Raw genomic sequence first — 115,343 nt, forward strand, 5'->3', positions numbered from 1 at the left:
CAGGAAAAAATCCATCAAGGTTATGGTCCTCTTCTCGAAACGTTTACGTACCTTCCATATAATCAAACAGATGCATTAAAGGAACTTGGAGACGATGTTGCTGCTATCATGCTTGAAGTAATTCAAGGAGAAGGTGGAGTAGTTCCAGCTGAACAGGCATTTATTGATCAAGTAAAAGAAACATGCACGAAAATTGGTGCACTATTAATAATTGATGAGGTACAGACTGGAATAGGTCGAACAGGTAAGCCGTTTGCTTATCAGCATTATGGTTTAAAACCAGATATTGTCACATCAGCGAAGGGGTTAGGAAATGGTTTACCAGTAGGTGCAATGATTGGAAAAAAATCACTACTCGAAACCTTTCATGCGGGAAGTCATGGTTCAACATTTGGTGGAAACCCGATAGCAATGGCAGCTGCAAAGGCTACACTAACAAAAATTTTTAATGAAGAGTTTTTAAAAGAAGTTACTGAAAAAAGTAATTACTTAGTTAAGAAGTTGCATAGTATAGTGGGAAATCATCCACTTGTGAAAGATATACGTGGAACGGGTTTACTAATTGGTATAGAATGTAAGGAACAAGCTGGTTCAATAATTAATGAATTAAGAGAACGTAAACTTCTCGTAATTGCAGCAGGTCCTAATGTTATTCGACTACTGCCTCCGCTAAACGTATCTTATGATGAGATTGATTTAGCAGTTGAAACGATTGGTCATACATTCTCTACAAGTAATCAAAAAGTTACCGCTCATTAATGTAAATGAGCATTTTTTTTACAAATTGTTGAATAAAAATACTATGAGTCTTATAATTATCCAATAAACCAAAAGAAAAAGCTGGAAGGGTGAAACCCTATCTATAATATAAGACGAACGAGGTGCGAACAGATGAAAGGATATCTCCATCTAGAGGATGGTTCAGTATATATGGGTGAACTTATGTCTGGCTCACAAGATATAAGTGGTGAAATTGTTTTTTTTACAGGTATGACAGGATACCAAGAAGTGTTGACAGATCCATCATATAAGAATCAAATTGTAGTATTTACCTATCCGCTTATTGGGAACTATGGTATCAATATTAGTGATGATGAAAGTAAAAAGCCGCAGGTAAAGGCTGTTGTCATATATGAGTGTACTTCACAGTATTCTCATTATGAGGCTCAGTATAGCTTTAAAGAATACTTGCAAAAGTGGAATATTCCAATTATCCATCATGTTGATACAAGGGCTGTTGTAAAAAAAATCCGACATCACGGCTCAATGGCAGCAAAGATCTCTTCAACAATTAATAAGGAAGAAAAGCCTTGCGCGATTTATGAAGATGGAGTTTTTGAGGTTACCTCTAATTTGAAAAAAACATATGGAAACGGCGAAACGCATATAGTTCTGATTGATTTTGGCTATAAAAAATCAATTTTAACTGCCTTACTAAACCGTGGTTGCAAAGTGACGACATTACCTTTTAAGATGATGAATGAAATTGCTGATTTACATCCAGATGGTGTTTTATTATCAAATGGTCCAGGAGATCCAGAGCAGCTTTCAAGTTATTTTCCGCAAATAAAAGAGATTGTGTCCTCCTATCCAACTTTAGGAATTTGCTTAGGGCACCAATTAATTGCCTTATCATTTGGTGCAAAGACGAAAAAACTCTTATTCGGACATCGAGGAGCAAATCAACCTGTTTATGATTTGAAAACCGAAAAAGTATTCATGACCTCACAAAATCATAGTTATGTTGTCATTGGAGACAGCCTGAAGTCAACCGAATTATCGCTACGTTTTTATCATATAAATGATGATTCGATTGAAGGATTATCACATTCGACATTACCGATATTAACAGCACAGTTTCATCCAGAAGCACATCCAGGCCCGACTGATAGTGAGTGGATTTTTGATGAATTTTTAGATTTAGTTGCTGTAGCAAAAGGAGATATACTTTATGTCTAAAAATCAATTAATCAAAAAGATCGTTGTTATTGGATCTGGTCCAATCATAATTGGTCAGGCAGCAGAGTTCGATTATGCAGGTACTCAGGGTTGTTTAGCCTTAAAGGAAGAAGGATACAAAGTTATCCTAGTGAATAATAATCCGGCTACAATTATGACAGATGAAGAATATTCGGATGTCCTTTACTTTGAACCGATTACGATTGAAAGTGTCACGAAAATAATTGAAAAGGAAAGACCAGATGGCTTACTCGCCTCATTAGGTGGTCAAACTGGACTCAATTTAGCAATGGAGCTTCATGAAGCAGGAGTTCTAGAAAAGTTTGGTGTACAGGTATTAGGCACCTCAATTGACTCGATACGTAAAGGTGAAGACCGCAATGAGTTTCGCCAGCTAATGTACGATTTAAATGAACCTATTCCGGAAAGCTCCATCGTGACGACAGTGGCAGAGGCTATTGAATTTTCTAACAAAATAGGATTCCCGATCATCATCCGTCCTGCCTATACACTTGGTGGTAAGGGTGGTGGAATTGCCGAAAATGCTGATGAATACAAAAAATTAGTGAAAAGTGGATTACAAGCAAGTCCAATTACGCAGTGTTTAGTTGAAAAAAGCATCGCAGGCTTTAAAGAAGTTGAATATGAAATGATTCGAGATTATAAGGGTACATGTATATCTGTATGTAATATGGAAAATATTGATCCTGTTGGTGTTCATACAGGTGACTCAATAGTAGTTGCCCCATCACAAACTTTAACAGACCAAGACTATCATATGCTTAGAAGTGCAGCGGTGAAAATCGTTTCAGCACTTGGTGTGGTCGGTGGATGTAACATTCAATTGGCACTCGATCCTAAGAGTAAGCAATATTATATTATTGAAGTTAATCCACGGGTCAGCAGATCTTCTGCTCTAGCATCGAAGGCTACTGGTTATCCAATTGCCAAGATTGCTGCAAAACTTGCAGTTGGTTATACTTTGGATGAACTAAAAAATCCTTTAACGATGAGTACCTATGCAAGCTTTGAGCCAGCACTTGATTATGTTGTTGTTAAGTTTCCTAGATGGCCTTTCGATAAATTCAGTAAGGCAGACCGTAAGTTAGGGACGAAAATGAAAGCAACTGGTGAGGTTATGGCCATTGAACGTAATTTAGAGGCTGCCCTTCAAAAAGCATGTGATTCATTAGAACTTGATAATATAGGAACGCATTTACCTGAATTTGAGAACCAAACGACAGCTGAAATCATTGCCTGTATGAATAAAACGGATGATCGTCGCTTCTTTGCGGTAATGGAGCTTATAAGAAGAGGAATGACAATAGAAGAAATCAACGAAATGACAGAAATGGATCTTTATTTTCTATCTTGCTTTAGAAATATTGTTGATTTAGAAAAACAAATAAAAGCGCAATCCCTCGCATCGCTTGATAGTGAATTAATGGCCAAGGTAAAGGAAAAGGGATTTTCGGATCGAACCATAGCATCTTTGCTCCAAGAATCTGAAGATAAGGTTCGAGATCTGCGTCTTAAAGTGGGGATAAAGGCAACTTATAAATATGTTGATACATGTGCAGCTGAATTCGAAGCACGGACCAATTATTTTTACTCTACTTACTTTGGGGAAAATGAACAGCCTGAATTCAATGATAAGAAAAAGGTTTTAATCATTGGATCAGGACCAATTCGAATTGGTCAGGGTATTGAATTTGATTATAGTGCTGTTCATGGAATTAAAGCCTTAAAAGAGTTAGGCTATGAAGCAATCATGATAAATAATAATCCTGAAACTGTAAGTACTGATTTTGAAACAGCAGATCGTCTTTATTTTGAACCGATCACTTTAGAACATGTCCTAAATGTAGTTGATTCAGAAAATATCGATTCAGTAATTGTACAGTATGGTGGTCAAACAGCTATCAACCTCGCAGAACAATTAGAAGGTGCGGGTGTTAAATTATTAGGTACAGATACTGACACTCTTGATTGGTTAGAGGATCGAGATAAGTTTTATCATCTATTAGATGACCTATCAATCCGTCATGCGATTGGATTAACTGCAAATAATTCGGATGAGGCAATAAAGGGAGCAAATGAAATTGGATATCCAATTCTTCTAAGACCCTCTTATGTAATTGGTGGTAAAGGAATGGTTGTTGTTTATAATGATGAACAATTAACTGATTTGTTATCAAGCAATGTAAATATGATTTATCCTGTATTAATTGATCAGTTTGTTGAAGGTCTTGAAGGTGAGATTGATCTTATCTCAGATGGAAATGAAGCTTTTATTCCAACCTATATTGAACATGTTGAACCAGCAGGTGTTCACTCAGGTGATAGTCTTGCAATTCTTCCATCGCAAAACATAACTGAGGACAACAAAAAAGTCATTGTACAATATGCAAATGCGCTCGTGAAAAAGTTGAATTACCGTGGAATTATGAACATTCAATTTTTAATTAATAATGAGCAAATTTATGTTGTGGAGGTAAATCCACGTGCAAGTCGAACTGCACCTATTATCAGTAAAGTAACTGGAATACCGATTATTAAATATGCTACTTTCTTACTGTGTGGTAAAGTACTAAATGAAATGGCACTAGAACAACCAGAAGTGAATGATTGGGTTGCGGTTAAATATCCAGTGTTTTCAAGTCATGCTTTACATGATGTGGATATTACCCTGGGTCCTGAGATGAAGGCCACAGGTGAAGGCATGTGTGTAGGTAAAAATCTTCAGTTTGTCTATAGAAAAATATTCTATAAGGATCTTGAAAATGTAAAAACTGTTTATTTTGATGTTAAGAATGAGGATGTAATGAAGGCAACGGAACAAGCGGGTCTTCAAGCCATTACAACGGATTATTCTTCCTGGATAGAAGGCAATAAAGGAATATTTGTTTCACTTATTGATAGTGAAGAGGCCAAACTAAATCGTCAATTGGCAATTGAAAAAGGGATGATTTTGTTTACCAACCTTGCTACCTATTATGCATGCTTACAAGCGATAGATGTTGTAGATGATTCTGTACAATCGATACAACAGTTGAATAAGCGAGTAGCTAGTAGTAGTCATGCTACTACGACATGATAGCAACAATTAAAGAGTTAAATATGAATCAACAACCTTTGTGGAAAAAGACTTTTGGATAAATGGTAATATAAACGAATAAGAGGGGTATTTCCCCTTAACTACATAGGATCGGTAATTAACATACCAGTGGTGAAGAAACCACTGGTATAATGTGGACCCTGGTCGAAGATTAACAAATAAGGTAGGAAAGATGCGTTCCCTTACCGATCAAAAAGGAAGTGTGTCACATAATGAACAATGTAAAAATAAAAGAAAAAAGAGACTTTTTAACCCTTCTAGACTATAGTAAAAAAGAAATTCTTGATCTTATTGAAGAGGCAATCAGCCTAGAAGAAAATCCGCTCCAGCCGGTTTTAAAAGGAAAAACATTGGCGATGATCTTTGAAAAATCTTCTACTAGAACACGTGTATCCTTTGAAACAGGCATGTTGCAATTAGGTGGTCATGCGTTATTTCTAAGTAGCCAAGACCTACAATTAGGTAGAGGAGAACCTGTTTCTGACACAGCAAAAGTTCTATCTGGTTATGTGGATGGGATCATGATTCGTACCTTCGGACATGATAAAATTGAAGAGTTAGCTAAACACGCTAACATACCAGTTATCAATGGTTTAACTGACCTTTTTCATCCTTGCCAAGCCCTTGCTGATTTAAAAACGATTTATCGCGTAAAACAAAAATTTGTAGGCGTTAAAACAGCCTATCTGGGTGATGGTAACAATGTTGCACATTCATTGATGATTGCTGCGGCCAAAGTTGGTATGGACTTTTCATTAGGATGTCCACAAGGTTACGAGCCAGAACCGTCAGTTGTTGAAGCAGCTCAAAAAATTGCTGAAGAAACTGGAGCAAAGATTACTATCACAAATGACCCAGTTGAGGCTGTTCAAGAAGCCGATATTATCTATACAGATGTATGGGCAAGTATGGGGCAAGAGAGTGAGCAACAACAACGTTTACTTGCTTTTAAACACTTTCAAGTAAATGATCAACTTGTCAAACATGCAAAGGACGATTATTATTTTCTACATTGCTTGCCTGCACACCGTGAAGAAGAAGTTACCACTGCTATCATCGATGGTGAGCACTCAGTGGTATTTGAGCAAGCTGAAAATCGCCTGCATGTTCAAAAAGCTCTGTTGAAGAAATTACTAGGTTAATCTGTAAGAGATAGATGACATAATGAAAGAGGCTGACGAATTCGTCAGCCTCTTTCATTGCGTATTGCTTTTTTGCTATTAAGCAAATAGTAATACAGCAATACCAACTATGAAGCAATAGATTGAGAAGTACTTTAAATTTCCTTTTGCCATAATATTCATAAACCATTTCAGAGAAAAATAGGACGTAATTAACGCAGCAATAAAAGCAACAATATAAGGAATAAGCAAAGTATCTAAATTTGGATCCTTTATTAGATCCGTTATGCTTAAGATCATACCTCCGAAGCTAATCGGAATAAATAATAGGAAAGAAAACTTAAGTGCTGTTTCTTGTTTCATTCCTAATCCCATTGCAGCTACAATTGTCGCACCTGAGCGGCTTATACCTGGAATTAAAGCTACTGCTTGGGCTAGTCCAATAATAACAGCATCCTTCACTGTTAAGTCTCCGTCATTTTTACGACCACGTAAATTTCGAATCATCCATAACGCTATACCAGTAATAATTAACGTAATAGCTGTCACATGAATCTTCTTTAAATGTTTGGAAATGTCATCATTGAATAACACTCCAATCACACCTGCAGGAATTGTTGCAATAATAAGGTAAAGAATAAAATTGAAATCACTCTTAGCTTCTTTATCCTTATTTGTCACATATCTTACTCCATTTACTGTTAATCGAACTAAATCCTTGCGATAGATAATAAGTACCGCAATAAGTGATGCTGTATTAACAAATAATTCAAAAGACAAACCTTCAATTTCAACACCAAGGAATGTTTGGGCAAAAACCAAATGACCACTAGATGAAATTGGGATCGGTTCAGTAAAACCTTGAAATAAACCTAATAACAAGTACTTTAAAATTAAAAGTAAATCCAAATTAGTATCCCCCGTTAGTATGACAATCAATTTCATTAAACATGATGAAAGGTATTCTGTAAAGAACTTTTAGTATACTCATGAAAAAAGTTTGAGCGGAGATACTATAAAAACAAGAGAGGAGGAGAAGTATGGGCCAACAGCATCGTTTTAGATCAGGTCAAAAAGCACCTAATAACGGTATCTATGTAGAAGTGGGTGAAACAGGTTCAAATGTAACGAATCCGGGTCAAGTTAGATTAAAGGCAGGAGATCGTTTCCCTGAAGCAGCGAACCATAATCGACAGTGGACATATAAAAGGAAGCCTTAAAATAACCTCGTAATGGGGAAATCCACTTTAAATTCAAAAAAACCTACTATAAAAGTAGGTTTTTTTGAATTTAGGTCGAACATCATTTATTAATGATGTTTAGGGTCAGCAGTTGGCTCACTCGGTATCACTTCTGCAATAAAGAAAATGATAACGATTGCAATGACAGATAAGATACTAGCTGTCATAAAGTCATAATGGCCACCTGTCATAGAATTAACTACATATGATGCCATATGTATTAATAAAAATCCCCAAATAAATGTCCAAACGAAACGCATTGCATTCACCTCTATTTCAAAGACGCATTATTACTACATTTTATCACATATTATTTCATTAATAAAAGTAAGTTTTTAAAAAGTGACAGGTTTTCTTATTCGTTTTTCGAAATTGTGCTCATTTCAAGCAATTTATCCATTACTTAAGTACACCAAATGATTTTGTACCAATACATCCTTGTTCGTCTATATTTAATAGAACAGTGATATAATCCTATTCTTTTTAAATATAGATACATACATTAAATAGAAGGAGAGGGAATATGATGTTCTTAAAAATCCTTTTTCCTCATTAAAAATTTATAGAAGAGAAAGGTGGTGGGCAAGTGATGAAAATTACGGAACGATTTTTTCAACTTGAAACGGAATGGAATGTCGTACATTTACCAACTAAACCAAATGGATTTGGCGTATTAATTCTAGGTGACCGGACAGACTTTGTAGAAAAAAATTCAAGTTTCTGGCATCAAAACTACGGAAGGCATCAATTTATTAAAGATTTAATGAATAAGGGCTATACGCTCTTTCATTCTAATTTATATGGTTGTAATTGGGGGAGTCCACGAGCTGTAACAATGGCAAAGCAGCTCTATCATATGGTATTAAAAAAAGAAATTCTAAACCGAAAAATTCATATCCTATCTGAGGGAATGGGCGGATTAACTGCATTACAATTAATGGAAACAGTACCAGACAATATCCGTTCTGTGGCAATGATGAATCCTTGCCTTGACCTCAAAGTCCATCTCGAAAAAGAAAGAGAGCATAAGTTCTTTTACAAACGATTAGTAAAAGAAATATCTCTAGCATATGGTACAGACGAGAAGAAGTTACATTCGTTAAACCTACCTTCAATGAAGAATTTAACTTCCCAAAGCCCAGTTCAAATTTGGCAAAGAATGAATAGCTACACCTATGTTCCACAAGATCATAGTAAACGATACGAGGAAATAAGAAATAATATGGGTAGCCCCATTCAGCTTATCTTTCATTTTGGGGATAATCCATATCGAACTAACCAATCAATCATAAAGTTTTATAAAGAAAATGAGAAAAATCTATAGATAACAAATGCCTAAATATTCTTAGTAGGACTAATAAGTTTCGAGTCTAGCTCCAGAGCCTAGCCCCTCGAGTCATAAGTCACTGATGAATTGAAGGAAAGGACACCTTCATTTCATCAGCGTCTTATGCTTGTCGGGTCTGAACAAGGCTCTTGCGCTTTTCAATTGTGGCTAGCTCCAGAGCCCAGCGCCTAGTGAACTTCACCCTCCTTCACAAGATAAGTCAACATCGAATCGCTAGCGCTCTTCGTGTTTCCTTTATCTTATTGCGGAGTGCTCCAGTTCATACGGCGCTAAACGGGCTCTTGCGCTTTTCATTATAATAATTTTCTATTAGGGAGGAAAGCGGATGTTTAATCGAGTTTTGATCTTTGGTGCTCATTCTTACATAGGTTTAGGGCTTTGTGAGAGGTTAGTTCAGGAGGGTATTGAGGTTGTGGGAGTATTGTTACGACCTGAAAAATCAATACATCAACAACTGTTGGATGAACGATTAATGATGATTGGAAGAAATGCATTGTTTAAACGTGTCGAATATGATGAGAAATATGAGGAGGACCGAACGATTGACTTGATTATTCACTGTTGCGACGATGGTATTGAGGCGGACTTAATCAAGCAAGATCGTAAGCAATTGTTGAAATCTGTAGCAATTGCCCAAGATGTAAAAATACCTTATATTTATACATCTTCTAGCAACAAAGGAATTGGAGATTTACGAAGGAATCATATCAAGGATTGTGAAAGCTATCTTCTAGAAAATTTTGAAACACGTATCCTGGTTCATTTTCCAGTTTTATTTGGCCCTTTCCAACCTCAAACTGAAACGATCCATCAACAGTTATCTAATGCTAATAAGAGGATTGAAGGGATCATTGTTGAGGAACCAATATTATTTATTGATGATGCGGTGGATGGTTTAACGAAATTACTAGCCAAAATAGAGCAAGGCAAGACATACACTTTTAAAAGTGACTTTCTAGATGATAATGAGGAAACTTCTTCACTGAAGTTTCAAATGAGGGTGAGCGATTCCGAACAGGATGTAACAGAGGGAAACATGGTTATAAATATACCAACTAGAGTTGGTAAAGGATTAAATTTACAAATTTCATTTATTGATACTTACAAAACCCTTTTGGAAAGATCATAGTAGTATTTTATTCGTTGGTTTTCTTTTGTAGATAATGGTAGGAAGGTACAATTTGTAACAACTAACTACGAAAATTGCTTGTACTTTCAATGAAGGTAAGGATAAAATAAGTAGAACTAATGAGTGTATTAATGCGCTTTCAATATTTTATCTAAGGAGGGTTGTTCCATGTACATAAGGCTTGGACTTATCATACTTTTATTATTTTCGCTGTTAGGATGTGGACAACCTAAAGGGTCTGGAAACCTTGAGAATGTAGGACTTCTTGTACCTGACACCATAGATGATCAGGTATGGGGTACAGAGGGCTATAAAGGACTTCTAAAAATCCAATCTGAACTTGGTGTAGATGTCTACTATAAAGAGGGTATGAATGAAGAAAGCAAAGTTCGTGCAGCAATAGACGAATTTAAACAAGATGGTGTAAATCTTATTTTTGGGCATGGGAGTGAGTATGCTAGTTTTTTTAAAACGTTAAGTAAGAATTATCCTGATATTCATTTTGTCCTTTTTAACCAGGCAGTAGATGGTGATAATATCACAAGTTTAAATTTCGAGTCACATGCAATGGGTTTTTTTGGAGGAATGGTAGCTGGTGAAATGTCAAAAACTGAAAAGGTAGGTGTTTTAGCAGCCTTTGAGTGGCAGCCTGAAATAGATGGCTTTTTTGAAGGGGCATACTTTCAAAATGAAAATGTTCACGTGAATATTCAGTATGTTCAGGATTGGAATGATACAACTACAGCATTGCATCTTATTGATGAAATGATCACTTCTAATATAGATACAGTATATGTTGCTGGTGATGGATATAATATCCCAGTTATTGAAAAGTTAAAGGAAGAAGGTCTGTATGTAATCGGATATGTATCAGATCAATCAGATTTAGGAAAGGGAGCGGTGCTAACAAGTACTGTCCAACATCTAGATGTATTGTATGAAGTAGTTGCAACTGAATTTAATAATGGTGAGCTAAAAAGTGGAGAACTTTATTTTGATTTTCAAGATGATGTAATTTCCTTAGGTGAATTCAGCCCACTTGTTGATAAGGATTTCCAGTCTAAGATCAATGATTATATTTTAGATTATAAAAAAAATGGACTCCTTCCTAATCAAAAGTAATTGATACAAATAAAGTGACTGTATTACCAAAGACTGTTGTATTTCGTAATAAGCATTTTTTGCATACTTAGCCTGTCGTTATGTTCTTTTTGTTAAATGACTAGGTTCTTTTCTGTTAAAATAGCTGCTAATGATACGGAAAAAAACTTATAGGTAATTTCTTATTGCCGATATTACTAGAGTTGAGAGCAACAAACTTTTAGAAAAGAGCCAATTAGCTCAAATTTGTTCTTTTTGTCTATACATTTCGTTATACTTAAGAAGAAACATCTCTGTCCCCCTTTCCAAAATAGTGATATGAATACTGAGAAGGAGTGAAATAAAGTGGAACAACATCCAAAAACAATGGAATTCATGCAAATTGCAATGAAATACTTACCAGAGGCAAAACAAAAATTAGAAGGAACAGGTATTGAGTTATCCTTGGATACAATTCAACCAATGATGGAGCTTTTCACAAAGGTTATGGGAGAAGCATATGAATTAGGAAAAAAAGACGGACAATAAAAACACTAGCTCAGTGCCTTGATCAGCCCCGGCAAGCATAAGATGCTCATGAATAGAAGGTGTTGTTTACCTTCTATTCATGAGTTGCTTTTACTTGTCGGGGCTAGGTACTGAAATTGGATGTAGAGCACATATCCACAATAGAAACTTTATATTTTCTTTTTAATATAGTCTATAATTGGTGTGAAATGCTTAAAAACGGGTTTTATATTATCTATGGAACCCATAATATCATCAATTTGCTCCATTAAGGTAAAATAATTCACTTCATCTATTTTAGTTTGTTCTTGAACATTCCCCTGCTTTAAATGCGAGCTTCTAGATCCAAACATTAACTCTGAAAATCGGTCGACAGGTTGTGGATCTGCAGCTTGGGTAAAGTCCTCATTCTTTTTATCATTGTCTTCTTCTAATTGGTTTTCAATTGTCACAATGTCACCCCCAACTACTTAAACCGCAGAATTTTTTAGTATTGGTTTACAACTAAATATATACTAGGTAAAAACTTAACGTGCATGTTCGCTTTTCAGCATGGTTGATAATAAGATTGTAATTTATATGGATACATAGTTCTTTTCATAGTAGTTTATGTTAATGATTAGTACATGTTCTAGACGGTTGACCAAAAACATTAATATTGAAAAAAAAAAAGGAATAAGATAAAATTAGTACCAAGTCATAATAATTGATTATAAAAGTTGATAGTGATATTCAAATAAACAGTTGCTTAGACATATATTTTTTATTAAGGGGTTGCAGATATGAATGCAGGAATAATCGGGATTGGAAGATTCACTCCAGAAAAAATCGTAACAAATGCAGATTTAGAAAAAGTGATGGATACCTCGGATGAATGGATCCGATCAAGAACAGGTATTGAAGAACGTCGCATCGCTGATGATTCAGTTGATACATCTGATATGGCATTTTTTGCTGCTGAAAAAGCACTAGCAGACGCAGGAATTACTGCTGAAGAACTAGACTTAATACTAGTTGCAACTGTCACACCAGATCAACCATTTCCGTCTGTGTCTTGTATGCTCCAAGAAAAAATAGGCGCAAAAAATGCTGCGGCGATGGATATTAGTGCAGCATGTGCAGGTTTTATGTACGGAATGATAACTGCTAAGCAGTTTGTTGAAACAGGTGCATATAAGCATGTTTTAGTAGTAGGTGTTGAAAAACTATCTAAAATAACTGATTGGGAAGATCGTAATACAGCTGTGTTGTTTGGTGATGGTGCTGGAGCAACTGTAATAGGGCCTGTAAGCGATGGGAAAGGGATCCTATCCTTTGAGCTTGGAGCAGATGGAACTGGCGGTAAGCACCTATATCAAGATGAGTATATCATCATGAACGGTAGAGAGGTATTTAAGTTTGCAGTTCGACAAATGGGCGAATCATGTGTTAATGTCCTAGAAAAAGCAGGTCTAGGTAAAGAGGATGTTGATTTCTTAATTCCACACCAAGCTAATATACGGATCATGGAAGCTTCTAGGGAACGTTTGGAGTTGCCAGTTGAAAAAATGTCTAAAACCGTTCATAAATATGGGAATACGTCTTCTGCCTCTATTCCTATCTCATTAGTAGAAGAATTAGAAGCTGGAAAAATTAAAGATGGTGACGTCATAGTTATGGTAGGTTTTGGCGGCGGATTAACCTGGGGAGCTATTGCACTTCGTTGGGGGCGTTAATACAATATGACAGCAAGAAGAAATATAATCTGATTAAATTTTAATAGAAGGCTGTTTCGCAAAGATTGTTGTTTTCGTAATAAGTGCATCTTTACGAATTTAGTTTGTCTTCTGATTTGATCGCAACAAACTTTAAGAAAAGTCCTAATCGAAACAAACGACATAGAAGTTGTTTAGAATAAAAAAGGATTAATTGATTTTTAAAAAATGAAGTATGAGGAAAAGATGGACTAACGTGTCGTCTATCGTTCATACCTAAAAGGTGAGGTGCTTTCGTCATGGAAAAGAAAAGAGTTGTCGTGACTGGTTTAGGAGCTGTAACTCCTATTGGAAATGATGTACAAACAACATGGGAAAATGCTATAAAAGGCGTATCAGGAATCGGACCAATAACGCGTGTAAATCCAGATGATTTTCCTGCAAAGGTTGCTGCTGAATTAAAAGACTTTGATGTTGAGCAATTTATGGAGAAAAAAGATGCCAGAAAGATGGATCGTTTTACGCAATATGCAGTTGCAGCTTCATTGATGGCAGTAAAAGATGCTGATTTAGAAATTACAGCTGAAAATGCGGATAATATTGGTGTATGGATTGGCTCTGGAATCGGCGGTATGGAGACATTTGAACAGCAATATAAGATCTTGTTAGAAAAAGGACCACGTCGTGTAAGTCCGTTTTTCGTACCGATGCTCATACCGGATATGGCAACAGGGCAGGTTTCAATTGCCTTAGGAGCAAAGGGCTTTAACTCTTGTACAGTAACAGCATGTGCAACAGGAACAAATTCTATTGGTGATGCTTTCCGTGTTATTGAGCGAGGCGAGGCGAATGCGATGGTGACAGGCGGTGCAGAAGCACCACTTACAGAAATGTCATTTGCAGGATTTTCTGCCAATAAAGCATTATCAACAAATCCTGATCCACAAACAGCTAGTAGACCATTTGATCAAGATCGTGATGGTTTTGTTATGGGAGAAGGAGCTGGAATTATTGTTCTAGAAGAATTAGAGCATGCCTTAGCACGTGGAGCAAAGATCTATGCTGAAATCGTAGGGTACGGTTCTACAGGTGATGCTCATCATATCACTGCACCAGCTCCAAATGGTGAAGGTGGCTCAAGAGCAATGAAACAAGCAGTTAAAGGTAGTGGTCTTACTATAGCAGATATTGATTACATTAATGCTCACGGTACAAGCACGTCGTACAATGATAAATTTGAAACGATGGCAATTAAAGAGGTGTTTGGAGACCATGCGTATAAAGTAGCGATTAGTTCAACGAAATCAATGACAGGGCATTTATTGGGCGCTGCTGGTGGAGTTGAAGCAATTTTTAGCATATTAGCCATTAAAGAGGGAATTATTCCACCAACAATAAATCTAAGAACACCAGATCCAGATTGTGATTTAGATTACGTGCCAAATGAAGCAAGAAAACAGGAAGTAAATGCAGTTTTAAGTAATTCATTAGGCTTTGGTGGACATAACGCAACAATAATATTTAAGAAATACGTATAAGTTATAAGATGAGGATTGACAATTTATGTCAGTCCTCTTTTTATATCGAAGAACATCATTCCTCCTCCATACATACATTAAGGTGGGGGGTCGTTGGTATGAGTGTAATTGATACAATAAATTGGATGAAGGAAAAATCAAATCTACTTGATATTTGCGAAAAGTTAAGGGTTTATTTTAATGATGTAAGTGTGGCTGAAATTGCAAAGTACTTGCAATCGTACGGTATGTATAAAAATAAGCAGGAAACGGATAGATGGATAGATACCATGGAGAAAGCTAACATTCTTACTTACATTAAAGCAGAGGAAAGAAAGCTTAAAAAGGAATGGAATGGACCAAATATCCCGATCTTTATTTTACCAAGTGATGAAACAAACCGTAAAATTAGCTTGGACTATAAGGGAAGGTCTGGATTAGCTTTTAATAATAAGCTGTTTTTATTCCTTTCAACCAAAACTGAAAAAAAGGATATTAAATCCCTTTTCATCCACGAATATCATCATGTATGTCGTTTAGCAGAAATGAAAAGAAAAGAACAGGATTTTACGATTATTGATTCAGTCATTATGGAAGGGTTAGCCGAAAATGCTGTCCGTGAAAAACTAGGAGAATCAGCAATTGCTACCTGGGCGAAATTATATACAGACGTCCAATGTGAGAGATTTTATGAAAGAATCCTAGAGCCTAATCGAGAACTAACAAGGAATAGTCATAAGTTCACGCAAATAATGTTTGGAACAGGATTTTACCCGAATATGCTTGGATATGCTCTTGGCTATTATATCGTGCGAGAATACATGTTAAAAACAGGGGAAAACACGAAAGAACTGTTAGGTTCAGCTTCAGATATCTTTCTCGATAGTAAAAAAGTAGAGTGAAAATGATTCCTTGAATTCATATTTAGGTAGATATCAACATAGTGATTATTAAAGCCATATTATAGTAGTAGGCTATAGTGAAAATAAAACTATGTATTATCTGCATTATTTGGAATAAATTCTCTTCTATTTGCCTATACTGTTTGACAAATGGTACTGAAGTGAGGGGTAAAAAAATGTTATTTCTTCATGATGTTTGGGTTAATTGGTTTGAAGGTGAAGAGAATGGGTACAATGTCTGTCATTTCCATGAATGGAGAAAGGATGACAGTGTTGAACTCCTTGATCAGGTCCCCCTTTTAAAGGTAAATTCCTTACTATTTGACTACATAGAAAATAACTTAGCGGAGTTACCACCTGGTCTATTAAAAGATATTTTTCAAAAGGCTTATATTAGAAAAAATCATGAGAGAATCCAACTAGATTACTGCTTTACTATTACTGATGGTGTAGGAATACTAGTAATAGACACAATTGGGTATACGATTCCAATACGTAAGAGTCGGATTATTCCAAGGCAGGAGCAGCTTGTATTTGAAATGGTGAAAGATATTGAGCCTGATGAATATTCAACTGACTTTGTAAACAAGGATTCAGAAGAAAAGGAATTTCATATTTTATCACTAGCGCCGGAACATATGCGTGGATTGACAAGGAAGGAACGTCAATTAAAACAGCTATTATTTATGGCACTAGACCAATTGCAGTCAACAAGGAATACAGCAGAAATTAGGTATTGGTATACGGAATGGAATCCAACGATGTATGGCGACATCCAAGATAGAGAGTTTGAAGAAGTTTGGCATAAGCTGTATGAAGAAACTTTACCTGGATGGTCACATAAGCATATTCAACTATGTGAACATTTAATAAAGGGACAACCATTCTTTGAAAAACTTTGGGATATGGAGCACGAATCAAAGGTTAATTAGATAGGACAAGTTCTTATTAATATACGATGTAGGAGATGTTTAATACATTCTCGCTACATCGTTTTTTTCGTATAAGAAAAAATATACCACCCTTTTTTGTACTCAGTTTTAGTGTCTAGCGCAAGCGCCGAGCCCTTCGAGGGAAAAAGAAAATTCACTTTTTCGAAGGTCATTAGTGGCTTATGTTTGTTGGGACTGTTCAAGGCGCTTGCGCTTTAAGTAAATGCTTATTTGCGTTTACGGCCAAGACCCATTGCATTTTCCATCTTTTTAACCATTTTATTGGCAGCAATATTTGCCTTTTCAGCACCTAAGTCAAGAATGTGATCTAACGTATCTGATTCCATTAATTGAGTATACTTTTCTTGAATAGGCTTAAGTGTATTTATAACAACCTCTGCGACGTCACTTTTAAAATCACCATAACCTTTTCCTTCATATCTTGCTTCAATTTGTTCAATGCTTTCATTATTCAAAATAGAGTAGATGGATAGTAGGTTAGAAACACCAGGTTTATTTTCTTTGTCATACTTCACAATACCATCGGAGTCAGTTACCGCACTTTTAATCTTTTTCTCAATTTGCTTAGGATCATCTAGCAAAGTAATAAATGCCTTTTGGTTTGTATCAGATTTACTCATTTTCTTTGTAGGTTCTACCAGTGACATAATCCGTGCACCTACTTTAGGAATTCGAACTTCAGGAATCGTAAAGATATCATTATATTTTTTATTAAATCGTTCAGCCAAATCTCTTGTTAATTCTAAGTGTTGCTTTTGATCCTCACCAACAGGTACAAGATCTGTTTGGTAAAGAAGAATGTCTGCTGCCATTAACGGTGGATATGTTAGTAACCCGGCAGATACGGCGTCTTTACCTTGTGATTTATCTTTAAATTGTGTCATTCTCTCAAGTTCACCTATGTAGGCTACACATTGTAACATCCATGCTGCTTGGGCATGTGCAGGAACCTCTGATTGAATAAATAGAGTAGTTTTCTCTGGATCAATACCTACTGCAAGATAAAGTGCTGCAAGGCCTCTGATGTTTTTTCGTAATGCTAGTCGATCCTGTGTAACAGTTATCGCATGCTGGTCAACAATACAAAAATAACAATTATACTCATTTTGCAATTCGACAAATTGTTTTAAAGCCCCAATATAGTTTCCTAATGTAACTGAACCGCTTGGTTGAATGCCTGAAAAAATTGTTTTCATGTTTTTTTCCTCCTTTTTACTGATGGGAACTCATTTATTTACACAAAAAAAGCCCATTCGTCTCCTAATAAAGGGACGATGGACCGCGGTACCACCCTATTTATTTCTAATCGTAAGAAATCACTTAATCTTTAACGCAAGATTACGTCTGTACGTACTTCGTTTGTTTTCTGTACAGAAGCTCAAAAGTCCATTCCATACTGCTCATTACCTGTTCACAGCAACCACAGGCTCTCTAAAAATGAAACATGTATGTACTAATCTTTGTCAATGCTTAGCTATTTAATTAGACTCTAATCTAGAATTTAACCGTGAGAATTGAAGCTGTTTTTCAAAAGAAATAAAAATGTGATTAAGCCTGCTTCTTACGAAAAAACAACTATTTGCAAGAACAGTCTTAATTAAAGTGGTTCTACAGCTAAAATTGTCATTATTTTTTACTAAGACCAACGCAGCTATTCTAAATGTAAGGGTTTAACTTTATAGATGAAAAGAGTTTAACTTATTATAAAAAATATCATGAACATTTGCAAATTATTTTAAGGAATAGGTGAATTTGTATTAAAAATAGTCTGTTTTCGCGAAGATTTGTTGTTTATCATAATAAGTACCTCTTTATGAATTCAGCCTATCTTCGTGCTCTTTTCGTAAAGGACTCTGATATCCCTTTGGAGTTCGCCATATTTTAACACCATAAAAAAATCCAAAAGCCGACCTAAAATAAGACGCTTCATCACAAATACAGGTCTGAATCGACGATATTATGAACACGAAATTAAATAACACTAATTATAAAAGATAAATAGTGATACTAACATGACAGCTGTCATCAATAGTCCACAGTATAAGATTGGTGAATGATTAAAGGTAAATATCTCAGAAACAGGAGGCATTTCATGAGCTTCCGTTTTTGATAAAGTTTTTCCTCTTGAAGCAAAGGTTCTTCTAAATCCATATGTAATCCCGTCAAAGAAACCGGCTTTAACAGTAATAGATAAGAGTGAAAGAAACAACAAAGAACCACCAATAATAAATGATACATTAATGAAGTTTAATAATGTTAGTTTATGGTAAATAAAAAAACAAAGTAATATTGTTGTGAAAAGTGACACTATAAATAGTAGTAAGGTTTTACTCTTGAGCTTCTCCATTTTAAACACTCTCTTCCATGTAAATGTATAAACCCTATTATAGCAAATAATAGTAGATGCAAAAAATAGAAATAATGTTATTCTAGAAGTTCTATTTTGATTCAAAAGTAAGGACTTTTAAGTTTGACTATTTTGAAAATTTGAAATACTTATCAAGAAATGCCGAAAATTGCTACATGTCCACAAACCACCGCGTTAAAGCGTTTATATGAAGAAATGGTAAAGATTATGAAGGAATTCCGAAAAAAAATATAGGTCTAAAGAACTAAATTTTAAACTAGACTTCAGACTACTCTTGTATTTGTGGAAACTTTCCTAAAAAAATAAATGCACAATTGTTTGAATACTTGTATAATAACGTTGTAAGTACAACTCGTATAAATATAAAGGGAGGTCTTTTAGTGAAAAAGTCAAAATATTTTCTACTTTTAGCTTTAACACTTGTACTAAGTATGTTCTTAGCTGCATGTGGTGGTGGAGATTCTGGAAAAGAAGAAACTGGTACTGATACAGATAAAAAAGAAGTAGCACAAGAAATAAATGTATTGGAATCTCAAGCTATTCCTTCAATGGATAGTGTAATGGCACAAGATACAGTTAGTTTCACTACGATGAATAACGTAATGGAAGGTTTATATCGTCTTGATCCAAATCAAGAAGTAGTGGATGGTATGGCTGAAGGCGAGCCGGAGGTAAGTGAAGATGGTACTGTTTATACGTTTAAATTAAGAGACTCTAAATGGTCAAATGGTGATCCCGTCACTGCTCACGATTTCGTTTATGCATGGCAACGTGCTATTGATCCAGCAAATGCATCACCTTATGGTCCATATATGATGGATGGAAAAATTAAAGGTGCAGCAGAAATTTCTAAAGCAGGTGCAGAGAAAAAGGATTATGACCTTAATACTCTTGGTGTTAAGGCAGAAGATGATAAAACGCTTGTTGTCACATTAGAAAGACCAATTCCGTATTTTACCTCTCTAATGGCGTTCCCGACATTCTATCCTCAAAACCAAAAATTTGTTGAAGAACAAGGTGAAAATTACGCTATAAAAGCTGAAAACTTAGTTTATAATGGCCCATTTGTATTATCTGATTGGGGAGGCAGTACTGCTTCTGATTGGACTTACGGCAAAAATGAAGAGTATTGGGATGCTGATACCGTTAAACTTGAAAAAGTTCAATGGAATGTTTTAAAAGATTCTCAATCATCTGCAAATGCTTTTGAAACAGGAGAAGCTGACGTTACAGGTAAACTATCTTCAGATATCGTTCCTCAATATGAAGGCGATGAAAATATGGTTACTTGGTTAGAGCCAACAATTTTCTGGTTGAAAATGAACCAAAAAGAAAATGATGCATTAAAAAATCCTGACATTCGTAAAGCAATTGCACAAGGGATTAATAAAGAAGACTTCGTTAATAGTGTATTAAATAATGGCTCGATTGTTGCGAACTACGCAGTTCCAAATGAGTTTGTTAAAAATGATGAAACGGGCAAGGATTTCCGTGAAATCAATGGAAATGAATTGTTACCATTTAATGTAGATGCAGCAAAAGAAGCATGGGAAAAAGGTTTAGCTACACTTGGTACAGATACTGTTGAAGTAAGATACTTAACAGATGACACTGAAACAGCGAAGAAATCAGCTGAATACATTAAAAATCAATTAGAAAAAAATCTTGAAGGAATTTCCGTTAAAGTTGAAAGCGTACCATTTAGTGTGCGTTTAGACCGTGAAAATTCTCAGGATTATGACCTACAAATGGCTGGTTGGGGTCCTGATTACTTAGATCCAATGACTTTCTCTGACTTATGGTTAACAGGTGGAGGAAATAACAAAATGGATTATTCAAACGAAAAATATGACAAACTAATTAATGATGCACAAACAACTTTATCTTTAAAACCAGTTGAGCGTTATGAAGCTCTTGCTGAAGCTGAGAAAGTACTAATTGAAGAGGATGCTGCGATTGCACCATTATATCAACGTTCTTCTAACGTATTAGTTAGTGAAAAAGTTGAAGGCTTCACTTATCACTTGGTAGGACCTGAATATAGCTACAAATGGGCTTCAGTAAAGTAAAAAATAGCAATTAGTATTATTTGATTACAATGACTATTGTTATCGAAAGAGAGTATGTTGTTTTATCAATATACTCTCTTTTCACTTTGCGGAAATTGTCGAACTTTGAAGAAAATTCAAAATTATTAGGAGGTGCACTAAAATGGTGAAGTATATAACTCAGCGCGTTATTTATATGATCATTACTTTATTCTTAATTGCCACGTTTACCTTTTTCCTCATGAAAATAATCCCAGGTACACCTTTTACAAATGCTGATAAATTATCTGAAGCTCAGCTAACGATTATGATAGATAAGTATGGTCTAAATGAACCGATGCCTGTCCAATATATGAATTATATGGTGAACATGTTGAAAGGAGATTTAGGAGTTTCTTTTCAATTTGATAATGTCGGTGTGACGGATATTCTACTAGACAGCATTGGTCCTTCAGCTACGTTGGGATTTCAAGCTATGATATTCGGAAGCATTTTTGGTATTATTCTTGGTGTAATTGCCGCATTAAAACAAAATACATGGGTGGATTATGGTTCAACATTTATTGCAGTACTCGGTAAATCAATACCTTCCTTCGTATTTGCTGGACTTTTACAATATTATATTGCTGTAAAATTAGGTTGGTTTCCAGTTGCATTCTGGAGAGGTCCGGAATATTCAGTTTTACCTACAATCGCTTTAGCGATGTTTCCAATTGCTACCGCAGCGAGATTTGTTAGAACTGAAATGGTTGAAGTATTGGAGTCCGATTATATTACACTTGCAAAAGCGAAAGGTGCAAGCTGGTTTGATATCGCATTTAAACATGCGCTTAGAAATGCGCTCATTCCAGTAATAACAGTCATGGGGCCATTGGTTGTTAGTTTGATGACAGGTTCATTAGTTATTGAAAGAATCTTTGGTATTCCGGGTTTAGGTGAGCAATTCGTTAAATCAATACAAGTAAATGATTATCCAGTCATCATGGGTACAACAATTCTCTTTGCTGCTTTATTCGTTTTTGTAATCTTAATTGTTGACCTTCTATACGGAATAATTGATCCGAGAATCCGTTTAGCGGGAGGGAAAAAGTAATGACTCAAGAAAAAATATCAAAAGACAAGTTTTTACCCGCTGAGATTGATTCTACGAAAAGTGAAGAAATATCAAAACCAAGTCTTAATTATTGGCAAGACGCATGGTTGAGGGTAAAAAAAAATAAAGGGGCTATCGTAAGTTTAGTCGTTTTAATCTTTTTAACACTTATGGCCTTTATAGGACCCTTTTTAAATGATCACGGCTTTGATGATCAAAATTTAAAACATAATAATTTACCACCGAGAATTCCAGTTCTAGAAGATATTAGCTGGTTACCATTTGATGGTGATTTAGAGAAAAGAAATGGTGATGTATACAACGTATATGAAACAAAAAATGTAGATGAGTATTATTGGCTGGGAACTGATAGCTTAGGAAGAGACTTATTTACTCGAGTATGGAAAGGTACCCAAGTCTCATTGTATATAGCTTTGCTTGCTGCAGTTATCGATATGATAATTGGGGTGTTATACGGTGCTATATCTGGTTTTGTTGGAGGAAGAACAGACAATATTATGCAAAGAATCACCGAAATACTAGTAGGTATTCCGAATTTAGTAGTTGTTATTTTGATGATAATCGTATTAGATCCTGGTATCTTGTCAATTACAATCGCCCTGACAATTACAGGATGGGTTGGAATGGCCAGAGTAATTAGAGCACAAGTTATGAAGTTAAAACAACAGGAGTATGTTTTAGCAGCAAGAACATTAGGTCTATCAAATGGTAAAATCATATCAAAACACCTTATTCCAAATTTAGCGGGTGTTATCATTATTAACACGATGTTTACCATCCCAAATGCGATTTTCTTTGAAGCATTTTTAAGCTTCATCGGTTTAGGGTTACAGGCACCACTCGCTTCGTTAGGAACTTTAATTGATGATGGTTTTAAGGTATTGCAACTATATCCATATCAAATGATTATACCAGCCGTTATTATCAGTTTAATTATGATCTGTTTTAATATGATTGCAGATGGACTTCGAGATGCATTAGATCCGAAAATGCGTGATTAGAAAAGGTAGGTGAAATAGAAATGGAAAAAATATTAGAAGTGAATGACTTGCATATTTCCTTCCATACGTTTTCAGGGGAAGTACAGGCTATACGTGGAGTTGATTTTGATTTACTTAAAGGTGAGACCCTAGCAATAGTTGGTGAGTCTGGTTCTGGTAAATCAGTTACGACAAAAGCAATTATGCGTTTGTTACCTGAATCAAACTCAGAAATTAAAAGTGGTGAAATTCTTTTTGAGGGTAAAAACTTAGCAGAGCTTTCAAGTAAATCAATGCAAAAAATTCGCGGTAAAGATATTTCAATGATTTTCCAGGACCCAATGACATCTTTAAACCCTACAATGAAGATTGGAAAACAAATTATCGAGCCAATTGTTAAACATCAAAAGTTGAGCAAAGCTGCTGCAAAAGAACGTGCAATTGACATACTAAGACTAGTAGGTATTCCACAACCTGAAGTTAGGTTTAATCAATACCCACATCAATTCTCTGGTGGAATGAGACAAAGGGTTGTGATTGCCATTGCCCTTGCGTGTAATCCGAAAGTATTAATTGCAGATGAACCAACAACTGCATTAGATGTAACAATTCAAGCTCAAATATTGGAACTTATGAAGGAATTACAAAAAAAGATTGATACGTCAATTATTTTTATTACACATGACTTAGGTGTAGTTGCAAATGTAGCCGATCGAGTTGCTGTAATGTATGGAGGGAAAATAGTTGAAATTGGAACAGTAGATGAAGTTTTCTACAATCCACAACATCCTTATACATGGGGGTTAATTAGTTCAATGCCAAGTCTTGATTCACAAGATGAGGAGTTGTATGCAATTCCTGGAACACCGCCGAACTTACTAAAACCACCAAAAGGTGATGCGTTTGCTCCTCGAAACGAGTATGCGATGAAGATTGACTTAGAAGAGCAACCACCAATGTTTAAAGTGTCTGACACACATTACGCGGCGACATGGTTACTACACCCAGATGCACCAAAGGTTGAACCACCTGCAGCTGTAAAACGACGTCAACGTCAATTCCCTGGTAAAAAGGAGGGAAAGTAAATGAGTGCTGAGAAATTAGTTGAAATCAAAAATTTGAAGCAATATTTTAATATCGGTAGACCTAATGAGGTAAGAGCAGTTGATAATATTTCGTTTGATATTTATAAAGGTGAAACATTGGGATTAGTTGGTGAGTCTGGTTGTGGGAAATCAACAACTGGTCGGACGATTATACGTCTATATGATGCAACTGACGGTGAGGTTATCTTTAATGGAACGAATGTCCATGGGAAAAAGTCAAAGGCTAAACTAAAGGATTTTAATCGACAGATGCAAATGATATTTCAAGATCCACAAGCATCTTTAAATCCAAGGATGAAGGTATCAGATATTATCGCTGAAGGTATTGATATCCATGGTCTTGCAAAAAATAAGACCGATCGAATGAATAGAGTCATTAATCTACTTGAAACTGTAGGCTTAAATAAGGAGCACGCTAATCGTTATCCACATGAATTTAGTGGAGGACAGCGCCAACGGATCGGGATAGCACGAGCGCTTGCTGTAGAACCAGAATTTATTATTGCTGATGAGCCAATTTCTGCTCTTGATGTTTCGATTCAAGCTCAGGTTGTAAATCTGATGAAACAGCTTCAAAAGGAAAAGGGGCTAACTTACTTATTTATAGCTCATGACTTATCAATGGTTAAATATATTAGTGATCGTATTGGAGTTATGTACTTTGGTAAATTAGTTGAATTAGCTGATGCAAATGAACTATATGATAATCCGATTCATCCTTATACACAATCATTACTATCAGCCATTCCACTTCCTGACCCAGATTATGAGCGGTCACGTGTAAGGAAAACATATGACCCTAGTCAACATAAGTACAGTTCAGAAGAAGAAGTTGAATTCCGTGAGGTTAAACCAGGCCACTTTGTTATGTGTTCACAAGCAGAATTCAATCAATATAAAAAACAATATGCATGATTTAGGTTGCCTTTAAAAGGGCAATCTTTTTTTGTTTGAGTTTTTCATTTTCGGCTATTGTACATGTAAGTAAATAAGGACAAAAACACCCATTATTACCTTTTATTATTACTAGGTCGAAATTAGGTATCATAGACTATACAAGGTAGAAAACGGAGGAAATCATCCTTACTAACCTATTAAGGATAGAGTATTTTCTATATAATGGGAAGTAGAATAAAAATGGGGGATTATTTTTATGCAATTTTTTAAACGTATTACAATTTTTGTCACGTGTTTTATCATTTATGGAGCTATTTTTCTACTACCAACGAAAGCGGAAACGATTCAAGAAAGTAAACAACATGTTCAGAATCACATAGCGTTAAACAAGAAGGTAATACCAGATCTTTTACCAAGATTCACATTTAACTCCGGTTTTTCATTTACATACCCTGATGCTGTCCGAGGTGTCTATGTGACAGGTCATTCAGCTGGAGGAGGAAGGTTTGAATCATTAACAGCATTAATCAAAAACTCTGATTTGAATGCTATGGTAATCGATATTAAAGATGATTTCGGGAATTTAACCTACCAGCCGGAAAAGGCATCTCCATTTCACGAGATTAGTAAAAACTATATCAAAGACCCAAAGAACATGGTGAAGACACTTGAGAAGGAACACATTTATCCGATAGCTAGAATTGTTGTTTTTAAAGACACTCATTTAGCAAATCAAAAACCTGAGCTTTCTTTTAAGGAAGGAGACAAGGTTTGGAAGAATGGTAGAGGTGAATCATTTGTAAATCCATTTATAAAGGAAGTATGGGATTACAATGTGGACATTGCTATTGAAGCTGCAAAGTTAGGTTTTCAAGAAATACAATTTGATTATGTCCGCTTTCCTGAAGGGTTTGAGCACAGGGAAAAAGATTTGACCTACAATGAAGGCAGCTATAAAGACACGGATAAAGATAAAGTTCAAAAACGTGTAACTGCAGTTACTGATTTTGTTTCATATGCAAAAGAAAGGCTAAAACCATACGGTGTAAAAGTTTCTGTAGATATATTCGGTTATACAGCAACACTACCTGAAGCTCCTGGAATTGGACAAAATTTTTCTAAAATATCTGAACATGTAGATGTTATTTCATCTATGATCTATCCAAGTCATTGGACATCCTATTTTGGTATTGCAAAACCAGATTTAGAACCTTATGCACTTATTTCAGAATATGCAAAGTTAGAAAAAGCTAAACTAAATGAACTTACTAATAAACCAATCTCAAGACCATGGATTCAAGACTTTACTGCCTCATATTTAGGAAAAGGTAATTACCAAGTTTATGGTAAAGAGGAAGTAGAAGCCCAGATTAAGGCTTTGAACGAACAAGGAATTGACGAGTTTCTCCTTTGGAATGCTGGGAATTCTTATACAAAAAATGTCGATTATACGCCTGTTAATTAGCTTTCTTATTAAAAATTATAAAAAAATATATGTTTAACATCACAAGAGGAAGGGGATATTTAAGAATGGGAGAATGTATTAAATACGAATGAATAAAAGGGAGTAGATCAATGAATTGGTATGAGAAGTTGAATCAGTATTTTCCCATTGAAGAGATGAAGTCACGTGAACATATGGAAGTTTTACTTAAGGAAAGATCGGACATTTACCATAAAGATGAGGGCAAAAATCATGTAATGATGTATGCTGAGCTAAATGATTTTATCTTTGTTGATTATATTTTCGTATCAACAGATGCTCGTGGGGAAGGTCTTGGTCACAAGCTTTTAGAAAAGTTGAAAGAAAAGCAAAAGCCAATCATTCTTGAGGTTGAGCCAGTCAGATATGAAGATACAGATACTGAAAAAAGGTTAAGATTTTATCAGAGAGAAGAGTTTAAGCATGCAGATTCCATTGGTTATGAACGCCGATCAATTGCTACAAATGAATTGAATAAAATGGAAATTCTCTACTGGGCACCTAATAATGAGACTGAAAAAGATATTTATGAAGCAATGATTAAAACGTATAATATGATTCATACATATAAAGATAAAGAATTATATGGTGAATCATACGAACCTGTCAAAGAAGTCCTATCTATCGATGAAAATGCAAAGAAAAACATTTTCGATGAGCTTAGTTAATTGAGAATAGGAACCTAAGAATCAATGTTACATTTATTAAATAGTGACCAGATTAATGTTAACTTTTCATTAATTGTTAAGGGGTTTATATAGAACTGTAATGGTTTTGTCACACTTTAAATTTCAAATCCTATTTGCATACTTACTTTTTTATAGTATAATCAATATATGATTCTTAATTAAAGTAATTTCAATTACGATATACATTTTGCAAAAGATTAACTCATTCTATAAATAGAGGAGTGAAAGATGAATGGTCACATTATATACATCACCAAGTTGTACTTCATGTAGAAAAGCTAAATCATGGTTGGAAGAACACGATATTGGTTACATTGAAAGAAATATTTTTTCAGAACCACTTTCCATTCAGGAAATTAAAGGAATATTACGAATGACGGAAGATGGTACAGATGAGATTATTTCAACTCGCTCAAAAATCTTTCAAAAATTAAATATCAATCTTGAATCAATGCCACTACAGGATCTATATAGTCTAATTCAGGAAAATCCTGGACTTTTAAGACGACCTATAATTATTGATGAAAAGAGACTTCAGGTTGGATATAATGAAGATGAAATACGTCGTTTTCTTCCACGTCGTGTCCGTACTTTTCAACTTAGAGAAGCACAGCGCTTAGTGAATTAAATATAATTATATAGAGGCAAATTCTTAAGAATATAACGATGCTCCTTCATAGATGAAGGGGAAAGTTCCTTCTTTTGAGTCTGCCTCTTTATTTGTAGTTAACTCACTACACTTATGTTTTTCGACCAGAGTGAAAACTTATTATTTGTCTGTAAATAACACCCCCAAAAATAATAAATGAAGTCGTTAGGTAAGGTAAACTTTGTGCGAGCAAGGGGTGTGATAGGTAGATTGACTGAAGCTGTTGATCTTGGGTCATCATTTTTCCAGCTGTATATGCTAGAAGTCCGCCACCAACATACAATAGCAGTGGGAATTTTGTAAGGAAAAACAAAATAAGTTTACTTCCCCAAATAATGATTGGTATTGAAATGAATAAGCCAATCGCTATTAACAACATATGCCCCTGTGCTGCTCCAGCTACTGCTATTACATTATCAAATCCCATTAATAAATCAGCCAAAACAATGGTTTTAATTGCTTTCCATGTTGATCCTTGACTTTTAATTGTATTTGAATGCTCATCTTTGCCTACAATGAGATAAAAGGCAATGTATAGAAGGAAAATCCCACCTATTAATTGTAAAAATGGTATTTTCAACAAATAGACAGCTATCATAGTTAGAAAAACCCGAAAAATAATTGCTACAATTGTACCTAAAATGATCGCTTTATTGCGTTGAACAACTGGTAAATTACGACAAGCCATTGCAATAACAACAGCATTATCAGCTCCTAAAACAAGATCAATACCAATGATCACTAATAATGATAGAAGAAAATCGTGTTCCATGGAAAACCCTCTTTCAGCTTATTGACTGCTCGTACATGTATATGAAATTATTGATAAAATATGAGTAAGGATTAGCAAAGTAGACTATAGGTGAAATAACTGTTTTTGTAAATTCAGGTGTTTTTTATTTCATTTAAGACCTTTTTATCATAAAATAGGAGTACAAGATTCTTTCATCATTGAAGGTTCCTGAAGTAGGTGCAGTAGCCTTAGATCATTTATTGGTTTATAGCTGGCACTATCGCTTTATCCGCGATTAAAGTTTAATTTTAATGGGTAAAGTGTAGTAAAGCACAACTGCCTTAAGGGGGGGTTGTCCCTTCAACATCTTATATAGAAGGGAAGGTTTAAGGAATGGAAATTGAACGTATTAACGAACATACAGTTAAGTTTTATATTTCGTATTTAGATATAGAAGAACGTGGTTTTGATCGCGATGAAATATGGTATAACCGTGATCGCAGCGAGGAGTTATTTTGGGAAATGATGGATGAAGTCCATGAGGAAGAAGAATTCATGGTTGAAGGTCCACTTTGGATACAAGTACAGGCGCTAGATAAAGGTTTAGAAGTCATTGTTACAAAAGCGCAAGTATCAAAGGATGGTCAAAAACTAGAACTCCCAATTTCCGATGAAAAACTTAAAGAATTGCCTATAGATGAAACTATAGGATCTATATTAGATCAAAATTTTAATAAGACTGATTCATCCAAGGAAGATGAGCCGGCAGAAGACTTTGAACAACAGCTTCAATTTATTTTAATGTTCAGTGACTTCGAGAATGTCATCTCCTTGTCAAAATATTCTTCATTAGCAGGCATAACCAACCATTTATATTCTCTTAACCAGAATTATTACCTCTTTATTGAGTTCAATGATGAGGTAAGTGATGAAGAAATAGAGAATAAATTGAGTATAATACTCGAATATGGACAAGAATCTAGAGTTACGATCCATCGTTTAGAGGAATATGGAAAGTTAATTGCTAAGGATCATGGCCTGAATGTAATTAAAAAGCACTTTTCGTAAATGAATGCTGTTTTCACCAAGATGGTTGTTTTTAGCCTTTAAGGTCTAAAACAACCAACTTTTTAGAATAGAGGTTGACTTAAACGGGTCAGACCCTAACAATCAGAATAAGTAGGGAGTTCTTAACAAATATCTTACTTATTGGATTGAGGGTCAGACCTTTTGTTTTTGATCAGCCTTTTTTTAATTTTACAATTTAGAGTTAGATCTAGAAAATAGAATAAAATAAAGAAAAGCCCTCTAACATTATCACGCATGAATGAAGATAGGTTTCATATAAGGTTCATAAGGGAATTAGAATAAGAAAATGAATAAGGTGAAACCAATGAAGAATACATTCCGATTATTTCTATTAATCGCACTAATCGCGTCCTTAATATTACTTACAAAGAATCTTTGGGGAGATTGGATAGTAGGTACAGTAAGTATTATTTTTACCCTTTCTATTATTTCCATTTGTGTGGTGATCTTCTTAGAGAATCGCCATCCAACACAAACAATTACATGGTTATTAATACTAGGTGGATTTCCACTAATTGGTTTCTTTATTTATTTATTCTTTGGAAGGAATATAAAAAAAAGAAGGTTATTTGTTGAGAAGGCTTTAACAGATGAAAAAGCTTTTTTAGAAATTGAAGGAAATCATTCTTCATATCAAGATAAAATGGAACATATGGGGGATCACCAGCAACTTTTATTTAAGCTCGCCCATCGATTAGGACATAGTCCAATTTCATTTGGTACAAAAACGAAAGCTCTTACAGACGGTCCTGAAACCTTTGAGTATATTTTTCAGGAAATAAAAAAGGCACAGCATCATATCCATCTTGAATACTATATCGTTAGACATGATGAGGTCGGCCAAAAGCTCAAAAATTTATTAATAGAAAAGGCAAAAAAGGGAGTAGAGGTTCGCTTTCTTTATGATGCAGTAGGTTGCTTTAAGTTATCAAAAGGATATATTAGAGAGATGGATCAGGCAGGTATTGAAGTGATGCCGTTCCTTCCAGTACGAATCCCCTTCCTTAATAATAAAATAAATTTTCGAAATCATAGAAAAATTATCGTGATTGATGGAGCAGTTGGATTTGTTGGTGGTTTGAATGTAGGAGACGAGTATTTAGGGAAGGACATCAATTTTGGTTATTGGCGTGATACCCATCTTTTAATAAAAGGTGAAGCGGTACGTTCATTACAAATGATCTTTCTGCAGGATTGGTATTATATGACCGATAAAAAGTTGCGTTCCCATACATATTTATCTAGCAAAAAAGAACAGCCTGAGCATACTGGTGGTGTCCAACTTATAGCTGGAGGGCCAGATAGTAAATGGGATGTCATTAAAAATCTATTTTTTTCAATGATCATTTCAGCTAAGGAATCGATTTGGATAGCCTCTCCTTACTTCGTGCCAGATGAAGACATCCTTACTGCACTAAAAGTTGCCGCACTTAGTGGCATCGATGTAAGGTTATTAGTTCCACAGCATCCGGATAAAAAAATTGTCTATTATGCTTCACATTCTTACTTTCCGGAATTGCTTGAAACAGGAGTGAAAGTATATGAATATGAAAGAGGCTTTATGCATAGTAAGTTAATCATCGTTGATTATGAGTTAGCATCGATAGGAACCGCTAATATGGACATGAGAAGCTTTCATTTGAATTTCGAGGTAAATGCCTTTTTATATAGAACAGGGAGTACACAGACCCTTGTGAATGAGTATATAAAGGATATTGAACAATCTAGAGAGATCGTTTTGGATGAGTTTTCTAAGCGTCCTTTTTATAAAAAACTTTTTGAATCTACTGCAAGGCTCTTGTCACCATTACTATAAATAGGGTCGACTAAACATGATATGTGTTTAGTCGGCTTTTTTTGCTAAGCCTTGCTCTTGTGTTTCTTAATTTTGAAGGAAGAAAGGACAATTTTATACATTTGTAAAAATAGATTGTGCCTAGGATAATAAGTTAAGGAAGCAGTGAGAAAAAGGGGGAAGGGTTCTTGTTTGTTGCCTATAATAAAGTAGGAGTATCGATCAATATTGCTGAAAAAAAGTGGTCAAAAAGTGAATTGGTAAAGCTTAGAGAGAGCACGACATTTACTTGTCCAATCTGCTCGAGTGAATTGGAACTGAAAATTGGTGCAATCATTACTGCTCATTTTGCCCATAAGAAATTAACAGGGTGTACTTTGCAAAGTGAAGCTGAAAGTCACTACCATCTAAAAGGAAAGCTTGATTTATATAAGTGGTTTTTAATTCAAAAGAAGTTTAGCTCTGTACAGCTAGAACCCTATCTAAATGGAATAAAACAGCGACCAGATATATTGGCAAGCAATCACATAGAGATAATTCCGATCGAGTATCAATGTTCAACAATTGATTCGAGGGTGTTTATAAAAAGAACGAAACAGTATCTAGCAGCGAATATGAAGGTTTTCTGGGTTTTAGGAGCAAAAACCTTACGTAGAATTGGCTCGACGACTTTCTCACTTTCACCTTTCCAATGGTTGTTTGCAGTAAACACTAATAATGGCGATCCACCAAGAATCTTTACCTATTGCTCCGAATCAAAGACGTTTATTGTCCTTCACTCAATTATTCCATTTTCATCACGTATGATCTATGCAAATCTTCTACAACTCTCTCCAAATGCAATAACATTCGACCAGCTAAAAAATCAAAAGTTAATAAACCATCAAGTTCACTCTGCATGGTTTGACCAATTAAAGAAGTTCCGTTTAAAACCTACTAATTTTAAAACAAGAGAAGCAAAGCATTTTAATTTATATCTTTATCAAAATAAACATCTTCCACTTTCCTTTCTGCCGTCTATAGCATTCCTTCCACTAAAAACTACTTACCTAATTGAATCAGCCGTTTATGTATGGCAAGGATGGATCCTCATATATATTGATGCAATCCCTATCAGACAAGCTTTTACCTTTAAATGTGTATATAAATACATCGATCAAAAGGTAAATAGTAAAAAAATAACCATTCGGCAGTTGCCTCAAATCAACCTTCATTATTCCTATGTTATTAAGGAATATTTAAACGAGCTGAGTAAATGTAAGATCTTAAAGAAGTTAAATGAAAATACCTATAGTAAAGTAACTGATATTCACTGGACAACTCATATTGAGGATTTGTTACAAAATGATGATAGGATCAAGCGAGATTTTATGTTTATTAAGGAATAAGTGCATAGTTGGAATTATATTGAACAAATTAAAAGAGAAATATTAACAAAGAGGTGATCATATGTTTAATAAGAAACCTAATTCATTTCTTTTTGCTGCTACTATAATAGGTGCAGCAACTTCCTATTTGACAAAAGATAGCGTACGGGGAGAAGATAGAGATTATATAGTAGATTCATACTCGTCTTTAAAATCCATCCTTTATGACCGAAATGAACTCTAATCAGTATGAGGACAATTAGTACATGGAGGATGAATATGAAGTACAGTCAAAAGCTACTATTAATCATTTTAGTTACATTTAGTTCAATGAACACTAGCTCTGCGTCTGCAGTAAATTCTAAAGGGGGAAATGCAATGTCAGAACAAACAACCGTAAAAAAACAACCTTCTAGAAATGAAATTAAGCAAGAGGATACTTGGAGATTAGAGGATATCTTTGCAACCGATGAATCATGGAATAAAGAATATGAAGAAGTAAAAGAATCTTTGCCAAAGCTTGCAGAATTTAAAGGGAAACTTGGAGAAAGCGCCGATACTTTATATCATGCACTAACATACCAGGATCAAGTAATGGAACGTCTTGGCAAACTTTATACATATGCACACATGAGATATGATCAAGACACAACAAATTCTTCATACCAAGCATTAAACGATCGGGCATCGAACTTATATACTCAAGCCTCAAGCATAAGTTCATTCATTGTTCCAGAGTTATTATCTGTTGATGAAGCGAAAATTAAGCAGTTCTTAAATGAAAAGGAAGAGCTAAAACTCTATGAGCATTCACTCGATGAAATCAATCGCCAGCGTCCACATGTGTTATCTGCAGAACAAGAGGAATTGTTAGCCCAAGCATCAGAGGTATTAGGTTCTTCAAGTAATACATTTGGAATGTTAAATAATGCGGACCTTACGTTTCCAACAATAAAAGATGAAAATGGTGAAGAAGTAGAGATTACCCATGGCCGGTATATTCGGTTCCTAGAAAGCGAAGATCGTAAGGTGCGTGAGGATGCTTTTAAAGCAGTCTATAACACATATGGAGGCTTTAAAAATACGTTTGCAAGTACATTGAGTGGGACAGTAAAAAAAGATAACTTTAGCGCAAAGGTACGAAACTATGAATCAGCACGACAAGCAGCTTTAAGTAGCGATAATATCCCAGAGTCTGTTTATGATAACTTAATAAGTACTGTTCATAAGCATTTGGATTTATTACAACGATATGTAAAGCTTCGTAAAGAGGTACTAGAGCTTGATGAAGTCCACATGTATGATTTGTATACACCATTAATTAAAGATGTCAAAATGGAAGTAACCTACGATGAAGCAAAGGATTATTTATTAAAAGGTCTCGAGCCATTGGGTGAAGAATATCAATCGATTCTAAAAGAAGGTTTTGAAAATCGCTGGGTAGATATCCATGAGAACAAAGGGAAACGCAGTGGCGCCTATTCATCAGGTACTTACGGAACAAATCCTTATATTTTGATGAACTGGCAGGATAATGTGAATAATCTATTTACGCTTGCACATGAGTTCGGACACTCTGTACACAGCTACTATACACGTGAAAATCAACCATATCCATATGGTAACTATTCCATTTTTGTCGCAGAGGTTGCATCAACTTGTAATGAGGCATTATTAAATCATTACTTACTCGAAACAATCGATGATGAGAAAAAGCGTCTATTTTTACTGAATCATTTCTTAGAAGGATTTAGAGGAACTGTTTTCCGCCAAACAATGTTTGCTGAATTCGAACATATAATTCACGAAAAGGCACAAAGTGGAGTGCCATTAACTCCTGAGGAATTAACAAAAACATATTATGATTTAAATAAGCAATACTTTGGTGATGATATTGTAGTTGATGAAGAAATCGGCTTAGAATGGTCGAGAATACCCCATTTTTATTACAATTATTATGTATACCAATACGCTACAGGCTACAGTGCAGCAACTGCACTTAGTAATCAAATTCTTTCAGAAGGTCAACCAGCAGTGGATCGTTATCTCGAGTTTTTAAAAGCAGGTAGCTCAGACTATCCAATCGAAGTGCTTAAAAAAGCTGGTGTTGATATGACATCATCAGATCCAATTGAAGAAGCTTGTAAAGTATTTGAAGAAAAGTTAAATGAAATGGAAGAACTACTTTCGAAAGTAAAATAGCGAAGGAAGGGCAATCGGTGATTAAACTTCCGATTGTCCTTTTTTAGGAAAATGAAAAATCGCCTACTACTGACATTAAGAAGTAGGCAAGAATACAATATGCTTCAAACCATTTGTTTAATTGATAGATACTAAAAGCCTTTAAATGTTTTACGATGATTAATGAGATAGAGAGTGATAAAAATGGCTACAAATAATAAAGGTGAAGTAATATATATAGGTATTAAATCCATAAATCCTAATAGATTCACAAATATCAAGATAATTGTTGTCATACTACCTGTAATAATCCACTTCATTAAAAAAGTCCTCCTCTTTTTCTACTTACTATTTTATATGTGTTATGAGGTCCTTTTATCCCCGGAACTTACCAATTCTTATCTTATAGAAGAAAGAATATATTAAGTATCTCTTTGTGACATTTCTGTGAAATGATATTCTTTGACTTGTCATAACTCGACAATATTTGATATGATAGAGATGTGAAATTAATCACAAACAAACATTTACCCCTTTGTTTGACCGTGAAAAATTTCTCCCATCCCCTTTGTTGTCGTTAAGACATATAGAAGAGATCCTATACTTATGTATAGGATCTTTTTGTTTAAGTGGAAAATTGTAAGCCCACTTATAGGTTGTTAAACTTATGATTGCGTAAAGACCGGTTTATCTAAAATGAATGAAAATAAAGGAACTGAAATAAATATCTGCTGAATAATCAAAAAAATAAATTTAGTGACCTTGACAGAAATAAATTTATATAGAAGATAGTGATAAAGTTTATGTGATTATAAAAGACCTGGACAATTAAAAAAATAAACAGTAGAATTTTTAAAAGGTATGAATGAAAGATTATTGCAGAATACATCAATTCATTTGAAAATATCTATTATTACCCAAAAATGGCACCGTATTTCGTTTATTAATAAGGCTCTTTTCTAAAAGCTTGTTGCTCAAGTACGAAGAAAAATCGGCTTTGGATTTTTATGATCTAAATTGAAGCTGTGTCCATAGGGATATCAGAGTAATTAAGCGAAAAGAGCACGAAGATATACTTAAAACGTGTACATTAGTACTTTGTACGGAAAACAACAATCTTTACGAAAACAGCCATTAATAAAGAAAGACAAGAGCATGTAAATTATCATATAAATAAAAAAGGATAAGATTTTGAAGAAATGATAGAATGGACAGCTTATTAGACAAAATAAGAATATTACCTAATTGGGGGGATCTTGTTGGCAATTCGGGAACTATGCAGAACACTTATTGTAGACGATGAAATGTTAATAAGACAGGGAATTAAGCATTATATTAATTGGGAGGAAGAAGGTTTTCAAATTATTGGTGAGGCTTCAAATGGTCAAGAAGCACTTAAACTAATAGAAATAACGAAACCGCATATCATTCTTACAGATATAGTCATGCCGATTATGGGTGGGGAAGAATTAACGAGAATTGTGAAGACTAAGTATCCACATATAGAGATTATTATCCTGAGTAGTTTTGGTGAATTTGAATATGTGCGTTCAACATTTCAGAGTGGGGTTGTAGATTATATACTAAAACCTAAGCTAAACTCACAGGAGTTGTTAAATGTTTTGAAAAAAGCAGTTAACAGAATTCCTTTCTTTCATTTAAAGGAAAACAAGCAGGATATGAACCTTTCTGTAACACATATTATTGACAAAATGATATCTGGCTACGAGGTTAATTATGATGCTCAAATCATCTCAACGGTTTTTCCTTTTAATTCTTACTGTTTACTTGGGATTGATTGTAGCGAACCTACGCCTTCGGGACCGGAAGAATTGAAAAGCTATATAAAGGAAAAAGTTGAATTCGCACTTAGCACGAAATTAGAAAATATAGTTTATCATTCTTTTCCTTCTGGGCAAAATGTAATCGCATTCATAATAAATATGAACCAGAACAAACTTCCTGATGTCATAGAATGTATGACTGACATAGCTAATTTAAACACCAAAGCAGGATTTGCACTGAGTAATCAATTTAGTGATTTTTCAAAAGTTGGGACAGTATTCAAAGAATGTTTATTAAAACTACTACAATATCGGTTTTATTTTCCCAATAAATCAATTTTATTACAGGAAGATTTACCTAAAGAAGAATCTAATTGTGACACTTTTAATTTAGATTGGTTTACATCTGAAATAAAGCACGAGCGCTTTGATTCGGCATTCAGCTATTTAAAGGATCATACAGACTTAATGTCTACATGTTTTAATACCGAAGTATTTGAGTATAAATCCTTTTTTGGGAATATTATTTTTAATATAACAGTCCTTTTGGGGAATATGGAATACGACGTTAAAGAACTTGAGGAGTCCAAGTATTCTTATTTTAAAATGATCGAGGAATCAACTTCTGCTGAAGAAGTCGTTAAAAATTTGAAGCATTTTATTACTGAAATCATTGAATGTATATCAAACAAAAGAAATCAGAACGGAAATTTGAATATGATGAAGCTTTTAGAATATATTGAAAAGCATTATTCAGAACAACTAACTCTTACAGGTTTAGCAAATCATTTTCATTTTAATCCTTCCTATCTATCAAGCTATTTTGCAACACATAATAAGGAGGGATTTATTGAATATTTGAATAAAATTAGGGTGGAAGAAGCATCAAAATTGTTGGTTAAGAGTACAGCAACCATTTCTGAAATCAGTGCAACGGTGGGATACTCCGATCATAGTTACTTTTGTAAAGTTTATAAAAAAATAAAAGGACTATCACCTAGTCAATATCGGAGAAAAATGAGATGAAGATGGGAGAAAAATGAAAATCGTACGTGATCACTTTAAACATAATAGCTTATTCATTATTATGTTTCTTATCACTGTTATAAGTATTATTGCTGTTTCAATCATAATAACATGGACAACCATTCGAATGTCAGAACAATTTTTCATAGGAAAGTTTAGCATTATGAATGCAAAGGTGATAAATCAGATACAGGAAAATTTTGAAACTTACAACTATTCTATCGTAAGATCATCAAATCATCTTTTACAGAGTGAGACTCTGAAAACAATACTCACTGAAAAGCCATCCAATGCTCAGAAAATGCAATCATTTTATAAGATGAATCAATTAATGAAGAAAAACAAATCAAATTTAGAATCTTTTCATGTGAGTATTATCGTTACAGGTTCTAATGGTATTAACTACGCAACAGATCGAAGGTATTGGCCGATCTCTGATAACGAATTGAAAAAAAGCAAGATGACTAAAGATACATTAACAGAACCAAAAAAATTGATGTATCATTATGACATTCGTGAAGAGTTATCGGAAACGACAAATAGTGGAAATTTCATAGTAGCATCTAAACCGTTGATGGAAAGAAAGACTACCACCAATTATGGATATATGTATTTTTCTGTAAATGAAACTGTTTTTCGGAAGTCTTACGAAAGCTTTACAAGCTATGGGAATGACGTTTTTATCTTAGATAGATCTGGAAATATTGTGTCAAGCAATAGGGAAAAGTTTATTGGGAAAAAAGAAAAGGAATTTTTAAATATCGCTGCTGACTTAGAAAATGGATCTGAGGAATACGTTATTAGGAAATTTATGGGGAAAGACCATATTTTCTTTGTAGAATATCTGCCTTCTTTTGATATGTACCTTTTTAACGTTATCGACAAGCAGACTGCTGTTGGTGGCTTGATTAATAAAAAGGAACTTATTATGATTTTCATTGGTATTATCGTCATTTCTCTTATTATTGTATTTTTTGTATCAAAGAGATTGACGAATTCATTATCAAAATTGGTAAAGGAAATTTCAAATGCATCCAAACACGATTTTGACGAATACGTTTCTGTTACTGGAACTTATGAAACAAGACAAATCGGCATTGCCTTTAACTCTATGCTTGTAGAACTACAGGCTTATGTAGAGAAACTTATGGACTCTCAGAAGCAGAAACGTACAGCAGAACTTGCTGCCCTACAGCAACAAATTAATCCACATTTCTTATATAATACACTAACATCAATAAAGTTTATGGTACAACAAGGAAATAAGGAAGATACAGAAGATACAATTAATGCTTTTATTTCATTGCTGCAAAACACGATTGGAAATGTCAACGAAACAATTACTGTTAAGTTGGAAATTGAAAATCTAAAAAATTATGTATTGATCAATCAAAAACGGTATGGTAATCGAATTAATGTGAATTATTTTATTGCTCCAGATTGTTTGGAGTATCAGATTCCCAAACTCATTTTGCAGCCCTTTATGGAAAATTCATTTTTTCATGGGTTTATTCGGAAGTATCAAGGCTATATAAATATTTTGGTTTGGAAGGAAAACGATGTTTTGATTTGTGAGATAGTAGATAATGGTGATGGAATAGAAATATCCAATGATAGCAAACTACCAAACACCAATCGAAAACAGGAGCATTTTACTGGAATCGGAATACGTAATGTACAAGAACGTATTCAACTGTTATATGGAGAATCTTATGGAGTGAAAATATCTAGTGATATAGGAGAAGGAACAAAGGTGCGGATCTCAGTACCGATAATAAAATAACTTGGTTATATATTCTGTAGTTTCAGTCGCAAAAAGGGCAATTCCCCTTTTCTTATGAAGAGGCTGTCTCAAATCAAAGGCTCACAATCATTATACTCGATAGAGAAAAATACTATGCATGAAGTTCTATAGTATTGGAGTTGATGGAGGAGGAGACTTTTGTGAGACTGCCTCTTTGTATTGGTTTTACTTGGATTCATATAAAAATAATGTAAGAATCTAAAAATAGTACAAACGCATTAAATGAAAACGTATTCAATTTATAAAAATAAAACAAATTTAGAGAAATATCGTCCTAAGTGGAAGCAGTAGACAAATGATAGAATGATAAATGTAAGAAAGTTAACGCTTACAAAGGTGAAACAAACATACTTGGGGGGATATCGATGAAAAAAGTACTTTTCCTATTAATGGTCAGCATTCTGTTGTTGACTGCATGTTCTTCTGGGGCAAATAATACAGACCAATCAGAAGATACGAAAGATAAAAATAATATAACTGTCTGGGCATGGGATCCAAATTTTAACGTTAAAGCAATAGAAATGGCGAAAGAGGTTTATCAGACTGAGAAATCAGATGTTGAGATTAACATTATTGAAAATGCTCAAGATGATATTATTCAAAAACTAAACACGAGTTTAAGCTCAGGTACGACAAAGGGTCTTCCAAATATTGTTTTGATTGAAGATTACCGTGCTCAGAGTTTTTTACAAGCATATCCAGATGCATTTCATGAGCTAACAGATTCATTTAATGCAGAGGACTTTGCTCCTTACAAAATGACCACTACCAGTTTAGATGGTAAGAACTATGGTTTACCATTCGATACAGGAGTAGCTGGACTATATGTCAGAACAGATTATTTAGAACAAACAGGTTACTCAGTAGAGGATTTAAAAAATGCTGACTGGGATAAATACATTGAAATTGGTAAGAAGGTTAAAGAAGTAACAGGCAAACAAATGCTAACGCTTGATCCAAATGATCTAGGTCAAATTCGTATGATGATTCAATCTAGTGGATCTTGGTACTTAAAAGAAGACGGAGTTACACCGAATTTAGCTGACAATGAATCTCTTAAGAAGGCATTTGAAGTATACAAAGGACTTTTAGACTCTGATATCGTTAAGCCAGTATCTGATTGGAGTCAATTCTTAGCAGCATTCAACAGCGGAGAAGTAGCTTCTCTTCCAACAGGTAACTGGATTACTCCTTCAATTAAGGCTGAAGCATCCCAATCTGGAAAGTGGGCAGTGGTTCCTTTTCCTAAACTTCCAGGTATAGAAAGCTCAGTTAACGCTACAAACTTGGGTGGTAGTTCATGGTATGTATTAGATGTACCAGGAAAAGAAAATGCAGTTGATTTCCTGACTAAAACGTTTGGATCAAATGCAGATTTATATCAGGATTTAGTTACTGAAATTGGTGCAATTGGTACTTATATGCCTGCAACTGAAGGTGAAGCATATAAGGCAACTGATGAATTCTTTGGAGGACAAGCAATTGTTGCTGATTTCTCTGAATGGACAAAACAAATTCCACAAGTAAACTATGGTCTGCACACTTATGCGATTGAGGATATATTAGTTGTTGAGATGCAAAATTATCTTAAAGGTAAAGACATTGACCAAGTGCTAAAAGATGCACAGAGTCAAGCAGAAGCACAAATTAAATAACTAAAACTATTTAGCTTCAGGCAGAAACGAAGTCTTTTAGAACATAAGCCTCAGGAACTATTCGCCTTCTCCAATTGGAGCATCAGAAATATTAAGCGAAAAGTTCCGAGGCATTTTTATATAAAAGGTAAGGAGTTGGAATAAAGTGTTTACAGCAAAAACAACCCCGTCTATTTCAACAACTAAAACTAATAGAATTTTTACAAAAAACGTAATGATTGGCTGGTCCTTTGTAGCAGTTGCAACTTTAATGATTTTCTTGTTTTATTTCTACCCAATGATTCAAGCACTAATAATGTCTTTTAAATCTGGAGCGGGAACGAATTTAACATTTACAGGCATTGAAAATTACGCCCGTTTATTTAAAGATCCGACGTTTATAACGGCTGTTAAGAATACGGTTATCTATCTAGTCGTTCAGGTACCTGTTATGATCTTGCTTGCGTTATTTTTATCGGTTTTGTTAAGTGATAAAAAATTGAAATTTAAAGGACTTTTTCGTACTGCGATATTTTTACCTTGTGTAACATCACTTGTTGCCTATTCGGTGATTTTTAAATATTTATTTGGATCCGACGGTATTATTAACATGATGCTGCTGAATATTTCACTTATTTCAGAGCCTATTCAATGGCTTACTGACCCTTTTTGGGCAAAAATAACGATAATAATTGCTATTACATGGCGTTGGACAGGCTACAACATGATTTTCTATTTATCTGCATTACAAAATATCGATCAATCAATATACGAAGCAGCTAAAATAGATGGAGCATCATCAGTTCAACAATTTTTCAAAATAACGATACCAATGTTGAAGCCAATTATTCTGTTCACATCAATAACTTCAACAATCGGTACTCTTCAGCTGTTTGATGAGGTTATGAATATTACACAGGGAGGACCAGGTAATTCAACTCTTACCATTTCACAGTATATTTATAATCTATCATTTAAATATACGCCAGATTTTGGTTATGCGGCTACCGTCTCTTATGCGATTGTCATAATGATTGTTATCTTCTCAATTATCCAGTTTAAAGTGGCAGGTGAAGAAAAATGATTTATATTAAACGTTTTTTTAGCTATGGCGTATTAACAGTTGCTACAATTATTTCAGTGTTCCCATTTTTATGGATGATCGTAAGTGCTACAAATAAATCAGTAGATGTAACGAAAGGCAGACTATTGCCGGGAAATCATTTAATTGATAATTTCACTAATCTAGTGAATACAGTCAATCTCGTACCTGCATTACTTAATTCAGCGAAAATTTCTATCACAACAACTGTACTGTCGTTACTAATTGCATCGTTGGCAGGCTATGGATTTGAAATTTTTAAGAGTAAATCAAAAGATATCGTGTTCAATATATTGCTAGTATCGATGATGATTCCTTTTGCAGCCTTGATGGTCCCTTTATTCCGAATGTTTGGGTCTATTTCACAAATGATGCCCTTTATAGGAATTGATACACTAACAGCGGCAGTTTTACCGTCCCTTACAACAGCATTTCTCATTTTCTTCTTTCGTCAAAGCACGAAGATGTTCCCAAAGGAAATTCTTGAAGCTGGAAGGATTGATGGATTAAGCGAGTTAGGTGTCTTTTTTAGAATTTATGTTCCGACAATGAAAACTACTTATGCAGCAGCGGCAATCATTACGTTCATGGCTAGCTGGAATAATTATTTGTGGCCTCTAGTTGTTTTGCAATCCCCAGAAAATCAAACAATACCGTTGCTCATATCAACTCTCGGATCAAGTTATTCACCTGATTTTGGAGTCATTATGACGGCTATTGTTATTGCGACTTTACCTGCAGCACTAATTTTCTTCATCATGCAAAAACATTTTGTTGCTGGCATGATGGGTTCAGTAAAATAGATTAGATTATGAGTTTAAAAAGAATTTGATAGGATGGTGTAAGGGATGACAATAACTCCAGAAATTAACTGGCTTACCGATTTAGAAATGTTTGCAGTAAATCGAATGCCAGCACATTCAGATCACACATATTATGAAACAAAGGCTGAGGCTCTTAACGCCTCACAAATGAATATGAGATTTGATTTGAACGGGAATTGGAAATTTTCCTATTCAATAAACCCACTCAACCGCCCAGAGAATTTTTATAAACATGATTTCGATTGCTCAGGTTGGGGGAATATTACAGTCCCTGGACATATTCAGCTACAGGGTTATGGAAAACCACAATATGTAAATACGATGTACCCTTGGGACGGGCATAATGAGATTCGCCCACCAGAAATTCCAACTGATAATAATCCTGTTGGGAGCTATGTGAAGTTTTTTGATGTACCAGAGAATATGCAAGACAAACCAGTGTATATTTCCTTTCAAGGTGTCGAGTCTGCCTTCTATATATGGTTAAATGGTGAGTTTGTTGGCTATAGTGAGGATTCATTTACACCAGCAGAATTTGAGTTAACTCCTTTTCTAACAGAAGGGGAAAATAAATTAGCAGTTGAGGTCTATCAACGTAGTACTGGTAGCTGGCTAGAGGACCAAGACTTTTGGAGGTTTTCTGGGATTTTCCGAGATGTATATCTTTATACCGTTCCAGAAATCCATGTCTATGATTTGCTAGTCCGAGCAGAATTAGATTCATCATATACTTTAGGAACAATTACGACAGATCTTACGTTTTTATCTCTTTTACCTAACAGATCAAAAATTGTAGCAGGATTATTTGATGCTCAAGGTCAGTTAGTTTTGACTGAAAAACTTGAAACAAGCGGAGAAAATTGTAGGTTATCAATGGAGGTAGGTGCACCAAAACGCTGGAGTGCAGAGAATCCTTACTTATATAAATTAGTGATACAAGTATTCAACGAATCTGGTCATCTCGTAGAAGTCATTCCTCAAAAAGTCGGTTTTAGAAGATTCGAGCTGATAGATAAGGTCATGCGCATAAATGGTGAAAGAATTGTGTTCAAAGGTGTGAACCGACATGAATTTAATTACCGAACTGGACGGACAATCACCAAGGAAGATATGCTTTTGGATATTAAAATACTGAAGCAAAATAATATTAATGCAGTACGTACATCCCATTATCCGAACCAAAGTTATTGGTATGAGCTATGTGATGAGTATGGGATCTATGTCATCGACGAAATGAACTTAGAAACACATGGATCATGGCAAAAAATGGGTGCGGTTGAACCCTCATGGAATATTCCTGGGAATAAGCTGGAATGGCAGGATATTGTCATGGACCGTGCGATTTCCATGTTTGAAAGGGACAAAAACCATCCTTCTATTCTCATCTGGTCCTGTGGAAATGAATCCTTTGCAGGAGAAGTCATCCTAAACGTCTCAAAATACTTTAAGTCGGTTGATTCGAGTCGTCTTGTTCACTATGAGGGAGTATTCCATAATCGAGACTACAACGAAACAAGCGATATGGAGAGTCGGATGTATGCAAAACCAGCAGATATTGAGAATTATTTAACTGATAATCCGGATAAGCCATACATCAGCTGTGAATATATGCATGCAATGGGTAATTCTCTTGGTGGTATGGATAAATATACCGAACTAGAGGATAAATACCCAATGTATCAAGGTGGTTTTATTTGGGACTACATTGATCAATCTTTAATTAAAAAGAATCGTTATGGCAAGGAATTTTTAGCCTATGGAGGTGATTTTGGTGATCGTCCAACAGATTATGGATTTTGTACAAATGGAATTGTATATGCGGATAGAGAGTTATCACCTAAAATGCAAGAAGTAAAATATCTATATCAGAATGTGAAGCTTGTTTCAGATCAATCAGGTGTAACAATTATCAATGATAGCCTATTTACTAGTACAGCAAATTATAATTTGGTAACGATTCTTTACCTAGAAGGAAAGGAAATATACCGAAGTAAAGTAAATGTGGCTGTAGCACCTCAAAGGAAAGAACACGTTGATTTTGCATGGCCAGCAGGAATCATAGATAAAGCTGGTGAGTACTGTATTCAGACGTCATTAAAGTTAAAGGAAAAAACACGTTGGGCAGATGCAGGCCATGAAATTGCTTTTGGCCAATTTGTATTTGAAGAAACAAAACAACAAACAGAAATTATCCAAAACGGAGAGTTAAGAGTAGTAAATGGTGATGTAAATATAGGTGTACACGGTAAGGATTTTATGATTATGTTCTCGAAGCAGGTCGGAAGCTTAATATCGTTAAATTATGCAGGGAAAGAAATGATCGAGATGCCTCCAGCACCTTTATTCTGGAGGGCTACAACAGATAATGATAAGGGCTATTCACAAAGCTATCATTCTGGCTGCTGGTTAACTGCTAGTCTTGCGCGAAAATGTATTAATATTGATGTAGAGGAAGGAAATAATTTTGTGCGTGTAGGCTTTACCTATGAATTTTCGATAGATAGGGAGATTAAAGTTAAAAATGATTACATGATTTCAATAGATGGAAGTGTACGAGTGAAATCAATTTATCATGGGGTAGAGAATCTTCCACAAATGCCTATTTTTGCTGTTTCTTTCAAGGTTCCAGCCGATTACCACGAACTGGAATGGTATGCGCTAGGTCCTGATGAGAATTATTCTGACCGCTCAAAGGGAGCTAGACTCGGAATCTTTAAAAATCAAGTAGCTGACAATTTATCCGGATATTTGATGCCACAGGAATCAGGAAACAGGACAGGCGTACGTTGGGTAAACCTAACAGACAAGGAAGGCCAAGGCATAAGAATTACTTCGTCTGGGGATTCACTAGAATGCAATTTTTCACCATACACGGCATTTGAGCTTGAGAATGCACAGCATCATTACGAGCTTCCGAATATACACTATACCGTTGTTACCGTCGCGGGAAAACAAATGGGTATTGGTGGAGATGATAGTTGGGGTGCACCAGTTCATAATGAGCACCTAGTTCAATCGAACAAGGATATGGAATTCGAATTTGTCATTAATAGGATCTAAATGGATTTAAATAAAGAAGGATAACAATTAATTAAAGGGGAAGAGCCTGTTAGTAACAGGTTCTACCTTGTTTTTTTAAAGTAGCATGTAGGAATACATAGGTTTTATTCAAAAAAGGATAGACGTTATGAATATCCATTAATGTGATAAATATCTTTTTTTGTGACCTGATGAGTTATTTTCCTAAACGTACTAATTTGAATAATTAATACGTTTATTTGGAAGCGCTTACTAATTTTTAGGGGGTGGTTGATTCAATAAAAAATTAAGATGTTTTGGGGTAATAGAAATCTAACTTAATTGATGAACAAAGGTATTAATGACTTTTGAGGTCATAGACGAATTCTATCACCTTTTTTAAGTCAACTCGTGTAAGTAGGGATTTTAATAGAATATCGAGAGGAGAAATTAATTTATGTTGCAAAATTTGTTAATAAAAAGGTATTCACTCTATTGTTTAATCATACTTCTTTTAACAGGGAGTATTTTACCTGTTTCACCTACACTAACCAACGCAGAAGAAGGTGCCATTGAAGTGAATACGGATTCAGAATCAATAAAATTAGATCCTAGCTATCAACATGAACCATTTGATGGTTGGGGAACAGCACTTGTTTGGTTTGCAAATATAACAGGTGGTTGGCCGGAAGAAATAAGAAATGAGCTTGCCGATGATCTCTTCGGTGAAGACGGACTGAATTTTAATATTGCTCGTTATAATATTGGTGGCGGTGACTCACCAGAGACGGAGCCATATATGCGTTTAGGTGGAGCAGTTCCGGGATATTGGAATCGACCTGCTGAATTTGGTCCTCCAGAAGGAAACATAGATGAATGGACAGAGCATGAAAATTGGTGGGACCCTGAAAATTCTGAGCATTGGAATTGGGAGGCTGATGCTAACCAACGTTGGTGGGTTAGTGCTGCTAAAGCTAGAGGGGCTGATACATTTGAGGCATTTTCAAATTCACCTCCGTATTTTATGACGCAAAGTGGATATGTATCCGGTAACTGGAATTCTTGGGATGACAATCTTAAACCAGATCAATTTGAAAATTTTGCAACATATTTAACGACAGTAGTAGACCACTTACAAAAGGATATGAACATTGAATTCAATACCCTTTCACCAGTGAATGAGCCAAATACTGGGTATTGGGGAGCAAAGGGCAGACAGGAAGGGGCAAATTGGTCACCTGCATCACAAGCTAAAATTATTAATGAAGTAAAAAAGCAAATGGATGAAAAAGGTCTTAATACAGTTATATCTGCAATGGACGAAACAAACCCACAAAAATTCAGACAAGATTGGGAGCAATATAATAACGAGACAAGAAACAACATTGGACAGTTAAACGTGCATACTTATGGTCCAACACAGCAGATTGGTGCAAGAGATATCGCTAAGGGGGCAGGGAAAAAATTATGGATGTCTGAGGTGGACCTTAGTACAGGTGATGGTCAAAATCATGAAGATATAAGACCAGGTCTTTCATTATCTCAGCGAATAACAACTGATATACAGCAATTAGAATCGGAAGCATGGTTGCTCTGGCAGGCAATTGAAGACGAAGTAAATATGAGTCCAGAGCATGAAAATGGCAACTGGGGACTTATTCAAGTTGATATGGATCCAGCTGATTTCGAAAAAGTAAAAATTCATAAGAATAAAAAGTATTATGCAATGGGTAATTACAGTAAATTTATTCGACCAGGCGATCAAGTCATTAATTCAAATAACAGTAACACTTTATCCGCAATAAACAAGGAAAAAGAATCGCTTGTAGTGGTCTATACGAATTCCACCACTGTAGAGAAAGCAATCAACTTTGATTTGTCGGGATTTGAGTCAGTTAATGAGAGTGCAAAAGCAATACCATATGTTACATCAGCTACAGAAAATTTAGCTGAAAAATCCAAGTTGTCGGTTACTGATAAAAAGCTCTCTGCCGTAGTTCAACCACAATCAATTACGACCTTTGTTGTAACTGGTGTATCTGGTGTGAATAAAGACAACCTTTTCCTGGATAGTGATGAGGAATATAAATTCATCAATAAAAACAGTGGAAAAGTGCTTGATATTGGACAAAGTGAAAATTCAATTGTTCAAAATAGCAATATTCGGGATGAGGAAAGTCAAAACTGGAGTATTCAAAAACTGACAGATGGTTATAGCACAAAAGAAAGTTATCGAATTGTAAACACTGATAGTGGTAGTGTACTTGGTGTTGAAAATGATTCAGTTGTTCTTCAAACCATTGAAAATTCACCAACTCAAAAATGGATGATGTCATCTTACGGGAATGGAGAATACACATTTATAAACGTTCAAAGCGGAAATCTAATAGAAGTAGGCGGTGAATCAAAGGAAGAGGGGGCTAACGTTGGTGTATGGAAGCCGACAACAGGTAACAACCAGGTTTGGAAACTAGTAAAAGCAGGAATTACGAAAGTTGAGCCAATTAATGTTGTTGTTACGAAGAAAAAGACAGCTCCAGAATTACCTAATGTTGTAACGACAATTTATGGTGATGGTGAGACGGTTCAGAAAAAGGTAGATTGGGATGAAATTAATCCTGATTTATACTCAAAAGAAAATACCTTCAAAGTAGAAGGGACGGTTGATGGAACAAAGATTAAGGCTATCGCGACAATAACAGTAAGTAAAATAAATAGTATTGAACCTATAAAAATAAAAACAACTCCTGGTATGGCACCTACATTACCTAGTGAAGTAACAGCAAAACTAGAAATTGGTACATCTGGAAAAGTAGCAGTTAATTGGAAGGGAATCGACCCAAATCAGTATGCAGAATTAGGAAAGTTCACAGTAAAAGGAAGTATTTCGAAGAGTCCAATCAAAGCAATTGCCAATATACAAATAACAGAACCAGGAATACAAAATTTAGCATTGAAGCCTTCTGGATTAGTAAAGGAGTATCCTAAAGTAAGCGCCTCCTTCACAGGGCAATATGATAGTACATCAAATGTCAACGATGGTATCATCTCTAGTGCGAGATGGACGAACTGGGATCCAAATAACTGGAGAGAAGAAGATTGGGTTGCCATAGAATTTGATAAAATCGAAACCGTTTCACAAGTTAAATTACATTTTTATGATGACAATGGTGGCACAAGACCTGCTGCCTCTTTACATCTTGAATATTTGGATGGAACTGAATGGAAAGAAATTGAAGGTACTCAAACAGATGTTCAAAACAAGGAACTTTCAATTGATTTCACTCCAATTGAAACAACGAATATTCGAGCAGTAATGAAAGCAATGGAAGGGGCTTGTATAGCAATTTCAGAAATGGAAGTATTAGGGCTTGGTGAAAATCCTATTCCAAGTCAAAGTAGTGATGCGTCTTTAGAAAATATTATGATTAATAGGAAACAATTAAAAGGATTTGATAGCGACACCTTAACTTACAGTGTGGAATTAAAGAAGAATGAACGAGAAATTCCTGCTATAGTTGTTGTAACAAATGATTTATTTGCATCCTTTCAAATTGCAAAACCATCTTCACTACCAGGTGAGGCTGTTATTACTGTATTATCAGAAGATGGAAAGAATAAGAAGAAATATACAATAAAATTTACAGAAAAAAATTAAGAATATAGAATGAAAATTTTTAAAAAAATGTACAACTATTTATTATGAAGAAGTGCTTTAATTACAAATAGGGAACGTACTTTTGAGATATTTTCCTAAAATTATGTAAGTAAGTAGAGTTAAGTCTCGTTAGGAAGATGTTATTATTTTTAATAACATCAATTAGCGTGGTACTGTGGATAATAGTTGAACTCTCGCCTCTTTATTCATTTAAAGGGGTGGGAGTTTTTTATTTGAAAGTGAATGGTGTTTTAAATCTTAGGAATCATGAAGTTATTACAATCGACTTTTCATCTCCTAATATATAGGTAATCTAAGATATATCATATGTGATGATGGTTAATAGATCAATGAGATCAAACTTTATACTAAAGGAGGTTTATAAACATGTATAATATAGAAATAAGAATATATTTAAAGGGAGAAAAATAAGTGGAAAAGACATCTATATATCCTGCAATTGCCGTTTTGATTTTTGATCAAGACGGTAAGGTATTATTACAAAAGCGTTCTGATGTATTGAAGTGGGGGGTTCCTTCAGGTCATGTAGAACCAGGAGAAACAATTGAACAAGCAGCAATCAGGGAGGTTTATGAAGAAACGGGACTAAGGATAAAAGTAGCACGGCTAATTGGAGTCTATTCTGATCCAGAATCACAGGTATTTCTTTATCCTGATGGAAGAAATATCCACTTTATCACAAGCTATTTCTTAGCAACCGTTACAGGAGGAGTGCTAAAGGCAGATTTGGTTGAATCAATGGAAGTGGCCTTTTTCTCGCCACAATCATTACCTGTTGATTTACTAACGATGAATCCTAACTGGTTAAAAGATGGACTTGCAAATCAACAGGCAGCTTTTATTAGATAATTCTTCACAAAAGTATAAATTGTATTTCGTATATTGTTAGAAATGAAACTAAATCAAATGATAAGGGCTGATTAATATGAGGAACCCACGAATTGGAATGGTAGGATTGGGTGGTATCGCTCAAAAGGCTTACTTGCCGATTCTGACAAAAGAAACGGATTGGTCATTTATAGGAGCCTACTCACCGAATAAGGAGAACAGGAAAGCAATTTGTAATCAATATCGCATTCAAGACTATAATAGCCTTCTTTCACTTGCTGAAGATTGTGATGCGATGTTTGTACATAGTTCTACTGAGTCGCACTATGAAATTATTAGTGAACTATTAAATAGAGGATTAGACATTTATGTAGATAAACCTCTAGCTGCAACGGTTACTGAAGCAGAGCAATTAGTGGAGCTAGGGATTAAGCGGGGAAGAAAGTTGATGGTTGGTTTCAATCGTCGATTTTCCCCAATGTACATAGAAGCAAAGGCAATGATCAATGATTCGGCATGGGTGCATGTTGAAAAACATCGTACTGACAGTGTTGGTCCACATTCTTATGAATTTACCATGTTGGATGATTATCTCCATTTAGTAGATACGGCTAGATGGCTAGTGGATGGAGATTTGAACGTACAGTATAAGAATATCCAAGTTAATAAGGAAAAGCAGCTGGTATCAGCGCAACATGTGTATGAAACACCTTCTAAGATAACAATGAACACAGCTATGCATAGAAAAGCAGGTACGAATTTAGAACAAATCGAATTGGTTACAGAAGGTGCAATCGTACGGGTTAAAAACATGAACATTTTTGAAGTAGAACAAAATAATACGATCACAACAAAAATCCCTGGATCGTGGGAAACAGTTTTGAAACAACGTGGATTTGTTGATGCTGTACAGCATTTTATCGTTTGTCTTCATAATGGAGAACAACCGCTTGTTGATGGTATGGAGGGATTAAAGTCTCAACAGCTTGTTAGTGAATTGACTAGGATGTAAAGCGATTGTGATCAAAAAGTCTAGGTTTAGTTTAACAATAAAATATGTTACTAGTTAAGAAATCTTATCTGTAAATTTTAAAAGGGAGACTCTATTTATGAGTCTCCCTTTAATCGATAAAAATCTATTTTAAATCAACCAAGGTATCTCCAGAAGGTTCCATGTTTAGCCTGAACTCTTTCAACATTCTGAGAAAGGACGAGCTTTTTTAATTCTTTTTCTACCTCGGTCATTGTCAAATTATAAACGGCCGCAACCTCAGCAGTGGCAACAAATTTATAATGTTGTAAAAAGATTTTTAACGGAGGTACATGAGACGGTTTTATACCGATACGACCGACCATTTCGAGTAATACATTAACATATAAATCATATGAATAAATGCCCGTGATTTTTACGCCTTCTTCTTCGACATTGCCACTGAAAAAAGCGAGTGTTGGAATTTCTTGTACATCCATCTCAGCTGTAATTTTTAAATCACATTGTAGTGCTTTTGCGGGACTTTGTGAGTGGAGATCCTGTTTAAATTCATCTACATCTAGTCCAACCTCTTCGGCAATTTGGATTAACTTTTTTTCATCAGACACATTTTGACTTTCAATGAATAATAACTCCTGTAATTTTCGTAAATAACGGAGGCCAGCTCTTCTACCTTGAAGTTCAGCTGCTTTAATTGCAAGTGATGCAGAATATGGGGTTGATAATATATTCTTCATCCAAACATCTCCGTCACATGACATGCCAGTACGACAAGCAGTTTTCTCCCATGCCTGTGCTAATTTTTCAGGGCTTTTTCTCTTGGAAACATTCATAGTTGCTAGGCGTCCACTGATAATATGCTTTAAAGTGAAAAGACGACCATACTCAATTTGAAGCTTTTTAATAATCGGCTCTAATGCCCAACATTCTGGACACAAAGGATCGACAAACATATAAATTTCTAAAGGTTTATCAGGATGCCCATTACACTGCGAGAAAAAGAGAGAAGAGTTCTTTTCCTCACGATTGTTCATCATAATTAGTAACCTCTTTCTGTTCGTTGTCATTTTCCGCATGATCTTCTGAGTTAACCATATGATGTGCTGTAAGTTGAAGGCGATGAAGAAGGAAATCCCTTAGTTCACCTTCAAGTCCAACTTCTTTCATCGCTGCCTTCATGCAAGCGATCCATGCTTCAGCACGTGTAGGTGTGATTTGAAAAGGAAGATGTCTAGCTCTTAACATAGGATGTCCATGTTCTTCGCTATAAACTTGTGGTCCTCCTAGGTACTGTGTAAGAAATTGTTTTTGCTTTCGAGCAGTTTCAGTTAAGTCATCGGGGAAAATTGGATTTAATAAAGGATGCTTCTGGACTTTTTCATAAAAGCAATCAACAAGGTGCGAAAGAGTTTCTTCCCCTATCGCATCATATGGTGTTAAGTTTTGTTCAGTCATGTTGATAACTCCTTTAAAGTTTTGCTTTTTATCGATCTATAAAGAGATTTAATGAGTGCATCTAAGAAATTGTATGTTATCACAATGTTTGTTGTTTTTCGTACAAAGCTTTACTTTCTAAATTGTTTGAAATAGTCGTTATATTAAAGGACATAAATAATAATATATGTTTATTTTAACAAGCACTATGATTTATCTCAAACAAATAGCTTGGAGTATTTCCTAACATAGTCCTATTATATGTTAAAGAGAGGCATGTATGAGCGATAAAGCTATACGAAGTCTGCTATTATTTTCCTAGTTTTTCAACATTTAAAATTTCAAAAAAAAAAAGTAGCCAGTCATATTAGACTAGCTACACATTATAGGTTGAGGTAATCTTTTGGACATAATTTTTGGTTTCTTTAAAGGGTGGTATTCCACCATATTTATCTACGTTTCCAGGTCCGGCATTATAGGCAGCTAATGCCAAAGATACATCACCGTCATAGCGTGAAAGCATCTTTTTTAAATACTTTGTTCCACCCTCTACATTTTGGGCAGCATCAAAAGGGTCTTCCACACCTAGCGACCTGGCAGTTGCTGGCATGAGTTGCATAAGGCCCATTGCACCCGCATGGCTTTTAGCGGTTGTTTTAAAGCCAGATTCTTGTTGGATAACTGCACGAATCAATTTTTCATCAACATCATATTTAGTAGCCATATTCTTAATAATTTCGTCAATGTTTCCCGTTTTAATAGGCATTGCGGTTTCTTTTATTGAAGCTAATCTATCTAAATTGGGAGTTTGACTGTTTTGCAAACTTAAATCATTAAGGGATAGGGATGTTGGTTGCTTAATTGCTATGTCACCAGATGTGGAATGAATGAAGGATTGCAATAAATCCTGAAAGTCTGTTTCATAGGATGCTGCTTTCATTCCAGTTGGGTTATTATTAAAATTACGCATGGCTTGTAATTCTAATATTGTTTTAAAGTAATTCATTTTTATATCCAGTATACTTACCCCATTTCTTTATATTTTTCGTTTAGTAGGAAATTATAAAATTCTTGTAATTTGGATAAGCGAAAACGACATCCAGCTCCAAGTGAACTTCACCCTCCTCCTTACGATAAGTTAACATCGAATAAGTTTGTGCTCTTCGTGTTTCCTTTATCCCATACTACAGAGGTGTTCTAGTTCATACGTCGCTAAACGGGAGCTTGCGCTTTTGATCATAAAATCGGTGAATTTTATTTTTTGTTTGTCTAATTGGGATATTGTGTTTTGATAAGAGTTCAAGGAATATAATTTTACCGGGTTCTTCTTCCTGAACTTCATATTCAAGTTCATAATCCTCTACAGTTAAATATCGGCTATGATCAAGTACAATTAAACCATTTTCATAGTTTTTTTCGGCGCGCATGGTTGAGAGTGTCCCAAAATAAGTGAACAGCTGACTATTTACACCTAACTGCTGAATTCGATCCACAATTTGACCATCTAGGAGACATCCCATTTCAATCATTTCATTAGCTTCTTCTGCTGTAAGAATCTGATGTGTTTCTAAAATGCCAACAGTTGCTGGTTCTTTCAATGTCAAAACATAATCTTCATGCTTTTTCCTAATTCTCAGTGCAGCACCTAGTTCTTTTAAAGAAAATTGTGGTGTATCAAAATAATGGTTATCCTGCAAAATAAATTCATTGTCTTCTATATGAAAGATATCTTTTAATTTTATAAATTCATTTTTTGTAAGCAAATTTTTAAATTCAATTTCTATTTCTTGTGACATATAGCATAGTCCTCTCGTCGTTTTATACTTTTCACATAGATTGTTGTTTTCCGTAATAAGCCTGATTTACTTATCTAGGTGGATGTCGTACTCTTTTCGGTTAATTAAGTCGTATCCTTTGAAAAACAGCTTCAATTCCCAAATTTAAAATCCAAAAGTCAATTTTTAATTTCCTGGAGCAGCAAACTTTTAGAAAAGAGCCTATACAAAATCAATTTTTTAAAAAAATTACGTTACGAAAGCTTTGATGTTACCCATGTCTTATTATCCCTTGAATCGAATCAATCAGCAATGTTATCATGAGACTTTTTAATATGGTAAAATAATCTGGAACAAGTAATGGAAGGAGAAACATATGAATAAAAGAATTGAACTTACTGAGGCAAAATTTGAAACTGATAACTTAATTTTACAATCATCATCTATTATATCAAATATTAACGGGTTACAGGCAAAAGGACAAATGTTAGTTGATTCTGACAAATTGTCATTCGTGTATTTATTAGAGACGGAAGATGAATTTGTCTATGCTGGCATACCATATTCGGTTTGGAATGAGTTAAAAGAAGCTAGAGACAAGGGATATCGTGCAATGATTAGAATAGAAGATCAAGATATCGAGTTAGTTGGTCTTTATGATGAACTAAATTACTTAATAGAAAATATTAAAGGCAATGCTAACTACGGAGAAGAGATGGAAAAGAAAGTAGAAGAACTATTTTCTTAGGATATATATAGAAAAAGATGGCGAAGAACGGTTGCTTAAGGGGGAGCTTTTATGGAAAATGAACAATGGATCTTATTTTTAGCTCCTTATAATCAAGCAGTTGAGGAACTAAAAGTAAAGCTAAGGGGTATAAGAACACAGTATGAACTTCAAAACTCTCATTCTCCAATTGAATTTGTAACAGGACGTGTAAAACCAATTGCGAGTATTTTAGATAAAGCAAAACGCAAAGGGATTCCTCTAGAAGTTCTAGAAGATGAATTACAAGATATTGCTGGAATTCGGATGATGTGTCAGTTTGTTGAAGACATAAAAGTGGTTGTTGATATGTTAAGAAATAGGTATGATCTGGAGATTGTCGAAGAACGAGATTATATTACGAGTAAAAAGGAAAGTGGCTATCGTTCCTATCATGTAGTGGCGAAGTATCCTGTCCAGACTGTTGCTGGTGAAAAGAAATTGCTAGTCGAAATTCAAATTCGTACATTATCAATGAACTTCTGGGCGACCATTGAGCATTCATTGAATTATAAATACAGTGGCAAAATACCTGATGATATTAAAGTAAGATTAAAACGGTCAGCTGAAGCCGCCTATTTATTAGATGAGGAAATGTCACAAATAAGAGGAGAGGTTCAAGAAGCACAGGTTATTTTTTCAAGAAAAACGGAAAATAAACATACATAATCGTTTTAATTGAGGGTGGAAAGTAGGAAGATTGTATTTAAGAGCAATCATTAAATTTTATAGATACTTTTCCCTGGACTTTTTTGTAAGGTGAGGTTTTTTTTGAAAGTGAAGTTGAGACAATGTTAATAAAGTAAGAACATGAACTTATTTATTTTTGACATTTACTACAAGTGGTTATGAAAACTCGATTCTTCTTCCTACTTAAAGGAAAGGAAGAAGAATAGTAAAGGGGTAGATCTGTATGAAGTTTGCCATTTCATCAAAGGGAGATACTGTTTCGAATTCGATTATGCAAAAAATGAAAACCTACTTACTAGATTTTCAATTAGAATATGATGAGGATCAACCTGATATTGTGATTTCTGTTGGTGGTGATGGTACCCTTTTATATGCGTTTCATCGTTATAGTAGTAGACTTGATCGAACAGCTTTTATTGGAGTGCATACTGGACATCTTGGCTTTTATGCGGATTGGGTCCCAGATGAAATCGAAAAACTTGTGATAGCTATCGCAAAAACACCTTACCAAGTTGTTGAATACCCAATACTTGAGGTAATCATTCGCCATAATGATGGAAGACGTGAAGCGCGATATTTGGCTCTAAACGAATGTACAGTAAAAAGTATCGAGGGCACGCTTGTTATGGATGTAGAGATAAAAGGACAAACCTTTGAAACGTTTCGTGGGGATGGACTCTGTATATCTACACCTTCAGGTAGTACAGCGTATAATAAAGCGTTAGGTGGTGCAATTCTCCACCCATCAATTCGCGCGATACAGTTAGCTGAGATGGCTTCGATCAATAATCGTGTATTCCGTACAATCGGATCACCACTTATCTTGCCTGAGCATCACACATGTATGCTGAAGCCAGTCAATGACGTCGATTTTCAAATTACAATTGATCATTTAACCCTTTTACACAAGGATGTTAAATCAATACAATGTCGTGTGGCAAATGAAAATGTCCGATTCGCTCGTTTTAAACCATTCCCGTTTTGGAAAAGAGTGAGAGACTCCTTTGTGGGTGATATTGGAAGTAATGAGTAGAAAGGTTTCTGACAATGAAAACATTTCAGCTACAATGGATTATATCGAACCAAGATGCAGGCAAGTGTGTTTTAGACTATGTTAAAGAAAGGAAAATTTCCAAGCGTGCATTAACAGATATTAAATTTAACGGTGGGGATTTGCTCGTAAATTCCTCACATGTAACTGTTCGTTATCCTTTGAAGGAAAATGATATCCTGACAGTTATTTTTCCAAAGGAAGAAAGAGGAGCAGGGCTTACTCCAGATAATGTGCCTTTGCAGATTGTATATGAGGATGACCATTGTTTAGTCATAGATAAACCGCCGAATCTTCCCTCGATACCGTCTCGTGATCATCTAACAGGCACGATTGCAAACGGAATAATTTATTATTATCAACAACAACAAATACCTTCGACTGTTCATATTGTTAATAGATTAGATAAAGATACTTCTGGATTAATGCTTGTGGCAAAGCACAGGTTTTTACATTCCTTATTATCGAATCAACAAAAGAAAAAGGAAATACACCGAACATATGAAGCGGTTGTTCAAGGGATAATCGAAGAATCATCAGGAACAATCTCAAAGCCAATTGGTCGAAAAAATACCAGTATAATCGAGCGACAAATTTGTGAATTTGGTCAGGAAGCAATAACGCATTTTCAAGTGCTGCATCGTTTTCAAAACAAAACCCATATTAAGATCGTCCTTGAAACTGGGAGAACTCATCAAATTCGTGTTCATTTGGCATCCATTGGTCACCCGCTCTGCGGAGACACCTTATATGGAGGTAATCGAAAGAGAATAACTAGACAGGCTCTTCATAGTTCACAGTTATCATTTTGGCATCCGCTTTTAAATAAGGAGCTTCATTTTGTCTCACAACTACCGGTCGATATGAAAGAGTTATTTACGGAGAACCCACTTAATCTAGAATAAGTGGGTTTTATTTTGGTTTCTCAATATTTAGAGACATTATTTAAATCTAGTTTCATCGAATGGAAGAGAAGAATGGACAGAGATCAGCTGATCTTCTGGATAACGAAATGCAGTAAGTTTATTTCCAAAGACAGCCCCAGTATCAATATTAATCGTATTGTTGACCCTTCGAGGTTCTTTTATCGGTGTATGTCCATAGATAATGAGCGAATCACCGTGATAATTTTGCGCCCAATCTAGACGTACAGGTGTACCATCTGGGTTCGTTTTTCCTGTGATATCCCCATACAATACAAACGTTTTTACAGCACTACTGGTCTTTCCAATATCATCCTCGCGAATACCTGCATGGGCAATAACCAAGTTACCCTTATCAAGTACCTGATACAATGGCGCTGTTTCATAGAGCCAGATAAAATCACGCTTCACTATTTCACGTTGATTGGGAGATAATGCTTTATATTCGGCAACTGTTGTTTCAAGTCCATGTGTGATTTGTACCTTATTGCCTAAAAAAAATCGATAAAGCTTGTTACAATGGTTACCAGGTGAATAATAAGCCTTTTCTCCTTTGACTAATCGACAAACAACCTCTATCACTTTGACAGATTCTGGACCCCGGTCAGTTAGATCACCAACAAAACAAAGTTTTCTATCTTCTGGATGAATGGGTATTCCTGATCCCCAATCATATCCTAACTTTATCGTCAACTCCTCAAACTCGTTATAACACCCGTGAATATCACCAATCACATCAAATCTCATCAGTAGACCTCCTAATAGGGGGCCAGGCCCCATAAGGTTATTTTTATATATTTCCCATCACCAAAACTAGAAGGGGGAAGGGGAATTATGCGCTGGGGCCAGGCCACCATAGTTAGAAAATATGTCTGATTGTGTGAAAAGAGACTGTTTGGGGACTGTCCCCAAACTCACAAACTCAAAAAAAAATAGTACCCCATTAAATAGGGTACCAATATTTTACTCAAACATGTATGTTCTAGTACGTGATCGCACATTTAATATGATACCAATCGCAACCATATAGGTTGCAAGTGAGCTTCCACCGTAACTAACAAATGGTAATGGAAGTCCAGTAATCGGTAGGAGACCAATGGTCATTCCGATGTTTTGAAAAACCTGAAAGGTAATCATTCCTACAATTCCAGTACATAGGTAGCTACCAAAGGGGTCATTACTTTCTAACGAGATATGAATCATTCTGTAAATTAACAGGAAGAAGAGGGAAAGGACGATACTGCCTCCGATAAAGCCAAACTGTTCTGAAATAATTGCAAAGATAAAGTCAGTATGTGCCTCGGGCAGATAGACCTCTAAGTTTTGATAGCCTTTCCCATTAAGTTGCCCAGAGCCAATTGCTAGGAGCGATTTCACTAACTGGAAGCCTTGTTCTCCTGAATATTCGTAAGGGTTTAGCCAGCCATAAAATCGATCAAGCTGATAGGCCTCACCACGCAAAATATATTTCAACAAAAAGTCAGGGAATTTTATAAAAATAATCACGAATGAACCTATAGCTAAAAGTACTGATATAGCAGCTGTTAAAATAATTCCCCACTTGATTCCAGATACTAATAGGAGGGAAGCAATAATAGCACAAAATACCATAGTCATTCCCATATCCGGTTGTCTAATTAAGAGCAGAATAGGAGGGGCAGTAGTAGCAATTAGTTTACCTATTAGAAGAAAATCATCTGATAATGTATTTTTCGGGTATGATTCACGATGTTCGGCAATAATCTTACTCAGAACAATAATTAAAATAATCTTCATTAATTCTGAAGGTTGAAAATTACCTAAAGGTCCTAGTTGGTACCAACTGGTAGCTCCTTTGATGGTTTGAACAATTGGTGAGGGTAAAACCTCTAACCCGAGCAAAAGAAGCAAACCAAATCCATATAAATACCAAGCAAGCTGTTTAAAACGGTCATAATCAATCAGCATTGTGATCACTACAGCTACAGTACCAATGACATACCATTGTATTTGTCTTATTGAAAAATTTATATTTTGTAATACTGGCGGTAGGGTAGCCTCCGCGCTATCAATAGCGATCGAACTAACAATTGCTAATAGGAACATTATAAATATCAACGTATAATCAATTCGTTGTTGTGAGGATTTGTCAGATGTCATAGTTGATCCCTTTCTAATCTTTAAACTTGAAATTAACTTCCCTGTCATTGTATCATTAACCATCTTAATTGATTGTGAACAATTTGCAAATATCTAATCTTATATTTGAATAAAAAGACCGATATTTAATAAGTGATACAATTAGTATTTTGTGCTTCATATTTGTGCGCTGCTAAGAGGTTTAATAATAGTTGGGACTTTGAATGATAAAAGAAATAGCTCTCATTCACGGTGATATCTGGGGAAAATATGTCGTTGTAAAATGTTAAATTTTCATAAAGGTTATTATTTATGTTGCTCTACTGAATTCTTATAGAATATTATATTGATTATAAAGCTCTTTTCATATAAGTTCCTAGCTCTACACCAAGAAAAAATCGGCATTTGGATTTTTTTAATTACAATTAGGACAAAATTCAATGAAAATAACCAAGTCTAAAACGAAAAGAGCCCTACCTATCCAGGAAAACTTTTTTCAAAGCTAAGTGAGGAAATAGCTTTTCATAAAATTTCATAGCTCTACACCCAGAAAAAATCGGCATTTGGATTTTTTAAATTACAATTAAGGCAAAATTCAATGAAAATAACCAAGTCCAAAACGAAAAGAGTCCTTCCTAATCCAGCAAGATTAAGTCTAAAAGCGTTTTTCTAAACAAACTATTTTCATCTATGCGGAAATAGTCTTTCCTAATCTAGGAAAAATCAGTCCTATAAACGCTTTTCTAAGCTAATCCAATCTAAGTGGATAATGGCTATCTCTATATCACTCGAAAAAGCAATTTCACCTAAGAGAGGAGGGAATAAAATGTCGGATGAAAAGGAAAAAGTTGAACTAGAAGAAGAAGCCTTACTCTCTGCCTTAGCTAGTCAAAACTTTGATGCTTTCCGGGAGGTTTTTTTAGAGCATCACCCGTACGATCAAGCTAAGTTTTTTGTGAAGTTAGAGGATACAGATAGGTTAACTGTATACAATTTCCTATCACCGGAGGAAATGGCAGGCCTTTTTGAGAACATAGAGGATGAGGATGATCAGTACGAAACCTATTTCTCTGAAATGGACCCTACTTTTGCTGCACAAATGCTCGGTCATATGTATGCAGATGATGCCGTTGATGTCCTAAACGAACTAAATAAAGATCAGGTGGCCAGCTATTTAACAATAATGGATGATGAAGCAGCGGAAGAAATTCGTGAACTTCTTCATTATGAAGAGTATACGGCCGGTAGTATCATGACAACTGAGTATATCTCAATCCATGCTAATCAGACACTTCAATCGGCTATGCAAATATTAAAGGATGAGGCTCCAAACGCTGAAACCATTTATTACATTTTCGTTGTTGATGAAGAGAAAAAGCTTGTAGGAGTTATTTCTCTTAGAGATCTTATTATCAATGAACCAGAAATGATGATATCTGAAGTGATGAATGAACGTGTTTACTCTGTAAGTGTAGCAGAGGACCAAGAAGAGGTAGCTAGAAAGATGAAGGACTATAATTTCTTAGCTCTCCCCGTATTAGACTTCAGAGGACATTTACTGGGTATTATAACTGTCGATGACATTGTTGATGTAATTGATGAGGAGGCAAGTGATGATTACTCAAAGCTTGCAGGAATAACAGATGTTGATTCAAATGACAATGGACCTTTTTCGGCTGCAAAAAAGAGACTACCATGGTTGATAATCCTCTTATTCTTAGGGATGTTCACTGCCAGTCTAATTGGTAGATTTGAAGAAACGTTAGATAAGGTAGCGATATTAGCCGTTTTTATCCCACTAATAGCGGGTATGGCAGGAAATACTGGTACACAAGCTCTAGCTGTAGCAATAAGAAGAATTGCAGTGGGAGACGCTGAGGAAATAAGTACATTTAAATTGATTCTTAGAGAAGCGGGTACAGGTTTAATAACAGGCACCATCTGTGGTATTGTTGTCACGCTTGTTGTTTTTGTATGGCAGGGAGAAATTTTCTTAGGTGCATTAGTAGGAATTTCTATTCTTGCAACATTGACAGTTGCTACAATAGCAGGGGCGTTTATTCCGCTGATTATGCATCGTTTAAAGGTTGATCCAGCAGTTGCTTCTGGCCCATTTATTACAACAATAAATGATATTATCAGTATTTTAATTTATTTCGGCATGGCAACTTTATTTATGCAATATTTGATATAAATACTCATATGAGAAATTGCTGTACTTACTCCAATCTTATTTGGACAAAATAAGATGAAATTATTTTTTGGAAATGGCACTTGTAACCTTAATAAAACAAAATACTTAATTTGAGGGAGGGATATGATGCATGGAGCATCCGTTACATCATTAGTTATTGTTATTATCGCAGCCTTTATTACGCCTATCTTGTTACATCGATTTAAATTACATTTTATGCCGGTCGTTGTAGCAGAAATAATTATCGGTTTAATTATTGGGAAAAGTGGCTTTAATGTTGTGTCCCAAGATATGTGGCTTGAAACCCTTTCAATGCTCGGCTTTATTTTTCTGATGTTTTTAAGTGGACTTGAAATTGACTTTACAGCTTTTGCTAGTGGTAAGAAAAAGGAAAAGCTTCCATCGGGTAAAAATGTTCCAAATGCCTTTTACATATCCACAATTATATTTATAGGAGTATTTGTTCTTTCTTTACTTCTTTCATATATCTTTGTCTGGGCCGGCTTGATGGATAATGCCTTTTTAATGACCTTAATTATTTCAACTATTTCTTTAGGTGTTGTTGTACCAACGTTAAAAGATGCACAAATAATGAAGTCCAATATTGGGCAAATTATTCTGTTGGTAGCTGTTATCGCAGATTTAGTTACCATGGTTTTATTGGCAGTATTCGCCTCCATCTATGGCGGTGGAGACAGCAATACATGGTTATTATTAGTACTGTTTGGTTCTGGTGTTGCCTTTTATTTCCTAGGAAAGTCATTCAAAAATCGATCTTTCATTGAAACAATGTCAAAGGGAACGATTCAAATTGGTACACGTGCTGTATTTACACTGATCATTGTTTTAGTAGCGATATCTGAAACCATCGGTGCTGAAAATATTCTAGGTGCCTTTTTAGCGGGTGTACTAGTATCGCTTTTATCACCCAATAAGGAAATGGTACAAAAACTGGATTCATTCGGCTATGGTTTTTTAATTCCGATATTCTTTGTAATGGTTGGAGTAGATTTGGACATATGGGAGCTATTTAAGGATCCTAAAATCTTATTATTAATTCCCTTGCTTATTATAGCGCTATTAATTTCGAAACTAATACCAATTCTCTTTTTAAGACGTTGGTATGATGTTAAAACGACTCTTGCAGCTGGCTTTCTGTTAACTTCAACATTATCATTAGTGATTGCAGCAGCAACTATAGGGGAAAGAATGGAAATCATAACATCCCAGATGTCTAATGCTTTAATATTGGTAGCTGTTATAACAAGCATTGTTACTCCAATATTCTTTAAAAAGCTTTTCCCTAAAAATGAAACAGAGCATCAAAAGATTAAAGTTGCTTTTATCGGTGCAAATCAAATGTCATTACCCGTAACGCGAGAGCTTAATCCAGATATATATGAAACAACAATCTATCATATTCACCAAGATAAATTGGATAAACAAATATCTGAATCATTATTTGAAATTAAAGAAATTGAAAATTTTAAGTTAGAGACATTAAAGGAACAAGGTGCTTTTGAAGTAGATTTAATAGTTGTGGCAACAGGTGATGAAGATCGGAACGCAGAAATTGCTCTTAGTGCAAAAGATGAACAAGTTGACCGAATCATCGCGAGTGTTGCTTCCCCAGAATTAGACGCTAAGTTGAAAGAAAAGGGGATTGATATATTTTCTACTTTATTGTCAACTAAGACAATGTTACGGGCGCTTATTGAGGCGCCAAGTGTAATAAGAATACTAACGAATCAGGAAACAATGCTTTATCAAATTAATTTAAATAATCCTAAATACGATCAAATTCTATTACGTAATTTTCCATTTACAGGAGATATCATCTTTGTTCGTATCTTTAGAGGAAAAGATTCAATTGTCCCTCATGGAGATACTGACCTTAAGCTAGGAGATCGTTTAATTGTGACTGGTTCAAGAGAGTATGTGAATGAATTACGACTTGAGCTTGAATTTTAAACATTTAAACCTTTCACCATTGTGTCAAAAGATCTTTCTCTTGAAAGATAGAAATCATTTGGTATGATAGAGATATAAAAATGTTCATCAGAGCAAGTAGCAGATAAAAGCTATCTTTATTGAAATCAATGCAATAGAGTAGCTCTACTCAATTCTGCAGTTCATTTACTCAATATTAATTACCGCTAGGGGTGCCCTTATATAAAGGGCTGAGATTAAAGTGATACTTTAAGACCCTCAAAACCTGATCTGGCTTGTACCAGCGTAGGGAAGTGGAATACAGCATATACTAATTATGTATGTAAACCACTTTCTCCTTATCTGGGAAAGTGTTTTTTTGCGTCTACTAATGATCGTTATCCAATTTTTTGAAAAAGTATGCAAAACAGCAATCAAGAAAAAGGTGAGAAGCTTGGAGATTCATGTTATTACTGATAATAAACAAACCGTGGCTGAACTCGCAAAACGAATCGTTTTAATTCACGAAGAAGTTGACTATGTGCATATTCGTGAGAAATCAAAATCAACAGCTGAAATAATGGAAATTTTATCTATTGTCAATAAAAACGGCGTACCTAAAAGTAAGCTAGTGATCAATGACCGTATGGATGTCGCACTACTGAATCAAATCCCTAATGTTCATTTACCAGGACACGGCTTCTCTATCGAAAAAGTGAAAAAATTTGATTCATCAATAAGGATTGGTCGTTCAGTACATTCACTTCAGGAAGCAATTGACTGTGAACAAGCAGGTGCGGATTACCTTATGTTTGGTCATATATTTGAAACAAGCTCAAAAACGAAAGTAACGCCCAGAGGAGTTCAGCAATTATCTGACATTTGCCGTCGTGTTGATATACCTGTGATAGCAATTGGTGGAATTGTTCCAGAAACGATACATGAACTCGTAGGAATTGAAATCTCTGGAATTGCAGTTATGTCATATGTGATGGCAAGTAAGAAACCAAACCATGACTTAAGAGAACTAAAACAGAGTGTAGTTTATAGAGGTGGGATATCATGAAAACACATTATCAGGTAGGAATTGTTGGTGGTGGGATAATTGGTCAATCGATCGCCTATCAGCTAGCTAAAGAAGGTCTTTCGGTTGTTGTCTTAGAGAGTAATAAAGTTGGCACAGGCGCAACAAGTGCTGCTGCTGGTATGTTAGGTGCGAACTCAGAGCTAGAAAACAATGATGCTTTATTTCAATTTGCCAAGGAAAGCCAACGATACTATCAAGTACTACGTGATGAACTTTCTGAATTATCACAGATTAATATTCAGCATGTTGATAATGGAATGTATAAGCTTGCAATGACAGATGATGAAGTCGTTTCATTAAAGAATATAGAAAAACAACATAACACCTTGGAATGGCATTCAAAAGAGACGGTTCTAAGGAACGAACCAACACTGGCTTCAACTATAAAGGGTGCCCTTTATATACAGGAGGATGGACATGTTTCACCTGTGCATGTTTGTGCAGCATTTTCCAAGTCTGCTAGCTTACTAGGTGCAAATATAGTAGAACATACACCTGTACATAGGATAAAGAAAACGGCAACGGGTGAATATTTGCTATCCACTCCACTAACAGATTTCACTTGTAGCCAAGTCGTCATTGCAAATGGTACTTGGAGTGGGCACTTTTTTAAAGAATTAGGAATAGATGCAGGGATAAAACCTGTAAAAGGTGAATGTCTTTCAGTTAAAAGTAATCAGATAGATTTAAGCAAAACGATCTTTCATGATCATTGCTATATTGTGCCTAAAGGTGATGGTAGATTCGTAATTGGTGCTACCATGATTGAAAATGACTGGAGTACTGAACCTACTTTGGGTGGAATTCAAGCTCTTATTGAAAAAGTCACTCCAATCCTACCCGGCCTTGCTTCTGCTCAGCTAATAGATACATGGGCAGGACTAAGGCCTCAATCTATTGATGGTAAGCCCTATATAGGTCAGCATCCTGAAGGAGAAAACATTTATTTTGCAACAGGTCATTATCGAAATGGTGTTCTCTTAGCACCGAAAACTGGATTAATGGTAAGAGATCTCATATTGAAAAGAAAAATAGAAGAAGAATATGTGCATGCATTTTCATTAACGAGAAAACATGCTCAGATAATGAGGTGATTAAAATGGGAATTAAGTTAAACGGTGAATTAGTTGATTTAAATGAAGAGGTAAAGACTATTCAAAACTTACTTGCATTTTATAAACTGGAAGACCGGTTAGTTATAGTGGAACATAATAGAGAAATTGTCTTAAAAGATGTCTATGAAGTGACAAATATACAAAACGGTGATGAAATTGAGCTCGTTCATTTTGTAGGAGGAGGATGAAACATGTTTAAAATAGCTGATAAAACATTCCAATCAAGATTATTATTAGGTACAGGTAAATACCCTTCATTTGAAATACAAAAGGAAGCAGTTGCAAAGTCTAAGTCTGAGATTTTAACATTTGCTGTAAGAAGAATGAATATTTTTGAAGAATCACAGCCAAATTTCTTGGAGCAATTAGACGTTTCAAACTATACGTTATTACCTAACACAGCAGGAGCAAAAACTGCTGAAGAAGCTGTAAGAATTGCTAAACTGGCTAAAGCTTCTGGTCTATGCGATATGATAAAGGTTGAGGTTATTGGTTGTGACAGGTCGTTGTTACCTGATCCAGTTGAAACACTAAAAGCAAGTGAAATTCTTTTAGAAGAGGGATTTATCGTTTTACCTTATACATCAGATGATGTTGTATTAGCGAGACGACTAGAAGAATTAGGTGTACATGCAATTATGCCAGGGGCATCTCCGATTGGGTCTGGGCAAGGAATTCTTAATCCTTTGAATTTAAAGTTTATCATAGAACAATCAAAGGTTCCTGTTATTGTAGATGCAGGAATTGGTTCTCCTTCAGATGCATCCCTTGCAATGGAGCTTGGTGCTGATGGAGTTCTATTAAATACAGCTGTTTCTGCAGCAGTTGATCCAGTAAAAATGGCGATTGCTATGAAGCTTGCAATTGAAGCTGGTAGATTAGGCTTTGAAGCTGGTAGAATACCTAAAAAGGAATATGCAACAGCTAGCAGTCCTGCAGAAGGAATGATGACAACGTAATGGAACGGTATTCAAGGCAAATATTATTTACTCCCATTGGAGAGAGTGGACAGGAAAAGATAAAGAGTAAGCATGTGTTAATTATCGGAGCCGGTGCCCTAGGTACAGCAAATGCTGAAATGCTAGCCAGAGCAGGTATCGGAAGGCTGACGATTATTGACCGAGATTATGTAGAATGGAGCAACCTTCAAAGACAACAGCTATATGTAGAGGCGGATGCTAGTAACCGACTACCTAAATCGATTGCGGCAAAAACTCATCTTCAAGAGATAAATTCTGAGGTAGATATTCTTGCGTTAGTAGAAGATGTCACATCAGCTAATATTGAAGAGTGGATTAAAGGTGTTGATGTCATTGTTGATTCAACAGACAACTTTGAAACGAGATTATTAATTAATGATGTTTCGTTAAAATATGAAATTCCTTGGATATATGGCGGTTGTGTTGGAAGCTATGGTCTAACATTTACCGTTATTCCAAAGAAGACACCATGTTTACATTGCCTATTAAAGCATATCCCTTTTGATGGAATGACATGTGATACTGTAGGTGTTATTTCACCGATTGTAAACATGGTCACTTCACATCAAACTACAGAAGTCTTAAAGCTCTTAGTAGGTGACGAAGAAAACTTACGTAGCAAGCTTGTATCATTTGATTTGTGGAAAAATCAATATTCAGCGATTAATATGGAGCGATTGAAAAATGATGCTTGTCCAACTTGTGGTACAAATCCAGTATACCCATATTTAACAGCAGAAAAGGAAACAAAGGCTGCTGTTCTTTGTGGAAGAGATACGGTACAAATTAGACCGACTAACGGAAATCAAATTTCATTTGAACTAATTTCAGAGCGTGTCAAACCATTAGCTGATGCCTTTTTAGAAAATCCATTTTTAATGTCATTTACATTTGGTATACACCGTATCGTTCTTTTTAAGGATGGTAGGGCACTTATTCATGGAACAAAGGATATCGCAGAGGCGAAAAAGATTTATCATCGTTATGTTGGATAAATATAGGAGGGGACATTGTTGGGGATTTCTCGCGCATTAACAATTGCTGGCTCTGATTCAGGTGGTGGGGCAGGTATTCAGGCAGATTTAAAAACATTTCAAGAGCTAGGGGTCTTTGGAATGACAGCTATTACTGCTGTTACAGCACAGAATACATTAGGAGTTCAAGGTGTATTTCCCCTCTCACTAGAAGCTTTACAATCTCAAATAACTTCAGTTGCAGTAGATTTGACACCACATGCTATTAAAACAGGCATGCTCTATAATGCAGATATGATCCGATTAGTCTCACAGCAAATTAGACATTACGGCTGGGAGAATATTATTGTTGATCCTGTAATGGTGGCAAAAGGGGGACAATCCCTTTTGCAAGAAGAAGCTGTGGAAGCAATGATTAAAGAATTACTCCCGTTAGCAAAAATAATGACACCCAACATTCCAGAAGCAGAAGTGTTAACTGGCATGGTAATAGGAAACATTGGACAAAGAAAAGAAGCGGCTAAACGATTGTTGGAATTCGGAGCGAAGTATGTGCTAGTGAAGGGTGGACATGACTTAGAGAACGGGGTAGTGGTTGATCTTTTATATGATGGTTTAGATTTTACATATTTTGAAGGCATCCGAAAACAGACAAATCATACACATGGAACAGGCTGTACGTTTGCAGCTGCGATAACCGCAGAAATTAGTAAGGGAAAAAGCGTATTTGAAGCAGTCGAAACAGCAAAGGCCTTTATACAAGCAGCAATAGAGGATCAATTAGGAATTGGAAGTGGACATGGTCCCACAAACCATTGGGCCTTTAAAAAAAGAAAAGTATTAAGTTAAGAATAGTTTTAAATAAAGACATATATAGACTGACTGCTCTGTTAGGTAAACGTTTATGAATCGGTCGCTCGTAAAGGAGAGTTTTTGTCATGGAAATTGCTAAGGCATTGAAGGTCTACTTTGTTATGGGATCAATAAATTGTCTTAATTTAGATCCGGAGAAAACGTTGCATGAGGCTTTGAACGGTGGAATTACTCTTTTTCAATACAGAGAAAAGGGGAAGGGCTCTTTAATTGGAAGTGATTGTCTTTATTTGGGGAATAAATTAAGGAAGCTATGTAAGGAGTATAAAGTTCCTTTTATTGTGAATGATGATATTGACCTCGCAATTGAGTTAAATGCAGACGGAATTCATATCGGACAGGATGATACGAATGCAGAGATTGCTAGAAAAAAGCTAGGTGATAAGAAGTGGATAGGCGTATCTACTCATTCCATTGCAGAAGCGAAGCGGGCAATAAAAGATCGTGCTGATTATATTGGTGTAGGACCGATGTTTTCAACAAAGACGAAGGTCGATGCCCATGATGTAGTTGGACCTACCTTACTATCAGAAATGAGAGCAACTACGGAATTATGTGATTTTCCCATTGTTGGAATTGGTGGGATAACGTTAGAAAATGCAGAGCTCGTTTATCGTGCAGGTGCAAATGGCGTGGCAGTGGTAAGCGGTATTAGTCAAATGGATTCACCAAAGGAAGCAGCAGCAACCTTCCATAAATTTATCGATAAGAGTCATTTGTAACATAGCGTAACAAATCATTTAATGCTATAATTATAACCAGGTACTAATAACATGTAACAATATTAGGAGGATAACATGAACTTATCATTAACTGAACGTAATATTGTAGTTATGGGAGTAGCAAATAAACGTAGCATTGCATGGGGAATTGCGCGGTCTTTACATAATGCAGGAGCAAGATTAATTTTTACATATGCAGGAGAACGTCTAGAAAAATCTGTACGTGAATTAGCAGCTTCTTTAGAGCGTAATGATTCAATTGTTTTACCTTGTGATGTAACAAATGACGATGAAGTAAAAACGTGCTTCAACACAATTAAAGAAGAAGTAGGTATCATCCATGGTGTCGCTCACTGTATCGCATTTGCGAACAAAGAGGAACTACAGGGTGAATATTTAAATACAACTCGTGATGGCTTCTTATTGGCTCACAATATCAGCGCATATTCTTTAACTGCTGTTGCCAAGGAAGCAAGACCTCTTATGACAGAGGGTGGTAGTATCGTTACGCTCACATACTTAGGTGGAGAGCGCGTATTACAAAACTACAACGTTATGGGTGTTGCAAAGGCTTCTCTAGATGCAAGTGTAAGATATTTAGCAAGTGATCTTGGAAAAGATAGAATCCGTGTTAATTCTATTTCAGCCGGTCCGATTCGTACTCTTTCTGCTAAAGGTATAAGTGATTTTAATTCAATTTTAAAAGAGATTGAAGAGCGATCACCACTACGTAGAACAACAACACCAGAAGAAGTTGGAGATACTGCATTGTTCTTATTCAGTGACCTATCTAGAGGTATGACTGGTGAGAACTTACATGTAGATTCAGGATATCATATCTTGGGGTAATACAAGATCAAGTCAAGAGTAAGTAAAAACCTAATCCAATTAAGGATTAGGTTTTTTTTCGTATGTGAATGTCTAAGTACTTTTTACATCGATCTAGGTGTCTAGCTCCAGACTTCTTATGCTTGGCGGGCTAAAACATTGCCCTTACGATTTTCATTTATTGTAAGGAAATAGGCACATTACCTAGCACTTTGGCATACCATGTTTTAGTGTGCACATTCTTTTAAGTATGGGAGGTAAAAAAATGAGCAATAAGCAAAGAAGAAATTATCCGTTGAAACCCCTTATGTACATTGTTCAGCCAGATAACGATAATATCAATGTTAATATGCAAGCTTTTGTTACGAAAAAGGCAATCTCAAAACTGAATACAGTCAGTGACCATGTACCATCACAGGTGCAAACGATTGAGAAGGAAGCCGTTACACAAAAAAGGGAAATCCTAGAAGTACCGGAAGAGATTATACCAAAGGTTGAGGTCCCTTCCATTCAAGAAGAAGCAATTGAACAAGAGCAGTCAGCCAGACAATATCGAAAACAAAGAAAGCCGATAACACAAATGAATATCAATGAAAAAATTGAATTCTTTACAAACTTACCTAAAAACATGCCACGCACACTGTGTCAAATTGAAACATCAGAAGAAAAGTACCGAGGTGTCATCTTAAGTGAAGAAAATGAGATCGTACTGATTCGTTCATTAACACATACTAAGCCAATTGAACTACCATTAAAGAGCATAAAGGCCATCAATTTATTAGGCTTTTAAGTAAAGGTTACATTCAATTAGAAAACAACGGATAAAAAGCAGTATGGACCTACACGATAAATAAAATCTTTGAAAAAAGTAACAACCGAGTAGCAATTAAAAATTACCTAGGATAAAGGCAGTTATATAAGAGGCAGTAAAAAAGAGTTAGTCACAGAACAGTGTCTAACTTTTTTTCAAAGTTGATAGAAAGGGTAATTTATGTTATCAATAAAAATTATTTCCTGAAAACATTTGTGGATAAATCAATAGCATGATCCCGTACTGATGTGCTTACCGTCATACAAAATGTCATCATAGTAAATTAGTTCACTAGTCTAGGTGAAAGACACTGAATGGCACAGAAGCAGGTTAAATCAATTTCAACACAGTTTTTTGTTTTGATTAATTCATGTACATCACACACATCATGTGCTAATTGTCCATGACAGTCTAAAGGAAGTAATAGTCGCAATGTAGAACAACAATGATTGGTGCTTTCAACTCTAAAAAATGCAGTAGTAAAGCAATTTACACCGACATCCCCAAATGCTTTAAACGGAGATCCTTGTTCATTTAATAACATGAATGGAATTGTATCCCCAAGGGCTTTTACGGGATTAAGTAGGTTGCTATAGCAGCTAGTTGGACAGTGATCTAGCACAGCATTTTGTTGGTCTAATATATTCTCAATGGCCGCACATACGCAATTAAAGTGAAACCTATTTGTCATAATTCTTCCCTCCCATTTGAACATTTCTACTATTAGTATAAGTAGCTAGGCTTAAAAATGTGTTAGGCAAATAGCCTAATTTTCATAGAAATGATAAAAGTCAGGTCTTATTTACTCTTATCGCTTATATCTGTTTTTTTGTAGATATAGAAAGGCAGTCCAAACACTTCATAGTAAAAGAATGTTTTCGTGCATTTTTCGTAAGCGAATTTGTTCTTGACACACATAGTAGAAAAGGGCTAATAAACAAAAAAAGACTGCTGTTTGTCAGCAGTCTAAATGATTTCGTTTTATTTGTGGTGATGATGTTTTCTTTCTTCCATACGTCCTACTAATTCTGGTGATAAACATTGAATCGCACAGAAGCAGCTAAGGTCTACTTCAATACAGAAATCAGTTTTTTCTAATCCGAAGAAACATTCATCACAAGGATCTACTACGCTTTCTGTATGTCCATCAACATCAACCGGACGAAGTAAGGAAAGTGTTGCACAGCAATCCTCAACAGCTTCTACACGAAAATAGATAGTTTTGAAGCAAGTCATGTCGCCTAAAAATCCACCAATATTACCAAACGCTTTGAAAAGTTCACCCTTTTTATTTGTTAAAATGAAAGGGATTGTATCTCTATTTACTCCAGCTGCTGGGCTTAATAAATTACTGTAGCAACTAGTCGGACAGCTTATTTCTTCGACAGCTTCTTGTTCAGCTAATATTTGCTCTACAGCATCACATACACAATTAGCGTCATTATCTCTTCTTTCTTTGCAACCCATTGATAAGTCATCTCCTTAAATATTAGTTATTTGACTTTAGTCCTTAACAGACTATGTGTATATCGACTAGTTGGTGTGGGTTATCGTCTATAGATGATAAAACATTCTTGAAGTTTGTCATCTAAAATGAATAATGGGTTCAAAAGAAACGCCTATTATGGTTTTTATCTATATATTAGGCACTCTTTTCATTATTCAGAAAATATTATTGCCATTTATTTAGGCTGTGAGCTAGACTTCTTTAATCTCTATTTACTTGAAATGAATGGAAATAGAGGTATGTAAATGGAATGAACCTACCGAAATGAATAGGAGGGAGAAGCGTATAAAAGTCTATAAAAATACAGTTGTTAAAACTTATAAAAATCTGTATAGAAAAAGGCAGGAGTTGTTCTCCTGCCTTTTTAAGCATTCATTAAAAAATGTCGATGTTAACAACTAATGCGATTAATACTTGTAATAAAACTTGAAGTGAAATTGCTACATCTGTATCAGTCGTCTTAACAGAAACCTGGCGTGAATTTTCGATGATAAGTTTTTGTTTGTTTAATTGTTTAATATCTGATTGTTGTAGTAATTGTTGTGTTACTTGTTCAGCACGAGCGCTGTCAGCAATTGTTAAGTTGATTACTAGAGCAATAGCAACCTGAAGTGCAACCTGTAAAGATACAGCAACTTGAGTGTCAGTGCTAGTGACATCAACTTCACAAGAATCTTTTACGATAATTGTTTCTGAAGAGATTTGTTCCATTTCATTTACTTGTGCTGCATGCTGTCCTATTGTTGCATCAGTATCAAAAAAGTTACCCACGCTATTTTCATGATGACCACCATGATGATGTCCACCATGTTGATTTGAACATTCTTGCTTCGTATCACACTCTGAAGGATGACATGACTTTTCGTCTAATGCTACCCATTTATATGGTCTTGCTTCCATTATTAAATTCCTCCTTTCAATGTACTATTAGTAAATGTTTGAATTTACTTTTTGTATAAGACAAACATCTTGGTTTTAATGCCTATTTTTAAATTGTTTAGCAAAATGCTAAAACACTTGTACAGTGGATATGCACTTCGACATCATAAGTGAATATCGAATTGAGGAGTGCTCCAGTTCATACTCTTAAGCTATTGTTCTTAGCTCTCTTTTTTTCTATTCTTCATCATTTCTCGTAACGTCGTGTTTTTAGGTGCTTCTGTTACGTTAGCTGAATTTTCTTCTTCAGTCTTTTTTGATCCTTTTACAAACTCATCTACCTGTGATTGTAGATCAGCTACTACCTTTTTCAATTGTTCTTTTTGCTCATCAGATAACGATTTACTAGTTTCTTTATTAATATTGTTTTTATTTAATACATCCTGAACAAAAAGCTGCATCATTGTAGATGAGATCTCTTGAAGATTTAATTTTTTGTCAGCCATGTTTATCACCTCACTTTAATATGGTAAAGGGGATTAGGTAAACTAATACCCCATATTCATTCCATATAGAATTACTGTTTTATAATAGACGACAGTACTAGGTTTGTCTTAACAATTAAAAACTACTGATATTTGATGGTGTGCGTAAAAAATTGCGAATTATAAGATGTCGATTGAAACTAATAGGGCAATTAAAATCTGGATAAGAACCTGAAGAGAAATCGCTACATCAGTATCAGTTGTTTTTATAGTGACGTCGCGAGAGTTTTCGATAATTAGCTTTTGTTTGTTTGCTTGTTTGATTACTGAGTTCTGTAGTAACTGTTGTGTTACCTGCTCAGCACGAGCACTATCAGCAATCGTTAAGTTAATAACTAATGCTATTGCTACTTGAATAGCAACTTGTAGAGATACAGCAACTTGAGTATCAGTTGTAGTTACTTCAACCTTGCAAGAGTCTTTAATATGAATATACTCCTCAGAAGCTTGAATTGTTTCATTTAGTTGCGTAGCCCCTTGCGTGCTTTCTTCGTTATGGCAATCGTCTAAAGCGGACCATCTAGTAGTAGACATTAACACTCACTCCTTTCGTTAATTAAGAGTTTAAAAGGGAAACAAGCTTGTTTTTTTAACGTATTGGAGACGTGGGAAGTTAGATTAAAGATAGTAATATAGTGTAAAGCCGTGTTTCCCTTAATTGTATATAATGCAGATGCACTAACTTTTGTATGAGTAAAACATACAAGTTTACACCCATTTTTAAGCAATCACTCTATGACATTCGTACAAAGGGACATATGCCTAGAATGAGGACCCAGTTTTCAAAAATTAACGCAATTAATTGGAGGATATTCAAAAAAGTTCACTTGGAAACTTGTACCTAATCATAAATGTTGTATTGCTTCATAATCTATAAGGATTAAGATTTAGAGGGGTGGAGGAAATGACGACGTGGTTACAACTTTTCATTTTTGCATTTGCATCGTTTCGCTTAACCAGACTTATTGTCTTTGATAAGATTACTGCATTCATTCGTCGGCCTTTTCATAGGGAGGTTGAAGAAACTGATCAAGATGGTGCTATTGAAATTTATATAGAAATGAAAGGAAAAGGATTGAGAGCGTGGATTGGTGAATTATTAAGTTGTTATTGGTGTACCGGGGTCTGGTGTGCGCTTCTTTTATACGGTGCTTGGTTTTATTGGCCACAAGGTGCAGAGCCAATCATAGCTATTTTGGCTATAGCAGGTATTGCTGGAGTAATTGAGACGATTATCTTGAAATTGATAGATTAGGCTGTTGGCTTAGAAACAAATACTTAATTGAACATAGTATGGAATATAGATGCTGAATAAATAAAAAGTGTTTTCTTTCTTAATTACCGTCAAACAATCTTTCTTTACTATGGGTTGTTTTGACACAGCTTGTGTCTTTCGTAAAAAGGACTACTATACGAATTTAGCTGTAACATGCTAAAGCTTTACTAATAGAGTTGAAGAAAATAGCGGAATTTTAAAAAGGAAGGTGGGGATTAGGTATGAAAAAAGCAAATGTATATCCTTCCCTAATGCCAAGTAATTCAAATCAATCAGTTTCTAATTCTTCTACTAAACCAAATACAAAAAAAGCAAAAAAAAGCGGCTGTGGCTGTGGAAAGAAAAGAAAAAAACGTCAATAATCAAAATTTGTTCAGCTCTGATTATGAATAGAAGTTTACTAATCTGAAGAAGTGTTTAAAACGGATGTTTTGATGTTTTCTTTAGGTTGTAAATAAGAGATTGTATGTATGAATAAAGGTTAGTATAACTCAATCTTTAATGGAACAAATATAGAAGTCTATTTCTCAATAATAGGGAAATAGACTTCTTTTTTTGTTATGCTTTTCGCCGATAAAGGGGCACCTTGCGCTTTTCATGTTGTCTAGCTCCATGCGCCATCGGCTCGAGGCATAAGCCAATCCGTCTAGAAGGTAAAGAACAACCTTCCAGCCGGCTCGTCTTATGCTTTTCGCCGATAAACGGGCGCCTTGTGCTTTTCATGTTGTCTAGCTCCATGTGCCATCGGCTCGAGGCATAAGCCAATCCGTCTAGAAGGTAAAGAACAACCTTCCAGCCGGCTCGTCTTATGCTTTTCGCCGATAAACGGGCGCCTTGTGCTTTTCTAATTTTTATTTTCACCTATTATTTTCACTTCAGTTTCTAGTTCAATCCCAAATTTACTCTTTACGGTGTCTTTTACATATTGGATTAATTCAATATAGTCACTTGCGGTTGCCGAATCAATATTAACAATAAATCCCGCATGTTTTGTTGATACTTGTGCTCCTCCTATTTGCTTACCTTGTAAGTCGCTATCTTGAATTAATTTTCCTGCAAAATACCCTGGTGGGCGTTTGAAAACACTACCACAAGAAGGGAATTCAAGAGGTTGTTTTGACTCCCGTTGAAATGTAAGATCATCCATTTTTGACTTAATTTCTGAATAAGTACCAGGTTTGAGTTCAAATATTGCTTCTAGAACGATAAGATTCTCTTTAGCAATTCGACTATTTCGATAACTTAATTCTAATTCTTCATTTGTTAATGTTAAAAGTTCACCAATGTTATTCAATACTAAAGCCTCTTTTAAGACATCAGATACTTCACCACCGTAAGCACCTGCATTCATAAACAAAGCTCCCCCTACTGAACCTGGAATCCCACAAGCGAATTCTAATCCAGTTAGGGTTTGTTTCAATGCATAACGAGAGGTGTCTATGATTGCTCCACCACTTTGGGCTACAATTTGATCCCCTAAACGTTTAATGTTTTTTAATTCCGAAAGCATCATAACAATACCCCGGATACCACCATCTTTTATAATTAAATTAGAACCATTACCTAATATCGTTATAGGAATATTGTGTTCCAAAGCATATTTGTATACACCTTGCACTTCTTGGTACGTTTGTGGTGTTACAACATAGTCGCCCTTTCCTCCCGTTTTCGTATATGTATAGTTACTCAATGGTTCATTCATTTTTATCGTTGATGAATGTAAAATTTTTAAAAGGTCATTGTAAATTGTCGTCTTCATTTTAAGGATCTCCTAGCATTAAGATTATAACCACTGAATAAAAAGCTGAAACTTCAGCACTTAGTCTTTCATTTTATAACTGATTATGAGGAAATTCAATGTTTCTAGGATGTCACAGCGAATTTCTTTTGCTCCCATAGCTTTTAAAGGGTTTTCATTGTGAAAATTGTTTAGATAGTTATGTATATGTAAAGAGCAAAAGAATGGTTATACCATGTCACCTTGAATGAAAATGTTAAAGCATTAAGCGAAATGGATACGAGATAAGGATAAATATGAAAACAATAGTGGCACAAATTTAAAGGGAAACCTTATTTATTTGAAGTGATCGTTGTAACCAAAACAAAGATTAGTGAATTAGCTAATATGAATAAGTAGCAATAGCCTTTTATAGTTGGGAATGATGCAAATGATTGAATTGATCTTTAATAAATTCATCGAGAGGAGATATCTTCAACATGAAACAATTCAACGAAGTGAAGATCGGAAGCTTCAAAATAAATCATTAGAACTAAAGGAAATTGACGATCTTGCTGTTGAGTTTGAACAGACTATTGAGATAACGGCTTTCGAGATGGAACAATGGCTTATAAAAAATAAAAAATAAAATTGCTAGTTCAATTTGTTTTTTCGTCCAAACAAATACAACCTCAATAACATATAGTGTAGGGATTAAGACAAGAGGAGGTGTTTAGCACATGGGTTATGGTTACGGTGGTGGTAATTATGGTTATGGTGGCGGCGGCGGTAGTTATTACGGCAGCAGCTTTGTGTTAATCGTTGTATTATTTATCCTATTAATTATCGTAGGTGCATCATTTTATAGCTAAAATAAAATCTAGTTAAAAGTACGAGCATTATCTGCTCGTGCTTTCTTTATTAGGCTTTATTCTATAAGTTTGTTGCTGAAATCTAAAAAAATCAGTCATTGGATTTTTTTCGTATGAAGAATCTATTTTAAATGATAGTGGCTAAGTCATTTAATGAAATGAGCAAGAAAAAAAGTTAACTATGTAAAGAAGTTTAATGACGAAAGGCAACAATCTGTGCGGAAATAGCGATCAATTAAAGGCCTTTTAGTTAGATCGTTGAGAAAAGACTATTATTCTCAGCATTGCATTCCTATAGTAATCACCTTTCGCCTAGGTAGTCATACTATATATCATTAATTAAGGAGGCGGGAAAATGGATAATAAGTTCTTCAAAAATATAGAAAGTAAAACTGGTGTAAACATGAACGATGTTTTTTCTTTAGCTAATTCTTTACAAGGTGCAAATTTTAAAGATGAAAAAACAGTCCGTAGTGTTATTCAACGTGTTTCTCAAATTGCTAATAAACCAGTTTCAAAGCAAATGGAAGATAAAATAGTACGCTCCATTGTCAATGGAGAAGAAAAGTTAGACTTTGGAACAATTTCAAAAATGATTAATAAAAAGTAGCTTAAAAGCATCTAAATCTAATACTAAAAAACCCTCACTGACAAAGTCCGTTCAAAACAGTGAGGGTTTTTTGGTAGGATGATTTAGTTTTAGATACTATAATAATGATTTAAGAAATCTAGAGGGTGCTACCTTTCGACCACGTCGATAAGATGGGATAGAGATCATTAAATGTTCTTTAGCACGAGTCATTGCAACATAGAGTAATCTTCTTTCTTCTTCTAGATATTCATATTTTCCTTTTCTTGCAGAATCGAGCGCGAAATCATGTGGTAGCGAGCCGTCAACGGCACCTACGATATAAACATATTTAAACTCGAGACCTTTAGAACGGTGAACCGTCATAAGCTGAACCCCCGATTGCTGAGTAACTTTTTGTCCCTTCAATGCTTTTTGAGTGGATACCATATGCTCGCTATGTTGAAGAAAATCCTCAACCGTTGAAAACTTTCTTGCCACGACCTTTAAATCATTAAGATCATCAGATCCTTTTTCCATCGTATTTCCTTCATTGCCTTGTTTTTTTAGATAATCATTAAACCCAAGTTCCTTTTCAATCATTTGTAAAGCAATGACCGGTTTTTCCTTTTTTAAGTGTTCTATACGAGGTATGACTCTTTTAAGCTTTGCCAATTGAAAAGCGGGAAGTCCCTTTAAATGTACTAATGCATCAACTAGTGAGCAATCATGAAGGATTGAAAATGCTTTTAGATCATTTAAGACAGATTGCTTTAAAAATAGAGCACGAATCAATTCGGTTAGTGCTTCAGTATCATCTGCATTAATACTGAGACGTAAGTAAGCAAGGGCACCTCGAACCATTTTTCTTTCATAAAAAGAATTCTGCCCTTTTTCAAAAACAAAAGGAATACTTGATTGGACAAAACGCTCAAAGACCGCTCGTCCACCAGTGTGAGTCCGATAAAGGATAGCAAACTCATTAGGAGTTGCACCGTCAGATATTTTTTCCTTAATGTCGTTTACAATTAAGGTTGCTTCTTCTTCTTCATCATACGAGAAAAAGCATACTGGAAATTGGTCTGTTTGATATTGTGCAACCATTTTTTTACTTAAACGCTGTTTGTTTTTAGAGATGACCTCGTTTGCAGATGACACGATATGATGATCTGATCGATAATTAGCTGACAGAGTTACAATCTTTGCTTTAGGGTACTCATCTTTAAAATGTAGGATAAAGGAGGGTTCACTGCCTCTAAAGCTATAAATAGTTTGATCATCGTCACCAACTCCGCATATATTATTCGTATGGTTCGATAATAGTTTGATAAGTTTATATTGAACAGGATTAATATCCTGAAATTCATCAATTAAGAAGTAGCGAAATCGATTTTGATACATTTCAAGTATAGTAGGATTTTCGTTTAACATTTCATAGCATTTCACGAGCATATCATCAAAATCGAATTGTCCATATTTTATTTTTTGCTCTTCATAATACTTGTAAAGGGAAAGTGCATTTTCTTCCCACTCATCAATAGGCTGCACATCCATAGGTGCCATCATTGTATTTTTCCAATAGCCAATTTGTTGTATGGCTTGGTCAAAGGGGAAATCCTTTTCTGGAATATTTAATTCTTTACATGCTTGTTTTAGATACTTTTCTTTTTGCCAATCCCATTTTAGTAAATGCTGACCATTCCACTTTTCACGATCGTTATGAAGCAGCATTTTATAAAAGATACTATGAAAGGTTCCGATGACAAGCTGATTAAGATGATTAGTAGCGAGCTTTGTATTTTTCTTAAGGCGCTCTTCCATTTCTTTAGCAGCCTTTGCAGTGAAGGTAACAAGCATGATGGATCTTGGATCAATCGCTTTTTCCTCCACCATATATAACGCTCTAGTGGTAAGGACGCGTGTTTTTCCGCTACCTGCACCAGCTAGGATAAGGAGTGGACCTTCGATCGCAATGACAGCTTCCTTTTGCTCACTATCGAGTGGTATGCCTAAAAGTGATGATGGTGTTTTTACTTTTAATGTAAATGGAGATCGATCTTTCAACATTTTTGGATGACGCCATTCAGTAACGATTGGTTTTTCTATTGTTGCAATAGATCTAGACTTAGGAATTCGGAATCCATCTTGTTCCGATGAAATTTGTTCAACAATTGGTTCTTGCGGTGCATTCAAGGTAGAAGGGATGTCAACAAGCTGTTTTTCACATTGTTGATTATTTTCTTTATTAGTGTGGTAAAAGTAAGGTGAAGTGGTGATCCCCATGTACAAACGAACGGGTTTTCCACATATCGTACAGGTTACTTTTTCTTTTAAACTAGCTTCATAGATTCGTTGATAGTCCTCTCGAGGTAGCTCATTTATAGATAAATGATCATTTTTCATTTTTGCGTACTTCATGATGATCCTCCCCCCAAAAAAGGTTGCAAATTTCCGAATATGTAAATAAAGGTATATAACGTTCTTCGACGTATACTTTAAATGGCGATAAGTTCTATCTTAACAGAATGGAATTCAATCGAAAAGTTAAAAATTAAAGATTCAATTTCAGGTTATCAGGGAATAAGAAGAAAAAAGGGGGAACTTGCTATGGGTTATATCTTACCAATCCAACATGATACATATATTCAATACGCGAACCGGTCTGTTCCTGTACAAAAACATTATTCACATACATTACCAACTACAGCTGTACAAAGTATAAGTAATTTTAACCGCGAAGAAACATTTCAACAGCAACACCAATTTGCCGATATTTTAGAACAAAAAAAGAGGATATTGAAAAATAATCAAAATTCAGGACAATTTTTTGGAAAAGGAAAACAAATTGATCAGTTTATATAAACGATAAGATGCTGACTCACTTTTATGATGTTGAGTAGCATCTTTTTTTTGTTTGTATAGAACTGCTTTATATGTCAGTCAATTTGCTGGAGACTATAAACACAAAAAAAAGCTAACAATTGTCAGCTTTTTTTTGTGTTTGTTCATGGTTTATTGGAACTCAGCTACTTTTGATCATCGTAACGTGTGGGATACCTGCATCCAAAAACGTATCCGAGACAACTTCATAGCCTAATCGTTGATAAAATGGAATAGCATGTGTTTGAGCATTCAATTTTAGCTTGTTCACTCCCTGAGATTCTGCAATCTCTTCTAACTTTGTAACAAGTATCTTACCTGCACCTTTTTTTCTGCTGGATTGAAGCACACAAATTCTTTCAAGTTTCCCGATTCCGTCTAAAACACGGACACGAGCTGCACCAATAGGTTCATTGTTATCGTATAAAACAATATGAGTAGCGTAGTCTTCAAATTGATCAATTTCTTCTTCTTCTGAAACTTGTTGTTCATCTACAAATACCTTACGTCTAACTTTATATGCGTCCTCTAGTTGATCCTGTGTAGTAACTTGCTGTATGTTCAATTAATCATTATCCTTCCCAAGTAAGAATGTTTCATAAACGGTCCAAGAACCGTTTTCTAGCTGATATAAAAGGTGGAAGCGATCTACAACTTCCTCATGTTGAGTGTCTAGCATTTGAATGCTACCTAAAACATCTGAATGCTCATCATCTGACAGGTTTTGTCCTATTGTAATATGTGGAACAAACGTATATTCAGGGTGACTTCTTAATGAGTAGGAATGGAGCTTCTCGTGTAATTCTTGAAGCTCTTTTGTTGGTTCTACTTTTAAGTAAATGACATTATTTACAGGTGAAAAGGAACTAAACTTTTTAATAGAAATCTTTAATGGATTAGCATCTTGTGCAGTCCTACGAATTTCTTGTGTGATCTTTTTCAGATCTTCTTCAGATGCTTCAAATTCTGCTTTTAAAGTTAAATGAGGTGGTACCAAAGCATAATGTGGATCATAACGTTTTCGATAAGAATTCGCTAGATCCTGTAACTTTTTTGATGGAAAAAGGGCAATTCCGTATTTCATGTCATTCCCTCCTAGATAATTCATTTAATCTTAGTATAACAAATTTTAAAAAAGAAACATATTAACGACGAACTACTCAAACATTTCCTTTAATATTGCTGGTAAGGAGGGCTGCCAATATTTCCATGTGTGATTACCATCAAATTCTTCATATGTATAGGAAAATCCCTTTTTAGAAATAAGCGTTTTTAACTCGCGATTAGGCGTAAGAAAATCTTGAATATCTCCATCTGTTGTTTTTACCTTTGTTTCCATTTTCCCTATTTGATGATAAATAGTAGGACGTGTGGAGGACGAGTAGTCTTCCACTGCTTTCAAAACATTTCCATTTACAAATGGTGATTGCAAAATCAATCTTCCAAATGTATTAGGGTAGGCTAACCCAGTTAATAGGGAAACCGTTGCCCCAAGTGAGTCGCCAATAAGTGCACGACCTTGACCTACTTGATAAGTTGGAAATTCTTGATCAAGAAATGGTACAAGTTCATGAGCAAGAAAGCGAACATATTGTGGAAACTGCTCTCCGTCTGGATGGTACTTAGCCTTACGATCCGATACATCACGATAAGGTATTCCCACGATAATAACATTTTCAATTTCTTCTGCTTTCATCAACATTTCTATCTGTCTACCGATTCGTCCTAGTTTAAAATAGTCCTGGCCATCCTGTGCAATAAGTAAACTATATTTATATAGTGGTGAATAATTCTCAGGAAGATAGATTAGTAATGTTAACTCTTCTTGTAAGGAATCTGAGAAAAAGATATGCTCCTTGATTATTCCTGTTTGATTGCTCATGGTTTTAGCCTCCTTAAGATTAGTTTAGTTTCTCCTATTGTAAAAAAGTTTAGGTGTTAGTTGTTGTCAACCCAAATAATAATGTAACTATTATTTTAGCTTACATTTATCACTCAGTAAAATCTCTATTACAGAGAAGATTAAAAGGAGTAGATTTGTTTTTAATTGTACTCGTAAAAAATAGTTTATACGTTAAAATAACAACTTCGATATTGATTTGACTATAAAGTCTTAGCTTCTAATCATTGGTAAGACAATCTGATAATCGTAATGGAATACGAATAAAAAGTTTGTTGAAATTCGTAAAAACTAGAACCAGTAGTTTCAGGGTTAAAAATGAGGAATGGAAAACTGGGTAGGGATCAATACAAAAGATATATTGGAAAGAGTGCTTGAGATTTTACTTAAGAACTTGAAAACATACTATTTTATATTGAAACGTTTTTTTATTCTATTTCGAGTAAAATCCACCTAATCGAGCAGACTAAATAAAACAAAGTCAAAAATAGGGGATCATGTTATGAAATTGAATCATCGTAAATCCAGACCATTTTTATTTTTAACAATCATTCACACCTCGTTATTTATCTATACTCTACTTACATCTAGAGATAAAGCAAAGGTAATTACACTTTTATTATCTAATATCAGTTTTGCATATTTATTTGAATACATAGTCCTTAACATATTTAAAGCATATCGTTATAGTCCTAAAATTTTTAAAAATCCTCATTTAGATAACATATTAGGTGCGATTTTTTCGCAGGCCATTTTTGTCCCATTTACTTCTACTTTTATTTCAGAAAAAAAATTAGGCTGGAAAGTGAAGATGCTATTTGGTCTTTATTTTTCACTGGTAGAAAGGATATTTATTCATAAGGGTATTCACCAGAATAGATGGTGGAGGACCCTGTATACCTTTATATTAATTCCAGTGAACTTTTCTATTAGTGATTTTTGGTACAGGCATATAAAGAAAGAAACTTCTCTTATTTTAAATATCTCACTTTTTAATAGCATTTTTGTAACAGGATTAAATTTGCTTTTAATAACGGCAGTTAAAGGTAAATATAAATTTGGGGTAGGTAAACATGTTACTTGGCGAGAACACTTTATATTAGTACCTGCCTATTCATTTGTTCGCTGTGTCTTATTCACTTTCTTAATAAAAAAAGATGGTAGTTGGTCAAAGGCCATATTGATAGTCTTTTCAATAGTTCTAGACTTTTTTCTATGGAAACTAAAAATTGTCAAATTTAACATTAGTAAGTATTGGAAAACTTTATTCTTTCATCTTTCAGTACTAGTTCTTGCTATCCAATACAAGAAGATAATTTTCAGGTGAAATAGGTTAGCAATAAAACATTTCTTTCTAAACGACAACTAGACAATAATAAAATGTAGGTTAGCGTAAATTTTCCTCATTTTATTATTGCCTTATACTTTTTAGGTGCAGAGATCTTTATATCTGAACAACTAAAATATCTAAAAGTCACAGCAGTTTTTGATGGACTTAGTTAGGTCTAAACAAATTGATGAAACCAAATTAAGTTAATTAATGGGATAAGTTGGATGATGTGATAAAGGTTAGTCGATTTTTGCCCATAGCAATACTTAAAAGATTTTATCCAATTCAATTTAAATCATTGACATTTTCTCTAATATTAATATAATAATCTTATTAATCCGATAAAAAAGATATGAATTAAAGATAAGCAGGTGAGAGGATTGTTTTTATCTATTGACAATGTATCCAAACAATTTAAGAACCGTGATGATCATACTGAAACAGTTTTAACTAATATAGATTTGCAAGTTAAAGAAGGAGAATTTGTTTCAATCTTAGGTCCTTCTGGCTGCGGGAAATCGACATTGCTTTCGATTGTCGCAGGTTTAACAAAGCAAACATCAGGTGAACTTGTATTGCAAGGAAAGCAAATAAAAGGACCAGGGAAAGAGAGAGGGATGGTTTTTCAGCAAGCAGCCTTGTTTCCTTGGTTATCTGTAGAAGAAAATGTTATGTTCCCATTACGTAAAGAAATGTCTAAAAAAGAAGCACAGGAAAGAGCACACGACTTCTTGTCTTTAGTACAGTTAACACCATATGTCAATCATTCCCCACACGAATTATCTGGTGGAATGCAGCAGCGTGTCTCAATTGCCAGAGCGTTAGCAATGGACCCTGCGTTATTATTAATGGATGAGCCATTTGGTGCATTGGATGAGCAAACTCGTTCTAGATTACATGAAGTGTTAGAAAAGGTATTCTTAGAAACGAAAAAAACGATTTTGTTTGTGACGCATAGCATTCAAGAGGCATTAAAGTTATCAGATCGGATCGTGGTTATGGGAACTCAACCTGGTTGTATTTTAGATATTATTGAACTGAATTTTCCAAGACCACGTGAGCAAGCCCGTGAAGAGCTATTGAGCTATGAAGAAAGAATTAAAGGATTACTAAAATCTGAGATTGATAAAGTGATAGAAAAGGAGCAGCAATATGCAACCAGTCGTTAAACGAATTTTATTTTATGGAATTCTGTTGGTTGTATGGCAGGTTGCTGTTACAGTACTAGATATTTCACAGGCACTGCTTCCTGCACCAACAGATGTATTTACTTCGCTTTACACAGGCTTCGCTGATTTAACTCTTGTATATGATTTAACAGCAAGCTTTCGGAGATTGGCTATCGGTTTAGCCATTGCCCTATGTTTAGGTCTAACGTTGGGTGTGTTTTTAGCAAAATCAAAAACTGCTGATGAAACCTTGGGCTCACTTATTATTGCCTTACAATCAGTACCGAGTATTGTTTGGCTGCCACTAGCGATCATGTGGTTTGGACTAAATGAAGCGGCTGTAACCTTCATCATTGTTTTAGGTGCAACTTTAGTGATGACGATAAATATGAGAACCGGTCTAAAAAATGTACCACCACTCTATATAAAAGCTGCTCAAACTATGGACTATAAAGGCTTTAGTCTATTTTGGAAAGTTATGTTCCCGGCATCGATTCCTTATGCAGTAACAGGGACTAGATTAGCTTGGGCCTTTGCTTGGAGAGCCTTAATGGCTGGAGAGTTGTTAAGTACAGGACCTGGGCTAGGTTATAAATTGAAATTCGCATCAGACTTTGGAGATATGAGCTTAGTAATCGCGATAATGATGTTGATCATGGTTATTGGGGTTATTGTGGATCTATTATTTTTCCAACGTATCGAGAAAAGTGTCATGAAAAAATGGGGTTTAGATAATTAATAAAGAGTTTTTGCACTAATAAAATATGGAGGTATTAATATGAAGAAAAATTTATTAATGACAATACTATCACTAGTAGTTGTCGGTGTTTTAGCAGCTTGTGGTACATCAAATACAACGAGTACAAATGGTAGTGACAGCAAAGAAGAAGTTGTCATCGGTTATTTTCCAAACATTGATCACGTACCTGCAATGATAGCAAAAGATAAGGGCTACTTTGAAGAAGCACTTGGGGAAAATGTGAAAATTACTTATAAGACATTCCCAGACGGTGCAGCATTTATGACTGCCTTGAAAACAGGAGATATTACAGCAGGACTAGTCGGACCAGGACCAGTAATGAACAACTATGCAAATGGTGCAGATGTTAAGATCCTTGCTGGTGCATCTTCAGGTGGTACTGTCGTTGTAGCCTCAGCTAAAAGTGGTATTCAATCAATTGATGATTTATCGGGAAGCACATTTATTACACCTGGTGTAGGTTGTACACATGATGTTCAAATGGAAACATTCCTTCAAGACTTTGGTGTCACATCAGCACGTATTGGCGGAACGTTAAAGCATGTAACTGGTAATCCAGCTCAATATGGGGCAATGTTTGAATCAGGTAAAGTTGACTTAGCAGCTGTTCCAGAACCATGGGCATCTCAATTAGTGAATGATGGAGCGAAAATAATTGTTGATACCGATGAAATTTCATACGGAACAACACTTCCTAACACAGTATTGGCTACAAGTGGTAAATTAGTGGACGAAAACAAAGAATTAATTGCAAACATTGTAAAAGCACATGAAAAGAGTGTTCATTTCATCAATGAAAACCCTGAGGAAGCTCGTGACATAGCCATTAGTTCGATTAAAGAAATTACAGACCAAGATTTAGATCCTGCAATTGTAGAAAGTGCATGGGAACGTGTGACATATACAACAGAAGTAAATGCAGAAGTCGTTCAGGAATTTGCAAACTCTTCATTTGAATTGAAATTCCTTAAAGAAAAACCAGAATTCAGTGATCTTATTGACACTCAATTTCTGTCTAAATAGGCGATGCATGTGAAAAAACTACTTTTTATCACGTTAACTGTTTTTCTAGGTCTTGTTGGCTGTTCACAGTCTATCAACCTAGAAGAACATTTTTCACTAAATGGAACAATTGAACCTTTAAAAGCTGTGAATCAAGAGGGTAACGAAGTTGAGATGGAGGACTACAAGAATAAAGTTTGGCTTTCCACATTCATCTTCACTAATTGTGATACAGTCTGTTCGCCAATGACAGCTCATGTTGCAAAACTTCAAGAGCAATTAAAGAATGAAAAGGTCGATGTAGAGTTGGTATCCTTCACTATTGATCCTGATAACGATACACCCGAGGTATTAAAAGCATTTGCTGACAATTACGGAGCAGATTTTGACAATTGGAATCTTCTGACAGGCTATGAGCAATCAGAAATAGAATCATTTTCCAACAAAAGCTTTATAGCACCGGCTGCGAAACTAGAAGGCTCAAATCAATTTGTTCACAGCACATCTATTTATTTAATGAAAGGTCATAAGATACTTGAACAATATGATGCAGTATCTGAAGTACCATATGACAAAATAATCAAAGATATCAAACTATTACGTTAATTCTATTGCAATCCAAACTTGAATCATGTAAAGTAGTAAAAAAAGTAAGCTTGAAAATTTCATATATTTCTTATCGTGAGAGGCAGAGGGACTGGCCCAATGAAGCCTCAGCAACCGGTACAAAACAAGTGAAGAGTTGGTAACCGTTAATTTTGCTAAGTTAGGAACAAACAAATTGATTTTTAAACAGTATGGTAGATGAGAATAATTTGGGCAAAGTAAATTTGTTGAAATTATTTAGACTTGCCATTTGGCTTTCAAACCACTAAGCGAGAGCTTGGCTGTTGTCAAAAATCTTACTGATATGTTCTATATAAAACCGCAAAATATAACGACATGTGAGCTACATACCAAAATCTCCCTTCGTACCAAGGTGCTAAATCCAGCAAGCCACCACACCAGCATTATGCTTGAGAGATAAGAAGAAGCACATTTAAATATACAAGTCTTCTTCTTAACTGAGGAAGACTTTTTATTTTGTAGGGAGATTGAATAAATCTTGCCATAAACAACTAAGAAATCTATCTAATCTAAGTAAATGTATCCTTCACTTTTTTTAGGTGATTGTTTCTTCTAGGTTAGATGTAAAAAAATTTTAGGACGGTGACAACCATGAGTCAACGAATTGAAACGAAACTAGCTCAAATTGGAAATCGAAGTGAAAATATTACAGGGACAGTTAATCCCCCAGTCTATTTTTCAACAGCGTATCGTCATAATGGAATTGGCGAATCAACAGGATTTGATTATATCCGTACAGGGAATCCAACTAGATTATTAGTGGAACAGGCAATAGCTGATTTAGAGCATGGTGATCGTGGGTTTGCTTTTAGCTCAGGTATGGCAGCAATTCAAACAATTATGGCCCTTTTTCAAAGCGGAGATGAACTTATTGTTTCCTCAGATCTTTATGGTGGAACCTATCGCTTATTTGAAAGAGAATGGAAAAAGTATGGTTTATCTTTTCAATATGATCATTTTACAAACCCTGCTGAGACAGAAAAGTTAATTACAGAAAAAACGAAAGCGTTATTCATTGAAACACCAACAAATCCATTAATGCAAGAAGCTGACATTAAGGCGCTTGTGGCAGTTGCCAAGAAAAATAATATCTTAGTCATTGTTGATAACACGTTCTTTACACCGTTGATTCAGACACCAATATTAGACGGTGCCGACATTGTGATTCATAGTGCAACCAAGTATTTAGGGGGCCATAATGATGTGCTTGCTGGTCTTGTAGTAACAAAGGGTGAAGAACTAAGTAACGAATTTTTTCAACACCAAAATGCTATCGGAGCGGTTCTATCACCGTTTGATTCTTGGTTGTTAATGCGAGGAATGAAAACCTTATCGCTTAGAATGAGGCAGCATGAACAAAATGCGCAACTTGTTTCTCAGTTTCTGAATGATCATCCAGATGTGCTTGATGTTTTATACCCAGGTAAAGGTGGAATGCTTTCGTTTCGTTTACAGGATGAAGCATGGATTAATCCGTTTTTAAAGAACTTGAAAACGATAAGTTTTGCAGAAAGCCTAGGTGGAATTGAGAGCTTTATCACCTATCCTGCTACACAAACACATATGGATATCCCAGAAGAGATTAGAGTAGCAAATGGCGTCTGTAATAGATTACTTCGTTTTTCAGTTGGTATTGAACATTCAGAGGATATTATTGAAGATCTAGCGCATGCATTTAAACAAATGAGAGGAGCTGGAGCTGTTGAGTAATCATGATTGGACATTTCAAACAAAGCTTTTGCATAATGAATCAAAGGTGGATCGAGGAACTGGAGCAGTAAGTGTTCCGATTCATCATTCATCAACATTTCACCAATTCGATTTTGATGAATTTGGAAAATATGATTACGCACGTTCAGGGAATCCAACCCGTGAAGCATTAGAGCAAGCAATTGCTGAACTAGAAGGTGGAACAAGAGGATTGGCTTTTGCTTCAGGAATGGCAGCTATATCAACATCATTCCTTCTTCTATCACAAGGAGATCATGTACTTGTTACAGAGGATGTCTATGGTGGAACCTTCCGTATCATTACAGATGTTCTAACAAGGTTTGGTATCGAGCATACATTTGTTGATATGACAGATCTTCATCAAGTAGCTTCAGAAATTCGCCCTAATACGAAAGTTATTTATATGGAAACACCTTCAAATCCCCTCTTAAAAGTGACAGATATTCAAGGGATTGTAAATCTGGCAAAAGCAAATGATTGTCTAACCTTTTTAGATAATACCTTTTTAACACCAGAACTACAAAGACCGTTAGAATTAGGTGTGGATATTGTGTTACACAGTGCAACAAAGTTTTTAGCTGGACATAGTGATGTCCTTGCAGGTCTTGCTGTTGTGAAGGATATCGAGTTAGGAGACAAACTTTATAAGCTGCAAAATGCATTTGGGGCCGTATTAGGTGCTCAAGATGCATGGCTTGTGCTAAGAGGTTTAAAAACATTGCATGTCCGACTTAAACAATCGTCATCCTCGGCAATGGTACTAGCAGAGTATTTAAGTGAGCATCCTAAAGTCGAAGCTGTCTACTATCCAGGGCTTAGTTATCACCCAGGACATAAAACACATCATTACCAAGCGGACGGACCAGGTGCTGTTTTATCATTTAAGTTAGAAAATGCTGCAGCAGTTAAGACTTTAGTTGAAAATGTTAAGCTACCGGTTTTTGCAGTAAGCTTAGGGGCAGTTGAATCGATCCTGTCTTACCCAGCAAAAATGTCGCATGCAGCAATGCCTCCGGAGGAACGTGAAAAACGAGGGATAACAGATGGATTACTTAGACTAAGTGTTGGCTTAGAAAATGTCGATGATTTAATAAAGGATTTTGGTGAAGCACTAGAAAAATTACCACAACTTAAGAAAAAAGAAAGTGTTCGTTAAAACTGGCCTTTAGGTCAGTTTTTTTTGTGAAGGCTCTTTTGGAGAAAAAAGAGTTTATACATATTAGATTGATTAAGTTACAAACTACACTTAAACCCAAATTGGACAAGGGGGGTTCACAATGAAACAAAATAAAAAATATCTGACTTGGCTAACAATCTTTATTGGAATTCTACTAACACCAATTCTATCTTCTGCTCATGTAAAGTGGTTTGCCACAGTAGCACCAAAAAAGATAGCGATTGAGGAGATACTTTCACCTTTTTTTATTACCATATCTCTTCTATGTGCGATTCTGTTAGCTGTCGTATCACAGTTAATGGGCAAGGTAATGGACATTCCGCTTGCGAAAAGGTTGGACATGAAGCTCGATAGTTTCCGAAAATACTCTAGACATTTACTTAAATATGGGACAGCTTTATCTTTTATTCTTCAAGTCTCATATGGAACAATGTTTGCACCCGAATTTGTCATACATGATATATGGCAAACCGTTGTTATGTGGATGATTATCATCTTATTATTAATACCTCATCATATTTCTACAAAAATTGCTGCCCTTTTTATGTTAGGATTATTCCTCAATATATGGAGCCAAGCTGGATGGTTTCATATGCTTGACTATGGATTTTATTTAGCGATTATTGGAGTTCTCTTGGTAGGTCGAACGAGACTTGAAACAGTGGGTTTTCCGTTTTTATATTTAGGAACAGGGTTAAGCTTATGTTGGGTAGCAGTGGAAAAGTGGGTCTACCCTATGATGACAATAGATATTATACATCATCACAATGTTCCCACATTTGGTTTTGAACCAGGGATATTTATTGTGCTATCTGCTTTTATCGAATTTGTTGTTGGGTACCTGTTAGTAGTCGGAATCCTAAATAGAGTTTTAGCCGTGGTGGTAACCGTATTATTTATCCTTACAACAACCATTTTTGGTTATACAGAGGTTGTAGGTCACGCGATGATACACTTCGTCCTGCTGATTTTTATCATAGAAGGAATATCATTTTATAACCCACCGATAAAAATCCATAAAACAAGGATTGACCAAATGGTTTTCGTTTCTTTAAATTTTCTCTTCATATTAAGTACGTTCTTGCTTATTTATTATCGATTTGCTTAATTAGTGTCTGCACCCTTTTAATGAAAGGAATGCAGACATTTTTCTTTGAGGGACTACTTGAATATTTTGTACATCAATTTATGAGGGCCAATTGATTCTATTTCAAACACCTCACCATGTTCTTTTAAACCTAACCTTTTGTAAAAATCACTTACAGTGACTCTTGCATTACACCACCACAAATCGGCTTCCAAGTCTTCAGTAAGAATATCTTCAGCATGCACAATAAGAGAGCTACCTGCCTTTACTTTTCTATATTCAGCAAGTGTAGCCATCCCTCTAAGTCGATATTGCCGCTTATCATCAAAATTAGGATGTTTTTCTTTATAAAAGGAAGCGATTGATATCAATGTGTCATTAAAAAATGCTCCTAAATGAAATGAGCTTTCTTGGTGATCATTTTCAAATTTACATGCTTCTAAGGTTTGATTTGGTCGTAGAACCAAATGTCTAATTGGATATGTATCTTCAGCAGTAATTTGTTTTATCTCTAACATATAAATCCTCCTCACTCTTTACCTTTAACCTTGCAACTTTTAACTTTGAAAATCAAGAAAAAAATATAGAAAAGGCATTCCTTAATCCCAAAAAAATCAAGACCTGAGATTGAAAGATTACTAGGTGAATTTTCGATTGTATGCATGTACCGAAAACTTTCATCATATATAAAAAAGTAAGCTAACTCATTTACAAATTCACAAAGGGGGAACAGAGATGAGAAAAATGCAAAATAGCTTGTTATTTATCTTACTACTATCTTGTATGATGGTAATTGCTGCATGTAGTGGGGGGACTGAGTCCGGAAACTCTAGTGAGGATAATAAAGACACACCTTCAACAGAACCTGAAGCAAATGAAGAAAGCCAGGATTTAAGTTTATTAACAGGTGGGACAGGTGGTACCTATTATCCACTTGGTGGGCAAATAGGTAAAATTATTACAGACAACACAAATGCAAAGATTACACCGCAAACATCAGGTGCATCTGCTGAAAACATGGAAACATTAAGAGCGGGTGAAGCAGAGCTTGCATTTTCTCAAACAGATATTGCTGCATATGCACTAGAAGGAACAGAGATGTTTGAAGGGGATCCAATTGAAAGTATCCAAGCGATCGGAACGCTCTATCCAGAAACAATTCAATTAGTTACAACAGAGAAGAGCGGAATTACGAGTGTAGAAGATTTGAAAGGGAAGGCAGTATCAGTTGGTGCCCCTGGATCTGGTGCTTACATTAATGCCATGCAAGTTCTTGAGATTCACGGACTAACGGATAAAGACATAAAACCTCAGAACCTCTCATTTGATGAATCTGCTGATGGTATCCAAGCAGGCACGATTGATGCTGCATTTATTACAGCTGGAACACCAACCGGTGCTGTAGAGGCGTTATCTGCACAGAATGATATTGTTATTGTCTCGCTTGAAGAAGATAAAGTCCAAGCTTTGATTGACAAATATCCTCATTATTCAAAAGATACAATAGCAAGTGGAACATACGGTATCGAATCAGATGTAAATACCGTTGCTGTAAAGGCTATGCTTGTTGTTACTAGCGACCTTGATGAAACACTAGTATATGAAATGACAAAGGCGATGTTTGAAAATAAGGATAACATAACACATGCAAAAGGGGAATTCATCACGCCTGAAGCAGCTCTTGAAGGATTAGGAGATTTAGAGCTTCACCCAGGAGCAGCAAAGTATTTTGAAGAGTTAGGTTTAAAATAAACAGAATACAAACATAGGGGGCTTCCCCTATGTTTGTATTGATAGGTATGGTGGTTATGAAACAACGAATCCTTCTCCTTGGTGTAATTGGATTACTTCTCATTATCTGCATTCTATTTATTCCTTATCAAAAAGTACTTTCATTTACCTACCAAGATCAAGATGATCTATTGGCTTATTTACCATTATCAGAATCGGATACATTCCAAATTCAATTTACCCATTCGATACATTTATCAGATGTTATCGATACGTACACATTGAAAGATCATCAGATTATTCAAACCAAACTATCTTATCAAGACTTTGCAGTTGGCATGCCCTCGAATGCTGAAGGAGAGGAGATATTTGAGGTCAAAGATGGACGTTATTATTTATCAAATATGAACCGAGACTTTCCATTTATCGACCTTAGAGTTGGACAAGTGAGAGCAAACCATAAAGTAGTATATGAAAATAAATCCTATCAACTAAGCAACTATATAAAGCCAGGTGAATGGGTGAGAATAAAGAGTAAAAACTTTTCTATTTGGCAGAAGCTGAAGGGAGTGAATATAAGTGGCTAAGGACACAGGTACTCTTTCTGCAGAAGAACAGCAGAGACTTCTTGAAAAGTATGATCCAGAAGCAGCTACCAGAAAGTTAACTGGAGTAGTTGGTTGGATTGTGTTTATTGGATTACTAGCGTTTTCACTATTTCAATTATACACAGCAATTTTTGGTGTCTTTACAGCACAAATACAACGAACAATTCATTTGGGATTTGCCCTTTCTTTAATTTTTCTATTATTTCCTGCTAACCGAAAAAGGAAAAAAACACATAAACTACAAATTGCTTGGTACGACGGTATATTAGCATTACTGAGTGTTGGAGTAGGGTTATATTGGACATTATTTTTTGAGAGATTGGTTATGAGTATCGGTAGACTAACAACAGTAGATTTTATTGTCGGTATACTAGCGATTTTACTCGTTTTAGAGGCAACAAGACGTGCAGTCGGATTACCAATTACAATCATAGCTGTTGTATTCCTGTTATACGGATATTTAGGAGCGTACATGCCTGGATTCCTTTCGCATAGAGGGCTTACATCTGAGCGACTTGTCCAAACAATGTTCTACACGACAGAAGGGATCTTGGGAACACCTCTTGCTGTTTCATCTACATTTATTTTCCTATTCTTATTGTTTGGTGCATTTCTAGTTAAAACAGGGGTTGGTCAATATTTTAATGATTTAGCCGTTTCGATAGCAGGAAAAAGTATTGGTGGTCCTGCAAAAGTGGCGATATTCTCAAGTGCTCTCCAAGGGACTATAAGTGGAAGTTCAGTAGCAAATGTTGTCACATCAGGATCATTTACAATTCCAATGATGAAAAAACTTGGTTACAAAAGGGAATTTGCAGGTGCAGTAGAAGCAGCTGCGTCCACTGGTGGTCAATTGATGCCACCAATTATGGGGGCTGCCGCATTTTTAATGGTCGAATTTATTGGAAATGGGATAACCTATTGGGATATAGCGAGGTCTGCAGCAATTCCAGCGCTGTTATATTTCACAGGAATTTGGATTATGACCCACTTTGAAGCAAAACGAATCGGCTTAAGAGGGTTAACAAAGGAAGAAATGCCTAACCGAAAAGAAGTGCTTAAAAAGCTCTATTTATTAGCACCAATTTTAACGGTAATCGTCTTACTGATGGCAGGTGTAATTGTTACACATGCTGCCCTTTACGCTATTTTAGTAGCGATCATTGTCGGTTTTCTCAATCGTGAAACACGGATGGGACCTAAACAATTTGTCCTAGCGCTAGTCGATGGAGCACGATCAGCTCTAGGTGTCGCAGCAGCAACCGCAGCGGCTGGGATTATTGTTGGGATTGTCACGAAAACTGGTTTAGGCTTAAAGCTTGCGAATGGATTAGTTGACTTAGCGGGGGGATATTTAATTCCGACGTTAATGCTGACAATGGTTGCAGCTATCATATTAGGGATGGGATCTCCAACAACAGCAAACTATGTCATTACATCAACAATTGCTGCACCAGCTATAATATTATTAGGAGTACCCGATTTATCAGCCCATCTATTCGTCTTTTATTTCGGAATTATTGCTGACATTACACCACCAGTTGCCTTAGCAGCATTTGCAGCGGCCGGAGTAGCCGGAGCAGAACCGATACGCACCGGTATAACCTCAGCTAAACTAGCGATAGCAGCATTTATCATTCCATATATATTTGTTCTCTCACCACAACTACTCATGATCGATACAACCTGGACCGAGCTCTTATGGGTCATTGCCACAGCTATATCAGGAATGGTTGTAATTGGAGCAGGTGTAATCGGATATTGGATCAGAAAATTAAATATCCTAGAGCGAGCCATTTCCTTAATAGGGGGATTACTCTTAATCTATCCTGAAGGGATATCAGATATAGTGGGAATAATAATCTTTTTCGGTATTTTTGTTAGCCAGTTATTTTTCAGGCAAAATCAACAAAAAACACTTGGTGGCTAATAGAATGAGATAAAACTGGTTAAATGGGGGCTAGTATTTTATAAAAGTAGCCCTCATCTGACATGTTGTAAGATATTTTCTGGGAAATAAGTCGAAAGATGCATATGGTTAGATATTGTTAGACCTACAATATTTATTAGATATATTGACTTTTGTTGACTATCTGAATATAATTAATCATGTAGCTTAGTAGAAACAATTATTACGATCCGATAGGTCAGTGGGAGAACACTATACCTTGACGGTGATCGTTCAGGTTCAATTACCCCCTCACTGTTAGTTCATACTATGGTCTGTTAGCTCAGTTGGTAGAGCATTTGCTCGACAAGCAAGGGGTCAGCGGTTCGAATCCGTTACAGACCATTACAAGGTTGAGTGCAATACTTGACCAGCAGAAGCCTTCTTAAATGGACACTTCACAGAATGAATGTGAAACCATTTGAGGAGGTTTTTTGTTATGTCACAAAGTATTGTTAGGATTTAAAAAGAGTTTTTAGCTGAAAAAACAATTAGAAATAAATACAGAACAAATCCATCCCAATCGGTTACGCTGCTATTAAAAAATACGGACCTAAAGTTGTATCTGCAATTTGGGGGAAAAGCTTCAGTTCTTTTTCTGCTCAATAGAACCAGAAGTGGGCTCTTTCAATCGTTTCAGCATAATACCAGGTAAAAGCAGCGATCGTACTATTCGTCCTTGCTGCTGATAGAAAAATTACTTTTTGTAGAAATCATACAAACTCTCTTTTATGAATTGTAGTTTTATTACATAATTCGCTTAATATTATAAGTTGATTAGTGAAAAAACAACCGGTTTTACCGTTTTATGTAAGAAATAGTAATTTTAGTAGTGGATATTTGTAGTTTTTTTTCAAAAAATACTTGTGAAAGCGGTATTAATGTAGTAATATTACTACATATTCAGGAGGTGAAGTGGTTGCCTAGCTTTCAAAATCGACTTAAAGAAAAAAAGGAAGCGTTGACAGCTTCTGAACTAAAAGTAGTAGAACAGTTAGAAAAGCATGAAAAACCATTCTTATTATCAATGAATGAGCTGTCTAGATTAAGTGATGTAAGTGAACCTAGCGTTGTTCGTTTGTATAGAAAACTTGGATATGGTGGTTATCAGGAGTTGAAGGTTGCACTAGCCCAAGAACATGCAAACACACATTCCATTATCGGACCTAGCCGAGGTGAGATCTTGGAAAAAGATCTTTCGGGTGCTGTTTTTGATAAAATTTCTGAGCAACTTTCAACAGCTATGACGATGACAAGAGAGAAGTTAAATATCGAGCAAATGGAAGCGGCAGTAAAACAGATTTCGAATGCTGAACGGTTATATTTCTTTGGTCAAGGTCTTTCTGGAACAATTGCAGAAGATGGTGCCCATAAATTTATGAGAATTGGTAAGACGACACTCTCTGTCAAAGACCCTCATTATCAAGCCATATATGCCAATCATATGAACAAAGATGATGTTGTAATAGCTATTTCGCATTCAGGTGAAACCGTAAACATTATTGAAGTAGTTGAAATGAGTAAGAAAAGTGGTGCATTAGTGATGATTATTACATCAAACCCGGATACAACTCTTGCACAGATGGCAGATATATTACTTCTTACCCAAGCCCAAGAAACAGAAAAGCGCTCTGATGCGATGATTAGTCGTATGGTCCAACTAGCCTTTATTGACACTTTGTACACAAGGGTTGTTGCAGTTGGAGGGGGTAGTGTGAAAGAAGCTGTTAATATTTCACGATTAGCTGTTACGAGAATGAAAAAGTAGTAATTAATCATAAGAACCCCTTAAAGGTGACTTTAAAATCAGTTGAATAAAAGCATTGTCATTATTTTGAAAACGTATACTTCTAGGAGGAATCATCACATGTTAACTGGGAATGCACTAATCATTGGATTTGTTGTGGCATTAATTCTCTTATTTATCCTTATTATTAAATTCAAATGGGATGCGTTTATCTCACTTTTAGTTATTGCAGTTGGAATTGGTGTTGTATCATCTATTCCAGTTAAAGAGGTACCTGGCATCATTGCAACCGGATTTGGTAATACATTAGCCGGTGTTGGTATTTTAATTGGACTTGGCATTATCTTTGGTCAATTCCTTGCTTCATCGGGTGCAATTAATAAAATTGCATCTGGAATGCTTCGTGTATTTGGTGTGAAAAAGTCGCCTTATGCAATGGCAGCAACATCCATTACTGTTTCGATACCAGTATTCTTTGATGCGGCATTTATCATTTTACACAAATTAATTCAAAATCTATCAATTAAAACAAAAATTTCACTTTCTACATTTGTAACGATTCTTGCAATTGGATTAATCACGGCACATAGCTTAATTATCCCAACACCAGGGCCATTAGTTGTTGCTGACCAAACTGGCTCAGACATTGGTGTGTTCTTCTTATACGGCCTACTTGTTGCAATACCTGGTGTACTTGTAGGGGGTGTCTTGTATGGAAAGTTCATTGGAAAGCGCATTACGAATGAAGGACGTCTTCATGCATCAGAAGTAACTAATTTAGAAAACAATCAAGATTCATCAGAAAGAAAAGAAATTTCTACTGCTCTTTCTTTTGGGATGCTAGCTTTACCGATCGTGTTGATTTTATCAAACACACTTGTAAATTTATTATTCAGAGATAATCCAGAGCATATTATTGCGACAATTTTCTCCGTTATTGGAGATAAGAATGTGGCACTTTTAATCAGTGTAATTGTTGCTATGTTCGCATTAAAACCTTTTATCAAAGAAGATACGCAAACAATTTTTTCAGATGCTTTTAATCAAAGTGGAATGGTTATTCTTATTACCGGAGCGGGTGGAGCATTCGGTAAAGTGGTTCAAGAAACTGGTATTGGCGATTTAATTATCGATATGATGCAAGGACTAAGCATGCCAACTTTATTACTTGCTTTCCTATTTTCACAAATTTTACGCGCATCGCTTGGGTCTGCAACTGTTGCCCTTGTAACAACATCGGCGATTATGGGGCCAATGGCGGTTGAACTTGGAGTATCTCCTGTCCTATTAGGACTAGCTATTTGTGCTGGTGGAATTGGCTTATCTTTACCGAATGATTCTGGTTTCTGGGTAGTAAGTAAATTTGGTCGTTTATCGATGACAGAAACGTTACGAGTTTGGTCTATTGGCGGATTTGTATCTGGGCTGACAGCGTTAGTATTTGTTTATATTCTAAGCATGTTCCAAGGGGTTTTACCAGGATTGTAATATACGAGATTAAAAGATTACAAAACGTTGAATAATGAGAATAATAGTTAGGAGCTGGAGTTAAAATGACAAAAAATATTGGATTTATTGGACTTGGAATTATGGGAGCACCAATGGTACGCAATCTTTTAAAAAACAATAAGAAGGTTACTGTGTTTGATCTTAATGAAAAAGCTGTTGAATCACTTGTAAATGAAGGGGCGCATTCGGCAACGTCTGGAAAGGAAGTTGCTAGTGGAAGTGATGTTGTCATCACGATGTTACCGAAAGGCGAGCATGTACGCCATGCAATCTTCGGTACAAATGGTGTCATGGAAGGCGCACGTGAGGGAATGGTGATTATTGACATGAGTTCGGTATCACCAGTTGATTCTAAAGAGATGGCAGAGCTTACAGCAAAACAAGGTGTTCATTTTTTAGATGCACCAGTTAGTGGTGGGGAACCAAAAGCGATTGATGGAACACTTGCGATTATGGTTGGTGGTCATGAAGATGTTTTTGAAAGTGTTAAAGAAATCCTTGGTGACATGGGGGAAGATATTGTTCTTGTCGGTGATTCAGGGTGTGGAACAACAGCAAAACTCGCTAATCAAATTATCGTAAACTTAAATATTGCTGCTGTCTCAGAGGCACTTGTACTTGCTTCAAAAGCTGGTATTAATGTTGAAAAAATGTATCAAGCAATCCGCGGTGGACTTGCCGGAAGTACTGTCATGGATGCGAAAATACCGATGATCCTTGATCGAAACTTTAAAGCAGGTGGACGTGTAGATATTAATTTAAAAGATTTAACAAATGTCATGAATACAGCTCATGAGCTAGCTGTTCCTCTTCCTTTATCTGCTCAGCTTTTGGAAATTTTCCATTCTTTAAAAGCAGACGGAAAAGAAGCATTAGATCATGCAAGTATTGTTCATCATTATGAGAAACTAGCAAATGTCGAAGTTACTAGAGAGGAGAAATAAAGAATGGCAACGATTAATGCAGCTGAAGTTTTAGCGAATCTTTGTGAACCAAACCGTGATGAGATCAAAGATAGACTAAAAGACGAGCGTAACGGTGTGAACCATAAAATCGTCGTGCTTGATGATGATCCTACAGGAGTACAAACCGTACATGGAGTTTCCGTTTATACTGATTGGACGAAAGAAATCATTGTACAAGGATTCCAAGAAGAAAATCAAATCTTTTTCTTGTTAACGAACTCACGCAGTTTTACAGCACAAGAAACAACTGTTGTGCATCAAGATATCGCGCGACGCGTGCATGAGGTCTCATTGCAAACCGGAATTCCATACGTACTCATTAGCCGTGGCGATTCAACATTGCGTGGTCATTATCCGTTAGAAACAGAAACTATGAAAAATAGTATTGAAGAAATATCTGATACTCAATTTGATGGAGAGGTTATCATTCCATTCTTTAAAGAAGGCGGACGTTTAACGTTCAATAACATCCACTATGTTCAGTATGGCGATGAACTTGTCCCTGCTGGTGAAACAGAATTTTCAAAAGACCGGACCTTTGGATTTACAGCTTCTCACTTAGGTGAATGGATTGAAGAAAAAACGAATGGGGCTTTTACCAAAGGTGAAACAACATATATTAGTCTTGAAGACCTTCGTTCACAAAACATAGATGGCATAAAAGGACAATTAATGGAAGTTACAAACTTCAAGAAAGTGGTTGTAAATGCAGTTGACTACGGCGATGTAGAAGTTTTTGTCACAGCTTTTCTTCAGGCGCTTAAAGAGGGCAAGACCTTTATTTGCCGTAGTGCAGCTGCCTTAACGAAAGTGATCGGAGACATTTCTGATAAACCTCTTTTAACAAGAAGAGAGCTTGTTTCAGAAGAGACAACAAATGGAGGTATTATAGCTGTTGGCTCACATGTACAAAAGACTACAGAACAATTGTATGCATTACTTGATAGCGGTCTAGTCACAGGGGTTGAGTTTAATGTCCACCTTGTGCTTGATGTTGATAAATTCAAGCGAGAAGTAGATCGTGTCCGTACGACTTGCGAAGAACTTATCAAGAATGGAAAATCAGTAGTCTTTTATACACGCAGAGAGAGATTAGATTTAGGTGAGAACCGAGCAGAAGAAGAATTAATGCTATCGGTTAAAATTTCTGACGCTGTAACAAGCATTGTTCATGACTTAAAGGTTCGTCCAAAATACATCGTTGCAAAAGGTGGAATCACATCATCAAGTATTGGAACTGTCGGATTAGAAGTCAAGCGTGCTGTAGTAGCGGGTCAAATTAAACCAGGAATTCCTGTCTGGAAAACAGGTGAAGAAAGCAAATTCCCTGGCTCAGCTTATATCATCTTTCCTGGTAATGTAGGAACAACTGAAACTTTAAAAGAAGTGATTGAAGTATTAGAGGGAAAATAAAATAGAGATGTATGTATAAATTAGATAGGTATATTTCTTAGGAACTTACTATTATTGCAGGTGAGAGGTTCGAATCCCTTTCGGATCATTAGTGTTAGAAGATTCAATTCCTTGGTATCAAAGGGATTGAATTTTTTTGTTTTTAGACTAATTGGCTTCAAACTTTTTCGATTTAGAAAGGGGAATTTTTTCATATTTAGTGCAAATTGTTTTTTAAAAAATCCTGCTCGAACCCTAATTCCAGTTTGTGTTTGTAATTCTGTATGCCATTATCATGAGATGCTTTTTCAAGCAAATCTGCAGTTTGCATACGAGTCTGGAATTATCGGAAGTAGATTTCTCGGTACTATTGGTTTAAGATCAAAAGTACAATTTATATTTATTATAGGAACCTGGAAAAGGAAGTGGAATTATTAAATGATAATTGAAGTTATTGCTGATACTCTTTGTGATGCTCTTATTGCTCAAGAAGCGGGTGCGGACAGGGTTGAACTAGTTACAGGATTGGTAGAGGGTGGGTTAACACCAAGCTATGGTGTAATTGAGAGAGTCTGCAAGAGTTTAAGTATTCCTGTGAATGTAATGATACGTCCGCATAGCCGTGGTTTTTGCTATTCTGAAGAAGAAATAGAAATCATGATCATGGACATTAAGGTTTGCAAAAAATTAGGGGCAGTTGGAGTCGTATTCGGAGTCCTATCTTCAGACAAACAAATTCATGCTATTAAACTTAAACAATTAGTCGATGCTTCCGAGAACTTAGATATTACGTTCCATCGAGCTTTTGACGAGGTAAATGATCAAACGGCGGCTTTAGAGGTCATTAAGCAACATCCGCAAATATCAAGAATTCTCACTTCAGGAGGAAAGGCAAGTGCAGCAGATGCTGTAGAAAGACTTAAGCTACTAAAAGATCTTACTGAAAATAGCCATTTGGAAATCATGGCCGGGGCAGGTCTTTCAATTGATAATATCAAGGTATTTTTAGAAAAGGTATCCATAAATGAAATACATTTTGGTACGGGTGTCCGCTTTCAATCCGGTTATGAACATTCAATTGATCCGATAAGAATACGAGAAATTAAAAAGGTTATTTTATAATTTTTGTCATTTAAATTGGCTTTAACTGATGTGCTGGGGGTTAAACAGGAGAATATTATCCTTCTCATTTCCTAAACAATCTTTCCGTGTTATAGAGGATGCAAATAAGGTACTATAAACACCAGCAAGGGCTTAATGAATATCGGACTAGAATCGTCACTTGTTACAGCTTTGCATTGAAAGGGTAGGGGTCGGGGGTTAGAATCCCTCTCGGATCATTAGAGTGAGAAGCTTCAATTCCTTGGTAGATAAGGGATTGAAGCTCTTTTTTTATTTATATATCGTTAATCCTTCTTTAATAATTTAAATTATTAAGTACAGTTTCAAAGTTGAATTAGATGATTACTCTCTAACAGATGTTCACTATATGTTTTTTCTACTTCAACGAAAAGTATTATAAACACGTCTAAGGATCCAAACGTTATAATTAAGGATTCATCGTTATTACTATTTGTGAAAAAATTAAGTGGAAAGAAGCATTACAATAATATTCACTGAAAGACATAATTATATAATATTTGTTTTATAAACCGCACAATCATATAATTGTGAGAAAAAGGATGCGTATCATGCCGATTAATTCTTTTGAAAACTATTCGATGAGCTGGAAGCCATCGATTGATAAACTTGAAAAGCCTATTTATCAAACACTCGCACGGATATTGGAACTGGATATTTTAAACGGAGTTTTATTACCTGGAACAAAACTTCCTCCACAGAGAGAACTGGCTGATTATCTGGATTTAAATTTAAGTACCATTTCAAAGGCTTTTAAAGTTTGTGAGTTAAAGGGCTTGTTAAGTGCATCTGTTGGAAGTGGCACATTTGTATCGTATGATGCGTTATCGAATGCGTATTTACTTGAAGATACAAAGCCGAAGCATTTAATTGAAATGGGAGCAACACTACCAGATAATGCTTCTTTCGAGCCTCTGCTACTCCAACTAAAAAGTATGCTGCAAGAGACAGATTATGAAAAATGGTTTGGTTATGGTCGGGCAGGTGAAAGCCTCTGGCAAAAGGATGCAGCTATAAAGCTAATCCGAAGGGGTGGGTTTGAAACAACCGTTGATCACATTTTATTTGCTAATGGGGGTCAAAATGCGATTGCTGCTACATTGGCAAGTCTTTGTAAGCCTGGAGATCGAATTGGTGTTGACCATCATACATACCCTGGCTTAAAAACTGTTGCAGCAATGCTTAGTGTGCAAATAGTACCCATAAAATCAGAGAACTATGAAATGAGTCCAATGGCCTTTGAATATGCGTGTAAAAATGAAAATATTAAAGGCATTTACTTGATCCCGGATTATCAAAATCCAACAGCCTCCTTTATGTCTGTTGAGAATAGGAAAATGATTGCAGCAATTGCCAAGAAGTATAATCAGTTCGTTATTGAAGATGCATCGTACCATCTTCTGAGCAAAAAACCACTTCCAGCTGTCGCATCATTTGCACCAGAACGGGTCATCTATATTGCAAGTTTATCGAAGTCATTAGCACCAGGGTTGCGACTTGCCTATGTAGCAGTGCCGAGTGAGTTTAAGGAGCCGATTTCAAAGGCACTTTATAATTTAAATATAACTGTTTCCCCACTATTAGCAGAACTGACAGCACGGACGATTGTATCAAATCAATTTGAAGTTTTAATTGAGGGTCATCGGAAACAAACAATTCGCAGAAATCAAGTCGTCAATCGATATTTGGCAGACTATACGTGCCTTGGTGTTGAGACAGGTATTTTTCGTTGGCTACTATTACCAGGCAAGATTACAGGTGCTGAATTTGAAGAGTTAGCTGCAAATCAGGGGGTACAAGTGTATGCGGCTGAACGTTTTGTAGTTGGAAATAGTTGTCCAGAAAGGGCTGTAAGGGTTTCTGTCTGTGCACCTAAAAGGATTGAAGAGCTTGAACAAGGATTGATTATCCTTAAACGTTTGTTAACCGACCTTACCTAATATTGTTCGCCATACAATTATAATATTGTATGGTTTTTTTGTGCGTGTTATGATGATTCAAATCTAGTTGGAGGTTTATTAGAAATTGAATTAATTTTCTAGAAAGGTAGATTAGATATGTTAGACAAAGATAATGTAAAAGAGTTAGACGTTCAATCTGTTAGGTTACAAACCTACATTAATTCTTCTGAACAACAAAAATCGTTATATAAGCGGACATTACTTGTTGTAAGTATTTCACAAATATTAGGTGGTGCAGGGTTAGCTGCAGGAGTTACTGTAGGTGCACTTCTTGCACAACAAATGCTCGGTACTGATGCGTTTGCTGGACTTCCTTCAGGTTTACTTACTCTAGGGTCGGCAGGTGCTGCTTTATTTGTTGGGAGACTTTCGCAAGCGTATGGACGTCGTACAGGTCTATCAGCTGGTTTTATGATTGGTGGACTTGGAGCAATAGGAATCATAATTGCAGCAATAATAAATAGTGTTTTTCTATTATTTACATCCCTACTTGTTTATGGTGCAGGGACAGCAACAAATTTACAAGCTCGTTATGCAGGTACAGATTTAGCAAGTAACAAACAGCGAGCGACTGCTATTAGTATTACAATGATTTTTACAACATTTGGTGCTGTTGCAGGACCAAATTTAGTGAATGTGATGGGGAATTTCGCTCTTTCTATTGGTGTTCCATCACTTGCTGGTCCTTTTATTTTAGCAGCAGTAGCATATATCTTAGCCGGTCTTGTCCTTTTCATAATGCTTCGTCCAGATCCATTAGTTATAGCTAGAATGATAGAAGCAACCAAACAGGAACGTATCGATAAAAGACATTTGGCAACAACCGAACATACAGAAAATAAAAGAGGTATAATCGTTGGTGCATCGATTATGGTTCTTACTCAAATTGTAATGGTAGCTATTATGACAATGACACCGGTTCATATGATGCATCATGGACATGGCTTGAGTGCAGTAGGTCTTGTTATTGGATTTCATATTGGTGCAATGTATCTCCCTTCACTAGTTACAGGTATCCTCGTTGATAAGTTGGGGCGTACTGCGATGGCTATTGCTTCTGGAACTACATTGCTTCTGGCGGGTTTAATATCAGCATTTGCACCAGGTGATTCTATGGTTTTGATGGTAATTGCTCTTTCATTACTTGGATTAGGATGGAATTTTGGTTTGATAAGTGGGACAGCACTTATTGTTGATTCAACTGAAACTGCCACACGGGCTAAAACTCAAGGTTCAGTGGATGTTTTAATTGCTTTGTCAGGAGCTGCTGGAGGAGCTATGTCGGGAATGATTGTGGCAGGTTCAAGTTTTCCAACATTATCACTTATTGGAGTTTTTTTATCCGTATTACTAATTCCAGTGGTGATATGGTCTCATGGAGGTAGAAAATAGGCCAGATTGTTTAGGATAACAGAATTTTTTGTGGAGTATTCTTTGAACTAAAAGGTTGCTTGAGTAACAAAGAGTCGATTCAATTCGGCTCTTTTTTCTTGTTCCTCTAAAGTGAGAAGCTTCAATTCGATAAGGGATTTTGGAGCTTCTTGTTTTTTATTAGGCTCTTTTCTAAAAGTTTGTTGCTATTAAGCCTAAAAAAATCGGTCATTGGATTTTATTTGTATAGGATAGAAGCCTTTTTAATAGAAATTGCTAAGTCATTCACGAAAAGAGCACGAAGACACACTTAAAACCGTAAAGAGGTGCTTATTACGGAAAAAAAACACTCTTTGCGAAAACAGCCTTTTGCTTAGACTTTTCATTTTTCCTTACATGAGAAGATTGCACATTAGTTAAAATTTTGACAGGTAGAGCGGAAAAAACAATATCATACCACAAAAAAATCCAATTTCCATATTATCATTCGCTACTCTCTCTTTCATTTTTCTCTATATAGAATAAGAAAGGAATTTTTAGAAGAAAGGGTAGTGGTTGAAAATGGCAAAATACCGAATAGTGCGTACTGATTTTTGGAAGAATCCGATTGTGTCAGAGGAGATGACTCCGGAGGATCGGTATTTTTACCTCTATCTTCTTACAAATCCACATACGACTCAGATTGGAATCTATCGAATTACGAAAAAACAAATGGCGTTTGATTTGGGTTATTCGATTGAGAGTGTTCATTCTTTAATGGAACGATTCATCCAGTTTCATAATTTGATTCGTTACAATCCTGAAACAAGAGAAATTGCCATCAAAAATTGGGGGAAAGATAACCTGCATAAAGGCGGGAAACCAGTTATGGATTGTATTAATTCTGAATTAAAAGAGGTCGAGGATATCTCTCTTATTTCATATGTTTCGGAGACCATTTCTAAAGATGAAATTCGTAGCCTTTATGATTCTTTTTGTAAACAAGATCTTGTGCAGGAAGTTAGCGTCCTAGTTGAAAATGATACATATCCACTTACCGAATATGATGAAGGTGACGATACGTTCATGTATCATGATACGATACGTGGACAAAAAGAAAAAGAAAAAGAAAAACAACAACAACAAAAAGCTCTTACTCTCAATATAGAGAATAATCCAGACATGGATAATCAATCATGTAATCAAAAAACAATCGATGTGAAAGAAATTGTAGAGCTTTGGGACAACAGTGGATTTTGGTTTTTAAACGATGCTAAACAGCAGCTTTTATCTTGTTTAGATAATTCTAGCTTTTTACACCCTAAAGATGTGATCTTAAAAGCCATGTCCATTGCCACTACCAATCACAAGCAAAAGCTGAACTATGTTATTGCTATTCTGATAAACTGGAAAAGTGATCCTTTACTGACAGTTGAAGAAAATGATTTTTATCATGAAAACCAAAAGACTGTTCCAAAGTATAGCCAATATAAATATGAAGGAGGCAATGGCATGTTAAGGCAGCTAATAGTAACAATTCCTTTACTAGCATTGACGATTAGTATTGGTTTGCTTCTAACGGGATGTAACGGAGTGGAGTCTCAATCCAATCATATAGCTGAAAAGGTAGGGAAGAAAGTAAAGATTACCTTTTGGGATGATAATGCGGGACCACAGCGTACACCCATTTGGAAAGAATTGATTAATAGGTTTGAAATAGAAAATCCAACAATTGATGTGGAGTATGTTGGTCTTCCTAAAGACTATGCAAAGTCAAAGTTTGATGCAGCGATTGCAGCTGAAGATATGCCCGATGTAGCCAGTGTCTATACAAGTTGGCTTCCTGAATTTTCACATCGAGATGCATTGTTGCCTCTGGATTCCTATTTTGAGAATTGGCGTGAAAAAGATAAAATAAACAAAGCGACGATTGAGTATAATAAGAGAATTGTAAATGATAAAAAGTTATATGGAATTCCTTATACGCAAAACCTTGATATCCTTTGGGTTCGTTCAGATTGGTTTAAAGAGGTCGATTTAGAGACTCCTGAAACATGGGACGAATTCTTCAATGCGGTCGAAATGCTGACCGACAAATCAAACGGGCGGTATGGATTTACAATACGAGGAGGAGCAGGTGGATCGTTCCAATTACAAAGAATGATGTATGCCTATTCAGGAATTGAGAACTACATCAAAGATGGGAAAAGCACGATTAATGATCAAAAGCATGTTGAATTCCTAAAAAGATACTTTGGATTGTACCAAAAGTACACACCTAAAAGTGATATTACGAATGATTATAAAGCAATGGTAGCTAATTTCGATACGGGGGTTGCTGCGATGATCCAGCATAATATTGGTTCTCATGCTGAGCATAGTGAAGAGTTAAATCTCGACCAATATCAAGCTATTTCTCTGCCAAAGTCAATCAACGGTCAATACGTGGCAGAAGCCGGAAATACAATCGGGATAAGTATTTTTAAAGAAACAAAACATCCTGATGAGGCATGGGAATTTGTTAGGTACCTAAATTCAAAAGAATCACAAAATTTATGGAATCAAACTGTAGGTCAAATTCCGACCCATTTAGATGTACTCAATGAAGACTGGATAAATGGATCCCCGCATATTCAGATTTCTGCACAAGTCTATGATGACCAAGAGACGATTCTTTATGAACCGTCATTCTATCTTCCTGAATACCGAACAATCCTCAATACTATTGTTGATCCAGGTATCCAAGAGGTTTTAAGTGGGAAGAATACCGTAGAGGATTTTCTTGATGAGTGGGCAATCGCGATTGAAACAGCTCAAAAGCAATACGAGGATACATTTCGTAACTAATCGTTCTTATCAAATTTTCATGAAATAACATACAGAGGTGTTACCAAATAGGTACTACCTCTTGCATGTTAACAACTTTGTTTCACAAGCCACCCTTTATATTGGTCCTTCCATTGTTCTGCGACTTGATCGTTATCTGCAAGTCTCAATCGTTCCACGGCTGTGATAGGCTCCTCTTGGACAAATGATTATAGCGCCACGATTGACGTAGCGCTCTACTAGTTAGGAAGATTTTCCTTATTTCTATCCTTAAATATAGTGGGGTATCTAATAAGTGAGTGATTCTAAATTCTTCTTTTCATATTAAGTGTAGCCACGATTCCTTTTAAAGCAAGGTGGGTCCAAATAACCTCAAAGCTTTAACCGCTTTATCCTCATTATTTTCAATTAAAAAGCTAGAAACCTGTGCTGGAATAAATAGTTGATCCCCTTTTTTAACAGTCTGACGGTTTTCCCCAGTATTTATCGTTGCGTTTCCAGAAAGGATGTATAATCCTGAAAACACTCCATCACCCTGAATCTCAACCTCATTGTCTACTTCGATGAGTGTCATTCTAAAGCAAGGTGTTTGTGTATATCCAATTAGTTCGATTTCTTTATTGCTCGCTGATGTTCTTAAAGTAGTAGGGGCTATTTTCCATTTCTCTAGTGTTTCTTCCCTTGTGAAAGTATCGTAATTGAAAACTTCAAACATTTTTTCAAATCCTAATCCTTGATGAACTAAGTAATCCTCTAGCTTCAATCCTGAAGGGGATGTTTTTTCTAAACGGATTGTGAAGTCAGTAGGTTCCTGAATCTCAACTAACAAGCAACCCGCTCCGATCGCATGGGGAGTCCCTGCCTCAATTAAAAAAGTTTCTCCAGATTGCACATAGAATTTGTGCATACAATCCAGCATACCTTGAATATTTTGTTCCCTAAATAATGCCTCCCATTGTTCCTTTGTTACACCCGGTTTAAAACCAAGGTATACATAAGGAGGTTCGCCATTGATTTCTCTTCCGCCAACAAAATGCCAGCATTCGGTTTTCCCATAAGCCGAATGAAATAATTTTTTAGCCTTCTCCTTGTCAGGGTGGGTCTGAATAATCAAACGCTCCGCCGAATCGATTAACTTGACGAGGACTCCCGTCTGATTTCCGAATTTCCCTACATGATTTTCACCTAAAAGTTCGACGGGATTTTTAGCAACAATTTCCTTCAAGGTAAGGTCCATATCAGGGAGGTCCAGTTTATTTAAACCATCCTCTTCACGATCTAACGTTCGGCTAGATACAATCGATATCATCCATTCTTCAGGAAAATGACTATCCTTTGGATCTTCACTGCCATGAATTTCATCTATCAGTTTTCCTCCTAAGTAGGTTCGCCATGACCGCGCAGGAGATAATTTAATCGGCTTTGAATCATCAATCTTTACGTTGCTATTATTCAAAGTATTCCTCCCAAATCATTTTTTTCTTCTATATTTGTTTCTACATTTTATTTTAAATGAATGCGCTTTCTGAAATAATCAAAGATTTTAAGATGAATGTGTATAATTTTACGATAAGTACACGGATGCGTCTATTTTAGACGTTGAAATCCACTTAGTGGGTTCAATAAAGAGCCTAAATGAAAATACAATAAAAAGTGAATGTACTAAAATATCTTAAAATTTTAACTAATCATCTTAAAATTCTTAATTACAAAAGAAACCGTTTACATTTAGAATTGAAACCAGAAGGGAGGAAACCAAATGAGTTATTCACAAGGATTTCCCGAAACGTCTCCAGACAGTAAAAAGGTGGTTCATAAAAAGAAAATAAAGAAAGAAAAATGGGTTCCCTATCTTTTTATTTTGCCATCATTCCTTATAATTGTAGGTTTTCTATTTTACCCGATTGCGACTGTATTCTACTATAGTCTTCAAAACTATGACGTATCTGCACCTTACTACAATGGCTTTGCGGGTTTTGATAATTTTGTCAAGATCTTTACACAAGACGAAATGTTTGTCCCAAGTTTAATCAATAGTTTGAAATGGGTTGTATCAGAAGTGGGCCTTCAATTAACGTTTGGTATGATTATGGCTTTATTACTGAATCAAACCTTTAAGTTTAGGGGGCTAGCACGAGCGCTTGCCTTTATTCCATGGGCCGTCTCAGGAGTCCTTGCTTCAGTCATGTGGTCAATGATGTTCAATGAACATATGGGAGTAATCAATGACTTACTAATGAAAATTGGACTAATTAATGAACCGATGGCATTCCTAGCAAGCACATCAACCGCTTTTGGAGCCGTGATAATCGCTGAATTATGGAGGGGGATTCCTTTCTTTGCGATTACTCTATTAGCTTCCTTGCAAAGTATTCCGAACGAATTATATGAAGCAGCTCGAGTGGATGGTGCGAGTAGATGGAAAACATTTATTTATGTCACTCTGCCACAATTAAAAAATACGATTGTCTTAACAACTTTACTAAGGGTTGTTTGGGAGTTTAATAACGTCGACCTAATTTTCAACTTAACAGGCGGTGGCCCTGCACATTCCACCACTACACTAACTATGTATATTGCTGATTTAGCTGTACATGGTAGTAATTTCGGTTATGGTTCAGCATTAACGGTTGTTTCATTTGGTATTCTATTAATCTTTGCGATCCTTTATTTGAAACTATCCCGTTATGAAAAGGAGTGATTTGACGGATGTTTTCGAAAAATAAAAAACTAGACAAACTCTTAACACTATATCTACCCTTAACGATGATGCTTAGTTTTACCATGTTCCCAATCTACTGGACAATTAATACAGCAATGAAACCGGAAGGGGATATTATCAAGCGTCCGTTGCAATACATACCATCTAATCCAACGGTTGAAAACTTTGTATTCGCCTGGACCAATATTGGATTTGCGACATTTTTTAAAAATAGTTTAATCGTTGGTTTTTTTACGGTTATCATTGTTCTTATTTGCTCAACATTATCTGGATACGCTCTTTCCAGATACCAATTCAAAGGGAAAAAAAGTTTTATGCTGATGCTATTGTGTACTCAGTTCATCCCTCGGGCGATGATGATCATTCCATTGTTTATCATCTTTAAGAATTTAGGATTAATTAGTCATCCACTTTCACTAATCATTACGTATACAGCAGTTGAGATTCCTTTTACTACGATTCTAATGGCCGGATTTATCTCAAATATACCAAAGGAATTGGAAGAAGCCGCTATGATTGATGGATGTTCAAAATTGCAATCCTTGCGACACGTGCTCTTTCCATTACTTCTTCCAGGGATTGTAGCAACAGGGGTATTTACGTTCATTTATACTTGGAACGAATTTTTACTAGCATTAATGCTGACCAATCAGCAATCCAGGTTCACACTTCCTGTCGGATTAGGTTCAATGATGGGAGAATTTAACGTCAACTATGGAGCATTGGCAGCTGGAAGTGTAATTGCTTTAATTCCTGCAGTTATCTTATTTGCCTACGCACAGAAGCACCTTGTCAATGGCATGGGTGGGGCTGTCAAAGGCTAATTTTATAAAAAACATATTCAGTAAAATTTTAAGGGGGGCAACATTATGTTTATGAATAAGAGGAAATGGACAAATTCTGTTTTAGCACTTTCAATGGTTTCAGGAATGCTACTTGCTGGATGCAGCGGTGGTGAAACAGCTTCGACGCCAAAAGAATCAGGCGGTAATTCAGATGATCCAGTAAAGATTACGTTTTGGGATGAGAATGCAAGTCCTGAGCGTACACCTCTATGGGAAGAAGTCATTAAACAGTTCGAAGACGCTAACCCAAGTATTGACGTTGAGTATGTTGGAATTCCAAATAAGTCGGCAAAATCTAAATACGATGCAGCCATTGCGGCAAATGATATTCCGGACGTCGGGTCTGTTCAAACAACATGGCTGCCAGAATTTGCAATTCGTGAAGCATTACTTCCTCTCGATGAGTATTTCGAGAGCTCTGAATTAAAGGATAAAATCAACTCAAACGCGATTGATTTTAATAAGAAAATCACACAAGATGGCAAACTTTATGGTATTCCATATGCCCAAAACTTAGATACAATCTGGATTCGTACAGATTGGTTTGAGGAAGAAGGAGTAAAAGAACCAGAAACATTTGATGAGTTCTTTGCAGCGATTGAAAAAATGACGGACAAGGAAAATAGTCGTTATGGATATACAATCCGCGGTGGTGCAGGCGGATCCTTCCAGCTACAACGTTTAATGTTTGCTTATAGCGGTTTAGATTACTTTGGTGAAGATGGCACTGTAAATATCAATAACCCTAAACATGTGGAATTCGTTGAAAAATATCTGTCCTTCTATGAAAAGTTCACTCCAAAGAGTGATATCACAAACGGTTATAAGGAAATGGTCGCAGGCTTTGATACTGGTGTTGTTGCAATGGTCCACCACAATGTTGGATCTTATGGTGAGCATAAGAAGTCATTAGAAGAAGGTACATTTAAGACCATTCCACTGCCTAAGACAGAGGATGGAAAATTTGTTGCTGAGGGTGGAAACGCTGTCAATGTGGCAATTTTTAAGGGATCTGAAAATCCTGATGCTGCTTGGAAATTTGTCGAGTTTGTTAACTCTGTAGAATCACAAAGCTTGTGGAATGAGTCTACTGGTCAAATCCCAACAAACTCTGAAGTATTGGATGATGAGTGGGTACAAAATGCTCAGCATATCAAGGTAGCATTTGAAGTTTATGAAAACCCTGAAACAAAACTTTATGAACCACCATTCTATCTACCAGATTATCGTTCTGTTCTTGATAATATAGTAGATCCTGGAATCCAACAGGTAATGAGCGGCGAAAAGACAGCCAAAGAATTCCTAGATGAATGGGCAAAAGCAATGGAAGATTCAAAAGTGAAATATGATGAGACCTTTAATAAATAGGCTCTTTTCTATAAGTTTGTTGCTCTAGTACTTATAAAAAATCGGCTTTTGGATTTTTATGATATAAATTGAAGTGTTCTCTAGAGGGATATCAGAGTCATTTAAAAAAAAGAGCACGAAGATATGCTGAATTCGTAAGATTTACTTATTACGAA

The 115,343-nt window shown here is 35.6% G+C and carries 102 protein-coding genes, 1 tRNA gene, 2 riboswitches and 1 other annotated feature (1 of these 106 only partly in view); of the genes, 78 read left to right on the forward strand and 25 right to left on the reverse strand.

Annotated features, from left to right (window positions below):
• The 4 genes from argD to argF all read left to right on the forward strand — a co-directional run.
• A protein-coding gene (argD, locus tag AC6CHR_RS02565) for an acetylornithine transaminase (protein ID WP_498246914.1) crosses the window boundary here: on the forward strand, nucleotides 1-759 show its 3' portion. It extends 402 nt beyond the left edge of the window; 759 of the gene's 1,161 nt are visible here — the last part of the coding sequence; its start codon lies beyond the left edge, outside the window; the stop codon is at nucleotides 757-759.
• Nucleotides 760-891: 132 nt separating this feature from the next.
• Nucleotides 892-1,959, forward strand: coding sequence for a carbamoyl phosphate synthase small subunit (locus AC6CHR_RS02570; protein WP_498246915.1), 1,068 nt, complete (start codon nucleotides 892-894; stop codon nucleotides 1,957-1,959).
• Nucleotides 1,952-5,056, forward strand: coding sequence for a carbamoyl-phosphate synthase (glutamine-hydrolyzing) large subunit (gene carB, locus AC6CHR_RS02575; protein WP_498246916.1), 3,105 nt, complete (start codon nucleotides 1,952-1,954; stop codon nucleotides 5,054-5,056). Before AC6CHR_RS02570 ends, carB begins: the two co-directional genes overlap by 8 nt.
• A gap of 233 nt (nucleotides 5,057-5,289) precedes the next feature.
• Nucleotides 5,290-6,219 (forward strand): ornithine carbamoyltransferase, encoded by a 930-nt coding sequence (gene argF / locus AC6CHR_RS02580; RefSeq protein ID WP_498246917.1) that lies wholly within the window; start codon nucleotides 5,290-5,292, stop codon nucleotides 6,217-6,219.
• Nucleotides 6,220-6,297: 78 nt separating this feature from the next.
• Here the strand turns inward: argF and AC6CHR_RS02585 are convergent, their stop codons facing one another.
• On the reverse strand, nucleotides 6,298-7,143 hold the full coding sequence (locus AC6CHR_RS02585) for an undecaprenyl-diphosphate phosphatase (RefSeq protein ID WP_498246918.1): 846 nt from the start codon (nucleotides 7,141-7,143) through the stop codon (nucleotides 6,298-6,300).
• A gap of 95 nt (nucleotides 7,144-7,238) precedes the next feature.
• Between AC6CHR_RS02585 and AC6CHR_RS02590 the strand changes: the two genes are divergently transcribed.
• Nucleotides 7,239-7,418, forward strand: a complete 180-nt coding sequence (locus AC6CHR_RS02590) for a YjzC family protein (protein ID WP_498246919.1) — start codon at nucleotides 7,239-7,241, stop codon at nucleotides 7,416-7,418.
• Between the two features lie 89 nt (nucleotides 7,419-7,507).
• Here AC6CHR_RS02590 and AC6CHR_RS02595 read toward each other — a convergent pair whose 3' ends face one another.
• On the reverse strand, nucleotides 7,508-7,699 hold the full coding sequence (locus AC6CHR_RS02595) for a YjzD family protein (protein WP_498246920.1): 192 nt from the start codon (nucleotides 7,697-7,699) through the stop codon (nucleotides 7,508-7,510).
• A gap of 329 nt (nucleotides 7,700-8,028) precedes the next feature.
• On the opposite strand from AC6CHR_RS02595, the gene AC6CHR_RS02600 reads away from it, so the two are divergent.
• The 4 genes from AC6CHR_RS02600 (at nucleotide 8,029) to AC6CHR_RS02615 (ending at nucleotide 11,545) form a co-directional block, all read left to right on the forward strand.
• Nucleotides 8,029-8,763: an alpha/beta fold hydrolase gene (locus AC6CHR_RS02600; protein ID WP_498247184.1), complete on the forward strand. Its 735-nt coding sequence runs from the start codon at nucleotides 8,029-8,031 to the stop codon at nucleotides 8,761-8,763.
• Nucleotides 8,764-9,112: 349 nt separating this feature from the next.
• Nucleotides 9,113-9,916, forward strand: a complete 804-nt coding sequence (locus tag AC6CHR_RS02605) for an NAD-dependent epimerase/dehydratase family protein (protein WP_498246921.1) — start codon at nucleotides 9,113-9,115, stop codon at nucleotides 9,914-9,916.
• A gap of 168 nt (nucleotides 9,917-10,084) precedes the next feature.
• Nucleotides 10,085-11,038: a BMP family ABC transporter substrate-binding protein gene (locus tag AC6CHR_RS02610; protein WP_498246922.1), complete on the forward strand. Its 954-nt coding sequence runs from the start codon at nucleotides 10,085-10,087 to the stop codon at nucleotides 11,036-11,038.
• 345 nt (nucleotides 11,039-11,383) lie between these two features.
• Complete coding sequence (locus tag AC6CHR_RS02615; protein ID WP_498247185.1) at nucleotides 11,384-11,545, forward strand: ComZ family protein; 162 nt, start codon at nucleotides 11,384-11,386, stop codon at nucleotides 11,543-11,545.
• Between the two features lie 149 nt (nucleotides 11,546-11,694).
• On the opposite strand, the gene AC6CHR_RS02620 is transcribed toward AC6CHR_RS02615, so the two are convergent.
• Entirely contained in the window at nucleotides 11,695-11,976 is a 282-nt protein-coding gene (locus tag AC6CHR_RS02620; protein WP_498246924.1) for a hypothetical protein, read from the reverse strand.
• Nucleotides 11,977-12,306: 330 nt separating this feature from the next.
• On the opposite strand from AC6CHR_RS02620, the gene AC6CHR_RS02625 reads away from it, so the two are divergent.
• The 4 genes from AC6CHR_RS02625 to AC6CHR_RS02640 all read left to right on the forward strand — a co-directional run bounded on the left by AC6CHR_RS02625 (nucleotide 12,307) and on the right by AC6CHR_RS02640 (nucleotide 16,569).
• Nucleotides 12,307-13,239 carry a beta-ketoacyl-ACP synthase III gene (locus AC6CHR_RS02625; RefSeq protein WP_498246925.1) on the forward strand — a complete coding sequence of 311 codons (933 nt, stop codon included), beginning with the start codon at nucleotides 12,307-12,309 and terminating at the stop codon, nucleotides 13,237-13,239.
• A gap of 278 nt (nucleotides 13,240-13,517) precedes the next feature.
• Entirely contained in the window at nucleotides 13,518-14,756 is a 1,239-nt protein-coding gene (gene fabF / locus AC6CHR_RS02630) for a beta-ketoacyl-ACP synthase II (protein WP_498246926.1), read from the forward strand.
• Nucleotides 14,757-14,854: 98 nt separating this feature from the next.
• Entirely contained in the window at nucleotides 14,855-15,637 is a 783-nt protein-coding gene (locus AC6CHR_RS02635; RefSeq protein ID WP_498246927.1) for a DUF2268 domain-containing putative Zn-dependent protease, read from the forward strand.
• Between the two features lie 176 nt (nucleotides 15,638-15,813).
• Nucleotides 15,814-16,569: a YjbA family protein gene (locus tag AC6CHR_RS02640; RefSeq protein ID WP_498246928.1), complete on the forward strand. Its 756-nt coding sequence runs from the start codon at nucleotides 15,814-15,816 to the stop codon at nucleotides 16,567-16,569.
• Between the two features lie 227 nt (nucleotides 16,570-16,796).
• On the opposite strand, the gene trpS is transcribed toward AC6CHR_RS02640, so the two are convergent.
• Nucleotides 16,797-17,786, reverse strand: coding sequence for a tryptophan--tRNA ligase (trpS, locus tag AC6CHR_RS02645; RefSeq protein ID WP_498246929.1), 990 nt, complete (start codon nucleotides 17,784-17,786; stop codon nucleotides 16,797-16,799).
• 68 nt (nucleotides 17,787-17,854) lie between these two features.
• Nucleotides 17,855-18,066 (reverse strand) — a binding site (T-box leader).
• 505 nt (nucleotides 18,067-18,571) lie between these two features.
• Nucleotides 18,572-18,937 (reverse strand): DUF3899 domain-containing protein, encoded by a 366-nt coding sequence (locus AC6CHR_RS02650; protein ID WP_498246930.1) that lies wholly within the window; start codon nucleotides 18,935-18,937, stop codon nucleotides 18,572-18,574.
• Nucleotides 18,938-19,338: 401 nt separating this feature from the next.
• Here AC6CHR_RS02650 and AC6CHR_RS02655 point away from each other — a divergent pair, with 401 nt between their 5' ends.
• The 8 genes from AC6CHR_RS02655 (at nucleotide 19,339) to spxA (ending at nucleotide 27,903) form a co-directional block, all read left to right on the forward strand.
• Nucleotides 19,339-21,027, forward strand: a complete 1,689-nt coding sequence (locus tag AC6CHR_RS02655) for a peptide ABC transporter substrate-binding protein (protein ID WP_498246931.1) — start codon at nucleotides 19,339-19,341, stop codon at nucleotides 21,025-21,027.
• Nucleotides 21,028-21,169: 142 nt separating this feature from the next.
• On the forward strand, nucleotides 21,170-22,099 hold the full coding sequence (gene opp3b / locus AC6CHR_RS02660; RefSeq protein ID WP_498246932.1) for an oligopeptide ABC transporter permease: 930 nt from the start codon (nucleotides 21,170-21,172) through the stop codon (nucleotides 22,097-22,099).
• Nucleotides 22,099-23,121: an oligopeptide ABC transporter permease gene (gene opp3C, locus AC6CHR_RS02665; RefSeq protein ID WP_498246933.1), complete on the forward strand. Its 1,023-nt coding sequence runs from the start codon at nucleotides 22,099-22,101 to the stop codon at nucleotides 23,119-23,121. The genes opp3b and opp3C overlap by 1 nt, the downstream gene beginning before the upstream one ends.
• A 20-nt stretch (nucleotides 23,122-23,141) precedes the next feature.
• On the forward strand, nucleotides 23,142-24,185 hold the full coding sequence (locus AC6CHR_RS02670; protein WP_498246934.1) for an ABC transporter ATP-binding protein: 1,044 nt from the start codon (nucleotides 23,142-23,144) through the stop codon (nucleotides 24,183-24,185).
• The gene (locus AC6CHR_RS02675; RefSeq protein WP_498246935.1) at nucleotides 24,186-25,121 is read left to right on the forward strand and encodes an ABC transporter ATP-binding protein; all 936 of its coding nucleotides are present in this window, start codon (nucleotides 24,186-24,188) and stop codon (nucleotides 25,119-25,121) included. It begins immediately after the preceding gene.
• Between the two features lie 238 nt (nucleotides 25,122-25,359).
• Complete coding sequence (locus AC6CHR_RS02680; protein ID WP_498246936.1) at nucleotides 25,360-26,568, forward strand: putative glycoside hydrolase; 1,209 nt, start codon at nucleotides 25,360-25,362, stop codon at nucleotides 26,566-26,568.
• A 110-nt stretch (nucleotides 26,569-26,678) separates the two neighbouring features.
• The gene (locus AC6CHR_RS02685) at nucleotides 26,679-27,254 is read left to right on the forward strand and encodes a GNAT family N-acetyltransferase (RefSeq protein WP_498246937.1); all 576 of its coding nucleotides are present in this window, start codon (nucleotides 26,679-26,681) and stop codon (nucleotides 27,252-27,254) included.
• Between the two features lie 253 nt (nucleotides 27,255-27,507).
• Complete coding sequence (spxA, locus tag AC6CHR_RS02690) at nucleotides 27,508-27,903, forward strand: transcriptional regulator SpxA (RefSeq protein WP_498246938.1); 396 nt, start codon at nucleotides 27,508-27,510, stop codon at nucleotides 27,901-27,903.
• 112 nt (nucleotides 27,904-28,015) lie between these two features.
• On the opposite strand, the gene AC6CHR_RS02695 is transcribed toward spxA, so the two are convergent.
• Nucleotides 28,016-28,696, reverse strand: coding sequence for a TerC family protein (locus tag AC6CHR_RS02695; protein WP_498246939.1), 681 nt, complete (start codon nucleotides 28,694-28,696; stop codon nucleotides 28,016-28,018).
• Nucleotides 28,697-29,050: 354 nt separating this feature from the next.
• On the opposite strand from AC6CHR_RS02695, the gene mecA reads away from it, so the two are divergent.
• From mecA to pepF, 4 genes are all read left to right on the forward strand, one after another.
• Complete coding sequence (mecA, locus tag AC6CHR_RS02700; protein ID WP_498246940.1) at nucleotides 29,051-29,725, forward strand: adaptor protein MecA; 675 nt, start codon at nucleotides 29,051-29,053, stop codon at nucleotides 29,723-29,725.
• Nucleotides 29,726-30,050: 325 nt separating this feature from the next.
• Complete coding sequence (cls, locus tag AC6CHR_RS02705; protein ID WP_498246941.1) at nucleotides 30,051-31,562, forward strand: cardiolipin synthase; 1,512 nt, start codon at nucleotides 30,051-30,053, stop codon at nucleotides 31,560-31,562.
• Nucleotides 31,563-31,729: 167 nt separating this feature from the next.
• Entirely contained in the window at nucleotides 31,730-32,929 is a 1,200-nt protein-coding gene (locus AC6CHR_RS02710) for a competence protein CoiA (protein WP_498246942.1), read from the forward strand.
• A 357-nt stretch (nucleotides 32,930-33,286) separates the two neighbouring features.
• Nucleotides 33,287-35,110 carry an oligoendopeptidase F gene (gene pepF, locus AC6CHR_RS02715; RefSeq protein ID WP_498247186.1) on the forward strand — a complete coding sequence of 608 codons (1,824 nt, stop codon included), beginning with the start codon at nucleotides 33,287-33,289 and terminating at the stop codon, nucleotides 35,108-35,110.
• A 131-nt stretch (nucleotides 35,111-35,241) separates the two neighbouring features.
• On the opposite strand, the gene AC6CHR_RS02720 is transcribed toward pepF, so the two are convergent.
• Nucleotides 35,242-35,385: a hypothetical protein gene (locus tag AC6CHR_RS02720; protein ID WP_498247187.1), complete on the reverse strand. Its 144-nt coding sequence runs from the start codon at nucleotides 35,383-35,385 to the stop codon at nucleotides 35,242-35,244.
• A gap of 963 nt (nucleotides 35,386-36,348) precedes the next feature.
• Here AC6CHR_RS02720 and AC6CHR_RS02725 point away from each other — a divergent pair.
• The 9 genes from AC6CHR_RS02725 to AC6CHR_RS02765 all read left to right on the forward strand — a co-directional run bounded on the left by AC6CHR_RS02725 (nucleotide 36,349) and on the right by AC6CHR_RS02765 (nucleotide 51,800).
• Nucleotides 36,349-37,899: a response regulator transcription factor gene (locus AC6CHR_RS02725; protein ID WP_498246943.1), complete on the forward strand. Its 1,551-nt coding sequence runs from the start codon at nucleotides 36,349-36,351 to the stop codon at nucleotides 37,897-37,899.
• Nucleotides 37,900-37,912: 13 nt separating this feature from the next.
• Complete coding sequence (locus tag AC6CHR_RS02730; protein ID WP_498246944.1) at nucleotides 37,913-39,682, forward strand: cache domain-containing sensor histidine kinase; 1,770 nt, start codon at nucleotides 37,913-37,915, stop codon at nucleotides 39,680-39,682.
• A gap of 386 nt (nucleotides 39,683-40,068) precedes the next feature.
• Entirely contained in the window at nucleotides 40,069-41,358 is a 1,290-nt protein-coding gene (locus AC6CHR_RS02735; protein ID WP_498246945.1) for an ABC transporter substrate-binding protein, read from the forward strand.
• Between the two features lie 214 nt (nucleotides 41,359-41,572).
• Nucleotides 41,573-42,421, forward strand: coding sequence for a carbohydrate ABC transporter permease (locus tag AC6CHR_RS02740; RefSeq protein WP_498247188.1), 849 nt, complete (start codon nucleotides 41,573-41,575; stop codon nucleotides 42,419-42,421).
• Nucleotides 42,418-43,242 (forward strand): carbohydrate ABC transporter permease, encoded by an 825-nt coding sequence (locus tag AC6CHR_RS02745; RefSeq protein ID WP_498246946.1) that lies wholly within the window; start codon nucleotides 42,418-42,420, stop codon nucleotides 43,240-43,242. The genes AC6CHR_RS02740 and AC6CHR_RS02745 overlap by 4 nt, the downstream gene beginning before the upstream one ends.
• Before the next feature lie 45 nt (nucleotides 43,243-43,287).
• Entirely contained in the window at nucleotides 43,288-46,323 is a 3,036-nt protein-coding gene (lacZ, locus tag AC6CHR_RS02750; protein WP_498246947.1) for a beta-galactosidase, LacZ type, read from the forward strand.
• Nucleotides 46,324-46,738: 415 nt separating this feature from the next.
• Entirely contained in the window at nucleotides 46,739-49,939 is a 3,201-nt protein-coding gene (locus AC6CHR_RS02755; RefSeq protein WP_498246948.1) for a glycoside hydrolase, read from the forward strand.
• A gap of 432 nt (nucleotides 49,940-50,371) precedes the next feature.
• Nucleotides 50,372-50,809: an NUDIX domain-containing protein gene (locus tag AC6CHR_RS02760; RefSeq protein WP_498246949.1), complete on the forward strand. Its 438-nt coding sequence runs from the start codon at nucleotides 50,372-50,374 to the stop codon at nucleotides 50,807-50,809.
• 76 nt (nucleotides 50,810-50,885) lie between these two features.
• A complete protein-coding gene (locus AC6CHR_RS02765) occupies nucleotides 50,886-51,800 on the forward strand; it encodes a Gfo/Idh/MocA family protein (RefSeq protein WP_498246950.1) in 915 nt (304 codons plus the stop codon).
• A 134-nt stretch (nucleotides 51,801-51,934) separates the two neighbouring features.
• Here the strand turns inward: AC6CHR_RS02765 and AC6CHR_RS02770 are convergent, their stop codons facing one another.
• The 4 genes from AC6CHR_RS02770 to AC6CHR_RS02785 form a co-directional block, all read right to left on the reverse strand.
• Nucleotides 51,935-52,813 carry a ClpXP adapter SpxH family protein gene (locus AC6CHR_RS02770; protein WP_498247189.1) on the reverse strand — a complete coding sequence of 293 codons (879 nt, stop codon included), beginning with the start codon at nucleotides 52,811-52,813 and terminating at the stop codon, nucleotides 51,935-51,937.
• On the reverse strand, nucleotides 52,800-53,234 hold the full coding sequence (locus AC6CHR_RS02775) for a globin domain-containing protein (RefSeq protein ID WP_498246951.1): 435 nt from the start codon (nucleotides 53,232-53,234) through the stop codon (nucleotides 52,800-52,802). The genes AC6CHR_RS02770 and AC6CHR_RS02775 overlap by 14 nt, the downstream gene beginning before the upstream one ends.
• 355 nt (nucleotides 53,235-53,589) lie before the next feature.
• A complete protein-coding gene (locus AC6CHR_RS02780; protein WP_498247190.1) occupies nucleotides 53,590-54,225 on the reverse strand; it encodes a lytic transglycosylase domain-containing protein in 636 nt (211 codons plus the stop codon).
• Between the two features lie 190 nt (nucleotides 54,226-54,415).
• Nucleotides 54,416-55,009 carry a CYTH domain-containing protein gene (locus tag AC6CHR_RS02785; RefSeq protein WP_498246952.1) on the reverse strand — a complete coding sequence of 198 codons (594 nt, stop codon included), beginning with the start codon at nucleotides 55,007-55,009 and terminating at the stop codon, nucleotides 54,416-54,418.
• A gap of 355 nt (nucleotides 55,010-55,364) precedes the next feature.
• On the opposite strand from AC6CHR_RS02785, the gene AC6CHR_RS02790 reads away from it, so the two are divergent.
• The 4 genes from AC6CHR_RS02790 (at nucleotide 55,365) to AC6CHR_RS02805 (ending at nucleotide 58,400) form a co-directional block, all read left to right on the forward strand.
• Nucleotides 55,365-55,736, forward strand: a complete 372-nt coding sequence (locus AC6CHR_RS02790) for a UPF0738 family protein (RefSeq protein ID WP_498246953.1) — start codon at nucleotides 55,365-55,367, stop codon at nucleotides 55,734-55,736.
• A gap of 51 nt (nucleotides 55,737-55,787) precedes the next feature.
• Nucleotides 55,788-56,423 carry a GTP diphosphokinase gene (gene yjbM, locus AC6CHR_RS02795; RefSeq protein ID WP_498246954.1) on the forward strand — a complete coding sequence of 212 codons (636 nt, stop codon included), beginning with the start codon at nucleotides 55,788-55,790 and terminating at the stop codon, nucleotides 56,421-56,423.
• 244 nt (nucleotides 56,424-56,667) lie between these two features.
• Nucleotides 56,668-57,477: an NAD kinase gene (locus AC6CHR_RS02800; RefSeq protein ID WP_498246956.1), complete on the forward strand. Its 810-nt coding sequence runs from the start codon at nucleotides 56,668-56,670 to the stop codon at nucleotides 57,475-57,477.
• 14 nt (nucleotides 57,478-57,491) lie between these two features.
• Entirely contained in the window at nucleotides 57,492-58,400 is a 909-nt protein-coding gene (locus AC6CHR_RS02805) for an RluA family pseudouridine synthase (RefSeq protein ID WP_498246957.1), read from the forward strand.
• Nucleotides 58,401-58,436: 36 nt separating this feature from the next.
• Here the strand turns inward: AC6CHR_RS02805 and prpE are convergent, their stop codons facing one another.
• Together prpE and AC6CHR_RS02815 are read right to left on the reverse strand one after the other, a co-directional pair.
• A complete protein-coding gene (prpE, locus tag AC6CHR_RS02810) occupies nucleotides 58,437-59,165 on the reverse strand; it encodes a bis(5'-nucleosyl)-tetraphosphatase PrpE (protein ID WP_498246958.1) in 729 nt (242 codons plus the stop codon).
• A gap of 216 nt (nucleotides 59,166-59,381) precedes the next feature.
• Nucleotides 59,382-60,557, reverse strand: a complete 1,176-nt coding sequence (locus AC6CHR_RS02815; protein WP_498246959.1) for an FtsW/RodA/SpoVE family cell cycle protein — start codon at nucleotides 60,555-60,557, stop codon at nucleotides 59,382-59,384.
• An 805-nt stretch (nucleotides 60,558-61,362) separates the two neighbouring features.
• On the opposite strand from AC6CHR_RS02815, the gene mgtE reads away from it, so the two are divergent.
• The 11 genes from mgtE (at nucleotide 61,363) to AC6CHR_RS02870 (ending at nucleotide 72,028) form a co-directional block, all read left to right on the forward strand.
• Nucleotides 61,363-62,730 (forward strand): magnesium transporter, encoded by a 1,368-nt coding sequence (gene mgtE, locus AC6CHR_RS02820; RefSeq protein WP_498246961.1) that lies wholly within the window; start codon nucleotides 61,363-61,365, stop codon nucleotides 62,728-62,730.
• 123 nt (nucleotides 62,731-62,853) lie between these two features.
• Nucleotides 62,854-64,701 carry a monovalent cation:proton antiporter family protein gene (locus AC6CHR_RS02825; RefSeq protein WP_498246962.1) on the forward strand — a complete coding sequence of 616 codons (1,848 nt, stop codon included), beginning with the start codon at nucleotides 62,854-62,856 and terminating at the stop codon, nucleotides 64,699-64,701.
• A 177-nt stretch (nucleotides 64,702-64,878) separates the two neighbouring features.
• Nucleotides 64,879-64,989: riboswitch (TPP riboswitch) on the forward strand.
• Nucleotides 64,990-64,996: 7 nt separating this feature from the next.
• The gene (locus tag AC6CHR_RS02830) at nucleotides 64,997-65,725 is read left to right on the forward strand and encodes a thiamine phosphate synthase (RefSeq protein WP_498246963.1); all 729 of its coding nucleotides are present in this window, start codon (nucleotides 64,997-64,999) and stop codon (nucleotides 65,723-65,725) included.
• Nucleotides 65,722-66,840, forward strand: a complete 1,119-nt coding sequence (gene thiO / locus AC6CHR_RS02835) for a glycine oxidase ThiO (protein ID WP_498246964.1) — start codon at nucleotides 65,722-65,724, stop codon at nucleotides 66,838-66,840. The genes AC6CHR_RS02830 and thiO overlap by 4 nt, the downstream gene beginning before the upstream one ends.
• A 5-nt stretch (nucleotides 66,841-66,845) precedes the next feature.
• Complete coding sequence (gene thiS / locus AC6CHR_RS02840; protein WP_498246965.1) at nucleotides 66,846-67,049, forward strand: sulfur carrier protein ThiS; 204 nt, start codon at nucleotides 66,846-66,848, stop codon at nucleotides 67,047-67,049.
• Nucleotides 67,050-67,052: 3 nt separating this feature from the next.
• Nucleotides 67,053-67,820, forward strand: coding sequence for a thiazole synthase (locus tag AC6CHR_RS02845; protein ID WP_498246966.1), 768 nt, complete (start codon nucleotides 67,053-67,055; stop codon nucleotides 67,818-67,820).
• Entirely contained in the window at nucleotides 67,820-68,836 is a 1,017-nt protein-coding gene (locus AC6CHR_RS02850; protein WP_498246967.1) for a thiazole biosynthesis adenylyltransferase ThiF, read from the forward strand. The genes AC6CHR_RS02845 and AC6CHR_RS02850 overlap by 1 nt, the downstream gene beginning before the upstream one ends.
• Before the next feature lie 18 nt (nucleotides 68,837-68,854).
• Nucleotides 68,855-69,664 carry a bifunctional hydroxymethylpyrimidine kinase/phosphomethylpyrimidine kinase gene (gene thiD / locus AC6CHR_RS02855; protein WP_498246968.1) on the forward strand — a complete coding sequence of 270 codons (810 nt, stop codon included), beginning with the start codon at nucleotides 68,855-68,857 and terminating at the stop codon, nucleotides 69,662-69,664.
• An 89-nt stretch (nucleotides 69,665-69,753) separates the two neighbouring features.
• Nucleotides 69,754-70,410 (forward strand): thiamine phosphate synthase, encoded by a 657-nt coding sequence (gene thiE / locus AC6CHR_RS02860; protein WP_498246969.1) that lies wholly within the window; start codon nucleotides 69,754-69,756, stop codon nucleotides 70,408-70,410.
• 75 nt (nucleotides 70,411-70,485) lie between these two features.
• Nucleotides 70,486-71,259, forward strand: a complete 774-nt coding sequence (gene fabI, locus AC6CHR_RS02865; RefSeq protein ID WP_498246970.1) for an enoyl-ACP reductase FabI — start codon at nucleotides 70,486-70,488, stop codon at nucleotides 71,257-71,259.
• Nucleotides 71,260-71,503: 244 nt separating this feature from the next.
• Entirely contained in the window at nucleotides 71,504-72,028 is a 525-nt protein-coding gene (locus AC6CHR_RS02870; protein WP_498246971.1) for a CotO family spore coat protein, read from the forward strand.
• A 304-nt stretch (nucleotides 72,029-72,332) separates the two neighbouring features.
• Here AC6CHR_RS02870 and AC6CHR_RS02875 read toward each other — a convergent pair whose 3' ends face one another.
• The 5 genes from AC6CHR_RS02875 to AC6CHR_RS02895 form a co-directional block, all read right to left on the reverse strand.
• A complete protein-coding gene (locus AC6CHR_RS02875; protein ID WP_498246972.1) occupies nucleotides 72,333-72,740 on the reverse strand; it encodes a CotY/CotZ family spore coat protein in 408 nt (135 codons plus the stop codon).
• Nucleotides 72,741-73,030: 290 nt separating this feature from the next.
• Nucleotides 73,031-73,516 carry a CotY/CotZ family spore coat protein gene (locus AC6CHR_RS02880; RefSeq protein ID WP_498246973.1) on the reverse strand — a complete coding sequence of 162 codons (486 nt, stop codon included), beginning with the start codon at nucleotides 73,514-73,516 and terminating at the stop codon, nucleotides 73,031-73,033.
• Nucleotides 73,517-73,931: 415 nt separating this feature from the next.
• Nucleotides 73,932-74,456: a spore coat protein gene (locus tag AC6CHR_RS02885; protein ID WP_498246975.1), complete on the reverse strand. Its 525-nt coding sequence runs from the start codon at nucleotides 74,454-74,456 to the stop codon at nucleotides 73,932-73,934.
• Nucleotides 74,457-74,656: 200 nt separating this feature from the next.
• Nucleotides 74,657-74,941, reverse strand: a complete 285-nt coding sequence (locus AC6CHR_RS02890; protein WP_498246976.1) for a hypothetical protein — start codon at nucleotides 74,939-74,941, stop codon at nucleotides 74,657-74,659.
• A gap of 159 nt (nucleotides 74,942-75,100) precedes the next feature.
• Nucleotides 75,101-75,514, reverse strand: a complete 414-nt coding sequence (locus AC6CHR_RS02895) for a spore coat protein (RefSeq protein ID WP_498246977.1) — start codon at nucleotides 75,512-75,514, stop codon at nucleotides 75,101-75,103.
• 370 nt (nucleotides 75,515-75,884) lie between these two features.
• Between AC6CHR_RS02895 and AC6CHR_RS02900 the strand changes: the two genes are divergently transcribed.
• Nucleotides 75,885-76,235: a DUF1360 domain-containing protein gene (locus AC6CHR_RS02900; RefSeq protein ID WP_498246978.1), complete on the forward strand. Its 351-nt coding sequence runs from the start codon at nucleotides 75,885-75,887 to the stop codon at nucleotides 76,233-76,235.
• A 242-nt stretch (nucleotides 76,236-76,477) separates the two neighbouring features.
• Complete coding sequence (locus tag AC6CHR_RS02905) at nucleotides 76,478-76,618, forward strand: hypothetical protein (protein WP_498246979.1); 141 nt, start codon at nucleotides 76,478-76,480, stop codon at nucleotides 76,616-76,618.
• Between the two features lie 482 nt (nucleotides 76,619-77,100).
• Here the strand turns inward: AC6CHR_RS02905 and murB are convergent, their stop codons facing one another.
• Entirely contained in the window at nucleotides 77,101-78,015 is a 915-nt protein-coding gene (gene murB, locus AC6CHR_RS02910; protein ID WP_498246980.1) for a UDP-N-acetylmuramate dehydrogenase, read from the reverse strand.
• A 409-nt stretch (nucleotides 78,016-78,424) separates the two neighbouring features.
• On the opposite strand from murB, the gene yjzK reads away from it, so the two are divergent.
• The 3 genes from yjzK to spoVIF all read left to right on the forward strand — a co-directional run bounded on the left by yjzK (nucleotide 78,425) and on the right by spoVIF (nucleotide 79,455).
• Nucleotides 78,425-78,622 (forward strand): protein YjzK, encoded by a 198-nt coding sequence (gene yjzK / locus AC6CHR_RS02915; RefSeq protein WP_498246981.1) that lies wholly within the window; start codon nucleotides 78,425-78,427, stop codon nucleotides 78,620-78,622.
• 91 nt (nucleotides 78,623-78,713) lie between these two features.
• On the forward strand, nucleotides 78,714-78,845 hold the full coding sequence (locus AC6CHR_RS02920; RefSeq protein WP_498246982.1) for a YjcZ family sporulation protein: 132 nt from the start codon (nucleotides 78,714-78,716) through the stop codon (nucleotides 78,843-78,845).
• A 355-nt stretch (nucleotides 78,846-79,200) separates the two neighbouring features.
• Complete coding sequence (gene spoVIF / locus AC6CHR_RS02925) at nucleotides 79,201-79,455, forward strand: sporulation-specific transcription regulator SpoVIF (protein ID WP_498246983.1); 255 nt, start codon at nucleotides 79,201-79,203, stop codon at nucleotides 79,453-79,455.
• Between the two features lie 96 nt (nucleotides 79,456-79,551).
• Here spoVIF and AC6CHR_RS02930 read toward each other — a convergent pair whose 3' ends face one another.
• Nucleotides 79,552-81,831, reverse strand: coding sequence for a UvrD-helicase domain-containing protein (locus tag AC6CHR_RS02930; RefSeq protein ID WP_498246984.1), 2,280 nt, complete (start codon nucleotides 81,829-81,831; stop codon nucleotides 79,552-79,554).
• An 81-nt stretch (nucleotides 81,832-81,912) separates the two neighbouring features.
• Here AC6CHR_RS02930 and AC6CHR_RS02935 point away from each other — a divergent pair, with 81 nt between their 5' ends.
• Nucleotides 81,913-82,275 (forward strand): hypothetical protein, encoded by a 363-nt coding sequence (locus AC6CHR_RS02935; RefSeq protein ID WP_498246986.1) that lies wholly within the window; start codon nucleotides 81,913-81,915, stop codon nucleotides 82,273-82,275.
• 160 nt (nucleotides 82,276-82,435) lie between these two features.
• Here AC6CHR_RS02935 and AC6CHR_RS02940 read toward each other — a convergent pair whose 3' ends face one another.
• The 3 genes from AC6CHR_RS02940 to AC6CHR_RS02950 all read right to left on the reverse strand — a co-directional run bounded on the left by AC6CHR_RS02940 (nucleotide 82,436) and on the right by AC6CHR_RS02950 (nucleotide 84,175).
• Nucleotides 82,436-82,858, reverse strand: coding sequence for a GNAT family N-acetyltransferase (locus AC6CHR_RS02940; RefSeq protein WP_498246987.1), 423 nt, complete (start codon nucleotides 82,856-82,858; stop codon nucleotides 82,436-82,438).
• The gene (locus AC6CHR_RS02945; protein WP_498246988.1) at nucleotides 82,859-83,377 is read right to left on the reverse strand and encodes a YjcG family protein; all 519 of its coding nucleotides are present in this window, start codon (nucleotides 83,375-83,377) and stop codon (nucleotides 82,859-82,861) included.
• A gap of 72 nt (nucleotides 83,378-83,449) precedes the next feature.
• Nucleotides 83,450-84,175: an alpha/beta hydrolase gene (locus tag AC6CHR_RS02950; RefSeq protein ID WP_498246989.1), complete on the reverse strand. Its 726-nt coding sequence runs from the start codon at nucleotides 84,173-84,175 to the stop codon at nucleotides 83,450-83,452.
• Nucleotides 84,176-84,695: 520 nt separating this feature from the next.
• On the opposite strand from AC6CHR_RS02950, the gene AC6CHR_RS02955 reads away from it, so the two are divergent.
• From AC6CHR_RS02955 to AC6CHR_RS02990, 8 genes are all read left to right on the forward strand, one after another.
• Entirely contained in the window at nucleotides 84,696-85,520 is an 825-nt protein-coding gene (locus AC6CHR_RS02955; RefSeq protein ID WP_498246990.1) for a hypothetical protein, read from the forward strand.
• Between the two features lie 383 nt (nucleotides 85,521-85,903).
• A complete protein-coding gene (locus AC6CHR_RS02960; RefSeq protein ID WP_498246991.1) occupies nucleotides 85,904-86,692 on the forward strand; it encodes an ABC transporter ATP-binding protein in 789 nt (262 codons plus the stop codon).
• Nucleotides 86,676-87,431, forward strand: a complete 756-nt coding sequence (locus AC6CHR_RS02965; RefSeq protein WP_498246992.1) for an ABC transporter permease — start codon at nucleotides 86,676-86,678, stop codon at nucleotides 87,429-87,431. Before AC6CHR_RS02960 ends, AC6CHR_RS02965 begins: the two co-directional genes overlap by 17 nt.
• Nucleotides 87,432-87,470: 39 nt before the next feature.
• Entirely contained in the window at nucleotides 87,471-88,475 is a 1,005-nt protein-coding gene (locus tag AC6CHR_RS02970) for an aliphatic sulfonate ABC transporter substrate-binding protein (protein ID WP_498246993.1), read from the forward strand.
• Between the two features lie 9 nt (nucleotides 88,476-88,484).
• Nucleotides 88,485-89,060 (forward strand): SCO family protein, encoded by a 576-nt coding sequence (locus AC6CHR_RS02975; RefSeq protein ID WP_498246994.1) that lies wholly within the window; start codon nucleotides 88,485-88,487, stop codon nucleotides 89,058-89,060.
• A 67-nt stretch (nucleotides 89,061-89,127) separates the two neighbouring features.
• Nucleotides 89,128-89,265, forward strand: a riboswitch (SAM riboswitch).
• A gap of 407 nt (nucleotides 89,266-89,672) precedes the next feature.
• On the forward strand, nucleotides 89,673-90,791 hold the full coding sequence (locus AC6CHR_RS02980; RefSeq protein WP_498246995.1) for a methionine biosynthesis PLP-dependent protein: 1,119 nt from the start codon (nucleotides 89,673-89,675) through the stop codon (nucleotides 90,789-90,791).
• Nucleotides 90,784-91,968 carry a cystathionine beta-lyase gene (gene metC, locus AC6CHR_RS02985; protein WP_498246996.1) on the forward strand — a complete coding sequence of 395 codons (1,185 nt, stop codon included), beginning with the start codon at nucleotides 90,784-90,786 and terminating at the stop codon, nucleotides 91,966-91,968. Before AC6CHR_RS02980 ends, metC begins: the two co-directional genes overlap by 8 nt.
• A 121-nt stretch (nucleotides 91,969-92,089) precedes the next feature.
• Complete coding sequence (locus tag AC6CHR_RS02990; protein ID WP_498246997.1) at nucleotides 92,090-93,097, forward strand: DoxX family membrane protein; 1,008 nt, start codon at nucleotides 92,090-92,092, stop codon at nucleotides 93,095-93,097.
• Between the two features lie 53 nt (nucleotides 93,098-93,150).
• On the opposite strand, the gene AC6CHR_RS02995 is transcribed toward AC6CHR_RS02990, so the two are convergent.
• A complete protein-coding gene (locus AC6CHR_RS02995; protein WP_498246998.1) occupies nucleotides 93,151-93,594 on the reverse strand; it encodes a GNAT family N-acetyltransferase in 444 nt (147 codons plus the stop codon).
• A gap of 217 nt (nucleotides 93,595-93,811) precedes the next feature.
• On the opposite strand from AC6CHR_RS02995, the gene AC6CHR_RS03000 reads away from it, so the two are divergent.
• The 12 genes from AC6CHR_RS03000 (at nucleotide 93,812) to AC6CHR_RS03055 (ending at nucleotide 110,274) form a co-directional block, all read left to right on the forward strand.
• On the forward strand, nucleotides 93,812-94,828 hold the full coding sequence (locus AC6CHR_RS03000) for a TAXI family TRAP transporter solute-binding subunit (RefSeq protein WP_498246999.1): 1,017 nt from the start codon (nucleotides 93,812-93,814) through the stop codon (nucleotides 94,826-94,828).
• A 29-nt stretch (nucleotides 94,829-94,857) separates the two neighbouring features.
• The gene (locus AC6CHR_RS03005) at nucleotides 94,858-95,394 is read left to right on the forward strand and encodes a DUF1850 domain-containing protein (protein WP_498247000.1); all 537 of its coding nucleotides are present in this window, start codon (nucleotides 94,858-94,860) and stop codon (nucleotides 95,392-95,394) included.
• Complete coding sequence (locus AC6CHR_RS03010) at nucleotides 95,387-97,345, forward strand: TRAP transporter permease (RefSeq protein ID WP_498247001.1); 1,959 nt, start codon at nucleotides 95,387-95,389, stop codon at nucleotides 97,343-97,345. Before AC6CHR_RS03005 ends, AC6CHR_RS03010 begins: the two co-directional genes overlap by 8 nt.
• A 290-nt stretch (nucleotides 97,346-97,635) precedes the next feature.
• Nucleotides 97,636-97,708: transfer RNA gene (locus AC6CHR_RS03015), tRNA-Val, on the forward strand.
• Nucleotides 97,709-98,282: 574 nt separating this feature from the next.
• Entirely contained in the window at nucleotides 98,283-99,131 is an 849-nt protein-coding gene (locus AC6CHR_RS03020; protein ID WP_498247002.1) for a MurR/RpiR family transcriptional regulator, read from the forward strand.
• Between the two features lie 99 nt (nucleotides 99,132-99,230).
• Nucleotides 99,231-100,598, forward strand: coding sequence for a GntP family permease (locus tag AC6CHR_RS03025; protein ID WP_498247003.1), 1,368 nt, complete (start codon nucleotides 99,231-99,233; stop codon nucleotides 100,596-100,598).
• Between the two features lie 65 nt (nucleotides 100,599-100,663).
• Nucleotides 100,664-101,563, forward strand: coding sequence for a 2-hydroxy-3-oxopropionate reductase (garR, locus tag AC6CHR_RS03030; protein WP_498247004.1), 900 nt, complete (start codon nucleotides 100,664-100,666; stop codon nucleotides 101,561-101,563).
• A gap of 3 nt (nucleotides 101,564-101,566) precedes the next feature.
• Complete coding sequence (locus AC6CHR_RS03035) at nucleotides 101,567-102,997, forward strand: four-carbon acid sugar kinase family protein (RefSeq protein ID WP_498247005.1); 1,431 nt, start codon at nucleotides 101,567-101,569, stop codon at nucleotides 102,995-102,997.
• Between the two features lie 417 nt (nucleotides 102,998-103,414).
• Nucleotides 103,415-104,098 carry a copper homeostasis protein CutC gene (locus AC6CHR_RS03040; RefSeq protein WP_498247006.1) on the forward strand — a complete coding sequence of 228 codons (684 nt, stop codon included), beginning with the start codon at nucleotides 103,415-103,417 and terminating at the stop codon, nucleotides 104,096-104,098.
• Between the two features lie 569 nt (nucleotides 104,099-104,667).
• A complete protein-coding gene (locus AC6CHR_RS03045; RefSeq protein WP_498247007.1) occupies nucleotides 104,668-106,056 on the forward strand; it encodes an aminotransferase-like domain-containing protein in 1,389 nt (462 codons plus the stop codon).
• A 117-nt stretch (nucleotides 106,057-106,173) separates the two neighbouring features.
• Nucleotides 106,174-107,469, forward strand: coding sequence for an MFS transporter (locus AC6CHR_RS03050; protein ID WP_498247008.1), 1,296 nt, complete (start codon nucleotides 106,174-106,176; stop codon nucleotides 107,467-107,469).
• A 540-nt stretch (nucleotides 107,470-108,009) separates the two neighbouring features.
• Nucleotides 108,010-110,274 carry an extracellular solute-binding protein gene (locus AC6CHR_RS03055; protein ID WP_498247009.1) on the forward strand — a complete coding sequence of 755 codons (2,265 nt, stop codon included), beginning with the start codon at nucleotides 108,010-108,012 and terminating at the stop codon, nucleotides 110,272-110,274.
• A 325-nt stretch (nucleotides 110,275-110,599) separates the two neighbouring features.
• On the opposite strand, the gene AC6CHR_RS03060 is transcribed toward AC6CHR_RS03055, so the two are convergent.
• The gene (locus tag AC6CHR_RS03060; RefSeq protein ID WP_498247010.1) at nucleotides 110,600-111,709 is read right to left on the reverse strand and encodes a type I phosphomannose isomerase catalytic subunit; all 1,110 of its coding nucleotides are present in this window, start codon (nucleotides 111,707-111,709) and stop codon (nucleotides 110,600-110,602) included.
• 303 nt (nucleotides 111,710-112,012) lie between these two features.
• Between AC6CHR_RS03060 and AC6CHR_RS03065 the strand changes: the two genes are divergently transcribed.
• The 3 genes from AC6CHR_RS03065 to AC6CHR_RS03075 are packed head-to-tail and all read left to right on the forward strand — an operon-like array spanning nucleotide 112,013 to nucleotide 115,188.
• Complete coding sequence (locus tag AC6CHR_RS03065) at nucleotides 112,013-112,954, forward strand: carbohydrate ABC transporter permease (protein ID WP_498247011.1); 942 nt, start codon at nucleotides 112,013-112,015, stop codon at nucleotides 112,952-112,954.
• Between the two features lie 8 nt (nucleotides 112,955-112,962).
• Nucleotides 112,963-113,799 carry a carbohydrate ABC transporter permease gene (locus AC6CHR_RS03070; protein WP_498247012.1) on the forward strand — a complete coding sequence of 279 codons (837 nt, stop codon included), beginning with the start codon at nucleotides 112,963-112,965 and terminating at the stop codon, nucleotides 113,797-113,799.
• A 45-nt stretch (nucleotides 113,800-113,844) separates the two neighbouring features.
• Nucleotides 113,845-115,188 (forward strand): ABC transporter substrate-binding protein, encoded by a 1,344-nt coding sequence (locus AC6CHR_RS03075; RefSeq protein WP_498247013.1) that lies wholly within the window; start codon nucleotides 113,845-113,847, stop codon nucleotides 115,186-115,188.
• Nucleotides 115,189-115,343: the final 155 nt, after the last annotated feature.

This window comes from Metabacillus sp. GQ13 (assembly GCF_059758525.1).

Bases quoted from the DNA above. Each gene is read 5' to 3' on its own strand.
- AC6CHR_RS02570 (WP_498246915.1), top strand. From the start codon at position 892: ATGAAAGGATATCTCCATCTAGAGGATGGTTCAGTATATATGGGTGAA.
- carB (WP_498246916.1), top strand. From the start codon at position 1,952: ATGTCTAAAAATCAATTAATCAAAAAGATCGTTGTTATTGGATCTGGT.
- argF (WP_498246917.1), top strand. From the start codon at position 5,290: ATGAACAATGTAAAAATAAAAGAAAAAAGAGACTTTTTAACCCTTCTA.
- AC6CHR_RS02585 (WP_498246918.1), bottom strand. From the start codon at position 7,143: ATGAAATTGATTGTCATACTAACGGGGGATACTAATTTGGATTTACTT.
- AC6CHR_RS02590 (WP_498246919.1), top strand. From the start codon at position 7,239: ATGGGCCAACAGCATCGTTTTAGATCAGGTCAAAAAGCACCTAATAAC.
- AC6CHR_RS02595 (WP_498246920.1), bottom strand. From the start codon at position 7,699: ATGCGTTTCGTTTGGACATTTATTTGGGGATTTTTATTAATACATATG.
- AC6CHR_RS02600 (WP_498247184.1), top strand. From the start codon at position 8,029: ATGAAAATTACGGAACGATTTTTTCAACTTGAAACGGAATGGAATGTC.
- AC6CHR_RS02605 (WP_498246921.1), top strand. From the start codon at position 9,113: ATGTTTAATCGAGTTTTGATCTTTGGTGCTCATTCTTACATAGGTTTA.
- AC6CHR_RS02610 (WP_498246922.1), top strand. From the start codon at position 10,085: ATGTACATAAGGCTTGGACTTATCATACTTTTATTATTTTCGCTGTTA.
- AC6CHR_RS02615 (WP_498247185.1), top strand. From the start codon at position 11,384: ATGGAATTCATGCAAATTGCAATGAAATACTTACCAGAGGCAAAACAA.
- AC6CHR_RS02625 (WP_498246925.1), top strand. From the start codon at position 12,307: ATGAATGCAGGAATAATCGGGATTGGAAGATTCACTCCAGAAAAAATC.
- fabF (WP_498246926.1), top strand. From the start codon at position 13,518: ATGGAAAAGAAAAGAGTTGTCGTGACTGGTTTAGGAGCTGTAACTCCT.
- AC6CHR_RS02635 (WP_498246927.1), top strand. From the start codon at position 14,855: ATGAGTGTAATTGATACAATAAATTGGATGAAGGAAAAATCAAATCTA.
- AC6CHR_RS02640 (WP_498246928.1), top strand. From the start codon at position 15,814: ATGTTATTTCTTCATGATGTTTGGGTTAATTGGTTTGAAGGTGAAGAG.
- trpS (WP_498246929.1), bottom strand. From the start codon at position 17,786: ATGAAAACAATTTTTTCAGGCATTCAACCAAGCGGTTCAGTTACATTA.
- AC6CHR_RS02650 (WP_498246930.1), bottom strand. From the start codon at position 18,937: ATGGAGAAGCTCAAGAGTAAAACCTTACTACTATTTATAGTGTCACTT.
- opp3b (WP_498246932.1), top strand. From the start codon at position 21,170: ATGGTGAAGTATATAACTCAGCGCGTTATTTATATGATCATTACTTTA.
- opp3C (WP_498246933.1), top strand. From the start codon at position 22,099: ATGACTCAAGAAAAAATATCAAAAGACAAGTTTTTACCCGCTGAGATT.
- AC6CHR_RS02670 (WP_498246934.1), top strand. From the start codon at position 23,142: ATGGAAAAAATATTAGAAGTGAATGACTTGCATATTTCCTTCCATACG.
- AC6CHR_RS02675 (WP_498246935.1), top strand. From the start codon at position 24,186: ATGAGTGCTGAGAAATTAGTTGAAATCAAAAATTTGAAGCAATATTTT.
- AC6CHR_RS02680 (WP_498246936.1), top strand. From the start codon at position 25,360: ATGCAATTTTTTAAACGTATTACAATTTTTGTCACGTGTTTTATCATT.
- AC6CHR_RS02685 (WP_498246937.1), top strand. From the start codon at position 26,679: ATGAATTGGTATGAGAAGTTGAATCAGTATTTTCCCATTGAAGAGATG.
- spxA (WP_498246938.1), top strand. From the start codon at position 27,508: ATGGTCACATTATATACATCACCAAGTTGTACTTCATGTAGAAAAGCT.
- AC6CHR_RS02695 (WP_498246939.1), bottom strand. From the start codon at position 28,696: ATGGAACACGATTTTCTTCTATCATTATTAGTGATCATTGGTATTGAT.
- mecA (WP_498246940.1), top strand. From the start codon at position 29,051: ATGGAAATTGAACGTATTAACGAACATACAGTTAAGTTTTATATTTCG.
- cls (WP_498246941.1), top strand. From the start codon at position 30,051: ATGAAGAATACATTCCGATTATTTCTATTAATCGCACTAATCGCGTCC.
- pepF (WP_498247186.1), top strand. From the start codon at position 33,287: ATGTCAGAACAAACAACCGTAAAAAAACAACCTTCTAGAAATGAAATT.
- AC6CHR_RS02720 (WP_498247187.1), bottom strand. From the start codon at position 35,385: ATGACAACAATTATCTTGATATTTGTGAATCTATTAGGATTTATGGAT.
- AC6CHR_RS02730 (WP_498246944.1), top strand. From the start codon at position 37,913: ATGAAAATCGTACGTGATCACTTTAAACATAATAGCTTATTCATTATT.
- AC6CHR_RS02735 (WP_498246945.1), top strand. From the start codon at position 40,069: ATGAAAAAAGTACTTTTCCTATTAATGGTCAGCATTCTGTTGTTGACT.
- AC6CHR_RS02740 (WP_498247188.1), top strand. From the start codon at position 41,573: ATGATTGGCTGGTCCTTTGTAGCAGTTGCAACTTTAATGATTTTCTTG.
- AC6CHR_RS02745 (WP_498246946.1), top strand. From the start codon at position 42,418: ATGATTTATATTAAACGTTTTTTTAGCTATGGCGTATTAACAGTTGCT.
- lacZ (WP_498246947.1), top strand. From the start codon at position 43,288: ATGACAATAACTCCAGAAATTAACTGGCTTACCGATTTAGAAATGTTT.
- AC6CHR_RS02755 (WP_498246948.1), top strand. From the start codon at position 46,739: ATGTTGCAAAATTTGTTAATAAAAAGGTATTCACTCTATTGTTTAATC.
- AC6CHR_RS02765 (WP_498246950.1), top strand. From the start codon at position 50,886: ATGAGGAACCCACGAATTGGAATGGTAGGATTGGGTGGTATCGCTCAA.
- AC6CHR_RS02770 (WP_498247189.1), bottom strand. From the start codon at position 52,813: ATGAACAATCGTGAGGAAAAGAACTCTTCTCTCTTTTTCTCGCAGTGT.
- AC6CHR_RS02775 (WP_498246951.1), bottom strand. From the start codon at position 53,234: ATGACTGAACAAAACTTAACACCATATGATGCGATAGGGGAAGAAACT.
- AC6CHR_RS02785 (WP_498246952.1), bottom strand. From the start codon at position 55,009: ATGTCACAAGAAATAGAAATTGAATTTAAAAATTTGCTTACAAAAAAT.
- AC6CHR_RS02790 (WP_498246953.1), top strand. From the start codon at position 55,365: ATGAATAAAAGAATTGAACTTACTGAGGCAAAATTTGAAACTGATAAC.
- yjbM (WP_498246954.1), top strand. From the start codon at position 55,788: ATGGAAAATGAACAATGGATCTTATTTTTAGCTCCTTATAATCAAGCA.
- AC6CHR_RS02800 (WP_498246956.1), top strand. From the start codon at position 56,668: ATGAAGTTTGCCATTTCATCAAAGGGAGATACTGTTTCGAATTCGATT.
- AC6CHR_RS02805 (WP_498246957.1), top strand. From the start codon at position 57,492: ATGAAAACATTTCAGCTACAATGGATTATATCGAACCAAGATGCAGGC.
- prpE (WP_498246958.1), bottom strand. From the start codon at position 59,165: ATGAGATTTGATGTGATTGGTGATATTCACGGGTGTTATAACGAGTTT.
- AC6CHR_RS02815 (WP_498246959.1), bottom strand. From the start codon at position 60,557: ATGACATCTGACAAATCCTCACAACAACGAATTGATTATACGTTGATA.
- mgtE (WP_498246961.1), top strand. From the start codon at position 61,363: ATGTCGGATGAAAAGGAAAAAGTTGAACTAGAAGAAGAAGCCTTACTC.
- AC6CHR_RS02825 (WP_498246962.1), top strand. From the start codon at position 62,854: ATGATGCATGGAGCATCCGTTACATCATTAGTTATTGTTATTATCGCA.
- AC6CHR_RS02830 (WP_498246963.1), top strand. From the start codon at position 64,997: ATGTATGTAAACCACTTTCTCCTTATCTGGGAAAGTGTTTTTTTGCGT.
- thiO (WP_498246964.1), top strand. From the start codon at position 65,722: ATGAAAACACATTATCAGGTAGGAATTGTTGGTGGTGGGATAATTGGT.
- thiS (WP_498246965.1), top strand. From the start codon at position 66,846: ATGGGAATTAAGTTAAACGGTGAATTAGTTGATTTAAATGAAGAGGTA.
- AC6CHR_RS02845 (WP_498246966.1), top strand. From the start codon at position 67,053: ATGTTTAAAATAGCTGATAAAACATTCCAATCAAGATTATTATTAGGT.
- AC6CHR_RS02850 (WP_498246967.1), top strand. From the start codon at position 67,820: ATGGAACGGTATTCAAGGCAAATATTATTTACTCCCATTGGAGAGAGT.
- thiE (WP_498246969.1), top strand. From the start codon at position 69,754: ATGGAAATTGCTAAGGCATTGAAGGTCTACTTTGTTATGGGATCAATA.
- fabI (WP_498246970.1), top strand. From the start codon at position 70,486: ATGAACTTATCATTAACTGAACGTAATATTGTAGTTATGGGAGTAGCA.
- AC6CHR_RS02870 (WP_498246971.1), top strand. From the start codon at position 71,504: ATGAGCAATAAGCAAAGAAGAAATTATCCGTTGAAACCCCTTATGTAC.
- AC6CHR_RS02875 (WP_498246972.1), bottom strand. From the start codon at position 72,740: ATGACAAATAGGTTTCACTTTAATTGCGTATGTGCGGCCATTGAGAAT.
- AC6CHR_RS02880 (WP_498246973.1), bottom strand. From the start codon at position 73,516: ATGGGTTGCAAAGAAAGAAGAGATAATGACGCTAATTGTGTATGTGAT.
- AC6CHR_RS02885 (WP_498246975.1), bottom strand. From the start codon at position 74,456: ATGGAAGCAAGACCATATAAATGGGTAGCATTAGACGAAAAGTCATGT.
- AC6CHR_RS02890 (WP_498246976.1), bottom strand. From the start codon at position 74,941: ATGGCTGACAAAAAATTAAATCTTCAAGAGATCTCATCTACAATGATG.
- AC6CHR_RS02895 (WP_498246977.1), bottom strand. From the start codon at position 75,514: ATGTCTACTACTAGATGGTCCGCTTTAGACGATTGCCATAACGAAGAA.
- AC6CHR_RS02900 (WP_498246978.1), top strand. From the start codon at position 75,885: ATGACGACGTGGTTACAACTTTTCATTTTTGCATTTGCATCGTTTCGC.
- AC6CHR_RS02905 (WP_498246979.1), top strand. From the start codon at position 76,478: ATGAAAAAAGCAAATGTATATCCTTCCCTAATGCCAAGTAATTCAAAT.
- murB (WP_498246980.1), bottom strand. From the start codon at position 78,015: ATGAAGACGACAATTTACAATGACCTTTTAAAAATTTTACATTCATCA.
- yjzK (WP_498246981.1), top strand. From the start codon at position 78,425: ATGATTGAATTGATCTTTAATAAATTCATCGAGAGGAGATATCTTCAA.
- AC6CHR_RS02920 (WP_498246982.1), top strand. From the start codon at position 78,714: ATGGGTTATGGTTACGGTGGTGGTAATTATGGTTATGGTGGCGGCGGC.
- spoVIF (WP_498246983.1), top strand. From the start codon at position 79,201: ATGGATAATAAGTTCTTCAAAAATATAGAAAGTAAAACTGGTGTAAAC.
- AC6CHR_RS02930 (WP_498246984.1), bottom strand. From the start codon at position 81,831: ATGAAGTACGCAAAAATGAAAAATGATCATTTATCTATAAATGAGCTA.
- AC6CHR_RS02935 (WP_498246986.1), top strand. From the start codon at position 81,913: ATGGCGATAAGTTCTATCTTAACAGAATGGAATTCAATCGAAAAGTTA.
- AC6CHR_RS02945 (WP_498246988.1), bottom strand. From the start codon at position 83,377: ATGAAATACGGAATTGCCCTTTTTCCATCAAAAAAGTTACAGGATCTA.
- AC6CHR_RS02950 (WP_498246989.1), bottom strand. From the start codon at position 84,175: ATGAGCAATCAAACAGGAATAATCAAGGAGCATATCTTTTTCTCAGAT.
- AC6CHR_RS02955 (WP_498246990.1), top strand. From the start codon at position 84,696: ATGAAATTGAATCATCGTAAATCCAGACCATTTTTATTTTTAACAATC.
- AC6CHR_RS02965 (WP_498246992.1), top strand. From the start codon at position 86,676: ATGCAACCAGTCGTTAAACGAATTTTATTTTATGGAATTCTGTTGGTT.
- AC6CHR_RS02970 (WP_498246993.1), top strand. From the start codon at position 87,471: ATGAAGAAAAATTTATTAATGACAATACTATCACTAGTAGTTGTCGGT.
- AC6CHR_RS02980 (WP_498246995.1), top strand. From the start codon at position 89,673: ATGAGTCAACGAATTGAAACGAAACTAGCTCAAATTGGAAATCGAAGT.
- AC6CHR_RS02990 (WP_498246997.1), top strand. From the start codon at position 92,090: ATGAAACAAAATAAAAAATATCTGACTTGGCTAACAATCTTTATTGGA.
- AC6CHR_RS02995 (WP_498246998.1), bottom strand. From the start codon at position 93,594: ATGTTAGAGATAAAACAAATTACTGCTGAAGATACATATCCAATTAGA.
- AC6CHR_RS03000 (WP_498246999.1), top strand. From the start codon at position 93,812: ATGAGAAAAATGCAAAATAGCTTGTTATTTATCTTACTACTATCTTGT.
- AC6CHR_RS03005 (WP_498247000.1), top strand. From the start codon at position 94,858: ATGTTTGTATTGATAGGTATGGTGGTTATGAAACAACGAATCCTTCTC.
- AC6CHR_RS03025 (WP_498247003.1), top strand. From the start codon at position 99,231: ATGTTAACTGGGAATGCACTAATCATTGGATTTGTTGTGGCATTAATT.
- garR (WP_498247004.1), top strand. From the start codon at position 100,664: ATGACAAAAAATATTGGATTTATTGGACTTGGAATTATGGGAGCACCA.
- AC6CHR_RS03035 (WP_498247005.1), top strand. From the start codon at position 101,567: ATGGCAACGATTAATGCAGCTGAAGTTTTAGCGAATCTTTGTGAACCA.
- AC6CHR_RS03040 (WP_498247006.1), top strand. From the start codon at position 103,415: ATGATAATTGAAGTTATTGCTGATACTCTTTGTGATGCTCTTATTGCT.
- AC6CHR_RS03045 (WP_498247007.1), top strand. From the start codon at position 104,668: ATGCCGATTAATTCTTTTGAAAACTATTCGATGAGCTGGAAGCCATCG.
- AC6CHR_RS03050 (WP_498247008.1), top strand. From the start codon at position 106,174: ATGTTAGACAAAGATAATGTAAAAGAGTTAGACGTTCAATCTGTTAGG.
- AC6CHR_RS03055 (WP_498247009.1), top strand. From the start codon at position 108,010: ATGGCAAAATACCGAATAGTGCGTACTGATTTTTGGAAGAATCCGATT.
- AC6CHR_RS03065 (WP_498247011.1), top strand. From the start codon at position 112,013: ATGAGTTATTCACAAGGATTTCCCGAAACGTCTCCAGACAGTAAAAAG.
- AC6CHR_RS03070 (WP_498247012.1), top strand. From the start codon at position 112,963: ATGTTTTCGAAAAATAAAAAACTAGACAAACTCTTAACACTATATCTA.
- AC6CHR_RS03075 (WP_498247013.1), top strand. From the start codon at position 113,845: ATGTTTATGAATAAGAGGAAATGGACAAATTCTGTTTTAGCACTTTCA.